The organism is Variovorax sp. PBL-H6, from assembly GCF_901827155.1.
Taxonomy (GTDB): Bacteria; Pseudomonadota; Gammaproteobacteria; order Burkholderiales; family Burkholderiaceae_C; genus Variovorax.
Genome location: NZ_LR594659.1, coordinates 1,791,870 through 1,901,908, shown reverse-complemented (window position 1 = coordinate 1,901,908; position 110,039 = coordinate 1,791,870). Strand labels below are relative to the sequence as shown.

The 110,039-nt window shown below is 66.9% G+C and carries 113 protein-coding genes (2 of these 113 cut by a window edge); 50 read left to right on the top strand and 63 right to left on the bottom strand.

Translation table 11 applies throughout. The features are described from left to right. The 9 genes from flhC to fliE all read right to left on the bottom strand — a co-directional run. Window positions 1–628: the 5' portion of a flagellar transcriptional regulator FlhC gene (gene flhC / locus G3W89_RS09095; RefSeq protein WP_162573774.1), read on the bottom strand. 2 nt of this gene lie to the left of the window's left edge; 628 of the gene's 630 nt are visible here — the first part of the coding sequence; it begins with the start codon at window positions 626–628; its stop codon straddles the left edge of the window (only 1 of its three bases is visible, at window position 1). 20 nt (window positions 629–648) lie between these two features. After that, entirely contained in the window at window positions 649–1,005 is a 357-nt protein-coding gene (flhD, locus tag G3W89_RS09090) for a flagellar transcriptional regulator FlhD (protein ID WP_162573773.1), read from the bottom strand. 281 nt (window positions 1,006–1,286) lie between these two features. Next, complete coding sequence (locus tag G3W89_RS09085; protein ID WP_162573772.1) at window positions 1,287–1,580, bottom strand: EscU/YscU/HrcU family type III secretion system export apparatus switch protein; 294 nt, start codon at window positions 1,578–1,580, stop codon at window positions 1,287–1,289. Next, on the bottom strand, window positions 1,577–2,905 hold the full coding sequence (gene fliK, locus G3W89_RS09080) for a flagellar hook-length control protein FliK (RefSeq protein WP_162573771.1): 1,329 nt from the start codon (window positions 2,903–2,905) through the stop codon (window positions 1,577–1,579). The genes G3W89_RS09085 and fliK overlap by 4 nt, the downstream gene beginning before the upstream one ends. Window positions 2,906–2,927: 22 nt before the next feature. Next, window positions 2,928–3,260 (bottom strand): flagellar protein FliT, encoded by a 333-nt coding sequence (locus tag G3W89_RS09075; protein WP_232076429.1) that lies wholly within the window; start codon window positions 3,258–3,260, stop codon window positions 2,928–2,930. Window positions 3,261–3,288: 28 nt separating this feature from the next. Further along, on the bottom strand, window positions 3,289–3,705 hold the full coding sequence (gene fliS / locus G3W89_RS09070) for a flagellar export chaperone FliS (protein WP_162573770.1): 417 nt from the start codon (window positions 3,703–3,705) through the stop codon (window positions 3,289–3,291). A 21-nt stretch (window positions 3,706–3,726) separates the two neighbouring features. Beyond that, window positions 3,727–5,172 carry a flagellar filament capping protein FliD gene (fliD, locus tag G3W89_RS09065; RefSeq protein WP_162573769.1) on the bottom strand — a complete coding sequence of 482 codons (1,446 nt, stop codon included), beginning with the start codon at window positions 5,170–5,172 and terminating at the stop codon, window positions 3,727–3,729. Between the two features lie 161 nt (window positions 5,173–5,333). Then, on the bottom strand, window positions 5,334–6,881 hold the full coding sequence (locus G3W89_RS09060) for a flagellin N-terminal helical domain-containing protein (RefSeq protein WP_162573768.1): 1,548 nt from the start codon (window positions 6,879–6,881) through the stop codon (window positions 5,334–5,336). A 255-nt stretch (window positions 6,882–7,136) separates the two neighbouring features. Next, the gene (gene fliE / locus G3W89_RS09055; protein ID WP_162573767.1) at window positions 7,137–7,457 is read right to left on the bottom strand and encodes a flagellar hook-basal body complex protein FliE; all 321 of its coding nucleotides are present in this window, start codon (window positions 7,455–7,457) and stop codon (window positions 7,137–7,139) included. Between the two features lie 266 nt (window positions 7,458–7,723). Here fliE and fliF point away from each other — a divergent pair, with 266 nt between their 5' ends. The 13 genes from fliF (at window position 7,724) to fliR (ending at window position 19,024) form a co-directional block, all read left to right on the top strand. Continuing rightward, a complete protein-coding gene (gene fliF, locus G3W89_RS09050) occupies window positions 7,724–9,421 on the top strand; it encodes a flagellar basal-body MS-ring/collar protein FliF (protein WP_162573766.1) in 1,698 nt (565 codons plus the stop codon). Continuing rightward, window positions 9,418–10,413 (top strand): flagellar motor switch protein FliG, encoded by a 996-nt coding sequence (gene fliG, locus G3W89_RS09045; protein ID WP_162573765.1) that lies wholly within the window; start codon window positions 9,418–9,420, stop codon window positions 10,411–10,413. The genes fliF and fliG overlap by 4 nt, the downstream gene beginning before the upstream one ends. Window positions 10,414–10,472: 59 nt before the next feature. Then, the gene (gene fliH, locus G3W89_RS09040; RefSeq protein ID WP_232076428.1) at window positions 10,473–11,243 is read left to right on the top strand and encodes a flagellar assembly protein FliH; all 771 of its coding nucleotides are present in this window, start codon (window positions 10,473–10,475) and stop codon (window positions 11,241–11,243) included. Continuing rightward, window positions 11,243–12,643: a flagellar protein export ATPase FliI gene (fliI, locus tag G3W89_RS09035; RefSeq protein ID WP_162573764.1), complete on the top strand. Its 1,401-nt coding sequence runs from the start codon at window positions 11,243–11,245 to the stop codon at window positions 12,641–12,643. The genes fliH and fliI overlap by 1 nt, the downstream gene beginning before the upstream one ends. A gap of 25 nt (window positions 12,644–12,668) precedes the next feature. After that, window positions 12,669–13,127, top strand: coding sequence for a flagellar export protein FliJ (gene fliJ / locus G3W89_RS09030; protein WP_162573763.1), 459 nt, complete (start codon window positions 12,669–12,671; stop codon window positions 13,125–13,127). A gap of 10 nt (window positions 13,128–13,137) precedes the next feature. After that, entirely contained in the window at window positions 13,138–14,484 is a 1,347-nt protein-coding gene (locus tag G3W89_RS09025) for a flagellar hook-length control protein FliK (protein WP_162573762.1), read from the top strand. Between the two features lie 250 nt (window positions 14,485–14,734). Further along, a complete protein-coding gene (fliL, locus tag G3W89_RS09020; protein WP_162573761.1) occupies window positions 14,735–15,223 on the top strand; it encodes a flagellar basal body-associated protein FliL in 489 nt (162 codons plus the stop codon). A gap of 27 nt (window positions 15,224–15,250) precedes the next feature. After that, a complete protein-coding gene (fliM, locus tag G3W89_RS09015; protein ID WP_162573760.1) occupies window positions 15,251–16,252 on the top strand; it encodes a flagellar motor switch protein FliM in 1,002 nt (333 codons plus the stop codon). Further along, the gene (fliN, locus tag G3W89_RS09010; protein WP_162573759.1) at window positions 16,245–16,688 is read left to right on the top strand and encodes a flagellar motor switch protein FliN; all 444 of its coding nucleotides are present in this window, start codon (window positions 16,245–16,247) and stop codon (window positions 16,686–16,688) included. The genes fliM and fliN overlap by 8 nt, the downstream gene beginning before the upstream one ends. After that, window positions 16,685–17,170 carry a flagellar biosynthetic protein FliO gene (fliO, locus tag G3W89_RS09005; protein ID WP_162573758.1) on the top strand — a complete coding sequence of 162 codons (486 nt, stop codon included), beginning with the start codon at window positions 16,685–16,687 and terminating at the stop codon, window positions 17,168–17,170. Before fliN ends, fliO begins: the two co-directional genes overlap by 4 nt. Further along, window positions 17,170–17,934, top strand: coding sequence for a flagellar type III secretion system pore protein FliP (fliP, locus tag G3W89_RS09000; RefSeq protein WP_162573757.1), 765 nt, complete (start codon window positions 17,170–17,172; stop codon window positions 17,932–17,934). The genes fliO and fliP overlap by 1 nt, the downstream gene beginning before the upstream one ends. 10 nt (window positions 17,935–17,944) lie before the next feature. Then, on the top strand, window positions 17,945–18,214 hold the full coding sequence (fliQ, locus tag G3W89_RS08995; protein ID WP_106559857.1) for a flagellar biosynthesis protein FliQ: 270 nt from the start codon (window positions 17,945–17,947) through the stop codon (window positions 18,212–18,214). Window positions 18,215–18,226: 12 nt separating this feature from the next. Continuing rightward, on the top strand, window positions 18,227–19,024 hold the full coding sequence (gene fliR / locus G3W89_RS08990) for a flagellar biosynthetic protein FliR (protein ID WP_162573756.1): 798 nt from the start codon (window positions 18,227–18,229) through the stop codon (window positions 19,022–19,024). Between the two features lie 104 nt (window positions 19,025–19,128). On the opposite strand, the gene G3W89_RS08985 is transcribed toward fliR, so the two are convergent. Continuing rightward, window positions 19,129–19,479, bottom strand: a complete 351-nt coding sequence (locus G3W89_RS08985; RefSeq protein ID WP_162573755.1) for a hypothetical protein — start codon at window positions 19,477–19,479, stop codon at window positions 19,129–19,131. 242 nt (window positions 19,480–19,721) lie between these two features. On the opposite strand from G3W89_RS08985, the gene G3W89_RS08980 reads away from it, so the two are divergent. Then, window positions 19,722–20,114, top strand: a complete 393-nt coding sequence (locus G3W89_RS08980; protein WP_162573754.1) for a hypothetical protein — start codon at window positions 19,722–19,724, stop codon at window positions 20,112–20,114. Window positions 20,115–20,246: 132 nt separating this feature from the next. Further along, the gene (locus G3W89_RS08975; RefSeq protein ID WP_162573753.1) at window positions 20,247–20,987 is read left to right on the top strand and encodes a response regulator; all 741 of its coding nucleotides are present in this window, start codon (window positions 20,247–20,249) and stop codon (window positions 20,985–20,987) included. Between the two features lie 15 nt (window positions 20,988–21,002). On the opposite strand, the gene G3W89_RS08970 is transcribed toward G3W89_RS08975, so the two are convergent. Next, on the bottom strand, window positions 21,003–21,740 hold the full coding sequence (locus tag G3W89_RS08970; protein WP_162573752.1) for an SDR family NAD(P)-dependent oxidoreductase: 738 nt from the start codon (window positions 21,738–21,740) through the stop codon (window positions 21,003–21,005). A gap of 127 nt (window positions 21,741–21,867) precedes the next feature. On the opposite strand from G3W89_RS08970, the gene G3W89_RS08965 reads away from it, so the two are divergent. The 5 genes from G3W89_RS08965 (at window position 21,868) to G3W89_RS08945 (ending at window position 28,352) form a co-directional block, all read left to right on the top strand. Next, complete coding sequence (locus tag G3W89_RS08965) at window positions 21,868–22,779, top strand: LysR family transcriptional regulator (RefSeq protein ID WP_162573751.1); 912 nt, start codon at window positions 21,868–21,870, stop codon at window positions 22,777–22,779. A gap of 502 nt (window positions 22,780–23,281) precedes the next feature. Next, window positions 23,282–23,830: a thioredoxin family protein gene (locus G3W89_RS08960; protein ID WP_162573750.1), complete on the top strand. Its 549-nt coding sequence runs from the start codon at window positions 23,282–23,284 to the stop codon at window positions 23,828–23,830. Further along, window positions 23,827–25,125 carry an ATP-binding protein gene (locus tag G3W89_RS08955; protein ID WP_162573749.1) on the top strand — a complete coding sequence of 433 codons (1,299 nt, stop codon included), beginning with the start codon at window positions 23,827–23,829 and terminating at the stop codon, window positions 25,123–25,125. The genes G3W89_RS08960 and G3W89_RS08955 overlap by 4 nt, the downstream gene beginning before the upstream one ends. Continuing rightward, entirely contained in the window at window positions 25,122–26,909 is a 1,788-nt protein-coding gene (locus G3W89_RS08950; protein WP_162573748.1) for a cytochrome c biogenesis protein DipZ, read from the top strand. Before G3W89_RS08955 ends, G3W89_RS08950 begins: the two co-directional genes overlap by 4 nt. A 42-nt stretch (window positions 26,910–26,951) precedes the next feature. Continuing rightward, window positions 26,952–28,352 carry a serine hydrolase domain-containing protein gene (locus G3W89_RS08945; protein WP_162573747.1) on the top strand — a complete coding sequence of 467 codons (1,401 nt, stop codon included), beginning with the start codon at window positions 26,952–26,954 and terminating at the stop codon, window positions 28,350–28,352. 43 nt (window positions 28,353–28,395) lie between these two features. Here the strand turns inward: G3W89_RS08945 and G3W89_RS08940 are convergent, their stop codons facing one another. Next, window positions 28,396–28,683 (bottom strand): hypothetical protein, encoded by a 288-nt coding sequence (locus G3W89_RS08940; protein ID WP_162573746.1) that lies wholly within the window; start codon window positions 28,681–28,683, stop codon window positions 28,396–28,398. 355 nt (window positions 28,684–29,038) lie between these two features. On the opposite strand from G3W89_RS08940, the gene G3W89_RS33650 reads away from it, so the two are divergent. The 7 genes from G3W89_RS33650 to G3W89_RS08910 all read left to right on the top strand — a co-directional run bounded on the left by G3W89_RS33650 (window position 29,039) and on the right by G3W89_RS08910 (window position 33,697). Then, entirely contained in the window at window positions 29,039–29,308 is a 270-nt protein-coding gene (locus G3W89_RS33650) for a DUF6719 family protein (RefSeq protein ID WP_443083160.1), read from the top strand. Beyond that, entirely contained in the window at window positions 29,266–29,754 is a 489-nt protein-coding gene (locus G3W89_RS08935) for an HPF/RaiA family ribosome-associated protein (protein WP_232076426.1), read from the top strand. Before G3W89_RS33650 ends, G3W89_RS08935 begins: the two co-directional genes overlap by 43 nt. Before the next feature lie 96 nt (window positions 29,755–29,850). Further along, window positions 29,851–30,054 (top strand): hypothetical protein, encoded by a 204-nt coding sequence (locus G3W89_RS08930; RefSeq protein WP_162573745.1) that lies wholly within the window; start codon window positions 29,851–29,853, stop codon window positions 30,052–30,054. 172 nt (window positions 30,055–30,226) lie between these two features. Next, window positions 30,227–30,934 carry a TetR/AcrR family transcriptional regulator gene (locus tag G3W89_RS08925; RefSeq protein WP_162573744.1) on the top strand — a complete coding sequence of 236 codons (708 nt, stop codon included), beginning with the start codon at window positions 30,227–30,229 and terminating at the stop codon, window positions 30,932–30,934. After that, complete coding sequence (locus G3W89_RS08920; protein ID WP_162573743.1) at window positions 30,931–32,874, top strand: alpha/beta fold hydrolase; 1,944 nt, start codon at window positions 30,931–30,933, stop codon at window positions 32,872–32,874. Before G3W89_RS08925 ends, G3W89_RS08920 begins: the two co-directional genes overlap by 4 nt. Further along, window positions 32,850–33,110: a hypothetical protein gene (locus tag G3W89_RS08915; protein ID WP_162573742.1), complete on the top strand. Its 261-nt coding sequence runs from the start codon at window positions 32,850–32,852 to the stop codon at window positions 33,108–33,110. The genes G3W89_RS08920 and G3W89_RS08915 overlap by 25 nt, the downstream gene beginning before the upstream one ends. A 74-nt stretch (window positions 33,111–33,184) precedes the next feature. Continuing rightward, a complete protein-coding gene (locus G3W89_RS08910) occupies window positions 33,185–33,697 on the top strand; it encodes a methyltransferase family protein (RefSeq protein ID WP_162573741.1) in 513 nt (170 codons plus the stop codon). A gap of 85 nt (window positions 33,698–33,782) precedes the next feature. Here the strand turns inward: G3W89_RS08910 and G3W89_RS08905 are convergent, their stop codons facing one another. After that, window positions 33,783–34,184, bottom strand: a complete 402-nt coding sequence (locus tag G3W89_RS08905; protein ID WP_162573740.1) for a TraR/DksA family transcriptional regulator — start codon at window positions 34,182–34,184, stop codon at window positions 33,783–33,785. A gap of 222 nt (window positions 34,185–34,406) precedes the next feature. On the opposite strand from G3W89_RS08905, the gene G3W89_RS08900 reads away from it, so the two are divergent. From G3W89_RS08900 to G3W89_RS08890, 3 genes are all read left to right on the top strand, one after another. Beyond that, window positions 34,407–34,688 carry a hypothetical protein gene (locus G3W89_RS08900; RefSeq protein ID WP_162573739.1) on the top strand — a complete coding sequence of 94 codons (282 nt, stop codon included), beginning with the start codon at window positions 34,407–34,409 and terminating at the stop codon, window positions 34,686–34,688. A gap of 1,822 nt (window positions 34,689–36,510) precedes the next feature. Then, the gene (locus G3W89_RS08895; protein WP_162573738.1) at window positions 36,511–37,338 is read left to right on the top strand and encodes a hypothetical protein; all 828 of its coding nucleotides are present in this window, start codon (window positions 36,511–36,513) and stop codon (window positions 37,336–37,338) included. After that, window positions 37,335–37,529: an FCD domain-containing protein gene (locus tag G3W89_RS08890; protein ID WP_162573737.1), complete on the top strand. Its 195-nt coding sequence runs from the start codon at window positions 37,335–37,337 to the stop codon at window positions 37,527–37,529. The genes G3W89_RS08895 and G3W89_RS08890 overlap by 4 nt, the downstream gene beginning before the upstream one ends. A gap of 89 nt (window positions 37,530–37,618) precedes the next feature. Here G3W89_RS08890 and G3W89_RS08885 read toward each other — a convergent pair whose 3' ends face one another. The 19 genes from G3W89_RS08885 to flgB all read right to left on the bottom strand — a co-directional run bounded on the left by G3W89_RS08885 (window position 37,619) and on the right by flgB (window position 59,778). Beyond that, complete coding sequence (locus tag G3W89_RS08885; RefSeq protein WP_162573736.1) at window positions 37,619–38,509, bottom strand: hypothetical protein; 891 nt, start codon at window positions 38,507–38,509, stop codon at window positions 37,619–37,621. Next, a complete protein-coding gene (locus tag G3W89_RS08880; RefSeq protein WP_162573735.1) occupies window positions 38,506–40,026 on the bottom strand; it encodes a GIY-YIG nuclease family protein in 1,521 nt (506 codons plus the stop codon). Before G3W89_RS08880 ends, G3W89_RS08885 begins: the two co-directional genes overlap by 4 nt. Window positions 40,027–40,048: 22 nt before the next feature. Next, complete coding sequence (gene flgL, locus G3W89_RS08875) at window positions 40,049–41,260, bottom strand: flagellar hook-associated protein FlgL (RefSeq protein WP_162573734.1); 1,212 nt, start codon at window positions 41,258–41,260, stop codon at window positions 40,049–40,051. A gap of 35 nt (window positions 41,261–41,295) precedes the next feature. Beyond that, complete coding sequence (gene flgK / locus G3W89_RS08870; protein WP_332107436.1) at window positions 41,296–43,248, bottom strand: flagellar hook-associated protein FlgK; 1,953 nt, start codon at window positions 43,246–43,248, stop codon at window positions 41,296–41,298. A 116-nt stretch (window positions 43,249–43,364) separates the two neighbouring features. Continuing rightward, on the bottom strand, window positions 43,365–44,942 hold the full coding sequence (locus tag G3W89_RS08865; RefSeq protein ID WP_162573732.1) for a methyl-accepting chemotaxis protein: 1,578 nt from the start codon (window positions 44,940–44,942) through the stop codon (window positions 43,365–43,367). Window positions 44,943–45,036: 94 nt separating this feature from the next. After that, on the bottom strand, window positions 45,037–46,761 hold the full coding sequence (locus G3W89_RS08860) for a methyl-accepting chemotaxis protein (protein ID WP_162573731.1): 1,725 nt from the start codon (window positions 46,759–46,761) through the stop codon (window positions 45,037–45,039). 26 nt (window positions 46,762–46,787) lie between these two features. Continuing rightward, window positions 46,788–48,353, bottom strand: a complete 1,566-nt coding sequence (locus tag G3W89_RS08855) for a methyl-accepting chemotaxis protein (protein WP_162573730.1) — start codon at window positions 48,351–48,353, stop codon at window positions 46,788–46,790. A gap of 16 nt (window positions 48,354–48,369) precedes the next feature. Continuing rightward, window positions 48,370–50,121, bottom strand: a complete 1,752-nt coding sequence (locus tag G3W89_RS08850) for a methyl-accepting chemotaxis protein (protein ID WP_162573729.1) — start codon at window positions 50,119–50,121, stop codon at window positions 48,370–48,372. A 52-nt stretch (window positions 50,122–50,173) separates the two neighbouring features. Further along, window positions 50,174–50,689 (bottom strand): chemotaxis protein CheW, encoded by a 516-nt coding sequence (locus tag G3W89_RS08845; RefSeq protein WP_232076423.1) that lies wholly within the window; start codon window positions 50,687–50,689, stop codon window positions 50,174–50,176. Window positions 50,690–50,762: 73 nt separating this feature from the next. Beyond that, a complete protein-coding gene (locus G3W89_RS08840) occupies window positions 50,763–52,364 on the bottom strand; it encodes a methyl-accepting chemotaxis protein (RefSeq protein WP_162573728.1) in 1,602 nt (533 codons plus the stop codon). Between the two features lie 120 nt (window positions 52,365–52,484). Next, window positions 52,485–53,468 carry a flagellar assembly peptidoglycan hydrolase FlgJ gene (flgJ, locus tag G3W89_RS08835; RefSeq protein WP_162573727.1) on the bottom strand — a complete coding sequence of 328 codons (984 nt, stop codon included), beginning with the start codon at window positions 53,466–53,468 and terminating at the stop codon, window positions 52,485–52,487. 5 nt (window positions 53,469–53,473) lie between these two features. Next, complete coding sequence (locus G3W89_RS08830) at window positions 53,474–54,577, bottom strand: flagellar basal body P-ring protein FlgI (protein WP_162573726.1); 1,104 nt, start codon at window positions 54,575–54,577, stop codon at window positions 53,474–53,476. Window positions 54,578–54,677: 100 nt separating this feature from the next. Then, window positions 54,678–55,370, bottom strand: coding sequence for a flagellar basal body L-ring protein FlgH (locus tag G3W89_RS08825; protein ID WP_443083159.1), 693 nt, complete (start codon window positions 55,368–55,370; stop codon window positions 54,678–54,680). Continuing rightward, window positions 55,367–56,149 (bottom strand): flagellar basal-body rod protein FlgG, encoded by a 783-nt coding sequence (gene flgG / locus G3W89_RS08820; protein ID WP_162573725.1) that lies wholly within the window; start codon window positions 56,147–56,149, stop codon window positions 55,367–55,369. The genes G3W89_RS08825 and flgG overlap by 4 nt, the downstream gene beginning before the upstream one ends. A gap of 37 nt (window positions 56,150–56,186) precedes the next feature. Further along, a complete protein-coding gene (locus G3W89_RS08815; RefSeq protein WP_162573724.1) occupies window positions 56,187–56,930 on the bottom strand; it encodes a flagellar basal body rod protein FlgF in 744 nt (247 codons plus the stop codon). Window positions 56,931–56,952: 22 nt separating this feature from the next. After that, entirely contained in the window at window positions 56,953–58,164 is a 1,212-nt protein-coding gene (flgE, locus tag G3W89_RS08810) for a flagellar hook protein FlgE (RefSeq protein ID WP_162573723.1), read from the bottom strand. A gap of 71 nt (window positions 58,165–58,235) precedes the next feature. Continuing rightward, a complete protein-coding gene (locus G3W89_RS08805; protein WP_162573722.1) occupies window positions 58,236–58,919 on the bottom strand; it encodes a flagellar hook assembly protein FlgD in 684 nt (227 codons plus the stop codon). Window positions 58,920–58,943: 24 nt separating this feature from the next. Further along, the gene (flgC, locus tag G3W89_RS08800; RefSeq protein ID WP_162573721.1) at window positions 58,944–59,360 is read right to left on the bottom strand and encodes a flagellar basal body rod protein FlgC; all 417 of its coding nucleotides are present in this window, start codon (window positions 59,358–59,360) and stop codon (window positions 58,944–58,946) included. 10 nt (window positions 59,361–59,370) lie between these two features. After that, on the bottom strand, window positions 59,371–59,778 hold the full coding sequence (gene flgB / locus G3W89_RS08795; RefSeq protein WP_162573720.1) for a flagellar basal body rod protein FlgB: 408 nt from the start codon (window positions 59,776–59,778) through the stop codon (window positions 59,371–59,373). A 161-nt stretch (window positions 59,779–59,939) separates the two neighbouring features. On the opposite strand from flgB, the gene flgA reads away from it, so the two are divergent. The 3 genes from flgA to G3W89_RS08780 all read left to right on the top strand — a co-directional run bounded on the left by flgA (window position 59,940) and on the right by G3W89_RS08780 (window position 61,487). Beyond that, window positions 59,940–60,641, top strand: coding sequence for a flagellar basal body P-ring formation chaperone FlgA (gene flgA, locus G3W89_RS08790; protein WP_162573719.1), 702 nt, complete (start codon window positions 59,940–59,942; stop codon window positions 60,639–60,641). Between the two features lie 85 nt (window positions 60,642–60,726). Next, window positions 60,727–61,023, top strand: coding sequence for a flagellar biosynthesis anti-sigma factor FlgM (flgM, locus tag G3W89_RS08785; protein WP_162573718.1), 297 nt, complete (start codon window positions 60,727–60,729; stop codon window positions 61,021–61,023). A 14-nt stretch (window positions 61,024–61,037) separates the two neighbouring features. Next, window positions 61,038–61,487 carry a flagella synthesis protein FlgN gene (locus G3W89_RS08780; protein WP_232076421.1) on the top strand — a complete coding sequence of 150 codons (450 nt, stop codon included), beginning with the start codon at window positions 61,038–61,040 and terminating at the stop codon, window positions 61,485–61,487. A gap of 28 nt (window positions 61,488–61,515) precedes the next feature. On the opposite strand, the gene G3W89_RS08775 is transcribed toward G3W89_RS08780, so the two are convergent. After that, window positions 61,516–61,851, bottom strand: coding sequence for a DUF1090 family protein (locus G3W89_RS08775; RefSeq protein ID WP_162573717.1), 336 nt, complete (start codon window positions 61,849–61,851; stop codon window positions 61,516–61,518). A 104-nt stretch (window positions 61,852–61,955) separates the two neighbouring features. Beyond that, on the bottom strand, window positions 61,956–62,255 hold the full coding sequence (locus G3W89_RS08770) for a hypothetical protein (RefSeq protein WP_162573716.1): 300 nt from the start codon (window positions 62,253–62,255) through the stop codon (window positions 61,956–61,958). Window positions 62,256–62,489: 234 nt separating this feature from the next. On the opposite strand from G3W89_RS08770, the gene G3W89_RS08765 reads away from it, so the two are divergent. Then, window positions 62,490–63,527, top strand: a complete 1,038-nt coding sequence (locus G3W89_RS08765) for a VWA domain-containing protein (RefSeq protein ID WP_162573715.1) — start codon at window positions 62,490–62,492, stop codon at window positions 63,525–63,527. Between the two features lie 11 nt (window positions 63,528–63,538). Here G3W89_RS08765 and G3W89_RS08760 read toward each other — a convergent pair whose 3' ends face one another. Beyond that, window positions 63,539–64,444 (bottom strand): protein NO VEIN domain-containing protein, encoded by a 906-nt coding sequence (locus tag G3W89_RS08760; protein WP_162573714.1) that lies wholly within the window; start codon window positions 64,442–64,444, stop codon window positions 63,539–63,541. Window positions 64,445–64,836: 392 nt separating this feature from the next. Between G3W89_RS08760 and G3W89_RS08755 the strand changes: the two genes are divergently transcribed. From G3W89_RS08755 to G3W89_RS08745, 3 genes are read left to right on the top strand one after another with little or no spacing between them, the layout of a single operon-like run. Next, window positions 64,837–65,151, top strand: a complete 315-nt coding sequence (locus tag G3W89_RS08755) for an ArsR/SmtB family transcription factor (RefSeq protein WP_162573713.1) — start codon at window positions 64,837–64,839, stop codon at window positions 65,149–65,151. Window positions 65,152–65,153: 2 nt separating this feature from the next. Then, a complete protein-coding gene (locus G3W89_RS08750) occupies window positions 65,154–65,612 on the top strand; it encodes an SRPBCC family protein (RefSeq protein ID WP_197893541.1) in 459 nt (152 codons plus the stop codon). A 29-nt stretch (window positions 65,613–65,641) separates the two neighbouring features. Then, complete coding sequence (locus G3W89_RS08745; RefSeq protein ID WP_162573711.1) at window positions 65,642–66,058, top strand: GFA family protein; 417 nt, start codon at window positions 65,642–65,644, stop codon at window positions 66,056–66,058. Between the two features lie 22 nt (window positions 66,059–66,080). Here the strand turns inward: G3W89_RS08745 and G3W89_RS08740 are convergent, their stop codons facing one another. The 3 genes from G3W89_RS08740 to G3W89_RS08730 form a co-directional block, all read right to left on the bottom strand. Continuing rightward, window positions 66,081–66,998 (bottom strand): NAD(P)/FAD-dependent oxidoreductase, encoded by a 918-nt coding sequence (locus G3W89_RS08740; RefSeq protein WP_162573710.1) that lies wholly within the window; start codon window positions 66,996–66,998, stop codon window positions 66,081–66,083. A gap of 76 nt (window positions 66,999–67,074) precedes the next feature. After that, window positions 67,075–67,812, bottom strand: a complete 738-nt coding sequence (locus tag G3W89_RS08735; protein ID WP_162573709.1) for a hypothetical protein — start codon at window positions 67,810–67,812, stop codon at window positions 67,075–67,077. 227 nt (window positions 67,813–68,039) lie between these two features. Then, complete coding sequence (locus tag G3W89_RS08730) at window positions 68,040–68,234, bottom strand: hypothetical protein (protein WP_162573708.1); 195 nt, start codon at window positions 68,232–68,234, stop codon at window positions 68,040–68,042. 270 nt (window positions 68,235–68,504) lie between these two features. Here G3W89_RS08730 and G3W89_RS08725 point away from each other — a divergent pair, with 270 nt between their 5' ends. Then, window positions 68,505–70,553: a hypothetical protein gene (locus tag G3W89_RS08725; protein ID WP_162573707.1), complete on the top strand. Its 2,049-nt coding sequence runs from the start codon at window positions 68,505–68,507 to the stop codon at window positions 70,551–70,553. Then, entirely contained in the window at window positions 70,550–70,888 is a 339-nt protein-coding gene (locus G3W89_RS08720; protein WP_162573706.1) for a hypothetical protein, read from the top strand. Before G3W89_RS08725 ends, G3W89_RS08720 begins: the two co-directional genes overlap by 4 nt. A gap of 31 nt (window positions 70,889–70,919) precedes the next feature. On the opposite strand, the gene G3W89_RS08715 is transcribed toward G3W89_RS08720, so the two are convergent. Next, complete coding sequence (locus tag G3W89_RS08715) at window positions 70,920–72,620, bottom strand: phospholipase D-like domain-containing protein (protein WP_162573705.1); 1,701 nt, start codon at window positions 72,618–72,620, stop codon at window positions 70,920–70,922. A gap of 206 nt (window positions 72,621–72,826) precedes the next feature. Between G3W89_RS08715 and G3W89_RS08710 the strand changes: the two genes are divergently transcribed. Beyond that, a complete protein-coding gene (locus G3W89_RS08710) occupies window positions 72,827–75,799 on the top strand; it encodes a PAS domain S-box protein (RefSeq protein WP_162573704.1) in 2,973 nt (990 codons plus the stop codon). Window positions 75,800–75,880: 81 nt separating this feature from the next. Here G3W89_RS08710 and G3W89_RS08705 read toward each other — a convergent pair whose 3' ends face one another. After that, window positions 75,881–76,846 (bottom strand): hypothetical protein, encoded by a 966-nt coding sequence (locus G3W89_RS08705; protein ID WP_162573703.1) that lies wholly within the window; start codon window positions 76,844–76,846, stop codon window positions 75,881–75,883. A gap of 164 nt (window positions 76,847–77,010) precedes the next feature. On the opposite strand from G3W89_RS08705, the gene G3W89_RS08700 reads away from it, so the two are divergent. After that, a complete protein-coding gene (locus G3W89_RS08700; protein ID WP_162573702.1) occupies window positions 77,011–77,745 on the top strand; it encodes a response regulator in 735 nt (244 codons plus the stop codon). A 96-nt stretch (window positions 77,746–77,841) separates the two neighbouring features. On the opposite strand, the gene G3W89_RS08695 is transcribed toward G3W89_RS08700, so the two are convergent. The 6 genes from G3W89_RS08695 to G3W89_RS08670 form a co-directional block, all read right to left on the bottom strand. Further along, window positions 77,842–78,978 carry a zinc-binding dehydrogenase gene (locus G3W89_RS08695; RefSeq protein WP_162573701.1) on the bottom strand — a complete coding sequence of 379 codons (1,137 nt, stop codon included), beginning with the start codon at window positions 78,976–78,978 and terminating at the stop codon, window positions 77,842–77,844. A gap of 305 nt (window positions 78,979–79,283) precedes the next feature. Next, window positions 79,284–79,610, bottom strand: a complete 327-nt coding sequence (locus G3W89_RS08690) for an STAS-like domain-containing protein (RefSeq protein ID WP_162573700.1) — start codon at window positions 79,608–79,610, stop codon at window positions 79,284–79,286. Between the two features lie 69 nt (window positions 79,611–79,679). Continuing rightward, window positions 79,680–80,657: an ATP-binding protein gene (locus G3W89_RS08685; protein WP_162573699.1), complete on the bottom strand. Its 978-nt coding sequence runs from the start codon at window positions 80,655–80,657 to the stop codon at window positions 79,680–79,682. Window positions 80,658–81,074: 417 nt separating this feature from the next. After that, on the bottom strand, window positions 81,075–81,998 hold the full coding sequence (locus G3W89_RS08680) for a dimethyl sulfoxide reductase anchor subunit family protein (RefSeq protein WP_162573698.1): 924 nt from the start codon (window positions 81,996–81,998) through the stop codon (window positions 81,075–81,077). Next, a complete protein-coding gene (locus G3W89_RS08675) occupies window positions 81,995–82,690 on the bottom strand; it encodes a 4Fe-4S dicluster domain-containing protein (RefSeq protein ID WP_197893600.1) in 696 nt (231 codons plus the stop codon). The genes G3W89_RS08680 and G3W89_RS08675 overlap by 4 nt, the downstream gene beginning before the upstream one ends. Window positions 82,691–82,881: 191 nt before the next feature. Continuing rightward, entirely contained in the window at window positions 82,882–85,800 is a 2,919-nt protein-coding gene (locus G3W89_RS08670) for a molybdopterin oxidoreductase family protein (RefSeq protein WP_162573697.1), read from the bottom strand. 94 nt (window positions 85,801–85,894) lie between these two features. Between G3W89_RS08670 and G3W89_RS08665 the strand changes: the two genes are divergently transcribed. Then, on the top strand, window positions 85,895–86,797 hold the full coding sequence (locus G3W89_RS08665; protein ID WP_162573696.1) for a LysR family transcriptional regulator: 903 nt from the start codon (window positions 85,895–85,897) through the stop codon (window positions 86,795–86,797). A gap of 29 nt (window positions 86,798–86,826) precedes the next feature. Here G3W89_RS08665 and G3W89_RS08660 read toward each other — a convergent pair whose 3' ends face one another. Both G3W89_RS08660 and xsc read right to left on the bottom strand, forming a co-directional pair. Then, window positions 86,827–87,789: a bifunctional enoyl-CoA hydratase/phosphate acetyltransferase gene (locus G3W89_RS08660; RefSeq protein ID WP_162573695.1), complete on the bottom strand. Its 963-nt coding sequence runs from the start codon at window positions 87,787–87,789 to the stop codon at window positions 86,827–86,829. Between the two features lie 16 nt (window positions 87,790–87,805). After that, a complete protein-coding gene (gene xsc / locus G3W89_RS08655; protein WP_162573694.1) occupies window positions 87,806–89,617 on the bottom strand; it encodes a sulfoacetaldehyde acetyltransferase in 1,812 nt (603 codons plus the stop codon). 161 nt (window positions 89,618–89,778) lie between these two features. On the opposite strand from xsc, the gene G3W89_RS08650 reads away from it, so the two are divergent. The 5 genes from G3W89_RS08650 (at window position 89,779) to G3W89_RS08630 (ending at window position 96,083) form a co-directional block, all read left to right on the top strand. Further along, window positions 89,779–90,609, top strand: a complete 831-nt coding sequence (locus tag G3W89_RS08650; protein ID WP_162573693.1) for an IclR family transcriptional regulator — start codon at window positions 89,779–89,781, stop codon at window positions 90,607–90,609. 111 nt (window positions 90,610–90,720) lie between these two features. Then, the gene (locus tag G3W89_RS08645; RefSeq protein WP_162573692.1) at window positions 90,721–91,677 is read left to right on the top strand and encodes an AAA family ATPase; all 957 of its coding nucleotides are present in this window, start codon (window positions 90,721–90,723) and stop codon (window positions 91,675–91,677) included. A 146-nt stretch (window positions 91,678–91,823) separates the two neighbouring features. After that, window positions 91,824–93,548 carry a cobaltochelatase CobT-related protein gene (locus tag G3W89_RS08640; RefSeq protein ID WP_162573691.1) on the top strand — a complete coding sequence of 575 codons (1,725 nt, stop codon included), beginning with the start codon at window positions 91,824–91,826 and terminating at the stop codon, window positions 93,546–93,548. A gap of 146 nt (window positions 93,549–93,694) precedes the next feature. Further along, window positions 93,695–95,383: a sensor histidine kinase gene (locus G3W89_RS08635; RefSeq protein ID WP_162573690.1), complete on the top strand. Its 1,689-nt coding sequence runs from the start codon at window positions 93,695–93,697 to the stop codon at window positions 95,381–95,383. Window positions 95,384–95,396: 13 nt separating this feature from the next. Beyond that, window positions 95,397–96,083, top strand: coding sequence for a response regulator (locus G3W89_RS08630; protein WP_162573689.1), 687 nt, complete (start codon window positions 95,397–95,399; stop codon window positions 96,081–96,083). A 13-nt stretch (window positions 96,084–96,096) separates the two neighbouring features. On the opposite strand, the gene G3W89_RS08625 is transcribed toward G3W89_RS08630, so the two are convergent. The 15 genes from G3W89_RS08625 to G3W89_RS08560 form a co-directional block, all read right to left on the bottom strand. Then, window positions 96,097–97,008: a type II secretion system F family protein gene (locus tag G3W89_RS08625; protein WP_162573688.1), complete on the bottom strand. Its 912-nt coding sequence runs from the start codon at window positions 97,006–97,008 to the stop codon at window positions 96,097–96,099. A 13-nt stretch (window positions 97,009–97,021) separates the two neighbouring features. Beyond that, a complete protein-coding gene (locus tag G3W89_RS08620; protein WP_162573687.1) occupies window positions 97,022–98,014 on the bottom strand; it encodes a type II secretion system F family protein in 993 nt (330 codons plus the stop codon). A 20-nt stretch (window positions 98,015–98,034) separates the two neighbouring features. Beyond that, window positions 98,035–99,408: a CpaF family protein gene (locus tag G3W89_RS08615; protein WP_162573686.1), complete on the bottom strand. Its 1,374-nt coding sequence runs from the start codon at window positions 99,406–99,408 to the stop codon at window positions 98,035–98,037. 35 nt (window positions 99,409–99,443) lie between these two features. Then, complete coding sequence (locus tag G3W89_RS08610; protein ID WP_162573685.1) at window positions 99,444–100,595, bottom strand: AAA family ATPase; 1,152 nt, start codon at window positions 100,593–100,595, stop codon at window positions 99,444–99,446. Between the two features lie 20 nt (window positions 100,596–100,615). Further along, window positions 100,616–101,047 (bottom strand): TadE family protein, encoded by a 432-nt coding sequence (locus G3W89_RS08605; RefSeq protein WP_162573684.1) that lies wholly within the window; start codon window positions 101,045–101,047, stop codon window positions 100,616–100,618. Then, the gene (locus tag G3W89_RS08600; RefSeq protein ID WP_232076419.1) at window positions 101,044–101,472 is read right to left on the bottom strand and encodes a TadE/TadG family type IV pilus assembly protein; all 429 of its coding nucleotides are present in this window, start codon (window positions 101,470–101,472) and stop codon (window positions 101,044–101,046) included. The genes G3W89_RS08605 and G3W89_RS08600 overlap by 4 nt, the downstream gene beginning before the upstream one ends. Before the next feature lie 8 nt (window positions 101,473–101,480). Further along, window positions 101,481–102,761 carry a pilus assembly protein TadG-related protein gene (locus G3W89_RS08595; RefSeq protein WP_162573682.1) on the bottom strand — a complete coding sequence of 427 codons (1,281 nt, stop codon included), beginning with the start codon at window positions 102,759–102,761 and terminating at the stop codon, window positions 101,481–101,483. Between the two features lie 110 nt (window positions 102,762–102,871). Continuing rightward, window positions 102,872–103,084: a Flp family type IVb pilin gene (locus tag G3W89_RS08590; protein WP_162573681.1), complete on the bottom strand. Its 213-nt coding sequence runs from the start codon at window positions 103,082–103,084 to the stop codon at window positions 102,872–102,874. A 59-nt stretch (window positions 103,085–103,143) separates the two neighbouring features. After that, window positions 103,144–103,353, bottom strand: a complete 210-nt coding sequence (locus G3W89_RS08585; protein ID WP_162573680.1) for a Flp family type IVb pilin — start codon at window positions 103,351–103,353, stop codon at window positions 103,144–103,146. Between the two features lie 122 nt (window positions 103,354–103,475). Continuing rightward, window positions 103,476–103,748 (bottom strand): hypothetical protein, encoded by a 273-nt coding sequence (locus tag G3W89_RS08580; RefSeq protein WP_162573679.1) that lies wholly within the window; start codon window positions 103,746–103,748, stop codon window positions 103,476–103,478. 9 nt (window positions 103,749–103,757) lie between these two features. After that, window positions 103,758–105,218: a type II and III secretion system protein family protein gene (locus tag G3W89_RS08575; RefSeq protein WP_162577395.1), complete on the bottom strand. Its 1,461-nt coding sequence runs from the start codon at window positions 105,216–105,218 to the stop codon at window positions 103,758–103,760. A 79-nt stretch (window positions 105,219–105,297) separates the two neighbouring features. Then, window positions 105,298–106,134 carry a Flp pilus assembly protein CpaB gene (gene cpaB, locus G3W89_RS08570; protein WP_162573678.1) on the bottom strand — a complete coding sequence of 279 codons (837 nt, stop codon included), beginning with the start codon at window positions 106,132–106,134 and terminating at the stop codon, window positions 105,298–105,300. Between the two features lie 42 nt (window positions 106,135–106,176). Then, on the bottom strand, window positions 106,177–106,761 hold the full coding sequence (locus tag G3W89_RS08565; protein WP_162573677.1) for an A24 family peptidase: 585 nt from the start codon (window positions 106,759–106,761) through the stop codon (window positions 106,177–106,179). A 56-nt stretch (window positions 106,762–106,817) separates the two neighbouring features. Continuing rightward, window positions 106,818–106,964: a hypothetical protein gene (locus G3W89_RS32940; protein WP_174258245.1), complete on the bottom strand. Its 147-nt coding sequence runs from the start codon at window positions 106,962–106,964 to the stop codon at window positions 106,818–106,820. Window positions 106,965–107,312: 348 nt separating this feature from the next. Next, the gene (locus G3W89_RS08560; RefSeq protein WP_162573676.1) at window positions 107,313–107,531 is read right to left on the bottom strand and encodes a hypothetical protein; all 219 of its coding nucleotides are present in this window, start codon (window positions 107,529–107,531) and stop codon (window positions 107,313–107,315) included. 279 nt (window positions 107,532–107,810) lie between these two features. Here G3W89_RS08560 and G3W89_RS08555 point away from each other — a divergent pair, with 279 nt between their 5' ends. From G3W89_RS08555 to sauS, 3 genes are all read left to right on the top strand, one after another. Then, window positions 107,811–108,611 (top strand): IclR family transcriptional regulator, encoded by an 801-nt coding sequence (locus G3W89_RS08555; protein WP_162573675.1) that lies wholly within the window; start codon window positions 107,811–107,813, stop codon window positions 108,609–108,611. Further along, the gene (locus tag G3W89_RS08550) at window positions 108,608–109,618 is read left to right on the top strand and encodes a tripartite tricarboxylate transporter substrate binding protein (protein WP_162573674.1); all 1,011 of its coding nucleotides are present in this window, start codon (window positions 108,608–108,610) and stop codon (window positions 109,616–109,618) included. Before G3W89_RS08555 ends, G3W89_RS08550 begins: the two co-directional genes overlap by 4 nt. 81 nt (window positions 109,619–109,699) lie before the next feature. Beyond that, window positions 109,700–110,039, top strand: the 5' portion of a protein-coding gene (gene sauS, locus G3W89_RS08545; protein ID WP_162573673.1) for an acylating sulfoacetaldehyde dehydrogenase. Its footprint extends 1,106 nt past the window's final position; the window shows 340 of its 1,446 coding nt (coding positions 1–340); it begins with the start codon at window positions 109,700–109,702; the stop codon falls past the right edge of the window.

Sequence of the window (110,039 nt, the reverse complement as noted above, 5' to 3'; positions counted from 1 at the left end):
AGGGCAGGGCCGCCTGCAGAGCCCTCGCTGCAGGCGCTGCTTCCGGTCTATCGGCAGGGGAAGCCGGTTTCTGAAGTGCCGATTCGCTCGAAGCACCCGCTGCAGCGCGCTTGGCGCCTCGCGGCTTGCCAGCGCGTGAAGGCGGGCGGCACAGCACGCACACGTAGCCATGCTTGCTGTCGTGGGCGTGCGCGACGAACTTGCCGCCGCACCGGCAGCAGGCACTCAGCTGCAGCATGTCGCTGTCGAAAAACCGCACCATGGTGTAGGCGCGCGTGAAATCCAGCACGATTTCGCCGCCTTGCAATTCGATCTGCTCCACGTAGAGCCGATAGCTCTTGATGAGTGCCTGCAAACCGCTCTCGTCCGCGTGCGTCAACATGAATTGATGCATGTTGTAAAACATCGACGAATGAATATTGGCCAGCCACGTCATGTACCAATCCGTGGAAAAAGGCAGCAATCCCTTGGGCGGCGAGACGCCCTTGAGTTCCTTGTAGAGGCGGATCAGGCGTTCGCGGCTCAGGTCGACCTCGGCCTCCAGGAACTGGAGGCGGGCGCCGAGCTCGATCAGTTCGATTGCAAGTTGTACTTCGCGCACCTCGCGCAGCACGCTCTTGCGGGTCATGTGCCCGGTGCCCGTCGCGCTCACGCCGCGATGCCGGCTTCACGCACCTGCAAGCGCCGGGCCGACATCAGGATCGACATGTGCGCCTGCTGCAGCGTGGTGTCCTTCTGGTCGCCGACCACCGCCGACATCGACGGATGGTCGTCGATGCGGAAACTGCACAGCAGGAAGTTGGAGGCTGCGAGCTTCAGGATCTGCGCCAGCGACATGCCGGCCAGCATGTCGGCGAGTTCGCGGCTCACGCCAAGCTTGAACATCGCGGCCGCACGGTCCTGTTTTACGAGTTTCTGGGCCAGGAGCATGTAGGCGAGATTGATGTCCCCAATTTCTTTCGAAATCTCGCCGCTTGCCCCGTTTATCACCTTGTCCGTTTCCACTTTTGCACTCCGTTCATTCAAGCCTCAAGTGTATTCAGGACGCTTCAGATATGTAACTTTTGTAGCTTTTGGGGCGTGGAAGTGAGGAATAAATTACAGAGTCTGTGCGAATAGTCCTACAGAGGCACCGAGAGGAGGAAAGCGCTTTAAGAAGAACTCATGCATTTTCATAAGTACTGCTTCGCCGAATCGGATTAGAAAAAAGTAGTAATAGCCCGACGTTGGTTTAAATGAACAAAGGCTGAACATCAATTCGATCACCAAAGTATTACGTTGGCGCTTCAACTCGGTGCAATACGGTTTTCTGCCTCGGCCCGCTCCAGGCCATGGATCCAGGCCATGACTTCGGCCACCGCCAGGTAGAGCTCCGGCGGGATCTGCCGGTCCAGGTCGACCTGCATCAGCAGGCGGATCAGTTCGGGCGAGGCATGGACGTACAGCCCGTTCTCGCGGGCCTCGCGCATGATCGATTCGGCCGCCACGCCGTACCCCTTTGCCACCACGATCGGCGCCTGCTTCTTGTCCAGGTAGGACAGGGCCACCGCGCTCGGGCGATCGTCCGGAACCTCGTTCATCGGTCCTCCTTGTCGCTGATGCGCAGCTGCTCGAGCCACAGGCCTGCGGAGTCGAAGCGCTCCTGGAGCGCCGCGCCATGGGCCCGCAGACGTCCGGCGGTGGCGGCATGGCCTGCCACCACTTGCGCCTGCACCGCGGCGCCGGCGAGCGTCAGGCGCAGTTCCACCGGACCGAGGCGCGGCAGGTCCAGCGAGACCGTCGTGCTCCAGCGCCGCGCTTCGTGCTGCTGCGCGGTGTCGTCGCGCGCCCGGCCTTCCTCCTGCTGGATCGACCAGTCCATCGGAACCTCCGGCCAAGCCTGGCCGCTCCAGCGGAACACGGCGGTCGCCAACAGGTCCAGTTGCTGATGCACCACGATCGCGGCCTGCGGATGGATCAGCTCGGCAGCCTGGGGCAGCGCACTCGGGACGGCCGGCGCGGGGCCCTGGCGGACAGCCGCCGCTTCCGCGCGCTGTGCGTCGGCGTCGGGCTCGACAGCGGCAGCCGAAGCGCCCTCGCCTGCCCGGTACGCCGCCCGCATGCGCTGAGCGTCGGCCAAGGGGCCCGCATCGGTGGAGCCCGGAGTGACCGGGGGCGCCGGCACTTGCGGGCCGAGCGCACCCGGCTCGCCCTGCGCCGACATCGGGGCAGTGGGCACCGCAGTGCCCGGCCTGGACGCCGGCACTGCAGTGGTGACCGCTGGCAGCGCATCGGTGAGGGGCATCGGCACGGCGGACACCGGGGCTGCGGCGGGCACGGCGGCTTGCATCGCCTCGGACCGCACCTGCACCGCCGCGGCGGCTGCCTGCGCCGCCCTTGCGACATGCTGCAGTGGATCAGCCGGGGAACCCCCCGTGGCCCATCGCGCCTGCGGCTCTTGCGCCAACTGCGCCAGCGTGCGCGTGCCAGACACGAACTCGCGCAGATGCGATTCGTAGAACAGGCCGCTGCCGTCTACCGCCTGCGTCAGCGCCGCGGCAAGGCTCGCGGCATTCGCCGGCTGCCGTGCCGAAGGCCACAGCGGCGCGGTTGCGCGCAGTGGCCCTGCGTCCGGCCACTCCGCCAGCAGGGCGCCGATCAGGCGGGCCGCCGGGGACAGGCGCGCGGCAGGGGGCGCCGACGCATCGGGCGCAGCCGCCGCAGCGGGCAAGCCGGCCGGCAGCTGGCGCTCCAGTGCGATATGGGAGGGCAGGCGCACATCATTCGCAACCTTCTGGACCTGGACCACAGCGCCGGGCTCGGCATCGCTCGCCACCTGGCCCTGCTGCAGCGCGACCAGTTCCAGCCGCGGCGCGAGCTTGGCAGCCAGCAGCGCATGGTCGGGCGGTACGCCGAGCCTGCTCATTCCGAAAGGTGTGCCTTGGCGCTCAGCGCGACAAGCCGTACGCCCGGTCGAGCTCGCTGCGTTTCTGCAGGTCGGCCATCGCAGCGACGAGGTGCGCGAGCTGCGGCTTGACCAGCTCACTCACCGCCTGCTGGTCGGCGCGGATGCGCTCCAGCAGGCGACGTGCCTCGGCGATCTGCGCCACGCCCAGCGTTTCCTGCGGCGAGACGACGCTCAGCCGCTCGAGCACCGACGCGCACTGCGCCTCGAGTTCGGGCAAACGATCCCATTCCTTCGCACGCGCCAGCGACACCATCAACGACAGGTTCGAAGCCAGCTGGGCATAGCAGTGGACGACTTCACTCGTGGCGGCCATGTCCTTTTCCCTTTCCTTCATCTTCGGTTCAGCGCTCGCCGCCGCCAACCTCGCGCCATGCGGACCCGACGTTTTCAAGCAGCGACTGGGCCTCGTCCAGCGCGAGCGGGTCGTCACGCAGGTTGGCCTGCAGCAGGCGCCGGATCACGTAGTCATACAGCGCCGACAGGTTGGCCACCAGCTCCGCGCCGGCGGCGCCGCCCGCCTTGGCGTCGAGGCTGGCCTTCAGGCCGTTGGCAACGATGCCGACCGCCTTCGAGATGGCACGCCCCTTGGCCGCGACGTCGCCTTCCGCGATGTGGTGCCGCGCCATGCCGATGGCCGTGATGGCGCCGTCGAACAGCATGCAGATGAGCTGGTGCGGCGATGCGCTCATCGCCTGCGTTTCGACGCCCAGGCGCGCATAGGCGCCGGCGCCGGTCCTGAAGTTGTGGGAGGTGTACATCGACGGCTTTCGTTCGGCTGTTTACTTCTTGCTGACGCCGTTCATGGCGTCGAACTGCTGCGTGAGATAGGTCATGGTGTTGTTGAGGCTGTTGACCAGCACGTCGAGCTGCGTGAACTGGGCGCGGTAGCGCTCCACAGTGGTTTCGACGCGGGCCTGCACCGCGTTGTACTGGTCGCTCAGGTCTTCCAGCGTCGCATTCACGCCGTTGGTGGCGATCGTCAGCGCACCAGCGCTGGACGTCACCTCCGTGACCAGCGCACTCACCTGCTTGCCGTAGCCGCCGGTGCTGCCGGTGGCACTGGAGAACAGGCCGGCAACGCCCTCCAGGTTCTTGCCCAGCGCGTCGGCCAGCTTGGCCGAGTCGATCGCCAGCGTGCCGTCCTTCTGGAAGCTCACGCCGATCTCGGACAGCACCTTCATGTCGTTGGGGCCTGCCTCCTGCGCGCCCGTGAGGGTCTGGCGGACCCGCGTCAGCACGTTGCGCAGCGTCTGGTCCCCCATCAGCACGGCACCGGTCTTGGTGTCGGCGTTGTAGGCCGTGAGCTTGGACGCGGTGCTCTGCAGGCTGTTGTAGGCGTTGACGAAGGTCGTGATGGCCGCCGAGACCGCGGAGGGGTCGCTCGTCAGCTTGAGGCTGCTCGTGCCGATCTTCGCGAGTGTCAGCGTGGTGCCCTGAATGCCTTCCTGCACGGTGTTGCTGGCGCTGACGATGTCGATGCCGTTGACGTTGAGCTTCGCGTCCTGGCCGACGGTCGTCTGCTTCATCGTCTGCGTGCCGGCAGGGTCGTAGGCCAGCAGGTTCTGCAGCGCGGCGTCTCCGGCGACCGAAATCTGCATGGTCGAGGCCTCGCCCGACTGGGCCGACACCAGCACCAGGCGGTAGGGCGTGCCGCTGCCGTCGTTCACCACGCTGGCGGTGACGCCGGCGTTCGCCTTGTTGATCGCGTCGCGGATGCCTTCGAGCGTATTCGCGTTGCCGATCGTGATCTGCGCCGGCTTGCGCTCCGAATCGGCATCGAAGTTCGCGCCGGTGTACTGACCGGTGGAAGGATTCAGCGTGCCGCCGTCGATGGTGCCGAAGTTGATCGTGATGGTGCCCTTGCCGATCGCGGTCTTGGCGCTGGCCTGCCCGGTCGACACCAGCGACTGCGACTGCGCGAGCTGCGTGACGTCGATGGCGTAGCTGCCGGCCACCGAGGTACCGCTCGTGGTCGCGCTCAGCACGTCGGCATCGCCGACCGAAGCCTTCACCGTCTTGAAGAACGCCGTATCGGCGAGCTTGTCGCCGGCAGACTTCAGCGAATTGAGCGCGCTCTGCACCTGCGAGTAGGCCGACAGCTTCGTGGTGTAGCTGGTCGCCCGGCTCTGGATGGCCACCAGTGGCTGGCTCTCGGCGGTCTCGAGCTGCTTGAGCAAGGTTCCCAGATCGAGCCCGGAGCCGACGCCGATGCTGCTGACTGCCATGGTTGTTGTTCCTCTTCAGTTGAAGCGTTCCGGTGGTTCGCTTTCCCCTGCAGCCTCCACTCGGAAGCCGCAGGGAAAAGCGCAGGCGCGCGGCCTGGGAAGGCCCGCGTCTGCGCCGCGCGCACCTGCCTTCCGGCAAGTGCATGGGCGCGATTTGCCGATCAGCGCAGGAGCGAGAGAACGCCTTGCGTGGTCTGGTTGGCCTGCGCCAGGACGGAGGTGCCGGCCTGCTGCAGGATCTGGGCGCGCGTCATGTTCGACACTTCCACCGCGTAGTCGGCATCCTCGATACGCGAACGGGCGGCCGACAGGTTGTTGGTCGTGTTGTTCAGGTTCGTGATGGTCGACTCGAAACGGTTCTGGACCGCACCGAGCTGGCTGCGCAGTTCGTCGACGCCGGCCAGGGCCTTGTCGATCGAAGCCAGGGGGTCCTGGTTGTACTGCTCGCCCAGGGTCACGGTGCCGTCGTTGGCCACGTTCGCCTTGTAGTACACGTCGGCGCCGTTCGCCTGGCCCTTGACCACGTAGCCGCCGGCAGTGCCGTCGGCGTTCGTGACCTTGTGCAGGGTCGGGGACGCGCCCACCGAAGCGGAGGGCAGGCCGGACAGGTTGGCCGTGACGTCAGGAACCGCAACCGGGGGCACTTCGTAGCTGGTGATCGCGTCGGAGATGCCGGTGGTCGGAGCCGCTGCCGTGGCGAAGTCAGCGCTGTCGTATTCGACCTGGCCGGTCGTGGCGTCGAAGGTGGCCGAGATGACGCTCGTGCCGCCGTCGTTGGACACGAACCAGTCGCCGTTCTGGTCGACATACATGTCGATCGACGCGGCCGCGTCGCTGTTCACCGCCTTCACGTTGTCGACATTGACGGTCGCGCCGGTGCCGGTGGAGATTTCCTGGCCGGCGGCGGCGAGCGTGGCCGTCGGGGCAGCGCCCAGCGGGGTCGAGCCGTCGAATTCCAGGGTGCCGGAAGCGCTGTCGTAGGTGGCGGCGTAGAAGGTCGTGCCGGCGTCGTCGGACACATAGAGCGTGTCGGCGTCTGCGTCGTCGACGTACACGGTGTACGAGCTGGCCGTTGCGCTGTCGACGGCCGTCAGGTTCACCGAGGAGGTCGCGCCGGTCGAGCCCGGGGTGACGACGGTCGTGGCGGCGGAGCTGACAGTCGACAGGTCGAGCGACTTCTTCGTGATGTCCATGTTGCCGAGGCCGAGCGTCTTGGACGTGACTTCCTTCAGGTCGATGTTGATCGTCTCGCCGTCGTTGGCGCCGACCTGGATGCTCAGCTTGGCGTCCTTGGCGAGCACGTTCACGCCGTTGAACTGGGTCTGGGCCGACACGCGATCGATTTCGTCGAGGCGCTGCTTGATTTCAGCCTGGATCGACGAGAGGTCGCTGCCCGAGTTCGTGCCGTTGGCGGCCTGCACCGACAGTTCGCGAACGCGCTGCAGGTTGTTGTTGATTTCGTTCAACGCGCCTTCCGTCGTCTGAGCGAGCGAGATGCCGTCGTTGGCATTGCGCGCGGCCTGGGTCAGGCCCTTGACGTTCGCGGTGAAGCGGTTGGCGATGGCCTGGCCGGCAGCGTCGTCCTTGGCGCTGTTGATGCGCATGCCCGAGGACAGGCGCTCGATGGCCGTGTTCAACGAGCTCTGGGACTTGTTGAGGTTGTTCTGCGCCACCAGCGAGAGGCTGTTGGTGTTGATGACTTGCGCCATGTTCGACTCCTGATAAACAAAGGTTGTGGACTTCGGCCAAACCGGCCGCAACGCTGGACCCGCTTCCCGCTGTGAGATTCAAGCCATCGTTGGTTCAGTTATCGGCAGGGCTTTCCAAATCTTTAGGGGCATCCGAGAGCTCGTTTCACGCCCCTGATTCCAGGAACACCGCGGAACCGGCTTTGCCGGGCCGCTGGTGTTGCCCCCGGTGAGGGGGTGGGCGGCTACACGCAGTGAGCCAACCTGGGGGGGAGCTTATGCAGGCAGGCTCATCACTTCCTGATAGGCGGCCACGAGCCGGTTGCGCACTTGCAGGCCGGTCTGGAAGGCCACGTTGGCCTTCTGCAGGTCGACCATCACGTCGTTCAGCGCGACGCCGGGACGCCCGAGCTCGAAGGCCTCGGCCTGGCCGTAGGCCTTGTTCTGTGCCGTGCTGATGCCCTCGAGCGAGCGCCTCAGTTCGGCGGCGAAGCCAGCCTGCGGCGCCGACTCGGCGGCTGGGCGCGGCGCGATGCCGCTCTGGAGCGCGGTCGCCCGCATCTGCTGCAGGACGGATTCGATGGCGGAGATGGACATGTAGAACCTTTTGTTGAATCTGGAAGACGCTTGCGTTCCTACAGGAGGGCCGAGGCTCTCCCGCGTGTTTTCAGCGTAACCGCGGCAACCTGGAACAGATGCCCGCAACTGACGGCGAAAACCCCGGCTGTTCGACCAATCGATTTCCCGTCTGCTGCCGAGAATCGACCGCGAAACAAAAAGGCTGCTCGCGACTTCAACGGCATGACTCCACCTCGACGACTCTCCCCGCTCCTCCTGGCTTGCGCCACGGCTGGAGCCCCCGCATGAGCAGCACGGCAGCGCCCGCGGGCACGATGCCGGCGGCGGCCGGCGCGCCGCTGCTGGAACGCCTGCGCGGCCAGCCCAAGCTGCCTCTGATCATCGGCGCGGCAGCCCTGGTCGCGGCCGCCGCCGCCTTCATGTTGTGGAGCCGCGCACCCGACTACAAGGTGCTCTACACCAACGTCTCGGACCGCGACGGCGGCGCGATCATCGCCTCGCTGGCGCAGATGAACGTGCCCTACAAGTTCGCCGAAGGTGGCGGCGCGATCCTCATCGCCGGCGACAAGGTGCCCGAAGTGCGCCTCAAGCTCGCGGCGCAGGGCCTCCCCAAGGGGGGCGGGGTCGGCTTCGAGCTGATGGACAACCAGAAGTTCGGCACCAGCCAGTTCGCCGAGCAGGTCAACTACCAGCGCGGGCTGGAGGGCGAGCTGGCCCGCTCGATCGAGTCGATCGGCACGGTCGAGTCGGCCCGCGTGCATCTCGCGCTGCCGAAGCCGTCGCTCTTCGTGCGCGAGCAGAAGAAGCCTTCCGCTTCCGTGATACTGAGCCTGCACCGCGGCCGCGGCATCGACGAGGGCCAGGTCAGCGCCATCGTCCACATGATCTCCAGCAGCGTGCCGGAGCTCGACCCCAAGAGCGTGACGGTGGTGGACCAGCGCGGCAACCTGCTGTCGGCCGCCAACGCCGGCGCGCGCGGGCTCGACGTGAGCCAGCTGAAGTACGCGCAGGAGATCGAGCAGGGCTATATCCGCCGCATCGAGGCGATCCTGCAGCCCCTCCTCGGCGCGAGCAATGTGCGCGCCCAGGTCGCGGCCGACATCGACTTCTCGGTGGTCGAGCGCACCGAGGAAAAGTTCGCGCCCAACCAGGACCCGCGCAACGCCGCGGTGCGCAGCCAGCAGTCCAGCGAATCGACCCAGCTCGGCGCCACGCCCCCCGGCGGCGTGCCGGGCGCGCTGTCGAACCAGCCGCCGACGACGCCCAGCGCACCGATCAATGCACCGCGCCCGGCCAACGCACCCGCGAACGGCGCCGCGGCGCCGAGCGCCGCCACCACGACGACGGCGAGCGCCAGCACGGCCCCGGCGGGCCCCAGCAGCTCGCGCAAGGACACGACCACCAACTACGAGCTCGACCGCTCCATCCGCCATGTGCAGCAGGGCGCCGGCGGGATCAAGCGGCTGTCCGTGGCGGTGGTGGTGAACCACGTGGCCGGCACCGACGGCAAGGCACGCGCGCTGACGCCGGCCGAGGTCGACCAGATCCGCAACCTGGTGAAGGAAGCCATGGGCTACAGCCAGGAGCGCGGCGATTCGCTCAACGTGCTCAACAGCGCCTTCGCCCGCGACGGACAGGACGAGCAGCAGGCCGAGCTGCCCCTGTGGAAGGACCCCGCCAACATCGAGCTCGCCAAGAGCATCGGCCTCTACCTGCTGCTCGGCGTACTCGCCCTGTTCGCCTGGTTCGCCGTGTTCCGGCCGCTGCTGCGCAAGCACCTGGCGCCGCCTGCCGCGGCGGCGCCCGAACCGCCACCGGCGTCCGCCACCATCGATCCCGAGGACGAAGCCGGTGCCGCCCAGCTGAGCGCACTCCAGCGCGAAGCCGAACGCCGCCAGGCCGACCTCGACTACGTACAGCAGACCGCCGAGCAGGATCCGCGGCTGGTCGCGACACTGATCAAGCACTGGATGAACCCATGAGCGACGCTGGAACACGCAAGGCCGCCATCCTCCTGATGTCCCTCGGCGAGGACCGCGCCGCCGCCACGCTGCACCACCTGCCCACCACCGAGGTGCAGGCGCTGGGTGCCGCAATGGCCAAGCTGAGCCAGGTGTCCAAGGAAGAGCTGGCGGCCGTTCTCTCCGAGTTCCGGCTCGAGACCGAGCAGCTCTCCGCCCTGCACCTGGGCTCGGGCAGCTACATCCGCGCCGTCCTGCGCAAGGCGCTGGGCGACGACCGCGCCAGCAATCTGCTCGAGGACATCCTGCAGCCCGACGAGCCGCACGGCGGCATCGAGCGGCTCAATGACCTGGAGGCCGGCGAGGTGGTGGAGCTGATCCGCGACGAGCACCCGCAGATCCTCGCCACGCTGCTGGTCCACCTGGACCGCAAGAAGGCCTCCGAGGTGCTGGAGAAGCTGCCGGTGCGACTGCGGCACGACGTGATCATGCGCGTGGCCACCTTCGGTGGCGTGCAGCCCGCCGCCCTGGCCGAACTGACCGACGTGCTGACCGAGATGCTCTCGGGCGAAGGCCTGAAGCGCAGCCGCCTGGGCGGCGTTCGCACGGCGGCCGAGATCGTCAACCTCATGAGCACCGCGCAGGAGGAAGAGGCGATCGCCCACGTGCGCGAACACGACGAGAGCCTCGCACAGCGCATCGTCGACGAGATGTTCGTGTTCGAGAACCTGCTCGACCTGGAGGACCGCTTCGTGCAGCGCCTGCTCAAGGACATCGAATCCGAGTCGCTCATCATCGCCCTCAAGGGCTCCACGCAGGAGCTGCGCGACAAGTTCCTCAAGAACATGTCGCAGCGCGCCGCCGAGACGCTGCGCGAGGACATCGAGCTGCGCGGCCCGGTGCGGGTGTCGCAGGTCGAAGCCGAGCAGAAGGCCATCCTGCAAGTGGTGCGCCGCCTGGCCGATGCCGGCGAGGTCGTGATCGCGGCGCCGGGAACCGATGACTTCGTCTGACATGACGCTCTCCCCCAGGCTTCGCGCACCGCGTCAGATGGCGCCATGGAGTTGTTGACGTGACCCTGTCCAGGAATGCTTCCCTCGGTCCCGGCGCGCGCTTGGCGACGACCTATGCGCCCGCACGAGCTCCCGCCGCGCCCAGGCCCACGGCCAAGCCGGTGCTGTCCGCCTGGCAACGCTGGGAGATGGGCACGCTGGACAGCGAGCACTCCGCGCACGACAACGTGCATTCCCCCGTCGTTCCGCGCGTGGACCCTGAAGCCCTGGCGCGCGACAACGAGCTCTCTCGCCTGCGCCTGCAGGCACGTGCCGAAGGCCGCGCCGAAGGCCACCGCGAAGGCCTGGCGAAGGGCCGCGCCGACGGCCATGCGGAAGGAGTGGCCGCAGGCCTCGCCGCCGCGAGCGCCCACGCCGAACGACTGCTTGCCCTCGCCGCCACGCTGCCGGCCGCGCTGCGCCGCGCGGAGAGCGAACTGGCCGACGCCATCCTCACGCTGGCGCTCGACGTGGCGCGCCAGGTGGTGCACCGCACGCTGCGCGCAGAGCCCGAATGGGTGCTGCCGCTGGTGCAGGACCTGCTGCATGCCGAGCCCGCGCTGCAAGGCGAGCCGCGCCTGCTGCTGCATCCCGACGACGTGGCGCTGGTGAAGAACAGCCTCGGCAACGAGCTGCAGATCGCCGGCTGGCAGGTGCGCCCCGACGACACGCTGGCGCGCGGCGGCTGCCGCGTGCAGTCCGCCAGCGGCGAGATGGATGCCAGCCTGGAAACCCGCTGGAAGAGCGTCACCGCGGCGCTCACCCGCGACATCGACGCCGCGGAGCTCTGATGCCGTCCACCACCGCCAACCCGCATCTGCAATCGTGGCTGGCCGCGCTGACGCAGGCGCGCGTCGACGTCAACCGCACCGCCGCCACGGTCACCCACTCTGGCCGCCTCACGCGGGCCGTCGGCCTCGTGCTGGAGGCCGTGGGCCTGCAGCTGCCCGTGGGCAGCGACTGCCTGATCGAGCTGCCGCCCGGCTATCCGCAGCGCCATGCCGAGGCCGAAGTGGTCGGCTTCGCAGGGGATCGCCTGTTCCTGATGCCGCAGAGCGAGGTGGCCGGTCTCATCCCCGGCGCACGCGTGTTCGCGCGCCCGGGCTCGGCCACGGCCGGCGACGAGGCCCATGGCAAGCGCCTCCCGGTCGGCGAAGGCATGCTCGGGCGCGTGGTCGATGCGGTCGGTCGCCCACTCGACGGCCTGGGCCCACTGGAGATCGCGCGCAAGGTGCCGCTGTCGACGCCGCCCATCAACCCCCTCACCCGCGCGCCCATCGACTCGGTGCTCGACACCGGCGTGCGCGCGATCAACGCCATGCTGACCGTCGGGCGCGGCCAGCGCATGGGCCTGTTCGCCGGCTCCGGCGTGGGCAAGAGCGTGCTGCTCGGCATGATGGCGCGCTACACCAGCGCCGAGGTGATCGTGGTCGGCCTGATCGGCGAGCGCGGCCGCGAGGTCAAGGACTTCATCGAGAACACCTTGGGCGAGGAAGGCCTGGCGCGCGCCGTGGTGGTCGCCGCCCCGGCCGACAACTCGCCGCTGCTGCGCCTGCAGGGCGCGGCCTATGCGACCTGCCTGGCCGAGTACTTCCGCGACCTGGGCAAGGACGTGCTGCTGATCATGGATTCGCTCACCCGCTATGCCATGGCGCAGCGCGAGATCGCACTGGCAGTGGGCGAGCCCCCCGCGACCAAGGGCTACCCGCCTTCGGTCTTTGCCAAGCTGCCGGCGCTGGTGGAGCGCGCGGGCAACGGCGCGCGCGACGCGCAGGGCCGCGGCGGCTCGATCACCGCCTTCTACACCGTGCTCTCGGAAGGCGACGACCAGCAGGACCCGATCGCCGACTCGGCCCGCGCCATTCTCGACGGCCACGTGGTGCTCTCGCGCACGCTGGCCGAGGCCGGGCACTACCCGGCCATCGACATCGAGGCCTCGATCAGCCGCGCCATGACGGCGCTGATCCCGCCTTCGCAATTCGACGCGGTGCGCCGCTTCAAGCAGATGCTGTCGCGCTACCAGCGCAACCGCGACCTGATCAGCGTCGGCGCCTATGCCGCCGGCCACGACCTGCAGCTGGACCAGGCCATCGCCCTGTATCCCAAGCTGGAGGCCTTTCTCCAGCAGGGCATGGACGAGCGCACCGACTACGCGGCGTCGGTGGCGCGCATGGCCGGCTTGTTCGACTAGACCGCACCGACGGATTGGCATCACCATGTCCAAGAAGCTCCCTCTCGACACGCTGCAGGAACTGGCCCGCAAGCAGAAGGAAGAAGCGGCGCGCCGCCTGGGCGCGCTGCAAAGCGCCCAGGTCAGCGCGCACCAGAAGCTGGACCTGCTGCTGCAGTATCGACAGGACTATGCCGGCCAGCTGCAGTTGCTGATGGCGAGTGGCCTGCCCGCCTCGCAGTGGCGCAACTTCAACAACTTTTTGGGCACGCTGGACGGCGCCATCGAGCAGCAGCGCGCCATCGTCAAGCAGGCCGGGATGCGGCTGGAAAGCGGACGCGGCGACTGGCAGCACCAGGCGCGGCGCCTCAACTCCTTCGACACGCTGGCTGACCGCCTGCGCCGCCAGGAGCTCGCCGTGCAGGCCAAGCGCGAGCAGCGCGACAGCGACGAGCGCGCAGCGCGCAAGTTCATCGACCGCGCCGCCGCCCAACCGAATTTCTAGAGGAACCGCCATGCCCACCTTCATTCCCTCCGCCGCCCTCCCGGCGAGCCCGGCGCAAGGGGCCGCCCAGCCCGGCTCGCGCGGTCGCCCTGTCGCGGACGAGGACGCACGCGGCAGCTTCGGCGCCGTGCTGGAGCGCTCGCGCGCCGGCGCCCGCCGCTCGCAGGACGGCGCGGAAGCGGCCAGTGCCGAAGCCACGGCCACGCCGCAGAAGCCGAACCGCTCCACGGGACGGAAGGACGAGCCGCGCTCCGAACTGCTGACCATCGCGCTGTTCGCGCCGCAGGTCCTGGCCGCCGCATCAGCGCCCGCCACGGCGGTCGGCACGGGCAAGGGCACCAGCGGCACTGCGCTGGCCTCGGCCGGCGCGGCCGTGCCGCAGGATGGATCGCTCGCCGCAACGGCCGCGGCCGCATCGACGCACACCGCCGATGCATCGCCCGGCACGGACGAAGGCGCGCACCAGGACGCCAAGGCACCGGCGACCGGTCCCGCCGTGGACACGACCACGACCCGCGGCGCTTCCACCGCACCTTCCGACAAGGGCTTCACACTGCCGGGCGCGCCGGCTACGCCGGCCGCGAGCGGCGATCCCACCGCGCAGACCACGGCCGCTGAATCGACGATGCCGCTGACCAGCGCCCTGCTGCCCGCAAGGTCGACGGCAGCCGGCGGCACCGCCACGGCTTCAGCCGCCAGCGACGCCAAGGCCGTGACCACGCCTTCGCCCGCCGACAGCAGTGTCCCCTCCGTCGAAGCGCAACCCGCCATCCTCGCAGCGACCACAGACGCCGAAAGCGCCGCCCCGCCCGCTGCGCCTGCGGCCGTGCTCGCATCGGCCCCGCCGATGCAGCCTGCGCTGGACCGCGCGCAGCCGGCCGCCAGCCCTGCGCCCGCGCAGGCCCTCGCGCCGCCCGTGGGCAGCGCCGAGTGGGCCCCGGCGCTGGGCCACCAGGTGCTGCGCATGACGGCCGGTGGCCAGCAGGTGGCCGAGCTCAACCTCAACCCGGCCGGTCTCGGTCCGTTGAAGATCACACTCAGCGTCGGCGACAACCAGGCACAGGCCATGTTCGTCTCCGCGCACGAGTCGGTGCGCAAGGCGGTCGAAGCCGCGCTGCCGCACCTGCGCAGCACGCTGGCCGAGCAGGGCATCAGCCTGGGCCAGACCTCGGTCGGCGCCGAGTCGCGCCCCTGGTCCGGTGCGGGCGGTTTTGCCCAGCAGCAGGACCAGCGACAGAACGCGTCCTCGAACGGTACGAACTACCCGGGCACCGGACGCAGCGAAGCGGCAGCCACGCCGCTGCCCGCACGCGCGAGCGCGCCGTCGCGCACCAGCGCCATCGACACCTTCGCCTGAAATGACGTTCCCCCATGCTTGCCCACTTCGTGTGGCCGCCAACCCGGTCTCCGGGGGCAACACCGACGGCCCGGCAAAGCCGCTTCCGTGGTGTTCCTGGAATGGGGTCTTCGGTTTCATGCGTTCCAGGCCAGGCGCTGCCCTGTCGAGACCCGACGAATGCGCAATTTGAGGCCCCTTTCCCCGCTTGATCGGGGCTTCGCTTCGCCGCGTCTCCACCAAGAATAAGACCCTCCCAACGTTGCTTTCCATGGCCACCAGTCCCTCTCTCCCCACCGCCGCGGCGCCCCGATCCTCGAAGCTTTTGATCGGGCTGCTCGCCTTCACCAGCCTGGCCGCCGTGGCCGGCGGCGGCTATGCCCTGAGCCGCAGCAGCCTGTTCGCGCACGAGGCGCCGGCCGCCCAGGCTCCGAAGCCGATCCCCAAGCCGATCTTCGTGACCCTCGAGCCGCTCACCGTCAACGTGCAGTCCGAGGGCCGCAGCCGATTCCTGCACATCGGCATGGCGCTCAAGGTGAACGACGAGCAGGCCAAGGCGCAACTGGTCGAGTTCATGCCCGAACTGCGCAGCCGCCTGCTGCTGCTGCTGTCGAACCGCCAGCCCGACACGCTGCTGTCCACGCAGGACAAGGCCAGGCTGGCCGAGGAGATCCGCACCGAGCTCAACCGGCCGCTCTCCCCCGAAGCCCAGCCGCAGGCGATCGCCGGCGTCTCCTTCAACACCTTCGTGGTGCAGTGACCAGCCCCAGATTCGGACGCACGACCCATGGCCTATGAACAGGTGCTTTCGCAAGACGAAGTCGATGCGCTGCTGTCGGGCGTCACCGGCGGCGCCGTCGACCAGCGCCGCGCGCCCGAGCCCGAGGCCGACGGCCTGCCGCTGTACGACCTCGGCGCGCCCGACCGCGTGGTGCGCGGCCGCATGCACACGCTGGAGGTCATCAACGATCGCTTCGCCCGCAACCTGCGCAGCGCATTGCTGAACTTCATGCGGCGCAGCCCCGACGTCTCGGTCGGCCCGGTGCAGATCCAGCAGTACGGCGAGTTCGTGCGCCACCTGCCGGTGCCGACCAACATCAACATGCTGCACCTGAAGCCGCTGCGCGGCACGGCGCTGTTCGTGTTCGATCCGAAGCTGGTGTTCCTGGTGGTCGACAACCTGTTCGGCAGCGACGGGCGCTACCACGTGCGCGTGGAAGGCCGCGACTTCACGCGCACCGAGCAGCGCATCATCAAGCGCCTGCTCAACCTCAGCCTCCAGTGCTACGGCGATGCCTGGCAGCCGGTGTTCCCGCTGGCATTCGACTACATCCGCGCCGAGATGCACGGCAAGCTCGCCAACATCGTGGCGCCCAACGAGGTGGTGGTCACCACCACGCTGCAGATCGAGTTCGGCCCGGTGGGCGGCTTCCTGCACGTGTGCATTCCCTATTCGATGATCGAGCCGATCCGCGACCTGCTGTCCAACCCGGTGCAGGACGAGATCGAGGTCGACAAGCGCTGGGTCAAGCAGATGAGCCAGCAGATGCAGAGCGCCGACGTGGCGCTTACCGCCGACTTCGTGACCATCGACACCACCATCGGCGAGCTGATGCGCCTGCAGGTCGGCGACGTGCTGCCGATCGAGCTGCCCGAAACCGTGCTCGCGCGCGTCGACGGCGTTCCCGTGATGGAGTGCGGCTACGGCGTCTCCAACGAACGCTACGCGCTGCGCGTGCAACAGATGATCTCCCACCAAGACAGCGATCCGAAGAGCGACCATGACTGACAACACTTCTTCCGGCAGCGACATGGACGACTGGGCCAGCGCCCTGGCCGAGCAGACCGCAGCCTCCGCGCCGACGCCGCAGCCCGCAAGCGCCCCCGCCCCGGCCGCGGCCCCGGCCGGGGCCCAGGTCTTCCAGCCGCTGCAGAACACGGCGGCCAGCGCCGCCGGCACGGTGGACATCGAGCGCATCCTGGACGTGCCGGTGCAGCTGATGGCCGAGATCGGCCGCACGCGCATCACCATCAAGAACCTGCTGCAGCTGTCGCAAGGCTCGGTGGTGGAGCTCGACGGCCTGGCCGGCCAGCCGCTGGACGTGCTGATCAACGGCTACCTGATCGCGCAGGGCGAAGTGGTGGTGGTGAACGACAAGTACGGCATCCGCCTGACCGACATCGTCACGCCCTCCGAGCGCATGCAGAAGCTCAGCCGTTCATGAAGCTTCCCGGTTCTTTCGCGCGCGGCGCGGCCGTGCTGGCAGGCTGCGCGTCCACGTTCTGCGCACATGCGGCCCTGCCCACGGTGCCCGCGCCCGTGGCCGAGACGGCGCCGGCCGTTGGCGCCTCCGGCCTGCTGCAGGCCGGCCTCGGCATGGTGCTGGTGCTGGGCCTGATCTTCCTGTGCGCCTGGCTGGCGCGCCGCTTCGGCCTGCCGCGCTTCGGCGGCAGCGCACTCGTCAAGGTGGTGGGCAGCGCGATGGTCGGCCAGCGCGAACGCGTGGTGGTGGTCGAGGTCGGCGAGACCTGGCTCGTGCTGGGCGTTACCGCGAGCCAGGTCAACGCGCTGCATTCGCTGCCGGCGCAGGCCCTGCCCGCGTCCTCTGCGCCGCCTGCGGCCCTGGGCGGCAGTCCGAAGGCGATGGACCTGTTCGCGCAAAGGCTGCGCGAATCGCTGGGCATCCAGCCGAAGCCGGGCGCCTGATGCCACGCCTTCCTCTTCGCCACCTGCTCCGCCTGCGGCATGCGGGCCTGCTGCTCGTGCTGGCCCTGCCCGCGCTGGCATTCGCACAAGGCCTTCCCGGGCTCACCAGCACGCCCGGCCCGGGCGGCAGCCAGACCTGGTCGCTCAGCGTGCAGACGCTGGTGCTGCTGACCTCGCTGAGCTTCCTGCCGGCGCTGCTGCTGTCGATGACCAGCTTCACGCGCATCCTGATCGTGCTGGGCCTGCTGCGCACGGCACTGGGCACGCAGTCTTCGCCACCCAACCAGATCCTCGTGGGCCTGTCGCTCTTCCTGACCTTCTTCGTGATGGCGCCGGTGTTCGACAAGGTCTACGACGAGGCCTACAAGCCGCTGTCCGAGAACAAGATCAGCACCGAGCGCGCGCTCGAGCGCGGCATCGCTCCCTTCAAGACCTTCATGCTCAAGCAGACGCGCGAGAACGATCTCGCGCTCTTCGCCAAGCTGGCCAAGGTGCCGGCGATGGAAGGGCCGGAGGACGTGCCGCTGCGCATCCTGCTGCCCTCCTTCGTCATCAGCGAGCTGAAGACCGCCTTCCAGATCGGCTTCACCATCTTCATCCCCTTCCTGATCATCGACCTGGTGGTGGCCAGCGTGCTGATGTCGATGGGGATGATGATGGTGCCGCCCGCCTCCATCGCCCTGCCCTTCAAGCTCATGCTCTTCGTCATGGCTGACGGCTGGCAGCTGCTCATCGGCGCGCTGGCCCAAAGCTTCTTCGTCTAGGAATACCGGAATGACACCCGAATCGGTCATGTCCATCGGCAGCCAGGCCATCCACGTCTCGCTGCTGCTCGGCGCGCCGCTGCTGCTGGTGGCGCTGGTCGTGGGCCTGGTCATCAGCATCTTCCAGGCCGCCACGCAGATCAACGAGGCCACGCTGTCCTTCATTCCGAAGCTGCTGGCCGTGTTCGCGGTGCTGGTGATCGCCGGGCCGTGGATGCTGGGCCAGATGCTGGACTACATCCGCACGCTGTTCTCGAGCATCCCCCAACTGGTCGCCTAGCGCTGTCGAGGCATGGGCGGCAGCATCCTTTCCGTCACCTCGGCGGAGCTGAACGGCTGGATGGTGGCCTTCCTCTGGCCCTTCGTGCGCATGCTGGCGCTGGTCGGCACGGCGCCGATCTTCGGCGAGCCCAATGTGCCGCGGCAGCTCAAGGTCGCCATCGCGGCGCTGCTGGCGATTGCGCTGGCGCCCGCGCTGCCGGCGATGCCCCAGGTGCCGGTGGTCTCCATCGGCGGGGTGTGGATCGTGATGCAGCAGGTGCTGATCGGCGCGGCCATCGGCTTCACGATGCGCCTGCTGTTCGCCGCCGTGCTTGCGGCCGGCGAGTACGTGGGCCTGCAGATGGGTCTGTCCTTCGCGTCGTTCTTCGACCCGATGAGCGGCGGCGCCACGATGGTGGTGGCGCGCCTGCTGCACATGCTGGCGATGCTGATCTTCCTTGCGCTCGACGGGCACCTGCTGCTGGTGGCGGCACTGGCCGACAGCTTCCAGGTCCTGCCGATCGCAGACGCACCGCTCGCCGCGCAAGGCTGGCTGCTGCTGGTGCATGGCGGCGCGCAGATCTTCGCGACGGGCTTCATGCTGGCGCTGCCGCTGATCACCGCGCTGCTGACACTGAACCTGGCGATGGGCATCCTGAACCGCGCCTCGCCGCAGTTCAGCATCTTCGCCGTGGGCTTTCCGCTGACGCTGCTGGCGGGGATCGGGATGCTGCAGCTGCTGATGCCGCAGATGGGTGCGTTCCTGGCGCCGCGCTTTGCGGCGGGACTCGGTTCGGTGATGGAGCTGATGCAAGCGCTGCGGCCTTGATGCCGGGCGCGCGAGCCCTGCCACGGTGAGGTCGCGGACGACTGCTCTCCTGATCCATTGAGAGCCCCAGGGCTTGCGGCGCTGCGCGGCGCAGGGCCGATGTGCTAGCGACCGTCCGCCATCTGGTTCAGCGATGGCGACTCCGCGACCGCCTCCACGCTGTCCCCCTTGTTCGCACGCCACCATGCGATCAGCCGATCGAAGTCGCCGTCGAAGACGCGATGCTTGAGCTCCTCGCCGACCATCGAGCAATGCGCGGCGCTGCCGAGGTCGAGCAGGGTGTGGGTCGCGACGCGGTCGCATTCCAGATAGGTGCGCTGCAGCGCCTCGACGCTGACCGAGGCCAGGTGCCGCCGGTCAGGGGCTTGCGCGTGCGCGGGCGCGGGCGATGGCAAAGCCGCCATCAGGGCCAGCGCCGCCGCGGCGGCGCCGAGCATCAGTTGCGATGTTTTCATCGTCACTCCCTTCGGGTGCACGCACCAGCACGTGCAATTCGACTGTAGGGCGCCACAGGCGCGGAGGAATCCCCCGCACGATGGATCTGGAGGGGTCAGTTGAAGAAGAGCAAACCCTTCTCTGGACGTGAAGGTGGTCAGGCTCAACCTTGGAATGCCAGCATCCTGCGGCCGCTACCGGGTAGGCAGCATTGCCGTCCACCCCGGCACGGCGTATCGTCTCCTGCAGGAAGGAGCAGCCGATGCCTTCACGAAAAAGCCTTGCGTCTCATCACGCACGCGGCATGCACCCGATGCCTCCGGGCTTGTTGAGCTATGCCGAAGCGATGGCGCCACCCTCGGATGCGGAGCTCTGCGAACGCGCGGTCCAGGCCATCTGGCTCAGCCTGGACGAGCATGACCTGGTGGAAGAGCAGGCGCGGCGCGATCTGGCGGAGATCCTCGAACCGCTGACCGCGCTTGGCATGGGAGAGCGGGCGCAAAGGCTGATCAAGACGCTGAGGCTGCCGGACCCGATCGATGCGTCCCACCTCTACTGGCTCACCCGGCGGCTGATTACCCTGGTGCCGGAATTGCAAGCCACGGCAAGCGCACTCGCCCGGCAAGCCGGCGACCGGCCTGCACCTCTTGCCTGAGGGGCGGCGGCCCTCGGCGGCCGGCGAAACGGGAGCGCCAGCACAGCGCATCGGGCAAGCGTGCAACCGGAGACCTGCACGGGACGCTACATTTGCGCCAGCACCTCGCCCCCCCGGAAGAGCCGCGCCGCCATGATTCCGAACAGCACCGACCACATCCTCATCGTCGACGACGACCGGGAGATCCGCGAACTGCTGACCACCTACCTGGTCAAGAACGGCCTGCGCGTCGCCGCGGTGCCGACCGGCCGCCACATGCGGGCGGCGCTGGAAGAATCAGGCCCTTTCGACCTGATCATCCTGGACCTGATGTTGCCGGGCGAAGACGGCCTGTCGCTGTGCCGCGACCTGCGCTCGGGCAAGTACAAGGCCACGCCCATCCTGATGCTGACGGCGCGCAACGAAGAAGCCGACCGGATCCTCGGCCTCGAAATGGGAGCCGACGACTACCTGGCCAAGCCGTTCGCCGCACGAGAACTGCTTGCGCGCATACGTGCCGTGCTGCGCCGCACGCGAATGCTGCCGCCGAACATGCGGTCGGCCGATGGGGCCGCCCGGCTGGCCTTCGGCCAATGGCAGGTCGACACCACCGCGCGCCACCTGATCGACGACAGCGGCGTGATGGTGGCCCTGAGCGGCGCCGAGTACCGGCTTCTGCGGGTCTTCCTCGACCATTCCCAGAAAGTGCTGAGCCGCGACCAGTTGCTGAGCCTGACGCAGGGCCGGGAAGCGGAGCTCTTCGAGCGTTCGATCGACCTGCTCGTCAGCAGGCTGCGCCAGCGCCTGCGCGACGATGCGCGCGAGCCCCGCTACATCAAGACCGTGCGCAGCGAGGGCTACGTCTTCGCATCGGCAGTCGAAGCGCAGGACTGAGCGGGCGGCGCGCACTCACCACTTGCCGGCGCTCATCCCGCCATCCACCGGCAGCACGATTCCGGTCGTGAAGGCGGCACCGCTGAGGTACAGCACCGCGTCGACGATCTCCTGCATGGTGCCGATGCGGCCCGCCGGCTGCAGCGTATTGAGGAAACCATGCATGTCCTTCGTGTAGAGCGGCGTGTCGATGATCCCCGGCGCGACGGCGGTCACCTGGACGTTGTGCGGCGCGAGTTCCAGGGCGAGCGCCTTGGTGGCCTGGTTGATGCCGCCCTTGATCAGCACGGGCAGCAATGCCGGCACGCCCTGGTTGGGCGCGAGCGCGATGCTCGCGGTGATGCTGATGATGTGGCCGGCCTTGCGCTCGACCATGTGACGGGCTGCGGCCTGCGATGCGTAGACGAAGCCCTTCAGGTTGGTGTTGACCAGGGCTTCGAGGTCCTCCTGCGTGTAGTCGACGAAGGGCTTGGCGTTGAAGATGCCGGCGTTGTTGACGAGCACATCCACCTGCCCGAAGCGCTCGACGGCCTGCCGGACCAGCATGGCGCCGACAGCCGCATCGGCGATGTCGCCGGGGACGCCCAGGAACTTGTCGGGCGAACCGAGCGATGCGGCGGCCTCTCGCAGGCGTTCGGCGGTCCGGGCGTTGCCGACGACGTTGTCGCCGCGCTCGAGGAAAGCGGCGGCCAGCGCCAGGCCGATGCCGCTCGAGGCGCCGGTGATGACGACGGTCTTGGGTTGGGTCTTCATGTTGACTTCCTTTCGGTGGTGGAGGTGAGCGGGGCTTGTGTCGCCAGCCCCTGAGAGGTACTCTATTTCTCGCCATGACGTTAATAAAGACAGCCCATACCAATTCAGTACTTACATCATGTAAGCCATGAAACGCCAGTTCGATGACTTGATGCTGGGAAGCCTGGAGCTGTTCTGCCTGGCCGCGGAGCATGGCGGGTTCACCGCCGCCGCCAACATCGCGGGCCTGACGCCTGCCGCCGTCAGCAGGACAGTCGCCCGGCTCGAGGAACGACTCGGCGTTCGCCTTTTTCTACGCACCACGCGGCAGATCCGCCTGAGCGATGCGGGCCAGGCCTACTACGAGCAATGCCGCCAGGCGCTTCACCAGCTGGTGGAGGCCGAGCGCGAGGCCAGCGGCCAGCAAGTCACGCCGAGCGGGCTGTTGCGCATCAGCGCGCCGACCACGTATGGGCACTTCCGATTGCTGCCGCTGCTGCCGGCGTTCAGGGCGCGCTATCCCGACATCCGCGTCGAGGTTCACGTCAGCAACCGCAACATCGACTTCGCTGCGGAGGGCTATGACCTGGCGGTGCGGGTCCGTGCGCCCGGCGACTCGAGCCTGATCGCACGCCGGCTCGAAGACGCCGAGCTCGTGCTGGTCGCTGCACCGGAGTACCTGACCCGCCGCGGAGAACCTCGAACCCTCGACGACCTGGCCGCTCACGAATGCATCCAGTTCGAACTGCCGAGCAGCGGCCGGACCATCCCATGGCTGTTTCGCCGGGACGGGCAGGACGTGGAGATGTCCACGTCCGGCGGCTACGCCTGCTCCGACGATGTTCTTGGTGGCGTCACGCTGGCCCGCCACGGCGCGGGCATCTTCCAGGCCTATCGATTCGTCGTCGAGGAAGACCTGCGCCAGGGACGGTTGGTCGAGGTGCTCGCGCGTTTTGGCGGGCGAAGCCGCCCCTACAACCTCCTCTATCCGCAGCTGCGCTTCGTGCCGTTGCGCGTGCGCACCTTCGTGGACTTCCTGGTGAGCCGCGAGACAGGTTGAAGCCGTGGGCGCGAAGACTTCCGGGTGGCGCCATCCGGTGTGTCGGACGCTGGAGAGGCCGCATTCCAACCAGGAAGCGGGTACCAGGCCTGAGCCAGTCTGTTTGGACTGAGCCGTTGGTATCCGCCGATTTCGCCAGTTTGATCACACCGGGGATCGGAACACTCGGGTCAAACTACTTGCATGCCCAAAGCATTGTCTCTATTACTTTTTGCCCTCGGCACGTCATGGCTCGTCCATGCCTTCGGTTTCGGGATGCTCGTCGCGGCCGGCGCACTCGCTGTGGCCGCCCTCGTGTTGTCAGCGGGCCGGGCTCCCACGCCTGACGACACGACCCAGTGGACTGAGTTGTAGAGCCAGGACCGCGAGCGACCTTCGTCCGCTGCGTTGTGAAACGTAGTGTGTCGAGTTCTCGCGGCGATACAGAGGTGTACCGGTTTCGCCCCGATCGAGGGCGACAGGGTTGAAGATCCGGGCGTTCCTTCAACAACGCCGGGTCATCATGAACATCCGCTTCAGTGCCTCCCTCTTCGCCGTGGCCCTCGTGGCCTCGTTGGCAGCCCTGACCTTTGCCGGCCCCCCACAGGGCGGCAGCATGACCGTTGCTGCCCGGCAGCCGGCACCCGAGTTCCGGGACATCGAGAAGTGGCTCAACTCCCAGCCCTTGAAGATGGAAGCGCTGCGCGGCAAGGTGGTCCTGGTCGACTTCTGGACCTACACCTGCATCAACTGCCTGAACCATCTTCCCTACGTGAAGGACTGGCATGCGAGGTACAAGGACAGCGGCCTGGTCGTGGTCGGCGTGCATACGCCCGAGTTTGCGTACGAGAAGTCCACGAAGAACGTGCAGAAGGCCATCGAGCGGCTGGAGATCACCCATGCAGTCGCGCAGGACAACAACTATGCAACCTGGAAGGCCTTCGGCAACCAGTACTGGCCTGCCGTCTACCTGATCGACAAGCAGGGCCGCATCGTCTACTCGCATTTCGGCGAGGGCAGCTACGCAGCTACCGAAAAGAAGATCCAGGCCCTTCTGGCAGAGGGACCATGACGCCTCGCTCCCTGTTCGCGCGGGTGACGCTCATCATCGTGGTGGGTCTCGCGATCGCGCAGCTGCTGACCTTCGCGGCCATCCGCTACGAGCGCGGCATGGCGCTTCGCGAGCTGATGATGACCGGCATCGAGCGCGACATTGCGAGCTCGATCGCCATGCTGGACCACCTGCCCGCAGCCGAGCGCGAGGCCTGGCTGGGACGGCTGGAGCGGCGCAACTACCGCTTCATGCTGGGCGGCGGCGTCACCGGCCCGCAGCCTGCTTCGCAGCAGTCGCAGGAATTCGCCGCGGCCATCGTCACGGCGCTGCGGCCCTTCGAAGTGGTGAAGGTGGCGCAGTCCACCGGGGACGACGTCCGCATCGAGGTCAGGCTGACGGATGGCAGCCCGGTGGTCGTCGATGCGCGCCGGGTCGGCATGCCGGTGTCGAACTGGGTCGTGTGGGTGCTGCTGCTGCAGCTCGCGGTGCTCGGCACTTGCGCGTGGTTCGCGGTGCGCCTGGTCACGCGGCCGCTGGCCCGCCTGGCGCAGGCCGCGGACGAGCTCGGGCCCGACCTGAAGGGCCGGATGCTCGCGGAGGAAGGCCCATCCGAAGTGGCGCATGCGGCGCGCGCGTTCAACGCCATGCAGCGCCGCATCGCCGGCTACATGGCCGAGCGCGTGGAAATCCTGGCTGCCATCTCCCACGATCTGCAGACGCCCATTACCCGGATGCGGCTGCGCACCGAGATGATGGACAACGAGAAGGATCAGCTGAAGTTCCGCCAGGACCTCGACGCCATGAACGCGCTGGTCACGGAAGGTGTCACCTATGCGAAGACCTTGCACGGCGCCACGGAGCCGCCGTGCCGCGTCGACGCCGACGCGCTGCTCGAGAGCATGGTCGCCGACTACCAGGACTCGGGCCAGCCAGTGCATCTTGAAGGTCGGATCGGCGGCCCCGTCGTGACGCGTCCGAATGCGTTGCGCCGCATCTTGGCGAACCTGGTCGACAACGCGCTGAAGTTCGCGAGCGACGTGCGCATGGAGGTGCGCGTCGGTGCGGACCGGCTCGTCATCGCCATCACCGACAACGGGCCGGGCATTCCCCACGATCAGCTCGAGGCCGTGCTCAAGCCCTTCTACCGGGTCGAAGGCTCTCGCAACCGGAGCACCGGGGGAACAGGACTTGGCCTGGCCATCGCACACCAGCTTGCCATCGCGATGGGCGCGGAGCTGAGCTTGCACAACCGCGACGGGGGCGGGCTGGAGGCCCGCGTTGCCATGCCACTCCAACGGGACCCCGCATCATGATCATTCTTGCGATTGCCTTTCTCGGGGGCGTCCTCACCATCCTGAGCCCGTGCATCCTGCCGGTGCTTCCCTTCGTGTTCGCACGCGCCGACCGCCCGTTCCGTTCGCACGGACTGCCGATGCTGTCGGGGATGGCGCTTGCCTTCACCGGCATTGCCACACTGGCCGCAGTGGGTGGCAGCTGGGTTGTCGAGCTCAACGAATACGGACGCTACGCGGCCATGGCCCTGCTCGCCGTGTTCGGCCTGACACTGCTGTTGCCCGCGTGGGCCGACCGCATGAGCAGGCCCCTCGTTGCGCTCGGCATGCGGCTGTCCCAGACCGAAGCGGGGTCTCCATCCGCGCGCCCGCCGGTCCTGTCGCCGCTCCTGCTCGGCATCGGCACAGGTCTGCTGTGGGCGCCCTGCGCAGGACCGATCCTCGGGCTGATCCTGACGGGGGCCGCGCTCAACGGCGCCAGCGCCGGCACCTCGTTGCTGCTGCTGGCGTACGCCGCGGGCGCGTGCACCTCGCTTGCCGCCGCGCTGTTGTTCGGCGGGCGCGTGTTCTCGGCACTCAAGGGATCGCTGCGGACCGGCGAATGGGTCCGGCATGCCGCCGGTGCGGCAGTCCTGGTCGGCGTCGGCGCGATCGCGCTCGGCCTCGACACGGGCCTGCTCAGCCAGCTCTCGTTCGCGACCACCTCGGAGCTGGAAAAGACGCTGCTGGAGAAGATCGAGCATCGGCCAGCGCCGCCGTCCCTCCCACGCCCGGGCGCCGGCATCGACGAGCCCGCCATGCTGCCGACCGCGGCGCGCGAACCGGCCCCGGCACGCGTGCTTGGAACGGAAGGCCACTTCCCTCCCCTGGCGGGCGCAACCGAATGGATCAACTCCGATCCGCTCACACCCGAAGGCCTGCGCGGCAAGGTCGTGCTGGTGGACTTCTGGACCTACTCGTGCATCAACTGCCTGCGCACGCTGCCCTACCTCCGCGCATGGGCCGACAAGTACAAGGACGCAGGACTGGTGGTGCTCGGCGTGCATGCGCCCGAGTTCGCCTTCGAGAAGCGCTCTTCCAACGTGCGCAAGGCCACGAAGGACCTCGGCATCGGGTTCCCGGTTGCCGTCGACAACGACTTTGCCATCTGGCGCGGATTCGGCAACCGGGCCTGGCCGGCCTTCTACTTCATCGATGCGCTGGGGCGCATACGTCACCACCAGTTCGGGGAAAACCAGTACGAGGAGGCGGAGCAGGTCATCCAGCAATTGCTGCAGGAGGCGGGGCGGGCCCAGGTGCCATCCGGGCGGGTCGCGCCGCAGGGCCTGGGCGTCCAGGCCGCGGCGGCGTCCATCGCTGCAGCATCGGAGGAGACCTACCTGGGCTACGAGCGCGGCCACAACTTTGCGTCGCCGGGCGGCGTGGCGCGCGATCGCGCAAACGAGTACCAAGGCCCCGCTTCCTTGCCGACGAACCAATGGGCGCTGGCAGGCGACTGGACGGTCGAGCGCGAGCGCGCGGTGCTGAACCGCGTCGATGGACGCATCGCCTATCGCTTTCATGCGCGCGACCTGCACCTGGTGCTCGGCCCCTCGGCTGACGGCACGCCGGTGCGATTCAAGGTGCTGCTGGACGGCAAGGCGCCGCTGGCGGACCATGGCTTCGACGTCGACGCACAGGGCAACGGGGTCATCGACGGGCAACGGCTTTACCAGCTGGTTCGACAAGCGGACGGGAAGGAGCGCTTGTTCGAGATCGAGTTCATGGACCCGGGAGTGCAGGCCTACGCGTTCACTTTCGGGTGAGCCACTACACTCCCTACCCCTTTTTGCCGCAGCCACCCCGCCATGAAGAAGAACGCCGCCTCCGCCTGGCTCCGGCCGGCCCTCGACTACATTCCGGCCTGGCTCGCCTTCCAGCTCGAACGGCACCAGCAGGTCGGCTGCAGCGTGGCGATTGCGCAGGGCCAGGAACTCGTCGCGGAGTTCGCGCTAGGCGCGGCCGACCTGGGTACCGGCGAGTCGCTCACGCCGCGGCATCGCTTCCGCATCGCCTCGCACTCCAAGACCTTCACCGCCAGTGGTGTCATGCTGCTGCGCGAGCAGGGCAAGCTCGGCCTCGACGATCCGATCGGCCGCCATGTGGGCGGCCTGCACAAGGAACTCGCCAAGGCGCGCATCGGCGAGCTCCTGTCCCATGGTGCCGGCGTCGTGCGCGACGGCGCCGACAGCGGGCAGTTCCTCGACCGGCGGCCCTTCCTGTCGCGCGCCGAGTTGCGAGCGGAACTGGCGAAGAAGCAGCCGCTCGCGCCCGGCCTTCAGCTCAAGTACTCCAACCATGGCTACGGGCTGCTGGGGCTGATGATCGAGGAGATCACCAGTACCGAGTACACGGCCTGGATCGCCCGCCACGTCGTCAAGGCAGCCGGCCTGCGCGAGACGGTGCCCGACATGCCGCAGCTGCCTCGATCGGCCCCGCTGGCGAAGGGCCACAGCACCGAGTTCCCGTTCGGGCAGCGCCTGATTGTTCCGGGCGACAACGTGTGCGACGCCATCGGGCCGGCCGGGGGTTTCGTCTCGACCGCGGCGGACGTGGCCCGCTTCTTCGCGCAGCTCGCGCCCGAGAGCAGGAAGAGCATCCTCTCGCCCGCCAGCCGGCGCGAGATGATGCATCGCCGCTGGCGCGACCCCTGCAGCATGCAGGAATCGCACTACGGCTACGGGACCATGATGAGCGGCCCCGGGCCAAAGGAGTGGTATGGACACACCGGCGGCCTGCAGGGCTTCGTTTCGCGCACGGCACGTTTCCCGGAGTCGGGCTTCACGATCACCGTGCTGTGCAACGCGCAGGATGGTTGGTCCTACGCGTGGGTCGACGGCATCCAGAGCATTCTTTCGGCATTCAAGCGGCACGGCGCGCCGGGCCGCAAGCAGGCGGCCTGGAATGGCCGCTGGTGGAGCATGTGGGGTGCCAGCGATCTGGTCGCCATGGGCCAGGTGGTCTGCCATGTCGCGCCGGCGATGAGCGTGCCCTTCGATGGCGCGACGACGGAGTTCGACGTCTCGGGCAAGGACAGCGGCGTCATTGCCAGGACCTCCGGGTACAACAGCCCTGGCCAATCGATCCGACTGGTGCGCGATCGCAAGGGCAATCCGGCCGGGCTGTGGGTGGGTGGCACCCAGCTGTTGCCCAAGGAAGCCATGATGGCCGAGGCCCGGCAGCGCTATCGCAAGGCTGCGGCCTCATGACCAGGGCAAGCCGGCGTCGAGCCGGCCTGTGTGCCTGAGCTTCTCAGGCGGCGACGAAGCTGAGCCGCGCCTCGTGCGCGAGCGCATCGCGGACGATGGGCCGGGCATCGTCGTCGACGAAGTCGAAGAGCGCATCGGAAATCTCGTCTTCCTCGAGCCCGAAGAGGATCTCGATGGCATCCTGCTGGGCTTCCGAGAATGTGCCGGCGCGGACCAGCTCGTTGAACTTCGCGGCGGTCTCCTTCGGTGCCAGCTGGCGCAGCTCGAGCAACTCGAGCACCAGCTCGATCTGCGACGGGGTCAGGGGCTGGGGGGCGGCAGAACGCTTCATGACGTGGGATCCTTTCGGTGGAGCTCGGGACTTCTTCCTTTGCTGTGGAATCAGTCTCTGGGCCGATCCTTAAGGGTCGCTGAAGCTTGCGTAAAGAACGATTGCTGGTCGTGAAAACTATGTGAAGGCGTGAGGAAAGTCTCGTGCTGCAGTTGGGGCACAGCAACGAGGCCGCACGCATTCGGCTCTTCACCAAGAGCCAACATCCGAACCGCCAAGCCGTGCTTTCCCATCATGGGGTGACTATCGCGCGAAGGCTCGGCGCCGCCTACACACTCATTCACATACCGGCCTATGCTCGCCGCCATGAACCCCCACACAATCGCAACGTGGTACTCCATCTTCTGGGGGGCTGATGAGGCTACAGTCAATTTCATTGGGCGTTCAATCAGCCCTTTACGTGCTCATGGCCGGCACTGCATGCGCAGCGCCAGCATCCGTGGAAGTGCTCAAGCAAATGCCGCCCAAGGGTAGCGTGCGCCAGGGAGACGTGGTCTACGTCGACGATGGCCGCTGCCCGGCGGGCGAGGTGACAAGGATTACCGGGGGCAACCAGCAGACAGGGGTTGCCCGGCAGGTCGAATGCGTGAAGAGACCTCCTTCGGCCGGGGTGCCGAAGAGCTGACAGTTTGCATACCCGTCTTTGCTCTGTTCGCCTACACCCGAGCCGGGCCGCCGTGCGCAGCTTCTGGGTTTGACTTTCTTCCGGAGGTATACGTGGAAATCCACATCAACACAGGCAACGGCATGGAAAACCGCGAATCGCTCGAGCGGTGGGCGGACCAGGAGATTCGCGAGAGCCTCTCGCGGTACGCGCAAGACATCAGGCGCGCGGAGGTGCACCTGTCCGATGTCAACAGCGACAAGGGCGGAGCGGATGACAAGCGTTGCCTGATCGAGGTGCACCTGCCACAGCACCCGCCCATCGCCGTGTCGCATCAGGCCCCTTCACTGGATGCGGCGTTCCGAGGAGCCGAGCCAAAGGCGCTGCGGGCCCTCGAGAGCGTGCTCGGCAAAGCGAAGAAGCATCGCGACCGCACCACGATCCGCAACGACCCCGAAATCATCTAGCCACCGGAAATGATGTGCCGCAAGCCTCCCGGGCATGCGGTTTGCCCCCCCTTCCGTACTTTCGTCATCTCACCACTTTCATCGGGAGTGAACGCCATGGCACACCCAGACCCCCAGCGGCAAGGCAGCGAGAAGGACCAGCGCCGCCACGCAGGCACGACGAGCGAGGCATCCGACCTCGGGATGCAAGACAAGTCGCAGGGCAAATCCGGCACCGCGTCGACGGAGCGAAAGGCTCCGGACGACCCATCGCGCGCGCCGGAAAGCGGCGACAAGCCCGAAGCGGAAGCGCAAGGCTGAACGCGCGTGCAGCAGCACACGCGAAGGTCTGCGCAGTTTCAAGGGCTGGCGGCATAGGGCGCACCGCCGTCGCCCAGACACGTCTCGAGATCCAGGAGAGCCGAACTCCCGTTTGACACGCACGCATCGACCACCTACAGTTGAACGACTGTTTAAACCAGTTGGTGAATCGATGATGCCTGATGCTGCCGCCCGCCGGTCTCGATCTGTCGCCTCGAAGCTTCACGACGGTGACGCGACGCACACACGGGAGCGCATCCTCGATGCGGCGTTCAGGCGTCTGGTGTCCGAAGGCTACGCAGCGTTGAGCGTGCGCGAGATCGCGAAGGACGCCGGCGTCAACCACGCGTTGATCAACTACCACTTCCGCAGCAAGGACCAGTTGGTCATCGATGTGCTCGATGCCGCCAACCAGCGGCTGCTGGCACGACAAGCATCGATGTACGCGGGCGACGCCGGCTTTGCGCAGAAATGGGCCAGCGCGCGGCGCTTCTACCAGGACGACCTGAAATCGGGATTCGTGCGCTTGCAAGCGGAGCTGTGGGCGGCCAGCCTGTCGAACGCCGGTCTGCGCGAGAAGTTCCTGCCGCGGCTGCTGGCCTGGAAGGAGCTCGTGCTGGGCGCAGTGCGCGAGGCGCTTGCAGGCCTGGAGGCCGACGGCACGAAGCTGCCGCCCCCGTTCACGCCCGAAGTCATTGCCTGCTGGATCTCGGAGTTCTGGCTCGGCATGGAATTCGCCGACCTGCTGGGCGTGAAGGAAGAGCAGGCCCAGCACCGCGCGGCGCTGGATGCCGTGCAGTGGCTGCTCGAATCGCTGGACGCCAAGGCCGCGGCCCGCAACGCCCAAGTGCCCGCGGCGCGCGACCGGAGCCCGCAATGAGCACGGCCGACCGCAAGGGCGGCAAGCTGCCGGAGCGCCTGGCGCGCATCGCAGGCGCGCTGCCCGAGCCGGGTGCGCTGCCGGATGCCGCTTCTTCGCCTTACGAAACCGTGCAGCCGGTACAAGAGGGGTTCATCGAGCGCGATGGCGTCAAGGTCTGGTATGCAACCTGGGGCGAGAGCGGCCCGTGGATCGCATTTGCACCACCGTTCCAGATCGTGCACAGCCAGATGCTCAAGGGCACGGTGCCTTACCTGTCGCGGCACTTCCGCGTCATCACGATCGACGGCCGCGGCAACGGGCGCTCCGACCGGCCGGTCGGGCAGGAGGCCTACAGCTTCGATCACTTCTATGGCGATTTCGTCGCCGTCCTCGATGCGGTGGGCGCCGAACGCGTGGCGCTGGTCGGCATCTCGGCCGCGGCCATGACGGTGCTGCGGCTGGCGGCCGAACAGCCGCAGCGCGTGACGCACCTGGTCACGGCCGGCGGATTTGCCGAGTCGCTGCTGCAAGACCCCAGGCTTGTGCAACGTGTGGCCATGGAAAGCGAGTTGCTGCGCGGCGACTGGCCCGCCTACGTCGACTGGTTCATGGCCACCATCTTCAGCGAAGCGCACTCGACCAAGCCGTACGAAGACGGCGCGCACTACGCCTGGGCCACGCGCACCGATTGGCTGGCCTGGTGCCGAAACGCCTGGCTGGACAACGATGTGCGGGACCTGGCGCGACGCGTGGCCTGCCCCATGCTGGTGATCCATGGCGACGAGGATGGGCGCGTTCCGTACGCCAAAGGCCGGGAGATCCATGCGCTGGTGGCAGGCTCCGAGTTCCTCACCATTGCGGGCGGCGGCCATGTGACGGCGGCACGCGACCCCGTGGTCTTCAACCGCACCTTGCGAGAGTTCATGGGCGGCAGGCGGCGCGAGCGCACCTGGACGCGCGCCATGAAGCGCCCTCGCCGCGCGCTGTTCATCTCCAGCCCCATCGGCCTGGGCCACGTGCAGCGCGACCTGGCCATCGCGCGCGAGCTGCGCAAGCTGCAGCCGGACCTGTCGATCGACTGGTTTACCACCGACCCCGCTGCGAGCTACCTCGAGCGCGAGGGCGAACACCTGCACCCGATCACCCGGCGCCTGGCCAACGAGAGCCGCCACTTCGAACGCGTGGCCGGCGAGCATGACCTGTCGGCCTTCTTTGCGCTGCGCACCATGGACGAGGTCATGAGCCACAACTTCATGACCTTCGTGGACCTGGTGGAGGCCGAGCACTACGACATCGTCATCGGCGACGAGGCGTGGGAGGTGGACTACCACTACCACGAGAACCCGGAGCTCAAGCGCCAACCGTATGTCTTTCTCACCGACTTCGTCGGCTGCCTGCCCATGGAGGAAGGCAACGAGCGCGAAGCCTTGCTGTGCGCCGATCGCAACGCAGACGACATCGAACACGTGGCGCGCTATCCATACCTGCGCGACGCGGCCATCTTCGTCGGCAACCGTGAAGACGTGACCGAGCAGCCCTTCGGGCCCGGCATGCCGGCCATCCGCGACTGGACCGATCGCAACTTCTGCTACTGCGGCTATTGCCTGCCTTTCGATCCGCGTGCACTGGCCGATATCGAACGCTTGCGCGCGCAGCATGGCTACCGCAGCGACGAGAAGATCGCCATTGCAGCGGTGGGCGGCACGTCCACCGGCCGGCACCTGCTGCAGCGCATCGCGCAAGCGTTCCCGCGCATGAAGCGCGAACTGCCCGAACTGCGCCTGATCCTGGTCACGGGCCCCCGGCTGTCCACCGACGAGTTCGAAGCCCAGCCCGGGCTGGAGCTGCGGTCGATGTGCACAACCTTTTCGAGCACCTGGCTTGCTGCGACCTGGCTCTGGTGCAGGGCGGGCTGTCGACCACGATGGAACTGGTGGCCACGCGCCGCCCCTTCCTGAGCTTTCCGCTCCAGCGCCATTTCGAACAGTGCGTGCACGTGCGCCAGCGCCTGGCCAACTACGCCGCCGACCGATCGATGGACTACGCGGCAACGCTGGACCCGGACGCCCTCGCCCGGCGTGCGCTTGCCGCGATGCATGAGCCTGTGCGCTACCGCCCGGTAGAAACCGACGGAGCCACGCGGGCCGCCGTGCGCATTGCCCAAGTGCTCGAGAACCGCGGGTGGGCACGATGAAGCCGCGCAAGCCGCACGGCTGCGAAGTGCCGTAGCGCCCGCGGCGGCGGACCCACAGCGGGCCAATTCTTTCGATGGAGCGCAGCACCTTCGTGCTGGCAGCGAGCGCGGCGCTGGCCCTGCTGCTGTGGCAGTGGCGGCCCATTGCCGAACCTGTCATCTGGAGGGTCGACGATCCCGTTGCGCGCATCGCCTTGCAAGGCGTGTTCTGGATGGGCTGGGGCGTGCTCCTCATCAGCACCTTCCTCATCAACCACTTCGAGCTCTTCGGCTTGCGGCAGGTGTGGGCGAACCTGCGTGGACACGCGCTGCCGGCGGCGGACTTTCGCACGCCGCTGTTCTACCGCCATGTGCGGCACCCGATCTATGTCGGCTTCATCCTGGCCTTCTGGGCGGCGCCGACCCTGACGGCGGGCCACCTGCTGTTTGCCGCGGCTTCTACCGGCTACATCCTGATCGGCATCTGGTTCGAGGAGCGCGACTTCGTCGAACAGTTCGGCCAGCGCTACCAGGCGTACCGGCAGCAGGTCGGCATGTTGTTGCCCCGGTTCGGCGCGCGCGGCCGCAAGAGCCCCGGCCAGCCTTGACCGGGTGTGCGCGCAGTGGCGGTCAGCGCAGCGTTGTGCCTGGCGCCTGCCTCTGCAGCGCGCTTGCCGTGCGTCTTGCCTGCGTCTAGAGGGCGGGCGGGATTCGCACCCCGATCGGATTCGCCGCTTCGTACGCCTCCTGGCAGCTCACGCAGCGGTCGCTGAAGGGCAGGACTTCCAGGCGCTCAACGGGAATGTCCGCCCCGCAGTCGACGCAGCTACCGTAGGTGCCGAGGTCCATTCGCTCGCGCGCATCCGCGATCTGGCGCAGTTCCATCTGGTCACGCTCCTTCTCCGCATGGCGCACTGCGCCGCGGATCAGCTCCTCGCCCTGCTCGCCGAGGTCTCCGACGTTATGAGGTGCGGCGCGGCTGGGCGCTTCCTCGGCTTCTTCGTTCATGCCTCTCACCTGCGCGCCGAGTTCAGCCTCGCGGGCGTCCAACCTGGCTCGAAGGATGTCGAGCTCTTCGCTGCTCAATCCAGTCATCTGGGATCTCCCTGTGCTATGGGCAAATGGGCTAAATGGGGCAATCCGGGTGCCGGGGCGGCCAAGGAGCCCTGCCCGGCGACCTGTCCCAGACCCATTTCGCCTCCCGGATGGGGCCTGCCCGGAGGTGGTCTGTTTCGTGCTGGTGAGCTTCCCCTGCGCAACTTGGATCAGCCCCCGAAAAGGGCGCAACCCAAAAGCCGGTCAATGGAGATGAATCACATGAGCAATAGCCCGACACTCAGGGATCCGAAGTCGGACCTGCCCTTCTCGTTCACCTATCGCGGTTTCGAGTTCTTCTGCAGCGTGGAGCCGATGGAAAGCGGTATTTTTCGGCCGGTCGTGGTTCTGCGCAGCGGCCCCTACGGCGTGCCGGACTCGACACTGCCGGCAGACACGGATGAAGTGGGCTATGCAACGAAGCAGGAGGCACTTCGGCATGCAGAACAGCAGGCGATGCGATGGGTGCACGACCGCACCGGCACTGGCCAGACCCAGTTCTGACGCAAACGATGCGGCAATTTCTGCCGGCAGTCTCGTCCAGGGGCACGACCTTCAAGAAGGCAGGACGCCCGCGCGGGACATCAACTTCAGACCCTGTCTGACAAGAAACCGGGCTTGGCTATACGACAAGAGCACTACTTGTGTGAATGTTTCCCACGCAGCGGCCTTGATCGGAGAAGAAGAATGTCACGGTTAGCCAATCGCCTGAAGAGATCAGCCGCATGGCGCAAGTGCCGGTCAACACCCGCGCCTCGGCACGCGAGCGCATCCAGCGAGGACGCCTGCGCCAGGAAAGAACGAGAGCGCATCGATCTCGCCACGGCGGCTCGCGCGAGGCGAGCGGTTCAGTCGCGCATCGTCGATGCGTTCCGAAGCCATGTGCACGGCGCCGGAGCCGGCCCCACGGACGAGGATCTCCAGGCGTTTGCCAAGCTGGCGGTTGCAGAGCAGCGGCTTAGGCGCCGGCTCTCCGTGAACAAGTCGGTTGACAAGGAGAGCCGCCGTGAACTCTAGCTGCAAGCCATGACCGAGGCGGCCCGCCAACCTCGGTCGGACATGAGCGAGCCCGTGAAGGGCGCGCCGACCTTGGCTCGGGTGGCCGAAGTCGCAGCGAACGAGCCGCGGGAAGCGTTGAAACCAGGGGCAGCCACAGCCCCGGCCCAGCCCAATTGGACAGACTGGGAGGCACCAGGACCGGCGATTCAGCCGCAGCACCTGACCCGCGTCTGCAGCCAGTGCCAGACCCTCAACAGGGACACGGCTCGGTATTGCCGGCATTGCGCCGCGAAGCTTCTGCCGACCGGCGGCGAATCGACCGAGGCGCGCACGCATGACACGCCTGTGCACCAGGGATCGGCCGGGTCGCTGGATTCATGGCCCCCGGTGCGCGCCCAGCGCGGGAGCAAGACGCCGCGGCGCGTGTTGGGAGTTCCGGTGCCCACGGGCGTCGATGTGTCGATCGTGTGGCTGTTGATCATCCTGGCGCTGCTGCATGTCGCCTTCGTGATCTGGTATCTCGGCCGTCCAGCCAGGCAGGGCCCTCCACTCACCGGTCCGGCCTCGATCGCCACGAGCCCGAGTGCGCCACCGGAGCGAATGGACGCAGCGGCGGTGCCGCCGCCGGCCGAGCCTGCGCCTTCGACGACGCAAGCCCAGAGCGAACCCGCGCCGACGACCAACGAAGCCAGGATAGAACCCGCGCCGACGACGAATGAAGCCAGGGTAGAACCCGCGCCTTTGCCGACTCAAGAAGCCCAGCTGGCGCCAGCACCGACAGCGCCTGCTGCACAGGACGAAGTCAGCCCGCCTGAGCACGCCACTGCTGCCGTGACAGAACCGATGCGTGCGGCACCCGCGCGCAATTTCACCCGATCCGGCGCTGCAGGCGGCCTTGCGCGGACCGACAGGCTTGCAAAATTCTCCGAGCGCTCCAGGGTCGCCGAGGAACCCAGAGCGACCGAAGCACGGAAGGTCGCTGCGCCTGCAAGAACGGACGAAGTCAAGGCGAACGAAGCTCCCAAGGGCAATGCTTCACCGGCTTCGGCCCAGCCGTCGCTGGTTCCCCCCGGGACGCCCCCCCGCGCGAGCGAGCCGCGTTCCATTCCGATGCAGAGCACCCCCTACCAGACCGCTGCACGCAGGCCGCCGGTGGCTCCTTTGCCTTGTGACAGGTACAACCCGTTCGGCGAAGCACCATGCGTGAACCCTGCGCCAGCGACCCGGGTGGCACAACCACGCGGGCCGGTGACTGACCCACGTTCGACGGGTACTGGTGCGCCGTCCAAAGGCGCTGGGAATCGCGGCCTCAGTTGGCTCTTTGCCGGTGGCGACGGGTCTGGCGGCGGCGGTCCTGGTGGTGGTGCTGCCGGCGGAGGCGCCGGCGCCGGCGGTGCTGGTGCTGGTGCTGGTGCTGGTGCTGGTGCTGGTGGTGGCGCCGGCGGTGCTGGTGCTGGCGCCGGAGGTGCTGGTGCTGGCGCCGGAGGTGCTGGTGGTGGCGCCGGGGGTGCTGGTGGTGGCGCCGGCGGCGGCGGCGCTGGCGCTGGCGCTGGTGGTGCTGGCGGCGGAGGTCCTGGTGGCGGCGCAGGTGGTGGTGCCGGCGGCGGAGGTCCTGGTGGCGGCGCAGGTGGTGGGTCCGGTGGTGGGGGCGCCGGCGGTGGTGCTGGCGGTGCTGGTGGTGGCGCTGGCGCTGGCGGCGGCGGTGCTGGCGCCGGCGGTGGCGGGGGCCCTGGTGGCGGCGCGGGCGCTGGCGCCGGCGGCGGCGGTTCTGGTGGAGGCGCTGGCGGGGGCGCTGGTGGCGGCGGTGGCGGTGGCCCGGGCGGTGGTGGCCCTGGTGGCGGCCCCGGCGGTGGTGGCGGCCCTGGCGGTGGCGGCCCCGGCGGTGGTGGCGGCCCTGGCGGCGGCGGCGGCCCTGGCGGTGGCGGCCCTGGCGGTGGCGGGCCCGGCGGCGGTGGCGGGCCTGGCGGCGGTGGCGGTCCTGGCGGCGGCGGGCCCGGCGGTGGTGGCGGCCCTGGCGGCGGCGGGCCCGGCGGCGGTGGCGGTCCTGGCGGCGGCGGGCCCGGCGGTGGTGGCGGCCCTGGCGGTGGCGGCGGCCCTGGGAGGTGAGCAGCACCTTCGGGTTCACCGCGCCACCCGCTCGGGGTCTACGCCATGATCGGCACGGTCCGGCTCGAGTCGCAGTGGGGCGAGATGAAGCGCCGCACGTTGACCGACGAGGCCAAGGCCAAGGTGTTCGACGAGCACATAAGAATCGTCGAGGCCGTGCGCAACCGTGACGCGGCTGGCGCTCGCCGCGAAATGCAGCACCATCTCGACGAGATCAAGAAAAACATGTTCGGCGCATGAGCCGTACTGCGTCCATGACGGCGCAGTGATCGAATTTCATGTGGCGGGCACGACAGATCGGGCCATCGATCGGCCTGCTCTATTGACGCTCAGCCCTGGCCGAGGTGGTTCAACAGCGCAGCCACGGCAAATCCAAGCGCGAGGAGCGGCAAGACCTGCCGGATGAGCATGGCTTTCATCGACCGCATCTGTCGAGCGGATTCTTCAAGCCTGGCCAGCCTGCCTTCAAGTTCGCGAACCTGCTCTTTCAGGTTTGCGGCATCGGACTCCGATCGAGCGAATTGCTCGCGCAGCGCGGCATCGTGGTCGTCCTTGTCCAGCTGCCACTGACCGATTTCGTCGACACGCTGCTTCAGCGCCGTGGAACCCGCCTCCACACGGGCAAGTTCCCGGACCGATTCCGCGCGGCTGTTGTCCACTTCGAACAGCCATTGCTCGTGCGCCCGCAGGCGATGTTCGTGGCTTTCCACCAGCTCTTGCTGACGGATCTGTTCTTCGATCTGCTGCCGCAGTTCGCCCAGGAATTCAAGCGCTGCAACCTTCTGGTTGCTGTCCAGGGTGCGGGTGTCTCCCTCGATGTTGGCGATCTTGTCGACCAGCGCGCCGTTGAAGGCCTGGAGCAGCCGGTTCTTTTGTGTTTGAACCTTGAGCACGACGCGCACCACCCGTTGCGTGAGGGCGATGCCCTGGCTCAATGCCATCACCTGCAAGGTCAGTTCCTTGTCAGTCGAGCCGTCGAAAGTGTCCTTGACTGCCTCCCACCATCCACGGTCCTGCAACTTCTTCTCGAGTTTTCCGACCTTCTCGCTCGTTTCCTGACTCTTCTTCAAAGCTTCGTTGACGTCGTGCAGCGCTGCTTCCAGATCGGCCTTGAAATCCGAGACTTCCTGTTTCTCGGAATCCAGAAGCACCAGTTGATGTGCGGGCACAGGCACAGGCACAAGAGCGGATTCAACCGCATTCACGGCAAAGGTCGTCATGCCTGCGAGCGTTTGGAAAGAAGGGTGTGGACGTCCAGCGGCTGGATGCTCCGGTGCAGCGACAGCGTGGCGGTATGCGCACGCATCTGGTCCATGACCTCCATCGTGGACGCAACATAGTCGCGCAGGTCGGCCATCATTTCCAGCTCCTTTTCCGCGTTTCGGACGAGCTGCTCGCACGCAGCGCGCGCGGCCTCCATGGAGTCCAGAAAGCCCTGCTTGAATGCCACGATCGCATCGATGATCCTGGTGACGATTTTCTGCAATGCATAGCTGGACAAGCCAAAGCCTATCGCCACGACGGCGCACGAAACGTAAGGCGCGAACGGGCCGAGCATCCCGAGATGGCTCTCGATCACCGGCTCCAGCGCATCCCACACCACGAGCGATCCACTGACGATGACCGTCTCGCTGATCTTGCGCACCAGTTCCTCGCGCGACATGGTGTTGGCGCCGCGGTAGAGATTCCACGCACCGTTCCCGATGTCGAAGAGGTTGCGCGCCAGGTTGTAGACCTGTCCGATCGCCTTGGAGAGCGCGTTGACGATGAACTCCACCAGTCCCCGCAGCAGCTTCAGCGGATCGTCGAGCACCCCCTGCAAGACGGCAAACACCTTGGTGAGAAGCCGCTTGACCCGAGCAGCGATCTTGGCCTTGCCTCCTGCGAAGATGTCGATGAGCTCGTCCTTCACCGCCTTGATGGCGGCGGTCGTCAGTTGCTGGAACACGTCATGGCCAACGTTCTTGAGCGCCTCGCCGGCTGCGCCCTTCACCAGCGATGCCGTGGTGCCGGAGGCGTCCTTGAGCTTCTTGGCCTCCTGGTTGCTTCGCGAGCCCTGCTCCGTCAGCAGCTCTTCCCTTTTATTCTTGAGCATGCCCGCGTCGAGCGCATTGCTCTCGCGGATCAGATGGGCCTCCAGTGCCGCAGCTGACTCCTTCGAATCCATCTTGATGAATTTGACGGTGCAGCCGTTCTCGAACTCGTCTGCCAGCTTGTAGCGCTCGCCACTGGGGCGCTGCCCTTGCCGGTACTCGTTGAAATGGCCGGCATGCCACCGCTGGCGCATGTTCTCGCTGTCGCCGATGTAGACCGGCTTGCCCGTGCGGTCGTCATGAACGACATAGACACCGGGCGTGCTCGGCATGATGTTGTCGAAGCCATCGGGCCGTTGTCCGCCCGTGATCTTGAACTCGCCGTCGAACCGGAGGGTGGCGATCGAGGAAATGCCCGCACTCAGGCTCTTCTGAACCAGCTCTTTCCAGGCCTGGCCGCGATTGGCCACCTGCATCACGGACTCCGCCGACGCCGCTTTGAAGGCCTCCTTGCCTTCCGCGGCATAGTCGGTGCTCTTCGCGTTCGGCTTGGCATTGTTCTTGTTGCGAAAGCCCGCGACCAGCTTGCGCGTCATGTTGTCGATCGCCTTGTCGACGATCTGGTCAGCCAGCGGCGGCAGGGTCTTGAGCGCGTGTGCCATCGCAGGAGCGGCGGCGTCGGCACTTGCTGTGTTGTCAGTCATCGGGTGAGCCTGCGGCGCTCCTTCAGAGATAGTTGAACAGCGAGATCCCATGCAGCCGCGCAAAGGTCTGCTGCGTCGCCTGCAGCGAGGTCTGCCGCTGCAGAAACTCCGAAATGGCCGCAGCCGGGTCGAGGTCCTGCAGGTCGGACAGATAGCTCTTGTCGATCAGGTCGCGCGAGGCGCCCGCGTCGTCGAGGGCATCGATCTCGTTCATGCGCGAGCCAACCGAAGATCGGATGGTCAGCACGTTGTCATGCGCGTTGGTGATCTTCACGTTGGCAGTGGAGAGCGCGTTCTGCAGCTTGGCCTGCGCCGCCGCGCCGCCGGCCGCCAGCGGCTGGCGCAAGGCGCTGATCACATCGCCGATGGCGGCGAAGACGTCCGTACCCGCGTTCTTCGCGGTGGCGACCCGGAAGCTGTCGCCGTCCGCCGGCGTGCCGCTCATGCTCAGCTGAACGCCGCCGAAGGCGATCGGCGTCCCGGGCGTGTAGGGGCCGGTGGCCGCCACCACGGGCGGGGTGTCGCTGGTCGTCACCGTGTAGTTGCCGCCGGCGAAGCTGATGTTGAAGTCCTTGCCGTAGAGCGGGGACGAGGCATCGGTCACGCCGATACCCCCGAACACGCCCGAGCCGGTGTTGGCCGCGCTCGCGCTTGCGACGTAGCCCGCACTGCCCTGCACCGACTGGAAGACGCTGCGGCCATCGTCGGCGGCGGACATCTGCCGTGCGACATCGACCTGGACCAATCGCTGTCCCTGGTCGCCCATGTACTGCACGCCACCTCCGGCCTGCGCAACGAAAGGCGGGTTGGCGCTCTTGTAGCCGGCGAAGAGGAACTGTCCGTTGCCGTCGTCGGCATTGGCCACGTTCACCAACTGGTCGAGATTGCTCTGCATCGCGGTGGCCAGCGAGGCGCGGTCGGCATCGGACAGGGTGCCGTTGCCCGCCTGCACCACCATGGTCTTGACGTTCTGCAGGATCTCGGTGGCGGACTTCAGCGCGTCTTCTTCGCGCGACAGCGACAAGGTCGCGCGGCCGCGGCTGGCTGCGTACTGCGAAGACTGCGCGAGCGTGTCGGAGACGCCCAGCGCGCGCGCCGCTGCCACCGGGTCGTCGGCCGGCGTCAGGAACTTGCTCTCGGCGGCGAGTTGCTGCTGGATCCGGAACAGCTGCTGCTGCTGCGAACCGATGTCGTTCATGCTCCGAGCGTAGAAGGATTGGGTGCTGATGCGCATCGCGACTCCTGAAAAGGGCTGGGCCTGCGGCCTGGTTAGTGGCTGATGCCGAGGATGGCGTCGAACATGGTCGAGGCGGTCTGGATCACCTTGGCATTCGCCTGGTACATCTGCTGGTACATCAACAGGTTGGCGGTTTCCTCGTCCTGGTTCACGCCCGATATCGAATCGCGGCTGGCGCGGATCTGCTCCGTCACGCTGGTCTGCGTCTTCTCGGCCGTGCGAATCTCCATGGTCCGGTTACCCACCGCGCTCACCAGCTGCGCGAAGGCGCTGCCGAAGGTGGAAGTGCCGCCATCCATGACAGTCTTCTTCTGCAGCGCGCCAAGCAGCAGCGCATTGCTGCCATCGGAGACGCCACCGCTGTTGTTCTTGATGGTGAAGGTATCGCCGTTGGCGGGCGCGCCCGTCATCTTGACGGTGATCCCGCCGAAGCTCATCGACGCGCCGGCCGTGTAGGGCACAGGGTCGCCGGCGGCATAGACGTTCGACGTCCCGTCGGCCAAGGTCACGGTCACCGCCGAACCCGCCGGAAAGCCCGTCAGCTCGCCGGTGGCGGCGTCGAAGTTCAGCGTGACCGGCGCTGCCAGCGGCGCGGCCAGGTAGCCGGCGTCGACCGTGGGAGCGCCCAGCGCGCCGGTGCCCTGGTTGCCGGCGGTGTTGCCTGCGATCAGCGGCGACGCCGCGGCAACCTTGGCGGGGTCGAGCACCAGCACGTCGACATCGCGTGCGCCGGTGCGCGTGGGCTGCACCAGGAAGCGGTCGCCGGCCTGGGCCGTGCCGCTGTCGACGCTGAGGCTCACTCCGTCGAAGCTGATCGGGAACCCGGTGAAGGTGCCGATCACCTGCTTGTCGGTGAGGCGGGTGACCGAGTAGTTGAGCACGCCCGCGACGTCCTTCACCTCCACCGAGTAGTCGCTGATGCTGAGCTGCGAGGCGTCGGTGATGCTGGCACCGAGCACCATGTCGCCGTTGTTGTGCGCGTTGGTGAACACGCCGGGCGCGGCCTGCGAGAAGAAGTCGGTGCCCAGCACGCCGTTGAGGTCGACTCCCAGCTTGTGCTGGTCGTTGAAGGTGCCGGTGAGGGCCATGGCCAGGCGGCCGATGGCGTTCTGCGAGGTGCTGAGGGTCTCGTTTCGAAAGGCCATCAGCCCGCCGACGGAGCCACCGCTGAACACGCTGTCGGCGAGCTCCGTGGCCGTGCCGTTGATGCCCACCAGCGACAGTGCCGTGCGGGTCGGGTCCGCCGCCGAGGGGCCGGCCTTGAGCGACATCGCCTGGTCGCCCAGCACCAGCGACTGGCCGTTGCCGATGAAGACGTTGTACTTGCCGCCGTCCTGCTCCAGCACCTTCACGTCCACCAGCTTGCCCAGTTGGTTGACCAGCTGGTCGCGCTGGTCCAGCAGGTCGTTGGGCGGCTGGCCGCCGGCCACGGCGCTCATCTGGCCGATCTGGTGGTTGAGGGTGGCGATCTGCTTGGCGTAGGTGTTGATCTCGCCCACGCTGCCCTGGATCTGCTCGTTGACCGAGGTGTTGAGGTCGCTGAGGTACTGGTCGGTCGCGCGAAACTTGTTCGCCAGCGCTTGCGCGGCGCTGATGAGCTGCTGTCGCGCCGCCGGGTCGGCCGGCGTGTTGGCCACGCCCTGCACGCCGGCGAAGAAGCCCTGCATCAGCGGCGACAGGCCGGAGGTCTTGTCGGCCAGCAGCGAGTCGATGCGGCTGATCTGCGCGTTGTAGCTGGCAAGCGCGGCACCCGAGGCCTCGGCGCCGTTCAGCTGCGAGTTGAGGTAGGTGTCGTAGCTGCGTGCCACCGTGCTGACGCGGGCGCCCGTGCCGACGAAGCCCGACGCCAGGCCGACGGCGCCGTTGCTGGCGATCATCGAGGTCTGGCGGCTGTAGCCGGCCGTGTAGACGTTGGCGGTGTTGTGGGCCGTGGTCATGAGCGCGCTGCGGGCCACGCTCAGGCCGGTCAGGCCGGTATAGAACATCGACATTGCTTTACCTGTAGGGAGATCTGTTCCGAGGGCGCGGCGCGGCGGCCGGCCCGTTTCCTGTTTATCGGCAGCGGCGGGCGAAGTTGAAGGCGCGCCCTGGCGGCCTCAGCTCATTCAGCGAGCCTGAACACGCTGACGGCCTGCACCAGGCTGCCGGCCTGTTCCTGCATCGACTGGGCGGCGGCAGCGGCTTCTTCCACCAGCGCCGCGTTCTGCTGCGTCACTTGGTCCATCTGCGTGATCGCCTGGTTGATCTGCTCGATGCCTTGCGTCTGCTCATGGCTCGCCGCGCTGATCTCGCCCACGATGTCGGTCACGCGGCGGATGCTGCCCACGATCTCTTCCATCGTCTTGCCGGCCTCGCCCACCAGCGCAGTGCCCGCATCGACCTTGCCTACCGAGTCGTCGATCAGGCCCTTGATTTCCTTGGCCGCTGCGGCAGAGCGCTGCGCGAGGTTGCGCACTTCGGATGCGACCACCGCGAAGCCGCGGCCCTGTTCACCGGCGCGTGCCGCCTCCACCGCCGCGTTGAGCGCCAGGATGTTGGTCTGGAACGCGATGCCGTCGATGACGCCGATGATGTCCACGATCTTCTTGGACGATGCGTGGATCGAGGCCATGGTGTCCACCACCTGCCCGACCACGCTGCCGCCCTTGACCGCCACTTCGGAAGCCGACAGCGCGAGCTGATTCGCCTGCCGCGCGTTGTCCGCGTTCTGCTTGACGGTGGAGGTCAGCTCTTCCATCGAAGCGGCCGTCTGCTGCAGCGAACTGGCCTGCTCCTCGGTGCGCGACGAGAGGTCCTGGTTGCCGGAGGCGATCTCGCCCGATGCCGTGGCGATGGCGTCGCTCGAATGCTTGATCCTGACCACCACGTCGGTCAGCTGGTCCTGCATCTGCTTGATCGAGTGCAGCACGCTGCCTTGGCCGGCCGCGTGCGCCGCCACGCCCACCGTGAGATCGCCATCCGCGATGCGGCCCACCACGTCGGCCGCATAGGCCGGCTCGCCGCCGAGCTGGCGCGACAGCAGGCGGGCCACCACCACGCCCAGGCCCACGCTGGCAACCAGGCCCATCAGGGCCATGGCCAACAACAGCAGACGCGAGGTCTTGAAGGTGCCCTCGGCACCCTCCATGCTCGCCTTGGCCATGCCATCGGCATGCTTCACCATCTGTTCGAGCACGTCCTCGACGGCACGTGAATCCTTCAGCAGCTGGGTGCTTTCCTCGGCCACGCGGCCGTCGAACTGCGAGCTGTCGAGCGACTGCTTCGAGATCAGCTCGATGAACTCGCCCATGCGCTTGCGCAACGGCTGCACCAGTGCCTCGTAGCGCTCGTTGAGCTTGGTGCCCGCATCGCTCTCGAGCAGCACCGGCTTGATCTGGGCCATGCGCTCGCCCAACGCGGTGCCGGCCTTCTTGAGCTCGGCAATGCCTGCATTGCGCTCGCCCTTCGTGGAGGCCGACAGCAGGCTCATCTGCGCGCGGCTGGCATACAGCAGGTGGATGTTGGCCGACTGCGCCGCCTCGAGCGTGCGCATCTCATGGTTGTAGAGGCTTCCGGTCGATGCGCTGATCCGGCTCATCTGAAAGATGCCGAGTGCGCTGACCGCTGCGCCGAGCGCCGCGACCACCAGGAAGGCGAGGATCAGCTTGACGCCGACACGAAGCTTTTGGAACCACTGCATTTTTCTTTTCCTTCATGCGGGCCCATGAACTCGGGCCGGACCCATGGTTTATCGGCGGGCAGCGCAGGAAGTTGAGCGCTGCCGGTTCATCGGGCTAGAACTCTGTCCAGTCCCCAGCCGGTGCCGCGCTTGCAGCCTGTGGGAGCGCCTTGGGCGCCGCCTTGGCTGGCGCGGGTGCCGGGCCCTTGATGGCCGGCGCGACGCGTTTCGCCGGCAAGGGTGCACGGCTCTTGCTCTGCACCTGTGCCAGCACCACGGCCGCCGCCTCGTCATGGCCCAGCTTGAACACACTCACTGCCTCGACCAGGCTGGAGGCCTGCTCCTGCATGGATTGCGCCGCGGCCGAGGCCTCTTCCACCAGCGCCGCGTTCTGCTGCGTCACCTGGTCCATCTGGCTGATGGCCTGGTTGACCTGCTCGATGCCCTGGGTCTGCTCCTGGCTGGCGGAGGTGATCTCGCCCATGATGTCGGTCACGCGCTTGACGCTGTCGACGATCTCTTCCATGGTGCGGCCCGCCTCGGCCACCTGCCTGCTGCCCTCCTCGACCTTGTCCACCGAGTCGTCGATCAGGGCCTTGATCTCCTTCGCGGCAGCCGCCGAGCGCTGTGCGAGGTTGCGCACTTCGGAAGCGACCACCGCGAAGCCGCGGCCCTGCTCGCCGGCACGCGCGGCTTCCACCGCGGCATTGAGCGCAAGGATGTTGGTCTGGAAGGCGATGCCGTCGATCACGCCGATGATGTCGACGATCTTCCTGGACGAGGCATTGATCGAGCCCATGGTGCCCACCACCTGCGAGACCACGCTGCCGCCCTTCACCGCCACCTCGGAGGCCGAGAGCGCGAGCTGATTCGCCTGCCGCGCGTTGTCCGCGTTCTGCTTGACGGTGGAGGTCAACTCTTCCATCGAGGCCGCGGTCTCTTCCAGCGAGCTGGCCTGCTCCTCGGTTCGCGCGGAGAGGTCGTGGTTGCCCGCCGCGATCTGGCCCGATGCAGTGGCGATGGTGTCGGTGCCGGCGCGCACCTGGCCCACCACGCGCGCCAGGCTTTCGTTCATGTTCTTGAGCGCGTGCATGAGCTGCCCGGTCTCGTCGCGCGACTGCACCTCGATGCGCGCGCCGAGATCGCCGCTCGCCACCGTCTCGGCGACCTTCACCGCCTTGCTCAGCGGCCGCGTGATGCTGCGTGCGATCAGGAAGGCGCAGAGCCCGCCCGCCAGCAGCGTCAGCACGTTCATCGCGATGCGCAGGTTGAAGCTGCTCGCATTCGCCGCGTCGATCGCGCGGCTCATGTCGTCGATGGCCTTGCGCTCCATCCCCAGCAGTCCCAGCACCTGGCTCTCGTAGGCCTGGGCGGCGGGCTGGAAGACTTCCTTGAACACGCGCTCGGTCTCGGCCGCGTCGCCGCCGGCCTTGGCCTTCTGCACGGCATCCTTGGCCAACTGGTACTTGGCCCGCAGGTCGACGATGGACTTGAAGGTGGCCTTCTCGCCGTCGGTCACCAGCAGCGCCTCGACCTTGGCCATCGTCTCGGCGCCCTTCTTCACACTGTCGGAGATGACGTCTGCGAAGGTGACCGGCAGCGTCGCGTCGGTCGTCTTGGCAATCATGGCGGTGCGCGCGATGGCCGAGTACGTCAGCACGTACCAATCGGAGATCAACCGCTCCTTGGCCAGCGGGCTCGCCATCATCTGGCGCATGGCCTCGGCGTTCTTGTTGGCGCTGATCAGCGCAAAGACGGCGGAAGCCAGGGTCAGGGCCAACACCAGGCCGAAGCCCAGCGCCAGGCGCGTTCCGATACGGAGATTCGATAGAGACTTCATGATGAGATTCCTGTTGGGGGATAGATTCAGCCGAGGCTCGGCTCCGTGGTCTTCAGCCTGAACACGCTGACGGCCTGTACCAGGCTGCCGGCCTGTTCCTGCATCGACTGGGCGGCGGCAGCGGCTTCTTCCACCAGCGCCGCGTTCTGCTGCGTCACCTGGTCCATCTGCGTGATCGCCTGGTTGATCTGCTCGATGCCTTGCGTCTGCTCATGGCTCGCCGCGCTGATCTCGCCCACGATGTCGGTCACGCGGCGGATGCTGCCCACGATCTCTTCCATCGTCTTGCCGGCCTCGCCCACCAGCGCAGTGCCCGCATCGACCTTGCCCACCGAGTCGTCGATCAGGCCCTTGATTTCCTTGGCCGCTGCGGCAGAGCGCTGCGCGAGGTTGCGCACTTCGGATGCGACCACCGCGAAGCCGCGGCCCTGTTCACCGGCGCGTGCCGCCTCTACTGCCGCGTTGAGCGCGAGGATGTTGGTCTGGAAGGCGATGCCGTCGATGACGCCGATGATGTCCACGATCTTCTTGGACGACGCATGGATCGAGGCCATGGTGTCCACCACCTGCCCGACCACGCTGCCGCCCTTGACCGCCACTTCGGAGGCCGACAGCGCAAGTTGATTCGCCTGCCGCGCGTTGTCGGCGTTCTGCTTGACGGTGGAGGTCAGCTCTTCCATCGAAGCGGCCGTCTGCTGCAGTGAACTGGCCTGCTCCTCGGTGCGCGACGAGAGGTCCTGGTTGCCCGAGGCGATCTGCCCCGAGGCGGTGGCGATGGTGTCGGTGCCGATGCGCACCTCGCCCACCACCTGCGCCAGGCTCGCGTTCATGTTGCGCAGTGCGTTCATGAGCTGGCCAGTCTCGTCGCGAGAGTCCACTTCGATGCGGGCGCTGAGATCGCCGCTCGCCACTGTCTCCGCGACCTTGACGGCTTCGCCGAGCGGCCGGGTGATGCTGCGCGCAGTCAGCCATGCGCACAGCACGCCGAGCACCAGCGCCACCGCCGACAGCACGATCATCAGCATGCGACCGCTCTGGTGGTCCTTCGTGATGCCGGCCGTGGTCGCATCGATCTGCTCGCGCTCGTGGGCCGCAATCCGGGCCACGGCCTCTTCATAGACACTGAGCGCCGCGGCGAAGCGGGTGTCCGCGAGCTGGTTGGCACCCGCTGCATCGCCGGCGGCCTTGAGCTTGACGATCTCGGCCAGGACCTCCAGGACGATCTTGCGCGCATCCGCCACCTGGCCGTAGAGCTTCTTCTCCTCCGGCGCGCTCAGCAGTTCCTCCAGCTTCTTCTGCACCGGGTTGATGCGTTGCGAGGTCTCGAGCCGCGCCTTGGCGAAATGCGCTTCGGTCGCGGGCTCGGTGGCCTTCGCCATCGCGAAGGTCTGCACGATGGCCGTGCCCAGCAGCTTGGCCCATTCGCTCGCCAGCCGCTCCTTGACCATGGCGCCTTGCACCATGCGGTCCGTCGCGTTGCCCACGCTCTGCAGGCGCAGCACTCCGACAGCCGATATGGCGGCCAGCAACAGCAGCACTGTCGCGAAGCCGAAGCCCAGGCGCGTGCCGATTTTCAGATCCTTGAGACTCACGGTACGTCTCCTCGATTCAGAATTCGGTCCAGTCGCCGCCCGCTGCAGCGCCCGCCTTGCCCAGCTGCAGCACGGGCTCGCTCTTCCCGACCGGCTTCGAGAGGGCCTTGGCCGCCATCGCCCGCGGTGCCGCCTTGAGCACCGGCGCGGATGGCTTCTGCGCCATCACCTTTGTTGCCCTCTGGGCTGCAGCGGCCACCACTGCGGGCTCTTGCCCCCGGGCGTCCAGCCGGAACACGCGCACCGACTCGACCAGGCCCGCGGCCTGCTCCTGCATGGCCTGCGCGGCGGCGGACGCTTCCTCGACCAGCGCCGCGTTCTGCTGCGTCACCTGGTCCATCTGCGTGATCGCCTGGTTGATCTGCTCGATGCCCTGCGTCTGCTCGTGGCTGGCCGAGGTGATCTCGCCCATGATGTCGGTCACGCGCTTGACGCTGGCAACGATCTCGTCCATGGTCTTGCCGGCCTCGCCGACCAGCGCAGTGCCCGCATCCACCTTGCCCACCGAGTCGTCGATGAGGCCCTTGATCTCCTTGGCTGCTGCCGCCGAGCGCTGCGCGAGGTTGCGCACTTCAGAGGCCACCACCGCGAAGCCCCTGCCCTGCTCGCCAGCGCGGGCCGCCTCCACCGCCGCGTTGAGCGCCAGGATGTTGGTCTGGAAGGCAATGCCATCGATCACCGCGATGATGTCCACGATCTTCCTGGAAGAGGCATTGATGGAACCCATCGTGTCCACCACCTGGCCGACCACGTCGCCACCCCTGACCGCCACCGCCGAGGCCGACAACGCCAGTTGATTCGCCTGACGCGCGTTGTCGGCGTTCTGCTTGACGGTGGTGGTCAGCTCCTCCATCGAGGCGGCCGTCTGCTCCAGGGAGCTGGCCTGCTCCTCCGTGCGGGAGGACAGGTCCTGGTTGCCCACCGCGATCTGGCCCGAAGCCGTGGCGATGGTGTCGGTGCCCGTGCGCACCTGGCCGACGATCTTCACCAGGCTCTCGTTCATGTTCTTCAGGGCCTGCATCAGCTGACCCGTCTCGTCCGTGCTGCGTGGCTCGATGCGGCTCGTCAGGTCGCCGGCTGCAACCGACTGCGCGACCTGGACTGCCTCACCCAGCGGGCGGGAGACGATGCGGGCAATCCACAGCGCGAAGCCCAGGCCCAGCACGATGCAGCCCGCCAGAACGGCGAGGATCCACATCCGTCCTTGCGCGTAGATCGCATCCGCCGTGGCGCTGGCCTGGTTGCCACCCTCGACGTTGAGCGCCACCAGCTGGTCGATGGTCGTGTTCAGTTCCGTGCTCACACGCAGCGAATCGCCTCGCAGCAGGGCCACGGCCTCGTCGTTCCTCTGCGCGCGCGACAGCGCGACCAGCTTCTCGTGCTCCTGTGCGTATTGGCCGGTGGTATCGGCGAGCTTCTGGTACAGCGCCTTCTCGGCAGGCTCGCTGATGAGCTGCGAATAACGCTCGCGTGTCGTTCGCATGCCGTCCCACACCGAGGTCATCGTCTTCTCGTAACGTGCCATGTCGTCCGCAGTGGTGGACATGATGTGCTGCATCTCCACGGAGCGGTAGCGAGCCGAGAGGGCCTTGAGGTCCAGGAGCGCTTGCGCCGAAGGCATCCAGTTGGTCGAGATCTCGGTCGACATCCGGTTCACCTTCGCCAGCTGAACGACGGCGAAGATGCCGAGGAAAGCCGTCAGTGCAAGAACGGCGGCAAAGGAAATGAGGAGCTTGCTCGCAAGCTTGAGGTTGTAGAACGCTTTCATGATTTTCTCGCGGAGCCGTGGGCCTCTGTGGGCTTCCAGCAGCTCAGGCAGCTCAGGCGGCGATCCTTTCCACCAGGCCCATTTCATCGCTCGACATCAAGCGGTCGATGTCCACCAGGATCAGCATCCGCTCTTCGAGCGTTCCAAGGCCGATCAGGTAGTCCGTGTCCAGCGCAGCGCCCATCTCCGGCGCCGGCTTGATCTGCTCCGGGCTCAGCGTGATCACGTCCGACACGCTGTCCACCACCATCCCCACCACGCGACCGCCGATGTTCAGCACGATCACCACCGTGAACTGGTCGTAGGTCGGCGTGCCCAGTGCGAACTTGATGCGCATGTCGATGATCGGAACGATGATCCCGCGCAGGTTCACCACCCCCTTGATGAACTCCGGCGCGTTCGCGATGCGCGTGACCGCGTCGTAGCCGCGCAGCTCCTGCACCTTCTGGATATCGATGCCGTATTCCTCTTCGCCCAGCGTGAAGGCCAGGAACTCCAGCGGGCGGCCGCCGGAGGCGAGGGAAGCCACCGAGCCGTGCGCGGCCTGGTGGGCGGATTCATGGGTCATGTTCAGCATGTTCTGGTCTCTCTGAAGAAATTCGCGGGTTCGGTGGCTTGCCGGCCGGCGGCGCGGTGCTCGATCAGTTATCGGCAGTTGCGCGCCAGTCTTGAGGCTCACGCTCAAAAACAAGTGCGCACGCGCGCTCTTCGAGCTTGAAAACGCTCACCGCCTCGACCAGGCTGCCGGCCTGTTCCTGCATCGACTGCGCCGCGGCAGCGGCTTCTTCCACCAGCGCCGCGTTCTGCTGCGTCACCTGGTCCATCTGCGTGATCGCCTGGTTGATCTGCTCGATGCCTTGCGTCTGCTCATGGCTCGCCGCGCTGATCTCGCCCACGATGTCGGTCACGCGGCGGATGCTGCCCACGATCTCTTCCATCGTCTTGCCGGCCTCGCCCACCAGCGCAGTGCCTGCATCGACCTTGCCCACCGAGTCGTCGATCAGGCCCTTGATCTCCTTGGCCGCTGCCGCCGAGCGCTGGGCCAGGTTGCGGACCTCGGAAGCGACCACTGCAAAGCCCCTGCCCTGCTCGCCGGCGCGTGCGGCTTCCACCGCAGCGTTGAGCGCCAGGATGTTGGTCTGGAACGCGATGCCGTCGATGACGCCGATGATGTCCACGATCTTCTTGGACGACGCATGGATCGAGGCCATGGTGTCCACCACCTGCCCGACCACGCTGCCGCCCTTGACCGCCACTTCGGAGGCCGACAGCGCGAGCTGATTCGCCTGCCGCGCGTTGTCGGCGTTCTGCTTGACCGTGGAGGTCAGCTCTTCCATCGAAGCGGCCGTCTGCTGCAGCGAACTGGCCTGCTCCTCGGTGCGCGACGAGAGGTCCTGGTTGCCCGAGGCGATCTGCCCCGAGGCGGTGGCAATGGTGTCGGTGCCGTTGCGCACCTCGCCCACCACGCGGGCCAGGTTGGCATTCATGCCCTGGAGCGCCTGCATGAGCAGGCCGGTCTCGTCGCTCGACTTCACCACCACCTCGCTGCGCAGGTCGCCGGCGGCCACGGTCTGCGCCACCTGCACCGCCTCGTTGAGCGGGCCTGTGATGCTGCGCGTCAGCAGCCAGGCCAGCACCGCGCCCAGCGCCAGCGCGACCAGGGCCAGCACGATCACGTTCATGCGCCCCGAGCGATAGAGCGCGTCGACGGAACCGGCGGCGAGGTCGATGCGGGCGGCCTGGTGCGTCAGCATGCTGCGGATGCTGGCGTCGTAGGCGTCGAGCATCGGGATCAGCTTCTCGTTGGTGATCCGGGCCGCCTCGTCCTGCCGGCCTTCGGCCTTGAGCTTCAGGATGTCGTTGCGAAGGCCCACGTATTCACCGCGCCGTTTCTTGATGTCGGCGCTGATCGCCTGCTCCTCGGGCGTGTCCAGCAGCGTCTCCAGCTTTTTCTGGGTCTCGGAGATGAGCGCGCTGGTCTTGGTGATGTTCTTCTGCAGGAACTCCTGCACCTCCGCGTCGTTGCTCTTGAGCAGCGAGAAGGTACGAATGCTGTTGTTGCTGGTGTTCTGCAGCCAGGTAGCGGCCAGGCGCTCCTTCACCAGCGATCGCTGCACCATCTCCTGCATGGCCTCGCCCACGCCCTGCAGGCGCAACACGCCGATGCCCGCGACGATGGCCAGCAATGCCAGCACCATCGCGAAGCCGATGCCCAGGCGCACGCCGATCTTCCAGTTCTTCATCTCACTATCCTCCTTGTCCTGCAAAAAACTCGGCCGGCAAAGCCAGGCCCGCTGGTGTTGGCCCCGGTGAGGGGGTGGGCGGCTACACGAAGTGAGCCAACCTGGGGGAGAGCAACATCCTTAGGTGAACTTCTGCATGATGCGAACGAGCTTGTTCCCGTACTGCGGATCGGTCGCGTAGCCCGCCTTCTGCAGCCCGTGCGCGGCCGCGGCCGGGTCGTCGGTGGCCAGCACGTTGGCGTAGCGCGGATTGCGCGTGATGAACTTCGCATAGTCGGTGAAGGCTTCCTCGTAGGAGCCGTAAGCGCGGAACTTCGCGCGCACCTTCTGCGGCTCGCCATCGACGTACTCGGTGGTGGTGGTCTCGACCGTCGGGCCCTTCCAGCCGCGATCGGCCTTGATGCCGAACAGGTTGTAGCTCTGCGTACCGTCGTCGGCGCGGATCTCGCGCTTGCCCCAGCCTGATTCGAGCGCAGCCTGAGCCAGGATCAGCGGGGCGGGCACACCGCTGGCTTCGCTCGCAGCCTGCGCCGACGCGCCCATGCGGTCGACGAAGGCATCGACCTTGCCCTGCAGCGAATCCACCGTGGCGGGCGGGCGCTCGACGTTGCTCTGGTACAGGCTCAGGTCCGCGGAACGCCGCGGCGTCGGCACCGTGGCCGGCGTCGTGGCCGGCGTCGGCGAAGAGCCCAGCGGAATGCCCGCCTGGGGCTTGATCGCGAAGCCGCCCGGCGGCGCAAGCGACATGCCCTGCGCATCGCCATCGCCCTCCGGCACGGCCGATGGAAGCCCGCGGCTCAGCTGCGCGAGCATCGCCTCGGCCAACCCCACGCCGCGCCCCGAGAGGTTCTGCGTGAGCTGCTGGTCGAACATCGAGAGGTAGAGCTTCTCGTTCTGGCTGTCGAGCAGGCCGCTCTGCGGCACCGCCTGGCGCATGCTCTTGAGCACCATGTTCATGAACAGCGCCTCGAACTGCCGCGACACCTGCTTCAGCCCCTCCTCGGGCGAACTGCGCACGGTGCGCCGCAGCGCGTCGACGCCCTGCACGTCGAGCGCGAAGCGCTGGTCGAGCGCGGCGCTGCGGTTGTCGGTGGTCATCGCCATGCTACTTAGATGACCTCGAGCTCGGCGCGCAGCGCGCCTGCGCTCTTCATCGCCTGCAGGATGGAGACCAGGTCCTGCGGATTGGCGCCCAGGCTGTTCAGGCCCTTGATCACGTCCGAGAGCGAGGCTCCGCCACGCACCATCTGCAGCGCGCCGCCGCCCTGCGAGACCGAGATCTGCGAGGTCTGCGCAACGACGGTGGAGCCGCCCGAGAGGGGCCCGGGCTGGCTGATCACCGGCTCGGTGTTGATGACCACCGAGAGGTTGCCGTGCGCCACTGCGCAGTCATTGACGCGCACCGCCTGGTTCATCACCACCGAGCCCGTGCGCGCGTTGATCACCACGCGCGCGACCGCCTGCATCGGCGTGACCTCGATGTTCTCCAGGCGGGCGAGAAAGGCGACGCGCTCCTGCGCTTCTGGCGCACGCACGCGGATCATGCGGGCGTCTGCCGCATCGGCGATGCCGGGGCCGAGCTGGCGGTTGATGGCTTCGACCACGCGCTGCGCGGTGCCGAAGTCGGAGCGGTTGAGCTCGAGCGAGAAGGTGCCCTCCCCGCCTACCGGCGCTTCTACCGTGCGCTCGACCAGCGCGCCGCCGGGGATGCGGCCCGAGCTCAGCTGGTTGATCTGCACCTTGCTGCCGTTGGCCGAGGCACCGGCGCCGCCGACCACCATGTTGCCCTGCGCGATCGCGTAGGTGGCGCCATCCACGCCCTTGAGCGGTGTCATCAGCAGCGTGCCGCCGCGCAGGCTCTTGGCGTTGCCCATGGAGGACACGGTGACGTCGATGGTCTGGCCCGGCCGGGCGAAGGACGGCAGCGTGGCCGTGACCATCACCGCCGCCACGTTCTTGAGCTGCATGTTCACGCCGGCCGGGATGCTGATGCCCAGCTGCTGCAGCATGTTGTTCAGGCTCTGCGTGGTGAAGGGCGTCTGCATGGTCTGGTCGCCCGTGCCGTCGAGGCCCACCATCAGGCCGTAGCCGATCAGCGGGTTGTCACGCACGCCCTGGATGCTGGCCAGTTCCTTGATGCGCTCGGCATGGGCGGGAAACGTCGACACGCACAGCGCTGCAATCCCGGTCATCAAATATCGCAACAAGCTCATAAACAAACTCTCTCTTTCAGTGCGGCACCGGAACGGCCGCGTTCGGGGGACACCGCGCAACCGGCTTTGCCGGGCCGCGGGTGTCGCCCCTGGTGAGCCATCAGAACGGCATGACATTCAGGAAGAAGCGCTGCATCCAGCCCATGTGCTGTGCCTCGTCGATGTAGCCCTTGGCCGTGTACTCGATGCGCGCATCGGCCACCAGCGTGGAAGGCACGGTGTTGCTGCCCGAGACGGTGCGCGGATTCACCACGCCCGAGAAGCGGATGAACTCGGTGCCCTGGTTGATGCCCATCTGCTTCTCGCCGGACACCAGCAGGTTGCCGTTGGGCATCACGTCCACGACGGTGACGGTGATCACGCCGTTGAAGGTGTTGTTGGCGTTGGCGCCGCCCTTGGCCGTGAGGACGTTGTTGCCCGAGAGCTTGGCGTCCTGGTTGTCCAGCAGCCCGCCCAGCAGCTTGGGGATGGTCGGGAACGCGGCGCTGAGGCTGCCGTTGCGGCTGGCATTGGCGCCCGAGTTCTTGCTGGCGTTGACCTTCTCGCTGATGACGATCGTCAGGATGTCGCCGACATTGCGCGGCCGGCGGTCCTCGAACAGTGCATTGGCCCTTGGCCCGTCGCGGAAGATGGCGCCGGTGGCGCGCGGCGCCGGCAGCGGCGCGTACGTGTTGGCGCGCGCCGTCATCGGCTGGTGCACCAGCGGCTCGCGCGGAACCTGCGCGCAGCCGGCGGCCAGCAGGGCCGCCAGCGCGCCGGCGCCGAAACGATGAAGGCGTGCGCGGTCGATCACAGCTGGGCGAGCCTTTGCAGCATCTGGTCGGAGGTCTGCACCGCCTTGCTGTTGATCTCGTAGGCGCGCTGGGTCGCGATCATGTTGACCAGCTCTTCCACCACGTTGACGTTGGAAGCCTCGACGTAGCCCTGGCTCAGGATGCCGGCGCCCTCGAGGCCCGGGTTCAGCTGGTTGGGCGCGCCGGACGAATCCGTCTCGGCATAGAGGTTCTCGCCCTGGCTCTGCAGGCCGGCGGGGTTGAGGAAGGTGGCGAGCTGCAGCTGCCCGACCTGCACGGTCGCGGTGCTGCCGGCTTGCGTGACCGAGACCATGCCGTCGCGGCCGATGGTGAGGCTGGTGGCGTTCTGGGGAATGGTGATGGCCGGCTGCACCGGGAAGCCGCTGGCGGTCACCAGCTGGCCGTCGCGGTCGGTCTGGAAGGAGCCGTCGCGCGTGTACGACGTGGTGCCGTCGGGCATCAGCACCTGGAAGAAGCCGGCGCCGTTGATCGCCACGTCCTTCGGGTTGTCGGTCTTGGTCATGTTGCCCTGCGCGTGGATGCGCTCGGTCGCGACCACGTGCACGCCGGTGCCCACCTGCAGGCCCGAGGGCAGGCGCGTCTGGTCGGAGGTCTGGCCGCCGACCTGTCGCAGGTTCTGGTACATCAGGTCCTCGAACACCGCGCGGCTGCGCTTGAAGCCGGAGGTGCCGACGTTGGCCAGGTTGTTGGAGACCACGTCCAGCTGGGTCTGCTGGGCATCGAGGCCGGTCTTGGCGATATAGAGCGAGCGCATCATGGCGATGGGTCCTTCGTGCTTTTGCTTTGAATGGGGATCAGCCGTACGCGAGCAGCTTGTTGGCCGACTGCGCGTTCTCGTTCGCGGTCTGCATCGACTTCATCTGCATCTCGAAGCTGCGGGCCTGGGCGATCATGGAAACCATGGCCTCGACCGGGTTGACGTTGCTGCCCTCGACCGCGCCGCTGGCAACGGTCACGGCCGCGTCGGCCTCGGCCGGCGGCAGGCCCTCGCGCATGCGGAAGAGGCCGTCGTCGCCGCGCACCAGGTCGGCGGTCGGCGGGTTGACCAGCTTGAGGCGGCCGACCTCGGCCACGCCCACCAGCGGATCGCCGGCGCCGCGCGCGGTGATCGCGCCGTTGGCGGCGATCTGCACTGTGGAGCCCGGCGGCACCACCAGCGCGCCGCCCTCGCCCACCACCGGGCGTGCGCCCATGGTCAGCAGCTGGCCGTCGGCACCGACCTGCAGGTTGCCCACGCGGGTGTAGGCCTCGCCGCCGTCGGGCGTCTGCACGACCAGCCAACCGCCGCCGTGCACCGCGACGTCGAGGTCGCGGCCGGTCTGCGTCAGCGGGCCGGGGCTGAAGTCGGCGCCCGGCGTGGTGGCGACCACGAAGGCGCGCGTGGTCGGCTCCTGGCCCACCACCGGCACTGCCCGGAAGCTGTTCACCTGCGCGCGAAAGCCCGGCGTCGAGACGTTCGCCATGTTGTTGGCGACCGAGGCCTGCTGTTCCATGGCCTGCTTGGCGCCGCTCATGGCGACATAGAGCATGCGGTCCACTGAGTGCTACTCCTGTGGCCGCTCAGCGGATGTTGATGAGCGTCTGGACCACCTGGTCCTGCGTCTTCACCGTCTGCGCATTGGCCTGGTAGCTGCGCTGCGCGACGATCAGGTTCACCAGCTCGGAGGTGAGGTCCACGTTGGAGGCCTCGAGCGCGCCCGATTCGAGCGAGCCCTGCTTGGTGCCCTCGCCCGGCGTGCCGGTGAGCGCGGGGCCCGAGGCCTGCGTCTCGGCCCAGGCGTTGCCGCCCTTGGGCTCCAGGCCATTGGGGTTGGCGAAGCTGGACAGCACCACCTGGCCCATCAGCTTGGTCTGCTCGTTCGAGAACTTGCCGGTGATAGTGCCGTCGGGATTGATCGAGAAGGCAGTCAGCGTGCCGGAGGTGTAGCCGTCCTGGCTGAGCTTGGTCATGCCGTTGGCATTGCCGAACTGCGTGGTGCCCGAGAGGTCCACCGCCATGTTCACCGCGGCCGAGCCGTTGCCGAAGTTCAGGCCCGCGATGTTGAAGGTGCCGCCGGCCGGAGCCGTGAGGTTGCCGTTGGTGTCGAAGGTCAGGTTGGTGATGGCGCCGGCGCCGATCGGCGCGCCGTCGGCCTGCGCGTGGACAGCCCAGGCGTTGGCGCCGGTCTTCACGAAATAGGCGGTGAGCTCGTGCGGGTTGCCCAGCGAGTCATAGACCGGGCCGATGGAGTTGGAGTAGTTGAAGGTGCCTGAGTCGGTGGCATCGAAAGGCGTCTTCGCGGGCACAGGGAGGCGCGAGTCGAGATTGAACTCGGCTTGCACGCCGGTGGTCGCGTTCGGGTTCATCGAGGTGGTCTGCACCTGCAGCGCGGTGGGCGTGCCGCCGGAGAGGCCGCCGGCTGCCGTCACGCCATAGCCGGTCAGGCGCAGGCCCTGGCTGTTGACGATGTAGCCTTCCTTGTCGCGGGTGAACTGGCCGTTGCGCGAGTACATCACCTCGCCGCTGGGGCTGGAGAGGCGGAAGAAGCCGTCGCCGTTGAGGATGGCCACATCGAGCGGGCGGCTGCTGGTCTGCGTGACGCCCTGCGTGAAGTTCTGCACCACGCCCGAGACCGAGGCGCCGAGCCCGATGCGCGAACCGGCGTAGATGTCCTGGAAGGTGGCGGCCGCCGACTTGTAGCCCACGGTGCCCGAGTTGGCGATGTTGTTGCCGATGACGTCGAGGTTGGCGGCGGCGACGTTCAGGCCGCTGATGCCCTGGGAGAAACTCATGATCGATCCTTGTTGCTATGCGTGGATGAAGCGGCCCCTGCGTCCACGCGAGAGGCCCGGGAGAGAAGAGTTCAGAGGTACATGCGGACGTCGTCGAGGCTGATGCTGCGGCCGTTGGCCAGCTCCAGCGTGACCCCGTTCGTGCCCTGCTTGACGGCCGCGACCTGCGCGAAGGTGAGCGCGGTGGCTTCGACGTTGGTGCCGTCGTTCGTGGCGACCACCGAGAAGCTGTAGTTGCCGCCCGGCACCGCGGAGCCGTCGTCGGCCTTGCCGTCCCAGGTGACGGCGTTGACGCCCTCCGTCAGGGAGCCCAGCTCGAGGGTGCGCACCGTGTGGCCCGCAGCGTCGACGATCTTGACCTGCACGTCGCCGGCCGTGCCGGGCAGCTGCACCGCGAAGGGCACGGGCGCAGGCTCTTCGCCGTCCTTGGGCGCGGAGGTCCCGATCTGGTTGCCGGGCGACAGCACGTTGTAGCCAATTAGCGAGGCGGCCTGCAGCACCTGGTTGGAGCCGGTCTGGTTGACCAGGCCCGACAGCGTGCTGTTGAGCTTCTCGATGCCGCTGACCGTGCTCATCTGCGCGAGCTGCGAGGTGAGCTCCGCGTTCTCCATGGGGTTGAGCGGGTCCTGGTTGTTGAGCTGCGTCACCAGCAGCTTGAGGAAGCGCTGTTCGCTGTCGGAGCCGCCCACCGTGCTGCTGCTCTGGGTGCTGGCACTGGCTGCGTTGAGGGAAGAGAGGGCGTCGTTGATGGCCATGGGGGCTTGCTTGTTGTCGAAGGGTTACTGGCCGACCGTCAGCGTCTTCAGCATCAGCGTCTTGGCGGTGTTGAGCACCTCGACGTTGGCCTGGTAGCTGCGCGAGGCGGAGATCATGTTGGTCATCTCCTCGACCACGTTCACGTTGGGCATGCTCACGTAGCCCTGGGCATTGGCATGCGGGCTCTTGGGGTCGTAGACCATCTTCGGGGGCGCGCTGTCCTCGACCACGCCGGAGACCTTCACGCCGCCGATGTCCTGCTGGCCGGAGGCCGCGACTTCGAACATGACCTGCTTGGCACGGTAGGGCTGGCCATCGGGGCCGGCCACGCTTTCGGCGTTGGCCAGGTTGCTCGCGGTCACGTTCATGCGCTGCGACTGCGCGGCCATCGCGGAGCCCGCGACGTCGAAGATGTTCATGGAGGCGCTCGGATATGGCATCGCGGGCTCCTTACTGCTGCGCCGCCGCCAGCAGCGACTTGATCTTTGCGCTCGTCACCGTGAGGTTGGCCTCGTAGCGCAGCGCGTTGTCGGCGAAGGCGATGCGCTCGGCATCCATCTCGACGGTGTTGCCGTCGATGCTGGACTGCGCCGGCACGCGGTAGAGCAGGTCGGCTTCGGGCATCGCAGAAGCTTCGCCCTGCAGGTGGCGCGCCGAGGTGGTGGCCATGCTCACCGAAGCGCCGCCGCGGCCCTGCTCCACCGCCTGGCTGAGCCGGCTCGCGAAGTCGAAGTCGCGCGCCTTGTAGTTGGGGGTGTCGGCGTGGGCGATGTTGGCGGCCAGCACCTCCTGGCGCTGGGCCCGGAGGTTCAGGGCCTCGCGGCTGAACCGAAGCGCTGCATCCAGCTTGTCGATCATGGGAGCTCCATCGTTGGCGTCGCGGCCAGGGGAAGGCGTGGCGACAGATGGAAAGCGAGTCTAGGCACGACCCGCGTTTGCAATGGGCCGAACAAAGGGGCATTTGGCGTGCACTTCGCTCCTTGGCCCTGGCCGCCCGGTTCCTAGAATCTGACCCACCGATGATGGACAAGACCCGCTTCTTCCTTTGCTTTCTGCCGGTCGCTCTGGCCGCCGCGCTGGGCGCTGGCGCCAGCCTGGCTGCGCCGCAGGAAGACAACGACGCGCGCCGCGTGGTGGAGCAATTGCTCAAGACACAGACCGCAGGCCTGCCGGGCCAGGCCCGCATCCGCGTGAGGCTGCCGGGCTCGCCCCTGCCGCCCTGCGAGGCGCTCGAAGCCTTCCTGCCGAACGGCGCCTCCGCCTGGGGCCGCGTCTCGGTCGGCCTGCGCTGCCCGGGCGAGCGGCCGTGGACACGCTACGTGCAGGCGCACGTCGCGCTCGAAGGCCGCTACCTGGTTGCCGCCCGCGCCATCGAGGCTGGCCGGCCGCTGGGTGCCGCCGACGTGGCGGCGCGCACCGGCGACCTCACGGCACTTCCGAAGTCGATCCTGGTCGACCCTGCCGACCTCCAGGGCATGGTGGCTGCCAACCGCATCGCCCCCGGCGCGCCGCTGCGGCGCGAGCAGCTGCGCGGCACGGTCGTGATCCAGCAGGGGCAGACGGTGCAGGTGGTCGCAGAGGGGGCCGGCTTCACCGTCAGCACCGCAGCGCGCGCGCTGAGCCGCGCCGAGATCGGCGCCCTCGTCCGGGCCAAGACGCGCGACGGCCGCCTGGTCAGCGGGGTGGCCGACGAAGAAGGCCAGATCCGGCTTGCGCAATGAGGGCTGTTACAAGCCATCCCGTGCATCGACCCTAAAGTTAAGGGACGGCCTGCCGATAAAGCGATCAGCCCTTTGAGGAACCATCTTGAAAATCGACCAACCCGCCTCCTCGGCCACTTCCATCTCCCGCACGGCCAAGGGCGCCAAGGCCCAACCGGCCGCTGGCGCCGATGCCGCCGAACAGGCCAAGGACGCCGTACAGCTGTCCTCGGCCCAGGTTCATTCCCTGCCGAGCGGGCCTAACGCCGACTTCGATGCGGCGCGCGTCGCGGACATCCGCAAGGCCATCCTCGCCGGCGAGTACACCGTGCATCCCGAGCGCATCGCCGACGGCCTCCTGAAGAACGTGCGCGACCTGCTCAGCGGAAAGAACGAGGGCTGAGAAAGATGACCGCCATGCTGCTGCCCCATCTGCTGGCCGAGAAGGCCTGCGTCGAAGAGTTCCTCGGCGTGCTGGCGCAGGAGGAGCGGAGCATGCAGGACGGCCTCTTCACCGACCTGGCGCCGCTGACCGGACGCAAGGCCGCCCTGCTCGACCGCATGACGGCGCTGGACCAGGCCCGCGAATCGGTGCAAGTGGCGATGGGCTTCGAACCCGGGCGTGCGGGTGCCGATGCCGCAGCAGCGGCGGCCGGGACCACCGCGCTCGAGGCATGGGCCGCACTGCTGCAGCTCGCCGAACATGCCAAGGCCGGGAACCGGCGCAATGGCGCCATGGTCCACGGCCATCTCGACTTCACGCGCAACGCGCTGCACTACCTGCAGGCTGCGGCCCTGCCCTTCTACGGGCCGGACGGGATCCGGAAGGCTGTCGGCGGGACGGGGACGCGGCTGGCCCTGGGCTAGCACCCAGGCAGACCCCCGCACGAATTCTTCACCCGCCGTGCGTCAGCTCGCGAAGCTGCGCCTCGGCCCGGTCGAGCTCGAGCCGCAGTTCCCTGATTTCCTGCTCCAGCTTGTCGATGCGCGCCGCGCGGCTCTGCGCCGGGGCCAGCGTCTTGCAGCGGCCTTGCAGTGCGGTCAATGCCTCGGCAAGTTCGCGCCGGCGCAGCATCTGGCCCCTCGAGCGGGCCACGGCCATGTCCTGCTCGAGTGCCTCCTCCTCGGCCTTGCAGGCAGCGGCGTCGACCTGGCTTGCCGGCTGCGCCATGGCGATCGCGGGCGCCGCCAGCGCGAGCGCGATGGCCAGGAAAGAGGATTTCACGCGCATGCCGTTACCGGTGTTGGAGAGGGAGGGTCGAGTTTGCCAGCAACTTCCCCGCTCTCGCCCGTACAGGCCGGATTTCACCTCCAGGGGCTGCTCGCCCCTCTCACTCAGCGGCGATAGGGATTGTGCGGGTTGCGGTCGTAGCGATTGGGCACGCCATCACCGTCGCTGTCCCGGCGCGCATGGCGATAGGCGGCACGGCGGTCATGCCGGTAGTAGTCGGCACGATGGTCATGACGCGGTTGATAGCCATGCCGGACGATGGGACGCGGCGGCGCCGGCGGAACGACGATCACCTGAGGGCGATAGCCGCGGTCCCCGTGGTGAGGTTGAGCCTGTGCGGGAGCGCTCAATGCAGCCAGTGCGACCACGGCTACGGTACCCAGTGCGAAAAACATCTTCTTCATGGCGGCTCCTTCGAGGAGTTGTTCAGGAGCCCCAATACTGCAGGCGCAAGGTGAAGCGCTTGTAAGGCCGCGGCGAAGTTCGATGAACTTTTCCGCCAGGTTCGGACTTGGCCCTTTGGCTGCAATGACCGCGGCAGCGCCGCGGTTGCGGAATCGACCCGGCGCAGGCACGATGCTGCTGTACTGCGGAGATTTCCTGCGCATCCGCACGCGGCGCTGGATTCCGTCGGCACCATGTTCTTTCTCTGGCCCGAGTACCTCTGGTTCCTGCTGGCGCTTGCATTGCTGCCTGCGGTGTACGTGTGGCTCCTGAAGCGCCGCGCCCGTGCGGCCCTGCACTACAGCAGCGTGGGCATCGTGCGCGAGGCGGCAGCCGGCCGCCAGTGGCGGCGCCATCTTCCGCCTGCACTGTTCCTGCTGGCCTGCTCGGGGTTGCTGATCGCGGCGGCGCGCCCGGTGGCGCGGGTGCCGCTGCCCTGGGCGCGGTCGTCGATCATGCTGGCCATGGACGTCTCGCTGAGCATGCGGGTCACCGACGTCAAGCCCAACCGGCTGGTGGCCGCGCAGGAAGCGGCCAAGCTGTTCCTGCGAGACCTGCCCAAGGAGATCGAGGTCGGGCTCGTCACCTTTGCCGGCAGCAGCCAGGTCGCCCAGCGCGCCACGCTCGACCGCGCCTCCGTGATCGCGGGCATCGACGGCTTCCAGATGCAGATGGGCACGGCGGTGGGAAACGCCATCGTGCTGTGCCTGGCGGAGCTGTTTCCCGAGCAGGGCATCGAACTCGGCGACATGAACTTCGGCAGCAGGCCGCAGGGTCGCAGCCTGGACGACAAGGCGAAGCCGCCGCCCCGGCCTTTCACGCCGGTCGCACCGGGCTCGTACAAGTCGGCCGCGATCATCCTGCTGAGCGATGGCCGCCGCACCACCGGTGTCGACACGCTGGCCGCCGCGAAGATGGCCGCGGACCGCGGTGTCCGCATCCACGTGGTGGGGCTGGGAACGGTGGAAGGCGACACCTCGACGATGGATGGCACAGCCATCTACATGAGGCTGGACGAGCCGACCCTTCGCGAGGTGGCGCGGATGACCGGCGGCGAGTACCACCACGCCGGCACGGCCGAGAAGCTGCGCAGCGTCTATGAAAACCTCGGTTCCCGCGTGCAGGTGCTGACGCGGGAAACCGAGCTGGCCGGCGTGCTGGCGCTGATTTCTGCCTTGGTGGCGATGACTGCGGCGACGCTCTCCCTGCTCTGGTTCGGGCGAATCGCCTGAGCGCACGCCTTTCAGCCAGCGGGCTCGAGGCCCGGTGCCTGGTCGATCTCTGCGGGCTTGTAGAGCTTGTGCTGCACCGCGGGACCGAGCGCATCGGTGACCACCGCAAGGCGCCAGGGATCGCCCTGCTTCGCGCACGCGCGCTCCTGCGACGTCAACTGGAAAGCGGTCGATCCGACGGCGGTGCCCTTCACCGCGAGCTTGAGCAGCGTGGCGCCCTTCTTGTCCGTCACCTCGATGTCGTAACCGAGCGCCTGGCCAGCCACGTTCTCGGTCTTGTACCCGTAGCCGGAGAAGTGCCGCGTCAGGTGGTCCATGGCGGCCGCCTGTAGCTCGTCCCGGGATACCGGGCCGGACGGCGCCGGCGCCGCCGGGACGCCGCCCCGCGCGCGCGCGGCCTGCATGTCTTCCTCGCTCGGCACCCACTCGCCTGGACCGCGGACCAGCACCGCGAGTTTCCGGTCGGCATCCCACGTTGCAACGTGCCACTCCTGTTCGTCCGGCACGCGTATCGACACCTTGGCCGACCTGTCGGTCTCGGTTTCGCGAATGGGGACGCGGTTCGTCTGCAGCACGGCCCTGAACCCCTGGCCCTCGTCCAGCGAGCGCTTGAGCAAGTCCAGGCGGTTGCTGGCGCGCTGGGCCTGCGTGGCGCTTCGCTCGCCACCCCCGATCCGGCGCTCCGCATCGAGGGACTCGAGGCAGAACCATCGCCCGCCCGCGCCGATGCTCACGAGCTCTGCCCAGATCGTGGCGATGACCTTGTCGCCGGTGCCCAGCCAGGCCTGGTCGGCCGCCTTCTGGCGCGCATCAGGCACGCCCATCCTGGCGATGATGTCGACGGGAGTGCGCTTCTCCCCGGTCAGGCGCTTTTCGTTGATGACCGCGAGTACGTCGGGGTCGACTTCCTTGTCCATTCGAAGTGATTCAGGGGAGTTGCGAACTTTTCGAGTATGCCCCCGCGCCGCCCGCACGTCACAACGCCCCCACCCTGCAACGCGCCTCGATCGATCTGACGGCGGATGAGTGACATCCGTCCTGACGAGCCCGCCGTTCAGCGGGAAGCGATCGGGGAATCCGTCCTGTGCAAGGTGGAGGAATGGGGCGGCGTCATCCGCACCTTCTTTACCGATTCAGGTAGTCCGATCCGCCATCTCAATCGCCGCACACCCGCGCGAGTCCGCGGTCCGGCGCGATCGTGTAGAGCGGCGACTGATTCTGGCGCTTTCCAGCAGGGCCCCGAGCCCATGCAGTGCTTGACATGCAGGCATATACCTGCATATCATCCGCTCACGCACTGACACGACAGATGGACGCTGACAAGGTTTTCAAGGCACTGGCCGACCCGACCCGCAGAAAGCTGCTCGACCTGCTCTGCGAGCGGAACGGGCAGACGCTGGGCGAGCTCTGCGAGCACCTGGACATGGCGCGGCAATCGGTCACGCAGCACATCGGGCTTCTCGAGTCGGCAAGCCTGGTGAGCACGGTCTGGCGTGGCCGGGAAAAGCTGCACTTCATCAACCCGGTGCCGCTGCACGAGGTCTACGAGCGGTGGGTGCGGAAATTCGAACGCCAGCGGCTCAGCCTGCTGCACGACCTGAAGAAACAACTCGAAGGAGAGTGACGATGAGCAAGACGAGCTTCGTTTACGTGACCTACATCCGCTCGACACCGGAAAAGGTGTTCGAGGCCATCACCAGGCCGGAGATCGCGCGGCGCTACTGGGGCCACGAGAATGTCTCCGAGTGGACACCCGGAGCAGCCTGGGAGCACGTGCGTGCCGACGAGCAGCGCACAGTCCAGGTGGTCGGCAAAGTGGTCGAGGTCCAGCCGCCTGCGCGCCTGGTCATCACGTGGGCAAGCCCCTCGCAGGCGGCCGATCCGGCCAGCTACAGCCGCGTGAGCTTCGACATTGCGCCGTACGAGGACATGGTGCGCCTGACCGTCACCCACGACGAGCTCGAGGCTGGCAGCGGCATGGCCAAGGGCATCCAGCAGGGCTGGCCGATCGTTCTGTCCAGCCTCAAGTCCCTGCTCGAAACGGGCCAGGGCATCGATGTCTTCGCCAAGCCCAAGGCGGGCTGATTCGTCGGCTTCAACCGGGAGTTGTTCCTATGACCCAGCCCTACACCGGCGGATGTGCGTGCGGCGCGATCCGCTACGCAACGAGGCACGCGCCCCTCTTCCAGAACCACTGCCAGTGCGTCGACTGCCGGCGACGCAGCGGCACCGGGCACGGCTCCTACCTGACCTTTCCCGCGCGGGCCGAGATGACGATCACTGGCGAGGCGGCGCATTGGGAGGTCACGGCCGACAGCGGCAACGTGAAGAATCACGCCTTCTGCCCGGTCTGCGGAACGCCGGTCTACCTGAGCTTCTCCGAGGCGCCGGAGCTGATCGCGGTTCACGCAGGCAGCCTGGACGAGCCCGATCGCTTCGTGCCGCAGGCGCTCACCTACAGCGTGCGCGGATTGGCGTGGGACGCCATCGATCCTTCGCTGCAGGCATTCGAGCGGATGCCGCGCCAGTAAGCAGCCTCTCGAGCAGATGCGCTCAGCGCGGCTCGCGCCGAGTCAAGGCGAGGTGCATGGCCGCACTGGCGATTGCCGCCGTGCCCGCCGCGACCGCGATCTGGTTGAGCCCGAGCACCACGTCGCCCGCGGCATACAGACCGGGAGCGTCGGTCTCCTGGTGCCGGTCCGTCAGCAGGTAGCCGCTCTCGTCCGTCCGGGCTCCGATGCGCTCGGCAAGCGTCGAATGAACCTCGAGGCCCAGCGCGCTGTACAGCGACTCGCAGGCCGTCTCAAAGCCGCCATGGCGCACGCTGATTCGCCCGTCCCACTCCCGGATGCTTTCGACGGCCCCTTCGGCAAGCCGGATGCCGGCCTGAGCCAGTCGCTCGCGCTCGGCGGGCGCAAGCGACTGCGCATCCGGCGTCATGAAGAGCGTGAGGTCCGGCGTGAAATGCCGCAGGTAGCGGGCTTCCTGCACCCCCGCCGGACCGTTTGCGATGACGCCGACCTTGCGGTCGATGACCTCGTAGCCGTCGCACACGGGGCAGTAGCGCAGCAGGCCGCTGCGCAGCGCCTGCGACAGGTGCGGCATCGCAGGCACGACATCGCTGGTACCGGAGGCGAGCAGCACCACGCGGGCCGTCAGATCGCCGCCCTGCCAGGAGAGCCGGAAACCCTCTTCTGTACGCTCCAGCGCGTCGACCTGGCCGGCGCGGTGTTCGATCGGGTAGCGATGGGCCTGCTCGCGCAATGCTGACAGCAATGCCGGGCCGGAGATGCCGTCCGGAAAGCCGGGGTAGTTGCGGGTGCGCGGAATGGTGGCCAACCGGCTCTGGCTCGCATCCACGATCGCGACGGATCGCCGCAGCCGGGCGAGATATACGGCGGCAACAAGGCCGGCGGGGCCGCCGCCGATGATCGCGGCGTCGAGCGCAGGCGGGGACTTCGGCGTAGCCATCGGAGCTCCTGGAAGGTGACGAGGGATGCCCCTCGGCACGGCACGCGGCGTGCCTGGAACCCGGCGCAGTAAGCCGCTAGCAATTGGCGTGGATGCTGCGGATCACCGCCGCACCGCGGACCCGCTCCGTTTCGACGATGGCAGTCGCCTCGCAGCGCGCGACCGTGGCCTTGTAGCTGTAGCGGGCCTCGATGCGGCCGCCGTCGAGGCGGCGGACGGAACGCAACACGAGCGGCTGTCGCAGCGAACCGTAGAAGCTCGACATCCTGGCGGGGTCGAACGCGCCCGCACCTCGCTTGGCGGGCGTTACCAGGGCCGCGGCAGCATGGCCGTCAGCGACGGAGAGCGCGCGATAGAACTTCTCGACAGTCTCCAAGGGAACATCGTTCGTGCGCTTCGCAGGCTCAGCGGCAATGGTGATGCCGACCGCATCGCGGCGGGGCGGTGCCTGCATCCCTGCAGCCGGAATCAAGGGCTCGGCCTGCGCTTGCACGACGGCGAGCGCAATGGGCCGTGCCGGGACAGCGTGTTGCGCGTGTGTCCGGCTCACATGCCAGAGCACGAAAGCGGCGGACCAGAGGAGCAGCAGGAGCGAGACCCACAAGGCCGGTGGGTCCAGCCGCTTCGCCACCATGACGAGGCCCAGGCCTTCAGGCCGGGGGCGTTGCGGCGCCTGCGGCAACTGGCGCCGCCGCGTCAGCGCATCGCGCGCGCCCGGATCGCACGAAGCGGCCGAGAGCTTGCTGGCACAGCCGCGGCAGTAAATCGCTGCATCCCTGTTGAGGGTGTGGCATGCGCCGCAGGTCAGCGCCATGGGGGACTCCCTTTCGAAGCCTGGATCGAAGGGAGATCAGAGGATCTCGCCGGCAAGCGGCCGATCGGAGTGCGCGGACAGGCCCTGTAGGAGAGTACTGACGTTCATCACCTTGCTGTGACCTCGGGTCAGTCTTTCAGGGGCAACGAACCCAGGAAGTCCAGCAGAGCGCCACCAGAGCGCCATGATCCGGCGTCCGACGGGATAGCCCGCCGCTGCCAGCGGCCTCACGCCCGCGTCAGCACCGTCCGCACCGCATAGCCGTTGCGATACACGCCCTCGATCGTCCCCGCGACAGGGTCCTTGGGCGAGGCCGTCACGTACTTCTCGTCCGAGGTCCGGTACACGACGACGGTGCGGTTCTGCGCGCTGAGTGTGCGGGCGACGCCGATGGCCTGGCTGAGCGTGCGGTAGGTATTCATGAAGTCCCCTCTTTGAGACAAATGCTAAACCGAAGGTACTCAATCCAAATACCTCGAGACCACGCGGAGCGCTGGATGCGGGGAAAAGGCCACACTTTGAGCGGCTATGTGACAGCGCCGGTGACAGGACTGGTCAAAGAGCGTGCGACCGGAGGTGGAACCTGGGCCCAAACCCAGTTACTCACGGGTGCATCGGAATCGAGCACTCCCACGGCATGCAATCAACTCGATGCGCCCTTACCAAATCCAAATGCCCAGAGAGGCTCACGCATGCGACCCATCCGAATCAACTCGCCCACAGGCTCGCACACGGTCGAAGAGCGAAAGGGCCCGAACGCAGGGCAAGTCGAACACGACACGCCCGAGCCTCCGGCAACCCCTTGCGTCCACCCGTCGGAAGGTCCCTCCATTGTTGCCCTGCGCATCGCGGCCTTTCGCGACCAGCTCCCCGACCTGGCAGCGAATCAGGCCACCTGGACCACGCATCTGCTCAATGTGCTGCAAGGCGTCGAAACAGTGCAGGAAGTCCATGACTGGCTTGATGCACTGAGCCCGGCTCATTGCGTAGGCTGTCCGGACTTGCTGTCGGGCCTGTCGGAGCGCTTGTGTGACTTGCTGCCCCACTTTGCCCCCGAAGAAATCCATCGCTGCGTGACGCGCTTGCTCGACATGGCATCGGCGGCCGGCCAGTCGGGATCGGTCTGGGCTGATCTTTGTGCGGGAATCCAGCTGCTGCAGCTGGCGGCCGTACAAAGGCTGCTTGTCTGCTTGCGTGACCAGCGTATTCGAGGGCAGCTGCCAGGAAACGGTGCCTTGCTGATCAGACACGTCGTTTCCATCGAGCTCGGCATGAGGAAGAAGTTGCCGACGCTGGGTTTTGGCGACGCCGGCATACGAGCCGCGCCCGTCGATGCTCCGGACAGAACAATCCTGAGCCGCGATGCACTGATGTTGGTGATGGCTCATCTGCTCAAGAACGTGGGCATCGACTGGACGCGGCCCGAGGTTTTTGGGCCCAAGCAGAAAGACCAGGATTTCCTGCGGGACCTGTCATGGGCCTCCACGCGCTTCGGCCCGATGCTTGCGAACTATCCCTGGATGAAAACAGAAGCCACCTTCAGGCTCGCTCTTCAGTTTGTAGAAGACCCAGGCGAGCTCGATGCCGTGATCAAGAGTCTGATCCATGAGCTGGTGGATGTGCCGGCTCAAAGGGTTGCTTCGATGCTGCCCTGCGCGCCAGGCGTGGCGCGGCGGCGTCTCGACCTGATGCTGCGGGCCTTGATGCTCGCCCTGCCCCGCGTCGTGCCTGGAAGAGAGGACGAATGGCTGAAGGGCGCGTATCTCGTCCTGCACGATCTGGCAGTACTCCAGTCGGCGAGCCAAAGACAGGCCATGTCTCCCTGTTTTGCCCAGCACGTCGATCTGTCGGTACTGCCCCTGCACATGCTGGCGATGGCAGACCGCATGTTCGGCTTCGGGGATGCCAGCCTGGCAGAACTCGCCTTTGTCGTGCTCACTCGTCTGGCTGCATACCCGAAGGACGTCCAGGTGACGACGCTGATCAGCGTCTTGTCCCTTCTCCCGGACGAAGTGACTTCGGCCAGGGCGCTGACCCATCTCAAGAAGCTCATGCAGGGGTCGAACTCGCAGACTGGCGCTGTGCTTCCTGCATGGATGCTCTATCAGTGGCACCACGTGGACAGCATGCTTTCGCTGCTCGAGAACCCCGGCACGGACCTCACGGGCAATGCGGCCTCGGTGCCGGACGGGCTTCTTGCAGGCCTGCAGCAGCACCATGGCGTGGGCGACCACCCCCCCCTGTTTATCGACGATCCGTTCCGCGAGAGCCATGTCCTGTGGACCATTGCCGATGTTCGCCTGCTGGGTGCTCTGTGCGAACGTTCGGCGCTATCTGATGGCTGGAAGCGGCAGCCGCTGGTGGATTGTCTCGTGGACATGCTGCGCCAGTTCTGCTCGGTGTCTGCCATGACCTACGAGTTCGTCGCCTCGTCGTTCATGAGTGCATTTCCGGCAGACATCCTTCGCTCCGCGTTTATCCGGCTCACAGCCTACGAACAAGGCCTGATCCTGGTCAGGGTCTACACCTCGCATCCCCTGTCCGAGTGGTCGGATCACACGCAACTCATCGAAATGTTCGCGAAGAACGAGAGCATCGATCAAGCGCATCGAAAGCGCGTCCTGGTCTTGATTCGGGCGATCTCAGCACAGCACCCAGAGGTCAAGAAGTTCGCGCACGCACTGGTGAGGCAACTGCCCCGGCGAGACGTGCGGCCGCGCAGCAGGTCGGCGCCGGGATGACACCACCACTGTCCAGCGCGCAGTTCATTGAACGTCACGAAAAGAGGCATCATGCGGTCAAGTTCAATTGCGAAGAAGCCACCCGGGAATCCACATTCAATTTCGACAGAGGAGTCTCACTCGTCCAGTCGACACCCCGGGAGCAGCGCCTCGTGTTGGTCAGGAACTATTCCGAGGACGACGCGCACATTGAGTTAGTCACTATCTTCGCGATTGACGAAGACATCGACCGCGAGGAGCGGCTGTCATGCCTGCGAGCCATCGTGAATGTCGCGCAGAACGCGGAGCTCGTGGGCAGGGTGCGCGAAATGATCAGGCGGCTCCAACTGCAATGAGCGCCCCGGCCTCCCGGCCCTCGCCCTCGACCTAGAGCAGCTCCTCTGCCACGAACAGCGACATCAGCCCGAGCCGCAGCCGCTCGGCCCAGCTCACGCCGGGTTCTCGCGGATGTACCACCTCGCGTCCGGCCTCCTGCGCCACCCACTCGAGGCTGCCGGGGCGTCGTGCGGCCGACCGCAGGCGGTAACTGCCGACGTCGCGGTCGCGCTGCAGGGTCTGCGTCACCTCGACAGCCAGCGCCGGGCTGTCTATGAGCACGCCCAGCTCGGTGTTGGCGCGCATCGAGCGCCGGTCCATGTTCATCGAGCCGATCAGCAGTCGCCGGCCGTCGATGACCGCCAGCTTGGCGTGCAGCCGGCCGAGAGAAGAGGCGGATTCGCCGGCCGCCGCGTCGGCCCGCCGGCCCAGCGCCGGGCTGAGCTCGTGGAGCTCCACGCCCATGGCCACCATCTCGGCCCGGTAGCGGGCATAGCCCCAGTGCACCAGCGGCTCGTCGGTGGCGGCCTGCGCGTTGGTCATGACGATCACGCGCAGGCCCTTGTCGCGCGCGCGCCGCATCAGCGCCAGGCCGCGCTCGCCCGGCACGAGGTAGGGAGTGGCGACCAGCACCTGCGAGCGTGCCTCGCGCATCGCCTGCAGCGCGCCTTCGAGCGCGAAAGCCTCCGGTGCGGGCCGGCCTTCGGTGGCGGCCTTTTCCGGGCCGTCGGCATAGAGCCGCGCCGGCGCGAAATGCTGGGTGAGCCGCCCCTCGTCCAGCTCGGCCGTCACCGGCCGGTAGCCGAGGCGGTCGAGCGGCGCCACGGGCGGGTCACCGCGCACGCTCTGCAGCACTTGCGCGTAGGCTCGCGCGCCATCGTCCGTGTCGGGCAGCAGCGCCTGCACGGGCCAGGCCTGCTCGCTGTTCCAGAAGCGGTCGAACACCGCCCCCAGGCCATTCACCACGGGCCCGGAGCACAGCACGTCCATGTCGATGAAGTTCGAAGGCTCGCCGCGCTTGAAGTAGTCATCAGCGATGTTGCGCCCGCCGATCACGGCAAGCGAACCGTCTGCGATGAAGAGCTTGTTGTGCATGCGCCGGTTGATGCGCTCGAACTCGTGCAGCGACAGCGCCACGCGGGTGCCCACCTTGCCGCCGCGCTGGGGCAGCGGGTTGAAGAGCCGCACTTCCACGTTCGCCTGGGCCGCCAGACCGGCCAGCAGCAGGCGGCTGTCGTTCGCGTAGAGGTCGTCGACCAGCAGGCGCACCCGCACACCGCGCCCAGCAGCCTCGCCGAGCTCGCGCAGGAAGCGCCGCCCGGTCGCGTCGGCCGCCACCAGGTAGTACTGGATGTCCAGCGAGACCTGGGCGCGGCGGACCAGCGCGATGCGCGCATCCAGCGCCTGGTCGCCGTCCGCAAGCAGGCGAAAGCCTGACAGCGCCGGGTCGACGCCCGCCGCCGAGGCGCGTGCCACCTGGGCCAGTCGCGTGTGCGCCACGTCGCCCAGCACCGTCGAGCGCGCACGCGCGGCGTCGGGGGGCGGCAGGCTGGCGCACCCGGTGCTCAGCAGCGCCGCCAGGGCATGGCCCAGCAGGGAGGCCGGGCCGGGCCGGATACGCCGCAGCTCGCGTGCGATGGACCCGCGCATCTGCCAGTGCAGCAGCACCAGCAGCGCCTGCAGCCGTTCGTGGAGGTGGACCAGGCAAGCGATGCAGGAGGCAACAGACAGGGAAAGTGGGGGGTCGGACATCACAACTCCTCGGTACTCGAACAAGCGGCCTTTGAGTGGGCCGATGCCGCAAGGATGTCTGCCGCGGGTATTCGCCTGATATCCCACACCGGTGCATCCGTAGCCGTTTCGCTGCGCGGGCGGCCCACTGCAATCGCCATGTATCCGGCGTGTATCGAGCAGGCAATGAGGACCACGGCCCGCCCAAGCAGCCCTAGACTGGCGCCATGCAAGCCATCGCACCGACCACCAGCGACGGCGCCACGCTCGCCGGCCTCTCGGCGCAGCTCCAGTCGCTGCGGCGCGTGGCTCTGGCGGTCGCGCATCCCGGCGGGCCGGGGCTGTTCGATGTGCTGGTGCGCGAACTGGCAGAGGCGCTGGCCGTGCCGACCGTCTTCATCGCGGTGTTTTCCGACGATGTCTGCAGCCTGATGCAGACCGTGGCCGTGCGGCTGGACGGCAAAGCCCTGAAGAACTTCGACTATGTCCTCCAGGGCACGCCCTGCGCGCACGTGGTCGGGCGCGAGTTCCGCTATGTGGCGAGCGGCGTGGCGGCGGAGTTCCCGCGGGGCTCGCTGTTCGCGGCCAAGGGCATGGACTCGTATGCCGCCTTCCCCATGCGCAACAGCCAGGGCGAAGCGCTGGGCCTGCTGGTGGCCATGGACCGCGTGCCGATCGCCGGCGGCCACGCCGACCATGCCGAGGCGATGCTGAAGATCGTCGCCGGCCGCGCGGCCGCGGAGATCGAGCGCACCCGGACCGACGAGGCGCTGCGCTCGGCGGCGCTCGCGGTCTCGGGCGCGCGCAGCGGCACCGTGTTCGACGAGCTGGTGCGGCTGCTGGCGACCATCCTGCACGTCGAGGTGGCCTTCATCGCCCGGCGGGCCGAAGACGAGCCGAAGCAGCTGACCATGCTCGCCATGCAGTGCGACGGCCAGGTGCTGCACGACATCCGCTACGCCATTGCGGGCACGCCTTGCGCCACCGTTCTGGGGCAGCAGTTCCGCGCGTACCCCAGCGAGCTGCAGACGCTCTTTCCCGACGACGAGGATGCGAAAACGCAAGGTACCGTCAGCTACGCCGGCTATCCGCTCACCGCGCTCGACGGTACGCCGCTAGGGGTGGTGTCGATCGCCTCCCGCCGCCCGCTGATCCAGGTAGACCGGGTGGAGTCCATGCTCAAGATCTTCGCCATGCGCGCCGCGGCCGAAGTCGAGCGGCTGGCCGCCAGCGAGGCCCTGCAGCATTCCGAAGCGAGCTACCGCACGATCTTCGAGACCGCGGAGGACGCGATCTTCGTCCACGACTGGGACTCGGACCGCTTCATCGACGTCAACAGCCGGGCCTGCGAGACCTACGGCTACACCCATGACGAACTGATCCGCCTGTCGGTGGCCGACGTCAGTTCCGGCGTGCCGCCCTACACCGCCCAAGACGCGTTGCGCTGGATCGAGCTGGCCAAGCAGGGCCACTGCCCTTCCTTCGAATGGCAACGCCGCAACAAGGACGGCAGCCTGCACTGGGACGAGGTGCGGCTGAAGCCGGCGACCTTCAACGGCCGACGCCACATCCTCGCCTTCACGCGCGACATCACCGAGCGCCGCGAGCGCGAGCGTGCCCTGCAGCGCAGCGAGGCCCGGCTGCGCGCGACGGTGGAAGCGGCTTTCGACTGCGTGATCGGCATGGACGCGGAGGGCCGCGTCGTCGAGTTCAATGCGGCCGCCGAGCGCGTGTTCGGCTATCGCCGCGAGGCGGTGATGGGCCGGCCGGTGGCCGAAGTGATCGTGCCCGAGCGGCGGCGCGAGGCGCACCGGCGCTGGCTGCGCGAGTTCCCGATCACCGGCAGCAGCCCGATGCTGGGCCGGCTGGTCGAATCGACGGCGCTGACTGCCAGCGGCGAAGAAATCCCGGTCGAGCTCGCGGTGAGCGTGGCGGAGGCGCCCGAAGGAAATATCTTCGTGGGCCACGTGCGCGACATCAGTGCGCGGCGCGAGGCCGAAGCGGCCCGCCTGGCCCTCGAGGCGCAGCTGCGGCAGGCGCAGAAGATGGAGGCCATCGGCCAGCTCACCGGCGGCATCGCGCACGACTTCAACAACATCCTGACCAGCGTGATCGGCTACCTGGTGCTGGGCGAGGAGCGCGCCGAAACCAGCGGCGACGCGGTGCTGCTGCGCCAGCTGGGCCAGGCGCACCTGGCGGCCCAGCGCGCGCGCGACCTGGTCGGGCAGATGTTGGCCTTCGCGCGGCGCCAGCGCGGCGAAGCGCGCGTGCTCGACATGGCACCGCTGGTGCGCCAGACCCTGCGCCTGCTGCGCGCCACCCTGCCCTCCTCGGTCACGCTGGACGGCAACGCGGGCGTCGATGACCTGGCTGCCTCGCCGCTGTGCGTCGCCATCGATCCGGTGCAGCTCGAGCAGGTGCTCTTCAACCTGTGCATCAACGCGCGCGATGCGCTGGATGGCGCCGGCCGCATCAGCGTGCACCTGCTGTCGCATGCACAGGAGCGCTGGCAGTGTGCCTCCTGCCGCGCGCCAGTGGATGGCGGCCCCTGGATCGAGCTGAGCGTGGCCGACAGCGGCAGCGGCATCGCACCAGAGCTGCAGGAGCGCATCTTCGACCCCTTCTTCTCCACCAAGGCGCCGGGCAGCGGCTCGGGCATGGGCCTGGCGATGGTGCATGGCATCGTGCATGGCCATGGCGGGCATCTGCGCTTGCGCACCTCGCGGGGTGCCGGCTCGGTGTTTTCGGTGATGCTGCCTCGGGCGACGACCGCGCCCGCCGCCGCCTCCGACCCGGCGCCGCGCCGCGCGGCCGGCGCGCCGGCCTTGCGCGGCAGCGTGCTCGTGGTGGAGGACGACCCGATGGTCGGCGATTTCCTGGTCGAACGACTGGCCAGCTGGGGGCTGCGCGTGCGGTTGCAGCGCGAGCCGCAGACCGCGGCTGCATGGCTGGCGGAGCCGGCGCACGAGACCGATTTGCTGATCACCGACCAGACCATGCCGCACATGACTGGCTTGCAGCTGGCCGCCCACGCCCGCGCGCTGCGCCCCAACCTGCCGGTGGTGCTGATCAGCGGCAATGCAGGCGGCTTCGATCCGCAGGAGCTGGCACGCTGCGGCGTGCATGCGCTCCTGCGAAAGCCGATCGACGCAGAGCGCCTGCGGACGGTGCTGTGCGAGTTACTTGCGTCGACGGATTGAAGCTCGGACATTCCGCGACGAGTCCGCCACAGAGGCACGCCGCCCCGCACCTGCAGGCACTCTTGCGAGAGACGGCCTGACTCAAGCCGCCATTGCTTCCGCAACGCCCGGCTGCCTCGGCATCGCATAGCCGAGCGGCGCGGTGGCATTGCGGATGCGCGTGGCTTGCGCCGCATCGAGGCAGGAGAACAGGACCTTGTTGAAGCGCGGCTCCAGCAGGCCGGAGACGATGTACTGCCACCGGTAGGCCTTCAGCACGAGCGTATGGATGGCCGCTGCGCGCACGGCATGCCCGGAGAGCCCGGTGATCGCGCAGAAATAGCCGGCATCGGCTGCAGCCTGCACCTGCACGGTACCGTCGACCGCGCCGACCAGCGCGATCAGCTCGCCGACCGCCACGTCGCGCCCGGCGGCGTCGAGGCGCGCGTTCTCCTTCAGGAATTCCATCTCGTCGAGGATCGCGTGCTGGGACTCCTCGCGCCAGTGGTACAGGAAGACGTCCTTCCACAGCGGGCAGATGTGCTCGTCCGACGCGATGCTGGCACGGTAGTGCGCCTGCGAGAAAAGCTCGATGTAGAGCGTCAGCGCCAGCACGGCCCAGTTGCCGCTGCCGAGCACCTCCTGCGCGATGGCATCGGGATCGGCGCTCATGACGTAGCCGGGCGGCATGTCCTGCTCCATCATCGACTCCAGCCGGCGGAACAGCTTCTGGTGCTTGAGCTCCTCGTCGCTCATGCGCACCAGCGCCTCCATGGCGACCTGGTCGCCCAGGGCCTGCGCGCGGCCGAGTTCCAGGACCTTCGCAGTGATGAAGCGTTCGACCAGCGCAAACATGTTGGCGTAGGTGCGCCCCTGGAGCTGGCTGAGCAGCCGGTGCTCCTCCCGGCTCAGGAACGGCAGCTCGTCCGCGAGGGACAGCCCGTCGGGCAGGAAGTGGCGGCCGTAGTCGAATCCGCGGCCGCGGATGATGTCGCGATCGATTTCCCAGCGCACGCGCTTGGAGACCTCGATGACCTTGGCGTAACGCTCGGTGCTGTTGCTGTTCATGGCTCGGTTCCTCAGGTTGGATGAAAACACAGGGCCGGCGCCATCTCGGCGGGTATGCCCGACCCTGTCCTGCAGTCTGGAAGCCGCAGGTAACCAGCGCGCTTCAGCCGTCATCGCCTGTGTTGTGGTTGTGTAGCGCCCGGGTGTCGCGCAGAATCCGGCGGATGGAAGAGCCCGCCCGCGTCCTGATCGTCGACGACGACGCGTCGGTGCGCGCCATGCTGCGCGAGTACCTCAGCGGGCACGGCTTCGCGATGGGTGAAGCATCCAGCGGCGCGCAGATGCGCGACTGCCTCGAGCGCGAGCCGCCGCACGTGGTGCTGCTCGACATACGGCTGCCTGGCGAGGACGGGCTGAGCCTGGCCAAGTACCTGCGCGAGCACCACGACGTGGCGATCATCATGGTGACCGCCTCGGGCGACGTGATCGATCGCGTGGTCGGCCTGGAGATCGGCGCCGACGACTACATCGCCAAGCCCTTCGATCCGCGCGAGCTGCTGGCGCGCCTGAAGAGCGTGCTTCGCCGCACCCGCGCGCGGACCGGCGCGCCCGAGCCGCCGGCCTCCGCGCCCGCGCCCCTCGGCGGCGGACGCCAGCGCTTCGGCCGCTGCGAGGTCGACATGGAAGCGCGCCGCCTGTTCGAGCAGGGCGGCGCCGAGGTGGCGCTGACGGCAATGGAATTCGAATTGCTGCGCGTGTTCCTGGCCAACCCCAACCGCGTGCTCTCGCGCGACCAGCTGCTGGTGCACACCCGCAACCGCGAATGGGAGCCCTTCGACCGCTCGATCGATATTCGAATCGGCCGGCTCCGACGCAAGGTGGAGCCCGACCCTGCCGGCGAGCCGCGCTGCATCAGGACGGTGCGCAACGCGGGGTACATGTACGTGCCCGACGCCTGATCGCGACGGCGGCGATGCAGCGCGGGCACCGTATGCCCCGTGCCGATCACCAGGAGGTCAGTCGCACTCCTCGGGTGCCTGCATCAGGCACCTTGTTCAGGCGCGATTCGGGTTGAGCAGGTACTTCTCGCCGGTCGCCTGCTTCGCGTAGACCGCGATTTCTTCCGGCCGCAGGGCCTCGCGCAGGGACACTTCCTTGGTGTAGCGGCTCGCGAAGGTGGTCTTGAGCTCCGCCGCCACGCGCGCCTTGAGCCGCGCCCCGTCCTCGGGGCCGACCTTCTGCAGGAAGTTGAACAGCAGCCAGCCGCCCATGCCCCAGGTCATGCCGAAGCCGCGCGTGAACTCGGTCGGGCTGCGGTCGAGGCCACCGTAGATGTACACCTGCTTGTGGATCGGCGTCCCGTAGCGGCTGTACTCGGTCGCCTTGCGCAGCAGCGCGGCCTCCATGGCGTTGAGGATCTGCCCGGCCAGCTTGCCGCCGCCGATGGCATCGAAGGCCAGCGTGGCGCCGGTAGCTGCCAGTGCCTCGGTGAGGTCGTCCATGAAAGTCGGGGCGCTGGCGTCGCACACATGGCGGGCGCCGATGGTGCGCAGGATCTCAGCCTGTTCCTTCCTGCGCACGATGTTCACGAGTTCGACGCCGTCCGCGAGGCAGATCCGGTTGAGCATCTGGCCAAGGCTGGAGGCTGCGGCCGTGTGCACCAGCGCCTTGTGGCCTTCGCGCTTCATGGTCTCGACCATGCCCAGCGCGGTGAGCGGGTTGACGAAGGCCGAGGCGCCCTCGGCGGGCGTCGTTCTCTCGGGCAGCGCCATACATTGAGGCGCCGGCAGACAGCGGTACTGCGTGTACATCGCGCCGCCGAGCACCGCGACCGTCTTCCCCAGCAGCGCCTGCGCCTCGGGCGAGGCGCCGGCCGCCACCACCACGCCGGCGCCTTCGTTGCCGATCTGCATGGACTGGTCGAGCCGGCCAGTCATGGCTTTCATTGCGGCTTCGGGAACGGTGGCAGTGATCACCGGGCGCTCGGGCGTGCCGCTCGCGTTCGCGGTCTTCATGTCGGCGGCGCCGAACAAGAGGCCGAGGTCGGAGGGGTTCATCGGCGAGGCCTCGACGCGCACGATCACTTCGTGGGGCTTGGGCTCGGGAATCGGCTCCTCGACCAGGGAGAGCTCGAGTTCGCCGCTGCGCTTGATCAGCGAGCGGAGTTGGAGGGTGGTGCGGGGATGGGTCATGCGCGTGTCTCCTGGTTGAGGGCTTGGCAGTATAGGAGTCGCTTCCGTTCAAGGATGCTCCGGCACCGCGGGCACGGCAGGACCGGAGGGCATCTGGAATACGGGCTTGGGAGCAGCGCGCGGTGGATGCTTCATGCGCGCCTCGATGATCTGCGCGAGCTCACGCATGTCTCTGCTGCCAGGGTTGTGGTCGACGCGCTGAGGGGCAGAGCAAGTGCCCGCCGCGCCAAAATCTCTGATAGAACAGCGAGGAATCGATGAAGCGGTGAACTCTCGTAAGGTGCCAGCCGAACGGTTCCAAATGGTCAGGCCAGAGAGGCAAGATGCTGCTTTGCTCGATCAGACACGACGAAGCTGACGATTGCCTTCATGTCAGTGGAGCATCTCTTGAACGAAACCTGCCGCAGAACATCAGGACCGCGTTCCAGCACCACAACGCCAATCAGTTCGTCGACGAAAGACTGCGTAGCTTGCACCCCGTCAAAATCGAGGACTACCTTGCTACCTTCTTCAAGGGCTGCTTCGACCTGTCGGCGAAGCCCAACGGCCCGGGCGCGGCTACCCAGTGCTGAGCCTTGGCCCGAGGGGCCAAGGGCTAGTTGGTGCAGCGACAGTTGCGTCAAAGACATCATGTCTGCTCCAGGCAGGTGGAAGCGCTCACGCGTGGGTCGAATTTAGCATCGTTCTTCATCGGGTAAGCGTCACTCTTCGAACGAAACCTCAAACGGTGCGGTTTCTCTCGGCAGGAGCTCCCCGAGGCGGACAGCTGCCAGCTTGCTACGCCGGCAATGAAATCCGATGGCGACGCCCTGCCAGTGGCCACCGTGAGCTAGCACGGCGCCCGTTCCAGTGCTTGAAAAAACGCAAGAATCACCCGAAGCAATCGCAAGAGATCCGCGCGCAGATTTTGCGATTTTTGCAGTAGTCGTCAAGCCTACTCCCTGATTGCCTTGGGTATTGTAAAGACGGCCGTCTCTATTGCAGCTCACCTTGGGAAGTAGCGCGGTAGCAATAGCGGCAAGGTGCGATTTTTCGGGAAGCCTCGGATGATTTGCGAGCGTCGTTAACATGCCGCAGCCGTCATCGACAACTGCCATACGGACGATACCTGCGGTATCGTAGTACTGCGACGCGACCCAGACTTTTGCCCTAAGGTTGCCTTGTTGCCGTGCGTGCGTCAAAGAATTTTCGATCAATTCAGACAGCGCGTAGAAAATTGGATGACGAAAGCGGTCATATTGATTTTTGCCAGTACTCGGATCGAATGCTGCGTTTGGATTCGCGTCTGTCAAGGTTCCCGTGATTGCGTCCGCCAGCGCGTTCGCAACCCTATCGCTATCTGCATGACTTTCAATGCAGGTAAGCTCGACCAATTTATTGCGAAGATCATTCCTACCCCAAGCAGGCTTTTCGACATCGTGGATTTCGCAATGCTTGAAGAAATTCATTCGGTCTAGATACCCAGCAATATTCACCGGTAACCAGGGCATCGAAATTCGCTGGTCATGCTTGCTGGAAAGCAGGGCACCCAGAACGGTTAACCCGAGTGGGTCGACAAATTGGACGCGCGAACCATCGAGTTCGATCTCTCGGTCTGTGCATCGGCGCACTTCGGCGCACAAGCTGTACAGGGAGGGAAGATCGCGACTTCCGACGCTGTATGGCAAATGGAACTTCATTCGGTGGGGAGCTGCTCGAGGCTCAGGTGGGGGAGGCAATTATGCTGGGGCTTTTTTCCCTCCATCGGCATCACCATCCGCCCTTGCCCGCGTCTGGCCTGGTGCACACTGGATCGGCTTGGAGTACGGAGGCATCGAGCGCTTGCGGCATCGTGCTGCCGGAAGGCCGCGTCGCGTTGCTCGAGGCTCTGCCCGACGCAATCGCCGACGCGAAGATCCGACTGCGCTCCATGCTCATGGACAGCCTGGACGAGCAGATCAGGCGAACCCAGCAACTGCAGGCCGACATCGGCAAATCGAACGCAGGCTCTCTCAGCAAATGCGAGATATACCCTGGGCTACGACGCCACCGCCCAGGCCAAAGATGGGCTAGAGCGTGAGCAACTTGCAACGGCCCGGCAGTCTCTTCGCACCCACTCAGGACACGACTTGGTAATACAAGTTCTGCGGATGCCGCGCCTGCGCAAAAAAGAACCACCGCTCCGCCACCAGCCCAGGCACCTGCACCAGCAACGCCAGCACGAACGCGAGCGTCGAGTGCGAAGCGATGCCCCACAGCAGCAGCAGCGCCGGCAACGCGAAGCCCAGCACCAGAAAGCCCAGCTTGACCTGCTTCAACGCAGCGCGGCTCGCGCCATGGAAGAACTCGCGCGTATTGAAGGAGCCGGCCGACATTCCCATCGACTTCTGCACCAGCTTCGGCGCGCGGATGCCGGTCGCCGTCTGCAGCGTCGAGCGCGGCACCAGCGCGGCATTGCGGCGCAGCGACATCGTCCGCGTGCCCCACGCAGCAAGCGTGACGGCGAGCGCGCAGGGTCCGCTCACGCGCAGCAGCGCGGCCTCTCCCATCAATGCCGCCAGTGCGCTGGCGAGGATGAGGCCCGAGGACAGCCCGATCAGCGTGAAGTTGACCAGCGTCAGCGGCTGCGCCCATTCCTGGATGAAGCGCAGGCAGGCGTAGATCATCGCGGTGCAGTACCAGAGCAAGGCCGCAATGGCGATTGCGGCCACCAGCAGCCATGGCGCATGGATGCCGTTGCGCAGCGCCAGCCACCACAGCGCCACCACCGCGATGAAAGCGGGCAGCACGATCACCTCACGCGAGAGCCACGAGGTGCGCCACATCAGCACGGCGCGCCAGGCACGCTCGGGCCGGCCCAGATGGCCGAAGGAGGCGCCGAGCCCGACCAGCAGCATCGCCTCGGCCACGATCAGCGACAGGCCGAGGAAGCCGGGCGCGAGTTGCATGCCAGCCAACACGGCCAGCGCCAGCGTGACGACCAGGCCCTGCGCGGCGCCGGCGATGGTGGTGAAGACGACGACGGAGAACGCCGGGTTCACGACATGCCTCCCAGTTTCGCCTGGACCTTGGTCGGGCCGCCCGCTTCGTCGGTCACGCGCCGCGGCAGGTACTGGTTGGCCGGGTTGGTCTCCCACTCTGGCATCAGCGAATAGCCGCCGCGCTCGCGAATGGCTTTCGAGACCTCGGAGTCAGGGTCCTTCACGTCGCCGAAGAGACGCGCACCGGTGGGGCAGGCCTTCACGCAGGCGGGCTTGCGGTCTTCCTTCGGCAGCTTTTCGTCATAGATGCGATCGACGCAGAGCGTGCACTTGGTCATGACCTGGCGCTCCTCGTCGAGCTCGCGCGCGCCGTAGGGGCAGGCCCACGCGCAGTACTTGCAGCCGATGCACTTGTCGTAGTCGACCAGCACGATGCCGTCTTCCTTGCGCTTGTAGCTGGCGCCGGTGGGACACACCGGCACGCACGGCGGGTCCTCGCAATGCAGGCAGCTCTTGGGGAAGTGGATGGTCTCGGTCCCCGGGAAAGTGTTGGCCTCGTAGGTCTGCACGCGGTTGAAGAAGGTGCCGGTGGGGTCGGCGCCATAGGGCTTCTCGTCGGCCAAGGGGCCGGCGCTGCCGGAGGTGTTCCACTGCTTGCAGGACGTGACGCAGGCGTGGCAGCCGACGCAGACGTTGAGGTCGATGACGAGCGCAAGCTGCTTGGCCAGCGTCTCGCCGGGCTCGGCACGCACACTGTCGTTCCCGCTGCGTCGCGCAGCGCTGCGCTGCGCGACGGGCGGCTCCGATTCCGCTTCCCGAACAGCCGCGGAGGCTGCCGTCGAGCCGCAACCGCAGCCCTCGCCGCAAGCGCCGCCAGCCGCCGCAAGCGCGGGCTCGCGCGCCGGCTGCCCAGCGGACGCAATCAGGTCTTTCAGCCACAGCATCATTTTCTTTTCCTTCCCGCAAAGTAGGTGAGCACGTTGGCGGCTTTCCCCAGGACGCCCGGCGCCGCCGGGACGCTGGCGATCTGCGGGAAGCTCTCGTGCGGTTCCTCCGGCTCAGCGGGCCGGATGCGCACGCGCACGTCGTACCAGCCGGCTTGGCCGGTGATCGGATCGGAGTTGCTGATGGTCTTCCCGGCGAAAGGCAGCTCCTCGGAGATCAGGTGGTTCAGCAGGAAGCCCTTGCGTGCCTCGTCGGCGCCGGGTGCAAGCTGCCATGCGCCGTCGGCCTTGCCGATGGCATTCCAGGTCCACACGGTGCCGGGCTCCACGGCCTCGCTGTAGCGCAGCATGCAACGCACCTTGCCCCACTGGCTCTCGACCCAGCACCAGCCGCCGTCGGCAATGCCGGCCGCTTTCGCGGTCATCGGATTCACATGCAGGTAGTTGTGGCTGTGGATCTGACGAAGCCACGCATTCTGCGAATCCCAGGAGTGGTACATCGCCATCGGCCGCTGCGTGATGGCATTGAGCGGATAGGCCTCCAGCTCGGTGGCGGCCTCTTCGAGCGGCGGATACCAGAAAGGCAACGGATCGAAGTAGGTGTCGATGCGCTCGCGCAGCGCCTCGGGCGGCTGGCGGCCCCCGCTCTTGCCCTGGGCCGCGAGGCGGAAGCTCTGCAGCGTGTCGGAATACAGCGCGAGCTGCACCACGTCGTTCTTCTGGCGCCAGCCCTTGTCCTTGGCGAAGTCCAGGTACTCGCGGTTCCAGTTGCGCATGTAATGCATCGTCTCGGGCATGTGGTACTGGAACACGCAGTTGTTCTGGGCGTAGGCCTCCCACTGCTTCGGATTCGGGTCGCCGCGCAGGTGCTGGTCGCCGTCCTTGCCGCGCCAACCCATCAGGAAGCCGATGCCCGGCTGCGGCTGGAAGTTGACGACGAAATCCGGGTAGCCGGTGAACTTGCGCTCGCCTTCCGGCGTGGTGAAGGCCGGAAACTTCATGCGCGACGCCAGTTCGATCAGCACCTCCTGGAAGGGCTTGCACTCGCCGGTGGGCGGCACGACAGGAATGCGCACCGAATCCACCGGCCCATCGAACTCGGAGATCGGCCGGTCGAGCATGCTCATCACGTCGTGCCGCTCGAGGTAGGTGGTGTCGGGCAGCACCAGGTCGGCAAAGGCCACGGTCTCGCTCTGGAAGGCATCGCAGACGACGAGGAACGGGATCATGTATTCGCCCTGCTCGTCCTTGCGGTTGAGCATCTCGCGCACCGCCATCGTGTTCATGCTGGAGTTCCAGGCCATGTTGGCCATGAAGATCAGCAGCGTGTCGATGCGGTAGGGGTCGCCCTTCACCGCGTTGGTGATCACGTTGTGCATGAGCCCGTGGGCCGAGAGCGGGTGCTCCCACGAGAAGGCGTGGTCGATGCGGATCGGCGAGCCGTCCGGGTTGATGGCCAGCTCGTCAGGATTGGCGGGGAAGCCCAGCGGCGCCGCGTTGAGGGGCGTGTTCGGCTGGATCATCTCCGGCGCATTGAAGGCGCGGTAGTTGGGGACGATGTGGCGCGGGTACGGTGCCTTGTGCCTGAAGCCGCCGGGGGCATCGATGGTGCCCAGCACGCTCATCAGCACCGCGAGCGCACGCACGGTCTGAAAGCCGTTCGAATGTGCGGCCAGCCCGCGCATTGCGTGGAAGGCCACGGGGCGTGCCTGGGTCGTCGGATGCTTCTTGCCCCAGGCATCGGTCCAGGGGATGGGCAGCTCGAAGGCCTGCTGCAGCGCCGTCTCGCCCATCTCGCGCGCCAGCTTGCGGATGCGCTCGGGGTCGATGCCGGTGATGGCCGATGCCCACTCGGGCGTGCAGCTCGCCACGCGCTCGCGCAGCAGCTGGAACGAGGGCGCGACGCGGGTGCCGTCAGCCAAGGTGTAGTGGCCTTCGAGCGCCGGGTCGCAGCCGTCGGCGATACCTTCCGGATATGCCGGCTTCACGCTGCCCGAAGCCTTGTCCCACACCAGCTTGTTGTGCGGGTGGCGGCCGTCGCCCGGCGGACCGCGTTCGGGGTCGAACGCGAACAGGCCCTGGCGCTCGCAGTCGTCCAGCACCACCAGCTGCGGGGCGTTGGTAAAGCGCTTGAGCGAGGCGTGGTCCACGAGATCGTTCGCGATCAGCTCGTGCAGCAGCGCCATGAAGAGCGCGCCGTCGGTGCCGGGCTTGATCGGAATCCATTCGTCGGCAATGGCGGAGTAGCCGGTGCGCACCGGGTTGATCGAGATGAAGCGCCCGCCATTGCGTTTGAACTTGGCGATGGCGATCTTCATCGGGTTGCTGTGGTGGTCCTCCGCGGTGCCGATCATCACGAAGAGCTTGGCGCGATCGAGGTCGGGGCCGCCGAATTCCCAGAAGCTGCCGCCCACCGTGTAGATCATGCCGGCGGCCATGTTGACCGAGCAGAAGCCGCCGTGCGCCGCGTAATTGGGCGTGCCGAACTGGCGCGCGAACAGGCCGGTCAGCGCCTGCATCTGGTCGCGTCCGGTGAAGAGCGCGAACTTCTTCGGGTCGGTGGCGCGGATCTTCGAGAGGCGCTCGGTCAGCAGCTCGAAGGCGCGCTCCCAGCTGATCGGCTCGAACTCCCCTGCCCCGCGATCGCTGCCGGGCTTGCGCAGCAGCGGCTGCGTGAGCCGCGCCGGCGACACCTGCTTCATGATCCCGGAGGCGCCCTTGGCGCAGATCACGCCCTGGTTCAGCGGATGGTCGGGGTTGCCGTCGATATAGCGCACCTCGCCGTCGCGCAGGTGCACGCGAATGCCGCAGCGGCAAGCGCACATGTAGCAGGTGGTGGTCTTGACCTCGGTGTCGGCCGTGGGCGTCGGCGACGCCAGCGGATCGTGAATGGGCTCGCGCGAAAGAAAGTTGAGCAAGGCGCCGGCTCCGGTTGTCTGTTGGTCGTGGGGGTTCTCTCTACCCATGATAGGGTTCGGCGTCTGAACAAGAAAGCAGGTAATTCAGTTCACCATGACCGAAAAAACCGATCATCGCCTGCGCTTCACCCTGCGCCAGCTCGAGGTCTTCGCGGCCACTGCGCGCGAAGGCTCGACGCGCGCCGCGGCCGGCCGCGTCGCGCGCTCGCAGTCGGCTGCCAGCGCCGCGCTCGCCGACCTGGAGGCCGCGCTCGGCACCCAGCTGTTCGACCGCATCGGTCGCCGCCTGGTGCTCAACGAGAACGGCCGCGCGCTGCTGGCGCGCTCGGTCTCGCTGGTGGACCAGGCAGCCGAGCTGCAGGCCCTGTTCTTCACCGACCAGCAGACGCCGCTGCGCGTTGCGGCCAGCTTCACCACGGGCGAGTACCTGCTGCCCGGCATCGTGCTGCGGTGGAAAGAGGAGAACCCGCAGGCGCGCGCGCGGCTGATCATCGGGAACAGCACCGACGTGATCTCTGCGGTGGTCGGCTTCGACGCCGACGTGGGCTTCATCGAGGGCCGGCAGACGCATCCCGACCTTGCGGTGCACCGATGGCTCAGGGACGAGATGGTCATCGTGGCCGCGCCGACGCACCCGCTGGCGGGACGCACGGCCGGTGTGCGCGAGCTGGCAGAGGCAGGATGGGTGCTGCGCGAGGAAGGCTCCGGCACGCGCGAGGCCACCAACGACTGGCTGGGCCGGCGCGTCGGCGCGCTGCACATCGAGTTCGAGCTGGGCAGCAGCCACGCCATCAAGCGCGTGGTGGCCTCGGGCGTGGGCGTGGGCTGCATGTCACGTTATGCGGTGGCCGATGCGCTGGCCGATGGGTCGCTGGTGGAGCTGAAGACCACCCTGCCGAAGAACTCGCGTGCGCTGTCGATCGTGCTGCACCGCGAGAGGCGGCCGGGGCGCACGATGCAGGGCTTCATCGACTTCTGCAAGGGCGCGGCGGGATAGGGATCGGACATCGCACTCGGATGCTCTCGTCAGCCTGGATCTTGCGCAGCCCCCAGCACCGCCAGCGCCACCGACGCAATGCGCGAAGACAGCGAGTCCGCACGCGAGGTCAGCACGATCGGCACGCGCGCTCCCAGCACCAGCCCTGCGCATTCGCCGCCGCCGATATAGATGAAGCTCTTGTAGAGCATGTTGCCGGCATTGAGGTCGGGCACCAGCAGCAGGTCTGCATCGCCGGCCACGCGCGAGTCGATCTTCTTGATGCGTGCGGCCTCTGCCGAGATCGCGTTGTCGAAGCCGAACGGCCCTTCGACGATCGCGCCGGGCCAGGCGCCGGCGCGCGCCATCGCGACCAGCGCCTGCGCATCGACGGTGGCCGGGATGGCCGGGTTCACCGTCTCCACCGCGGCCACGATGCCGACCTTGGGCTCGGCGATGCCAAGCTTGTGCAGCAGCGCAATGGCGTTGCCGAGGATGTCGCGCTTGGCGTCCAGCGAAGGCGCGATGTTGACCACGCAATCGGCCAGGCCCAGCAACTTGGGGTAGCGCGGCAGGTCGAACAGGAAGAGATGGCTGATGCGCGTCTCGCCGCGCAGGCCGGTGGTCTTGTCGACCACGGCGGACATCAGCTCGTCGGTGTGCAGCGAGCCTTTCATGAGCGCGGCCACCTCCCCCCGGCGCGCCATGGCGACAGCGCGGCGCGCGCTCTCGGCAGCGGTGTCGCTGCAGTCGATGATCTCGAAATCGTCGGCGTCGATCGCGGCCGCGCCCGCCGCGCGCAGGATGTCCTCGCGAGGACCTATCAATACGGGATGCGCGAGCTCCGCGTCGCGCATGCGCGCGGCCGCATCGAGCGCCGCAGCGTCGCAGGGGTAAACCAGCCCGACGCGCACCCGCCCCGCCCTCGCCCGCTCGCGCGCCTGGTTGACCAGGGCGTCGAGCCGCGGATGCATCGTGGTCTCGCTCACTGCCCGCAGAAGCGCTTGATTCATGAGGTTCCAGACAGAGTCAGGTGAAGTCCTTGTACTTGTCGAGCAGGCGGATCGGCTTGGCGAGCGCGTCGCGACGGAACGGGTCGCCCAGCTCGCGCGTGCACATCACCTCGATCACCGTGGTCTTGCCCTGGTTCATCTGCATGTCGACCGCCTTCTTGAGCGCGGGGCCCACGTCCTCCAGCTTGTCGACCACGATGCCCTCGGCGCCCATCGCCTTGGCGATGCCCGCGAAGCTCTCGCTCTCCAGCTCGCCGGCGACGAAGCGGCGGTTGTAGAAGTCGACCTGGTTCTTCTTCTCCGCGCCCCACTGGCGGTTGTGGAAGACCACCGCCGTCACCGGGATGTCGTGGCGCACGGAAGTCATGATCTCGACCATGCTCATGCCCCAGGCGCCGTCGCCCGCGTAGGCGATGGCCGGGCGGTCGGGCGCCGCCAGCTTGGCGCCGATCATGGTGGGCAGCGAGTAGCCGCAGTTGCCGAAGCTCATCGGCGCGAAGAAACTGCGTGGCTCCTCGAAGCGCAGGTAGCTGTTGGCCACGGCGTTGATGTTGCCGATGTCCGTGGAGACCATGGCGCGCGGCGGCATGGCCTTCTCGAGCTCGCGCAGCACCTGGCGCGGATGCAGCCAGTTGCCGCCTTCCTTCTCGGCCTCCTGGATCATGTCGAGGCTGTAGGGGTCGCGCTCATGGGTCCAGCCGTCGAGCTCTTTCTCCCACGCGGCCTTCTCTTCCTTGATCTTGGCGGCGCGCTCGGCCTTGGTGGCATCGCAGGCAAGCGTGCGGTCTGCCAGTCGCCCGAGCAGCGCCTTGGCGACGGCCTTGGCATCGCCGTGGATGCCGACGGTGATCTTCTTCACGAGGCCCAGGTTGGTGTGGTCGGCTTCGACCTGGATGATCTTGGCCTGCTTGGGCCAGTAGTCCATCCCATGCTGCGGCAGCGTGCCGAAAGGGCCCATGCGCGAGCCGAGCGCGAGCACCACGTCGGCCTGCGCGATCAGCTTCATCGCGGCCTTGCTGCCCTGGTAGCCGAGCGGGCCGGCCCACAGCGGATGGCTGGCGGGGAAGGAGTCGTTGCGCAGGTAGCCGTTGGCCACCGGCGCGCCCAGGCGCTCGGCCAGTGCCTTGCATTCCTCGACCGCGTCGCCCATCACGACGCCGCCACCCGAGAGGATGACCGGGAACTTGGCGGTCGCCAGCAGCTCGACCGCGGCGGCCAGGCTGTTCTCGCCGCCCGAGCCGCGTTCCACGCGCATGGGCTTGGGAATCTCGCACTCGACCTCGCCGTAGAAGTAGTCGCGCGGGATGTTGAGCTGGGTCGGGCCCATCTCGGAGATCGCGCGATCGAAGCAGCGCGCCGTGTACTCGGCCATGCGCTTGGGGTTGTTCACATGGCCCTGGTACTTGGTGAATTCCTGGAACATCGGCAACTGATTGGCTTCCTGGAAGCCACCCAGGCCCATGCCCATGGTGCCGGTTTCGGGCGTGACGATCACCACCGGGCTGTGCGCCCAGTAGGCCGCCGCGACGGCAGTCACGCAGTTGCTGATGCCGGGGCCGTTCTGGCCGATCACCACGCCATGCCGGCCGGAGACGCGCGCGTAGCCGTCAGCCATGTGGCCGGCACCCTGCTCGTGCACCACCGGAATCAGGCGGATGCCCGCGGGTGCAAAGATGTCCATTGCATCCATGAAGGCCGAGCCCATGATGCCGAACATGTCAGTCACGCCGTTGGCGACCATGGTTTCGACGAAGGCCTCGGAAGGCGTCATCTTCTGCACGCCTGTGACAGCGGCGCGGGCGGGCGTGGCGGGGGGTTGCTTGGTCATGGAAGGTCTCCTTGGGGGTCGGGGAAGAGCGCAGGGTTTCTCGAAAGTTGGAACCGATGGTTCCGGAAATCGTGTTGGCGGAATATAGGACGCTGCCCGGCTTGCGTCAAACAAAATTCCAAAAATCGGTACTCGTTGTCCCGTTTTTTGTTGAAACGACTATGATCCGGCCCATGAAAGTCGTCAATGGTTTGAAACCCGAGCCCGCCGAGCTCAACGGCGACACGCCCACCATGCGCCTGTTCGCATTGCTGGAGGTGATCGCCGCGAAGGACCAGCGCTACGCGCTCCAGGATCTGGTCGAAGCCACCGGCCTGCCCAAGCCCACGCTGCACCGCATGCTCCAGCAGATGGAGAGCGCGGGGCTGCTGCAGCGCGAGGGCGACAGCCGCCTCTATGGCATCGGCACGCGGCTGCGGCGGCTGGCCGAGAACCTGCTGTTGAACGACAGCCACCACGGCGCGCGCCACACCGTGCTGCGCCAGCTGGTGGAGGAGATCGGCGAGAGCTGCAACCTCACAGCGCTTTCCGGCAGCGAAGTGGTCTACCTCGACCGGGTCGAAACCGCGGCGCCGCTGCGCTTCTACCTGCACCCGGGCTCGCGGGTGCCGGTGCACTGTTCGGCCAGCGGCAAGGTCTTCCTCGCACAGATGAGCCCGGCACAGCGCCGGCGCCTGCTGGCTCACGCGCCGCTGGAGGCCTACACGCCCAGGACGCTGACCGACCTGGACGCGCTGGAGCGCGAGGTCCAGCGGGTGCGCAAGGACGGGTGCGCCTTCGACAACGAGGAGTTCCTGCCCGGCCTGCTGTGCATCGCGGCGCTGGTGCCGAGCGAGAACGGGCCTTCGAACCTGTGCATCGCGGTGCAGGCACCGGTGATGCGCATGGACATGGAAAAGGCGAAGAAGCTGCTGCCCGCATTGCAGCGAGCGGCTCTTGCCCTGTCGCGCATCGACGCAGACACCGAGGCCGACGCGCGCGCCCAGGCATGAGCTCACCCTTCGGCTTGCCCACTTTGCGGGGCCGCCAACCCCCTCACCGGGCGCACCACCGACGGCTTGGCGAGGCCGGTTCCATGGTGTTCCCGGAATTGGAGAAGTGAAATGACCGACATCGCCTCCCTCAAGCCCGAGCGCCTGCTGAGCGTGCGCGAAGTCTTCGGCATCGACAGCGACCTGATGGCTCCGGCCTTCGCGGAGCGCGACGACCACGTGCCCGAAGTCGACGCCGTCTACCGCTTCAACCCCGACGTGACGCTCGCCATCCTGGCCGGCTTCATGCGCGACCGGCGCGTGATGGTGCAGGGCCTGCACGGCACCGGCAAGTCCACCCACATCGAGCAGGTGGCGGCGCGGCTGAACTGGCCGTGCGTGCGGCTCAACCTCGACGGCCATATCAGTCGTCTCGACCTGGTGGGCAAGGACGCGGTCGTGCTGCGCGACGGGCAGCAGGTGACGGAGTTCCAGGAAGGCATCGTGCCCTGGGCGCTGCAGCGGCCCGTTGCGTTGATCTTCGACGAGTACGACGCGGGCCGGCCTGACGTGATGTTCGTGATCCAGCGCATCCTGGAGCAGGGCGGCAAGTTCACGCTGATGGACCAGAACCGGGTGCTGCAGCCGCATCCCTCCTTTCGCCTGTTCGCTACGGCCAACACGGTGGGCCTCGGCAACCTCAACGGGCTTTACCACGGCGCGCAGCGGCTCAACCATGCGCAGATCGATCGCTGGAACATCGTGGCATCGCTGGACTACCTGCCTGCGGAAGAAGAGATCGCGATCGTGCAGGCGCGCGTGCCCTCGATGAAGAACGAGGCCGGGCACGCGATGGTGCGCGCGATGGTCGCGGTCGCCGATCTCACGCGCAAGGGCTTCGCGGCGGGCGACCTGTCGACGCTGATGTCGCCGCGCACCGTGATCACCTGGGCCGAGAACGTGGAGATCTTTCGGGACCCGGCGCTGGCTTTTCGGCTCTCCTTCGTGAACAAGTGCGACGAGGCTGAGCGGGCGCTGGTGGCGGAGTATTTTCAGCGGTGTTTCGATCTGGAGCTGAAAGAGGAATGACGCTCTCCCCCAGGTTGGCTCACTTCGTGTAGCCGCCCACCCCCTCGCCGGGGACAACACCAGCGGCCCGGCAAAGCCGGTTCCGCGGTGTTCCCCGAACTGCGCCGCATGCTGCATTTGGCATGCTGAAGAAATGAGAGAGTGCCGTGAGCGATACACAGAAACAGTTGCGGCATGCGCAGCAGATCGACGAGCTCTGCGCCGCCTTCATCCGCGCCTACAGCGGCGAGCCCGACCTGCATTTCCGCGGCCAGCGCCTGCACCGCGGCCGCCAGCCCCTGCCCTGGTACGCACCGCACCTGCACCCTTCCCCCGACCACGACGACTTCGCTTCCTTCCGCGGCACGGCGGATGGCCTGGCGCTGCGTCTCAGCGCATCGGACGCCGCCCTGCACGAACGCTTGCGCCCCGAGGAACCTGTCGAGCGCATGCTGTTCGAGATGCTGGAGCAGTTCCGCGTGGAATCGCTGGCGCCCGAGGCCATGCCCGGCATGCGGCGCAACCTGCGGCATCGCCATGAACAGTGGTCCCTGTCCTTTCACCACTCCGGCCTGACCGATACCGCGCGCGGCCTGCTGCTGTATGCGGTCGCGCAGATCTGCCGCGCGCGCGTCAGCGGCCAGCAGGTGGTGGAGGAAACCGAGGACATGCTCGAGGCGACCCGCTTCGCACTCTCGCCGCTGATCGGCCATGCACTCGCAGGCCTGCGACGCGAGCGCGCCGACCAGGCTGGCTATGCGGTACACGCCCGCGCGATCGCACGCACGGTGGCGACGATGCTGCATGCCGCGGGCGAAGGCGAGCAAGAAGAGGAAGACAGCGACGCCGAGCCCGACGACAAGCGCAATGTCTTCAGCCTGATTGCCGACATGGACCGCGAGATCGTCGATGCATTCACCACCGCCGATTCGGGCCGCAGCACGCTGCTGGAGGGCGAAGGCGTTGCCTACCGCGTCTTCACCACGGACTACGACCGCGAGCACGAGGCTGCCTCGCTGGTGCGCCGGGAACTGCTCGTTCAGCTGCGCGATGCGCTGGATCGCCGCATCGCCGCGCAAGGGATCAACATCGCCCGCCTTGCACGCGAACTGCGCGCCCTGCTGGCCGAGCCCCAGCGCGAAGGCTGGGACGGCGCGCAGGAGGAAGGCCGCATCGACGGACGCCGCCTGGCACAGCTGGTGGCCTCGCCCACCGAGCGGCGGCTGTTCCGCACCGAGCGCCTGGAGCCTGCAGCCGATTGCGTGGTCGGTTTCCTGATCGACTGCTCGGGCTCGATGAAGGCCCATGCCGAGTCGGTGGCAATGCTGGTCGACGTGATGGCCCGCGCGCTGGAGCAGGCGGGCGTGGCCAGCGAGGTCCTCGGCTTCACCACCGGCGCGTGGAACGGCGGGCGAGCCCGGCGCGACTGGCTGCGAGCCGGCCGGCCGACGCACCCGGGCCGCCTCAACGAGCGCTGCCACCTCGTCTTCAAGGACGCCGCCACGCCCTGGCGCCGCGCGCGCCCGGCGATCGCCGCCCTGCTCAAGCCCGACCTGTTCCGCGAAGGCTGCGATGGCGAGGCGGTGGACTGGGCCTGCGAGCGCCTCCACGCGCGCGTCGAGGAGCGCAAGCTGCTGCTCGTCCTGACCGATGGCTCGCCGATGGACAGCGCCACCCAGCTGGCCAACGACGTCCACTACCTCGACCACCACCTGCAGGACGTGGTGGCGCGACACGAGCAGGCCGGCCGCATCGGCATCGCAGGCGTCGGCGTGGGGCTGGACCTGAGTCCGTACTACAGCCGCAGCCATGTACTGGACCTCGCAGGCTCCCGGGGCTCGGCGATGTTCCGCGAGCTCGTCACGCTGATCGGCGGGTTTCATCGACGCTGAGCCCCCCGGGCTCGCTTCGTGATTTTTTTCACACAAAAGGCTCACCACCCCCGGGGCAACACCACCTACATCTGCTTACCAAAGTAGTAACCTGTGAACAATTCACATGCCACATGCAAAGTGGGCGGACGCCAGGAGGACAACAGATGCAAGCTTGGGGGCTGGAGCGAAAGCCGGAGATCGATGCGAGCCTCGCGGCGGAGCCCGGCGACGCCCGCATGGTGGCGCGGATGCGGCTCGTGCTCTCCGTTTCCGCGCTGCTCGCGGTGTTCGTCGACCCAAGCAGCCTGGGAGGCGTAGGAGGCTCGACCTGGCTGCTCTTCTGCGGCTACATCCTGCACAGCCTGGTGGTGTATGTCTATTCGGAGCTGGAGGCGCCGCTGTCGCAAAGCCGGGTGATCCATTGGCTGGACATCGGCTGGTGCGCCCTGATCGTGCACATGACGGGCGGCGTCCACAGCGCCTTCTTCCTGTTCTTCTTCTTCGGCATCCTGACCTCCTCCTTCCGCTGGGGTTTCGAGGAAGGCGCCCGGGTGACGCTGGCTTCGATCGCCCTTTTCGCGGTCTGCGTCATGCCTTCGGCCACCGAGCAGGATCTTCCGCGGCTGCTGCTGCGCTCGACCTTCATCCTGGCGCTCGGCTACATGATCATCTATTGGGGCCGCTCCAAGGTGGAGCTCAAGCGGCGGCTGGCATTGCTGCGCGCCGTCACCCGCCTGTCGAACCCGCGCTTCGGCGTCGACCACACCGTCACCGGCATTCTCGAAAAGATCCAGCGCTTCTTCCTGGAGAGCAGCGGCTGCCTGCTGGTCGTGCGCGACAAGGAGTCCGGCGCCTGCTCATTGCGCACCATCCGGCAGGGCGATGTCCATCGCTCGCCCCAGGCCGAACGGGTCGCGCCGGAACTGGCCGCATTGCTGATGGCGCTCGCGCCTTGCCGCGCAGCGATCTATCACCGCGCGCGTTGGTTCCGCATGCCCGGCGTCGCTGGCGCATCCACCTACGACGGCGAGAAGGGGCGATGGACGACCGAAACCCATCCCGCATTCGAGGGGCTGGCCGAGCTGCTCGATGCCAAGTCCTTCATCAGCGTACCGGTCAGGCTGCGCAAGAGCGAGGGCCGCCTGTACGTCCTGTCCCGGCACGGTGTGTTCCACCGGCCCGATGCGCTGTTCCTCGGGCACGTGGTCGCGCAGGCGTTCCCCGTGGTCGAGAACATCGAGCTGCTCGACCGCATGGCCTCCGACGCGGCAATGCAGGAGCGGCAGAAGATCGCGCTGGACCTGCACGACACGGCCGTCCAGCCCTACATCGGCCTGAAGATGGGCCTCAGTGCGCTGCGCAACAAGGCCGCCGCGGACAACCCGCTGCTGGAGGACCTCGACAAGCTGCAGGACATGGCGGCCCACGTCATCGGCGACCTGCGCCGGTATGCGGGGGCGGTGCGCAACGGGCTGGACCGGTCGGAGCTGTCGGTGCCGACGCTGCTGCGGCAGCAGGTGGCACAGGTGCGCGACTTCTACGGCATCGACATCGCGGTCTCCGTGGACGGCGATCTCAAGGTGAACGACCGCATGGCGGCGGAGATTCTGCAGATCGTCCGCGAGGGCCTGAACAACATCTGCAAGCACACGCTCGCGCACTGCGGCGCGGTCAAGCTGGCCTGCGCGGACGGCCTGCTCAGCGTGGAGATCGAGAACGAGGCCGACGGCACGCAGTCGATCGAATTCCTGCCGCGCTCGATCTCCGAACGGGCCAATGCCCTTGGCGGCATGGCCAGCGTGAGGCGCGGCACTGGCGGGGGCACATCGGTGCACGTCGAGATACCCATGTAGGAGGCGGAAGAAGATGCAACCAGCGACGAAGCCGATCGGGGTCATGGTGGTCGACGATCACCAGACGATGCTATGGGGCCTGTCCAGGCTGATCGACGGCGAGAAGCCGCGCATGCAGGTGGTCGGCACGGCCAGGAACTGCGAGGAGGCACTGGAGCAGGTCGGCCAGCTCAGCCCCGACGTCATCCTCCTGGACCTCGACCTCGACGGCAGGAGCGCGCTGGACATCCTGCCCGGCCTGCTGTCGAACCCTGCCTCACGCGCCCTGATCCTGACCGGCGAACGCGAGCAGAAGACGCTGGACAGGGCCGTCCTGCAAGGCGCCCGCGGCGTCCTGCGCAAGGACGCCTCGGCCGAGCAGGTGCTGCGGGCGATCGAGCGGGTGCACCGCGGCGAGCTCTGCATGGACGCCGAGACGATGAGCCGCGTCTTCTCGAAATTCATGGCCGCGCGGCAGAGCCCCCAGGCCGACCCCGAGGCCGAGAAGCAGGCCACCCTGACCACCAAGGAGCACCAGATCATCGGTGCCGTGGTCCAGGGCGGCGGCGCCTGCAACAAGTCACTGGCGAAGCAGCTCTTCATCACCGAGCACACGCTGCGCAATCACCTGACTTCGATCTACCAGAAGCTCGATGTGGCGAATCGGCTGGAGCTGTATGTGTATGCGATGAAGCACCAGATGGACAAACTGCCGAGCTGACGCGGCTCGATCGTCACGTTCCTCCGCCGATCATCGGGAGGACGTTGCGAACGATCTGGATCGCGGCTGGCCCGAGGATCACCATGAGGATGGACGGGAAGATGCACAGGACCAGCGGGATGAGCATCTTGGTCGGCACCTTGGCGGCCAACATTTCCGCGCGAACCTGCCGCTTGTGACGCAGGTCCTCCGAGAAGACCCTCAACGATTCGCCGATGCTGGTCCCGAAACGGTCGGCCTGCGCCAGCATCGTGGCGAAGGTCTGGATCTCCTCCACGCCCGTGCGGATGGCCAGGTTGCGCAGCGACTTCTCGCGCGTGCCACCGGCACGCATCTCCAGATTGGTCCAGTGGAGTTCTTCGGCCAGCGCGATGCTCTTGACCTTCATCTCGTCCGTCACCTTGGCCAGCCCGGCGTCGAGGCCGAGGCCGGCTTCCACGCATACCAGCATCAGATCGGCGGCGTCCGGGAAGTTCTCGAAGATCTCGCGCTTTCTAGACCTGACGACCCAGGACAGGATCAGGTTCGGGAGATAGCACCCCAGCAGAGCGGCCACGGCGAGCCAAAGCATCAAAGAGACTCCCGCCAACTGCGTCGACGTTCTCAGGAAAAGAAATGCCAGTCCCGCCAGGGCGAACGGCAGCAAGGTCTTGGTCCCGAAGAAGACGATGTACGCGTCCGGATGCCGGATTCCCGCGTTGAGAAACTTGATGCGCAGGGGCGACGCCTTGTCCATGTCTGCCGGTGTCGAGAGCTGGGCGAAGGAGCCCACGATCTTCACCGCGGTCTCGGTCCATTGCGATTTGCCATCGTCGCCGGCGAACGCCTGCAGCCGTTGCTCTGCATGGCTGGGAGTCAGCCACACCAGCAGGCCGACAAGCGTCAGCGTCACGGCCAGGAAGATGAGGACGGGGAACAGCAGCATTTGCACTCTCCTTCTAGACGCGGATCTTGATGATCCTGATGAGGATCAAAACACCGAATGCCATGAGCACGAGCATGTACTTCACGATCGCGATGCCGAGGGGATCCTTCCAGAGCGGCGACATGAAGGCCGGATTGAAGGCGTTCAGCAATGCGGCCAGTGCAAAGGGCATGAGACCCAGAATCCAAGCCGACAACCGCCCTTCGGACGACAGCACCTTCACCCGCGAAAGGAGCTTGAGTCGCTCCCGGATCAACCGGCTCAGGTTGCCAAGCACCTCGGTCAAGTTGCCGCCCGAGTCGCGTTGGATCATGACGGCCACGACAAAGTAGCGCAGGTCGGTCAGCGGAATTCGTTCGCTCAGGTTCGCCAGAGCCTGGGGCAGCGATACGCCGAAATTGACTTCGTCGCTGACGATGCGGAACTCGTTGGCAATCGGCTCCGTCATTTCCTCGCCGATCATCTGCAGGCCGGACGCAAAGGAATGGCCGGAGCGCAAGGCCCGGACCACCAGATCCAGTGCCTCTGGCAACTGCCGTTCCAGTTTGCTCAGTCGGCGCCTGCGCACGTGCTGCACCACGAGCAGCGGCAGTATCGTCAGCAGGCCACCGCACGCGGCTCCGGACAGGAAGGGCTGATGGAGAACGCCCACCACCAGGACGAAGCCCATGGCACCCGTGGCTGCGCACCAGAGGAGGAGCATCGAGACCGTCGTGTCGAGGTCGGCCTGCAGGATGAACCGGTCCAGGGCATGCATCCGCGGCACCCTGAGCAAGAGCCGCTGGAGCGCCGGGACGTCGCTCAACAGGCGTTCCCTCGCCAAGTGCGCCTGGCTGGTCGTGTCGTTCGAAGCCGACAGCGCCCGCAGCCGCTTCTCGATCTTCTTGGCCTCGGGTCCCTTGTAGGACTTCCAGATGAGATACAGGCCTTCCAGCACCAGCAGCACGGTCACGAAGACCAGCACCGAAATGATCAGGAAGACGTTGGCCTCCAAGGTCTGCAGCATGGCAGTGACTCCTTCTTCGTCTATTGAAGTCGCTTGGTGGGATCGAACATGGCATCGGGCAGGGCGATGCCGAAAGCGCGCAGCCGCTCGGCGAACTTCGGCCGCACGCCGGTCGCATGGAAGTAGCCCTCGACCTGACCCTCGGCGCCGACGCCGGTTTGCTTGAAGGCGAAGATCTCCTGCATGGTGATGACCTCGCCCTCCATGCCCGTGATCTCCTGGATGCTGGTGATCTTGCGCCTGCCGTCGATCAACCTCAGCGCCTGAATCACCACCGTGATGGCCGAGGCGATCTGCGAGCGGGCGGCCTTGTGCGGAAGGTTGAGGTTGGCCATTCCGATCATGTTCTCGAGGCGCGACACCGCATCGCGCGGCGTGTTCGCGTGGATGGTGGTGAGCGAGCCTTCATGGCCGGTATTCATCGCCTGCAACATGTCGAAAGCCTCGGCCCCACGCACCTCGCCGATCACGATGCGATCGGGCCGCATGCGCAAGGCGTTGCGCACCAACGCGCGCTGCGTGATCTCCCCTTTGCCCTCGATGTTCGCCGGCCGCGTTTCCATGCGGATGACGTGGGGCTGCTGCATCTGGAGTTCAGCCGCGTCCTCGATGGTCACGATCCGCTCGGACTCCGGGATGTAGCCTGAGAGGATGTTCAGCAAGGTGGTCTTGCCCGCACCGGTTCCCCCGGAGATGAGCATGTTGACCTTGGCCTTGCTCAGGCCTTCCAGCATGAACGCCATCTGCGGCGTCAGGCTCTTCAGGTCCTGGACCAGGTTCTCCATCTTCAATGGAATGTGGGCGAACCGGCGGATGGACATCATCGGCCCATCCAGCGCCACAGGCGGGATCACCGCATTGACGCGTGAGCCATCGGGCAGCCGGGCGTCGACCATCGGGCTCGACTCGTCGATCCGACGCCCCACCAGCGAAACGATCTTGTCGATGATCCGCAGCAGATGCTTCTCGTCGGTGAAGCTCACGTTGGTGTGCTCCAGCCGTCCCTTGCGCTCGACGTAGATCTGGTCGTAGGAGTTGACCAGGATGTCCGATACCGTCGGGTCCGCCATCAGCAACTCGATCGGGCCGAAGCCCAGCATCTCGTGCTGGATATCTCGTATCAGGGTGCGCTTCTCGATGTCGTTGAGGGCTTCGCGCTCCTCGAGAAGCAGCCGGCCAACCATGCCGGAGATTTCGTGCCGCAGGTCTTCGGGCGAAAGTGTTTCGAGCGCGGCGAGATCGAATTTCTCGAGTAGCTTCAGATGCATCCTGCCCTTGAGCAACTTGTAGGAGTCCGCCTCGATCTGGTTGCCCAACGAGTCGGAGGCAAGCTGAAGCGGTTGGCGCGCGACGGGTTCCATCGCGGCGGCGTCAAGTTTTTCTCGAAATGACATGGTGGGCTGCCTTGTGGTGATTGGACGAGCGCGCTCTATGCTCTTCGGAAGAGCCGCGCAAAGAAACTGGTGTTCTGCTCTTGCCGGGGACTCAGTGCCAACGCGAAGTCCGCCAGGCTCCTGCTGACCGGATTGGCGCGAGAGATCTCCACCAGGGGAACGCCGCGGTTGACGGAGGCATTGACCTCCTTGCAGGACTCCACAAGCGTGAGCACCGGGGCCACGCCCAGCGAGCGCTGTATTTCGCTGATGCCGATTTCGCCCGTCTTCTCGAAGCGATTGACGATCAGGTCCACCTTGGCTGCCGGGTAGCCCAGTGACTTGAACACCGCCAGCAGCTTGTTGGCGTTGCGTATGGAGGGCAGTCCCGGCTGCAGCACGGGGTAGACGCGATGGGCCCGATCGAGGGCGCGGATCACCAGGGTGTTCAGGTTGCGGCCGACGTCGAGCAGAACAAAGTCGTACAGCGTGACGGCCAAGCCGAGGATCGCATCGATGTGTTCCGCCTTGACCTCCATGGCCTTGGAAATGTCCTCCGGCGCTGCCAGGACGCTGAAGTTCGGCGCCACCTTGACGGTGCTGGCCACGAGAAAAGACGCATCCAGCCTGCTGATGTCGTGCGCGACGTCCGCGACGGTGGAGATCGGCTTGCCGTCGCTGACGAAAGACAGCGCATCGCCGAACTGCAGGTTCAGATCGATGAGCAGCACCGAACTGGTCTGGGCCAGCTGGTAGCCCAGGTTGGTCGCCACGAAGGTCGCACCGCTGCCGCCCTTGCAAGGAATGAAGGCCAGGATCTTGCCGACCTCGGGCCGCTGCACCCTTTGCAGTTTGGCTGCGACGCGCCCTACCGCCGCTTCCAGCGCGGGCGCGCTCACCGGTGAGGGGAGCACCTCGCGCACGCCGGCTCGCATCGAGTTGATGAGGAACTCCGGCGACTGCGTAGCGCACAGCAGGATGACCGCCACGCCAGGGTGGTGCGTCGTGACGTACTCGACCAGCGTCAGCTCGTTCGGGTCGCAGCACATGCCGTCCACGAGCATGAGGTCCGGGCGCTCTTGCTCGGCGACCACGTGCATCTTGCTCTTGCCGCCATCGACAACGGTCACGGTATGCGCCTGCGCCGTGAGCACCTTGCTCATTTCCGAGAGATGGTTCTTGTTGGGCGAGATGATCGAAATCTTCATGGCTTTCTTCCAGGCAATGTTTACGAGCAAATGGCCGCGCTGTTGGGGTCCTGCCGCATGATCTCGCGGGGCAGGAAGGTCGAAAAAGTCGGCATGGCAATGGGTGCAAGCGCGGCAGCGCCTGCAATCGGCGAGATCCATTGATAGTTGAGGCCCGTGATCGTCACCGTGACCCCTTCGCAGGTCGCGGAGTTGCAACCCGCCGGCGCCCAGGCGACATCGATCGTGGTGATCTGCGGCAGGAGCGACCGCATCTTGGCGAGCACCAGCGCCTGGCTGGCGGTGTCGTCGCACACGACGGCATAGCGCGCGCCCGCCCGGGTTGCCTCGCTCGCGGCGTTCCAAGTGAAGAGCATTCGCGCGAAGTCCGTGATGCCGAGCAAGAAGGTGAGAAACAGGATCAGGACGAGCGCGAACTCGACGGTGCTCGCGCCCTGGTGTCTGCGGCTCATAGCGGTGCCCTCATGGTGGCGGTGATGTCGCTGTAGGTGAAGGGCCCGAGCGGCACGCCGAACACGGTGTTGACCAGCGGCTGGAACTGGTAGTTGGAAACCTTCACCGTGACCGTGTTGATCAAGGGGTTGGTGCCTGTGGTCTGCCATACCGGCGCCTGCACTTTTGCCAAGGTCAGTCCTCGGGCGAGCGGCGTTCCGGTCCCTGCCAGATTGCCGTACACGATCAGATTGGCGGCTTCCGCCGTGTGCGTGTTCTGGGTCTGAATGGAGAGATAGCGCACGCCGTCGCGCACCGACTTCGTGACGAGGTTGTACTCGTGCATCGCTCGCCCGAACTCGGTGACCGTCAAAGTCAGCACCAGCAGGAAGGGCAGGATGAGTGCGAACTCCACCAGTGCGGCGCCATATTGCCCGTTTTTCATGTGGCATCTCATCGCACCAGCACCGGTACGAGCGGGCCCGCCGTGCCGCCGGCCAGACCATTGGTGGTACAGGGCACGGCGGCGCTCGCAGAATTGCCGCGGAACTCGAGGTGGCCGTCGTCCTTGGGGCCGCTCAGCGGATGCAGCATGAACATGCAGGCATAGTCGACGACCTTCGATGCCGCGTTGATCACTGGAACGGTGACCAGCCGGCGGCTGTATCCATAGAGCGCGTGCTGCCCACCACTGCCCGGCGTGGCGAGTGACTTGAAGCTGTTGAGCTGATTCGCGTTGCCGAAGACGATCGAGCTGCCGGCCTTCAGGTCGGTGCCCGTGTCGTCGAACGAGGCGAATGCGGCGCGCTTGGTGATGTAGTTCGCGGCCGTCGGGTGGGAGCCGGCTGCGGGCGTTCCCGCGTAAGCGTTCTGCGGCACGGCATTCTTCCAGTTCGTGCTGGTGTAGGAGTAGCCAGTCATGTCGGGGTGGTTGACGCTCGGGTTGTAGTCGGCGTTCTTGTAGATGCCGAACCGATAGTTCCACGGGGTGTCGACCGTCGTCTGTGCGCCGGGCGTACCCAGGACGTCGCCAATCCGGGTACCGCACGATCCACCCTCGGACAGCTCGTCGCGGGTATCGCTCGCACTTGTGCTGCCGTTGAGGTTGTACCAGCCGAGCTCGCCAGAGCCGGGGGTTCTGTCGCCATACACCGTTACCCATTCGCCGACCTGGAAGCCGTAGTTGGGGGCCGTTCCGCCGGCTTTTGGCTTCAGCCCGATCGGGATCGGGCAGGTGCTCTGCGCGCTCGACCGGGTCGCAACGGCGATTGCCAGCACATCCCGCAGCGCCGGGTTGCCTGCCGTGTCTCCGGAGAATGCGCCCATCGCTTGCATCAGCCACAGGCTGATGTTCTTCTGCGCGTGCTCGCATTGCGCGTACTTCGCGCTGGCAGGCACGATGGTCGGCGCGTAGGCCGCATCTCGAAAGCTGATGTCCGCGTCGACGATCTGGCCCTGACCACTCCAGGTCGCCGATTGCATGTTGACGCGGTTGAGGTTGCCTGCCGATTTGCCGGCACTCCTGGCGCGCGTGATGGCGGTGCCTTGCCCGTCGAGCTCCTGGGCGGCTGCCAGCGCGCAACTGTCCAAGGCGGTCTGTAGCTCCGTCTTCACCACGAAGAGGTGGCCGAAGTCCAGGGCGATGCCCATGAAGCCGAGGAGAAACAGGAGCAGGAATGCCACCGTCACGATGACAGCGCCGCGTTGGCGATGGCGTGAAACCGGGCTGTTCATGGTGCCGTTTCCTTCAGAGTGGAGGGAAAAATCGATCTGCAGAGAGGCGCAGCAAGCGAGCCGTCGACACGGAGTCCAAGGGGCCCGCTGCTGTGCACTCGGCTCTCGTGCTAGGCGCAGGTCCCGCCTGTCTTCAGGCAGTTGCCGACGCGAGTGATGAAGTCGGTAAACGGATTGCCTGGCCCCGTGAGGCCCTTGAGCGCGAGCACCAGGGCGATCGAAACCACCGCGATGATGAGCGCGTACTCGACGACTTGCGCGCCCTCTTCATCCTTTGCGAAGGAGCCGAACGAGGTGCAGATGGCGTTGAAGAGCTTGTTCATTTGAGTATCCAATCTGAGAGTTGAGTTGAATGAATTGAGTTTTCAGCGAGCCGTGGGCCTCAGGCGCAGGTCCCACCGGTCTTCAAGCAATTGCCCACGCGGGTGATGAAATCCGAGAAGCTGGTGCCGGTCGTCAGTGCCTGCAGCGCAAGCACCAGGGCAATGGAGACGACCGCGATGATCAAGGCGTATTCGACGACTTGGGCACCGTCATCGTCTTTCAGCAGAGACTTCGCCCAGGTTCTGAACGCGTTAAGAGAGCCATTCATGGGTTTTCCTTTCAAGGAGTGTTGATACAGGTCGGAGATGCACGTTGGTGGATTTGGATTTCACATGGGCAATCCCTTTCTCATGGCTGACGGAGGCGTCGGGGTCGCGCAGGCCGTGAGGCCTACTTCGATCCGCCGATGGCGCCACCGATGTTGATCACGTTGACCGCCGGCGGCGGGGCCCTGTAGGTGCCCTGGTAGAGCAGCATCGATTCGCGCGCCGAGACGCCGTCCATCCCCGTCACGGGATCCGCGGTCTTTCCCGCAGCAGGATTGATGGTCATATTCCGCTTGGCATCGCGGACGGCATCGCCGAAGCGTGCGTCGTAGTTCGGGGTGGTGCTCGAGCACCCCGCGACAAGGCAGAGCAGCAGGGTTGGGGCAAGCTTGTTCATGGTCTGTCCTTACTTGGGTTGGGGCGGCGGCGCATCGGCCGGCGGGGTGGAGCTCTCCAGGGCACCGTTGAGGATCAGCTCGGCGCGGCTCGGGGGAACGTGGTTGTCTGTCGGCAGGCGCGGCGACTCGGACAAGGGCTTGACCAACCGGGGCGTGATGACAAACAGCAGTTCGGTCTGATCGGTCTGGAATTCCGAGCTGCGCGCAAGGGCGCCGACCACCGGCACCTCGCCGAGTCCCGGAAAGCGCTTGATCGTCTCCGTCACGTTGTTCTTGATCAGCCCGGCGATCACGAAGCTCTGTCCGTCGTTGAGCTGCACCGTGGTGTCCGCGCGGCGCACCGTCAGCGAAGGCAGTACCGAGGTGACGCCATTGAGCGTGGTGAAGGGCGAGCCGACCTGCGACAGGTCCGACACTTCCGAAACCATCTTCAGATTGACGCGGCTGCCGTCCAGCACCGTGGGCGTGAACTTCACGCCGATGCCGAACTCCTTCTCTTCCAGCGTGATCGTCGGTGTGCCGCCGAGATTGGTCTGCGCAACCGGAATGAAGATCTTCCCGCCCGAAAGAAAGCTGGCTTGCTGGCCACTAATGGCCATGATGTTCGGCTCGGCCAGCACGCGCACCAGGCCGTCGTCCTTTTGCCCGTCGAGCGTGACGCGGGTTCGCCCGACGCGCAGCACGTCCAGCAGACCACCGCCATTGCTCAGGAAGTTGGAGAGCACCGTGTACTGGTTGATGCCCCCGCTGCTCGAGCGTGCAATGTTGAGGTTGGAGCCCAGCTTGTCGAGCAGGGTCTTGCTGACCTCGGCAATCTTGACCTCGAGCATCACCTGTTGGGGCGAGGCGACGCGAAGCATGTTGACGACCTTCTTGCCGTCTCCGAAAGAGGTCGCCAGGCTCATCACCTCGTCGAGCTTGACCGCATTGCTGACTTCACCCGTGAGGACGATGGCCTTCTCGGCGCCCCTGACCTTGATCCGCGTTTCTTCGGGCATCAAGTCGCTCAGTGCTGTCTGCAGTGCGCCCGAATCGATCGTGACGATGATGTCCTTGATGAAACAAGCCCCTTCCGCGTTCTGCAGCACCACGTTCATCGCGCCGGCCGACCTTCCCCTGAAGAACAGATCCGTCGGGCTGAGCAGCATGACTTCGATGTCCCCGACCCCATCGTTCGCGCCCGTGGGGGCCGGGGCGGGCAGCGCACCGGGCGGTGCGCCCGCGCCGGGCGAAGCAGCGGGTGCGGGCATCCGGCCGGCAGGCTGGCCGCTCAGGAGGATGCGAGCGACACGGGCCTGGAGCGGAATAACCACCGACTTGCCAAGCGTCACACGGGTCGGAACGCTGTCGGTGCTGACCGACGTGCAGCGCTTGGATGCACTCGAGGCCGGTGCTTGCTGGGCCTGGACCTGGGTCGCCATGGGCGCAACGACGGGCGATTCGACTGCGAAGGCTGCGCCGGCCGCCATCAGTGACGCGAGGCCTGCGAGACAGCATTTTTGTTTGTTCGAGTGCACGTGAACTCCTACTCGGATGATGTTGAGTTGCTCAGAAGCAGTTGAGCGACCGGGCCGAGTTCTGGATGATCTCGACGCACTGCACGACAGGGACGGTGGCCGGCCGGCCGAAGACCTTGGGCTTGGCCGGCGTGGCGGCAGGCATCGACACCGGGACCAGTTCCTTCTCACCGAAGAGTTGGCTCTTGGTGATACCGGCGGTCGCCACCTTCTCCTTGTCGATCTGGTTGCGCAGCACCAGCGAAAGGGTTCCGACGCTGCGTGCCAGGTCGAGCTTTTCGGAGTCCTCGAGCGAGAGCTCGAGCGTCACCGCGCTGACTACCTTCGGCTTGGTGTCATCGCGACCCGCTTCCTGCGCCACGGCGAGCACCAGCACGTGTTCGAGTACGGTCTTGCTGATCTGCTTGCCCTCGTCGCCCCTCGCCCTGTCCTGCTGCGCGTTGACCATCACGTCGACGTAGTTGCCGGGCAGTGCGAAGCCTGCTACGCCGACCACGTCGTTGACGCGCACCGTCATTGCCCGTTTGCCAGCGGCGATCACTGCAGACAGCCCACCCAGCATGCCGACGGGCGCCAGCTTGCCTTCGAGAACGGCCTCGCCGCGCAGCAAGCCCACCTTGGCGACGCGGTCCTGGAGATCCTTCGTTTCCTGGAAGGCGCCGTCTGGCACCGACCCACTCGGCCAATCGACTGTCGACAGCATCTGCGCATTGATCCGGCTGCCCAGCTCGATATCGACCAGCGCCACGACGACCTTGTTGGAAGCGATGCTTCCTTGCCGCGAAACCCACCCGGTCGCATACACCGCGGCGGCCAGGCCGGTCAGCAGCGCCAGAACCAAAAGACCCATTGCCTTGATATTTCTCATTTCGTTCCCCAATGAATTGACCGCGGAAGTTGACGCATCGGCCTAGGCGTAACCCAATTGCCGTCCGAGCACATAAGCAATCGTTCCGACGCTGATGCAAACGCCATAAGGAAGCTTTCCCACCGACCGGACTGCCTCGACTTCAACGTCCGGCCGAACGCCGACCATGGCCGACAGCACCATGCCGTGCACCACGTCCTTTGTGTTTCGCAGCATCCGTCGCAGCTTTCCCCTGAAAAGTCCAAATGCGAGTGCCGCCATTCCGCCGGCGATGAAAGTGAACAGGACCGCCTCCAGTGTTTCGTCGGCCCCCAGGAATGCGCCGACCATCGCCATCAGCTTCACATCGCCGGCGCCCATCACTCCCAGAACATAGGGCGGCAGCATGATCACGAAGCCGAGCAACAGTCCTCCCGACGCCATGAGGCAAGCCGAGCCAGGCGACGCGGCGATGACGGTCTTGTAGATCAGCGCGAAAGCGGCGCCGCCGAAGGTCAGCCAGTTGGGAATGCGGTAGGTGCGGTAGTCGGTGATGCCTGCAACGACCAGCAATGCGATGAGGACCGCGGTGCGCGGATCCAAGACCAGCATCGCAAGGAGCTCGAGCAGCGCGTGAAATTCCTGCATTTGCGACTTCTCTCTCGTCCGATTGACGGCGTTTCAGGAGCCCCGGCGACCGGGCCTCATGTGTATTTGTTCCAGGCCAAGAGCAGCAACATGCAGAAGACCAGCACCAGCGAGCCGACCAGGGCGCATTCCATGAAGGAGGCGCCTGCCTCGCTTGTCAGCAGCGCGAGCCCGATGGACGACAGTGATTCGCCGATTCGCATGCATCTCTCCAAGCCATTCCTCGGCACCCCATCCGCCGGACTGGCCGGCTGATGTCTTGCCTTGGGAATGACTCTAGAGATGCAAACAAAGGTCTACATGAGACCTACGTCCTGACTTGCGCAGGACAGACCGCCCGCAGCGGCAGGGCCGTCGGCATGACAAAAAGCCTACTTAAGTATTCAGCCCTGAGCAGTCGAGCAATGCGCAGCTCACCGCGGCGGGGCATCACGCGGCCGCGCGAGCCGGGGGCGCGTGATGGGAAGAAGGCGGGGGAGCAAGAGGGCGAGAGCGGCGCCCGTGAGCGACGCCCGCAGCCCGGTCAGGGCGCAGCCGCAGCGTGAGCGGATTCAGCGGATGCTGACGCGGAATTTTCGAGACGGATGCGATCCGGCAAGACCGCCGTCGGACTCTTCCAGCGTGGCGAGCAAGGTGGTGGACTCCCGCACCCGCTCGCTCATGCGCTCGTTCAAGGGCTTCCAGCCACGGTACATCGGCACCACGACCAGCCAGCCGATACCGATCACGCCACCCAGTGCGCCGATGTATTCCCAGTGCGTCAGTTCCATTGCGCGATCCCTCCAGTTCGTTCTTCCCGCCCGGATGTCGCCAGACGAGCGCGCGAGTGTGCCGCTTTCAGGCCGGTCGGACGAAGACTTTGGTCGTAGGCCGGGGTCTTTCGGCTTACAAAGCCGCAGATTTCGAGAAACTTTGCACAGTGGTTAACCCTCGCAGCACCTGGAGTTCTGGGGCGAGCCCGGTTGACACACCCCAGCGCGACCCCTACAGTTGTTCCAAATGTGCGAACACCGTCTCACTATTTAGAACGTCAGACCCAGGGTACCCCATTGGACTCCACGCTCGCCAAGGGCCTCGCCGCCCTCGAATGGATGGTGCGCCAGCAGCGCGACTGCCGCGTGACCGACCTGGCCCAGGCCTTCGGCATGGCGCGCAGCAATGCGCATCGCACGCTGCAGACACTGGTGGAGTGCGGCTGGGCGGTGCAGGACCCGGCGACCAGCGCCTACCGCCCGAGCCTGCGCCTGTTCGAGCTCGGCTCGCTGGTGGCCGAGGTGGCGGACATCGGCGTGCTGCTGCGCCCGCACCTCGCGGCGTTGGCGCAGGCCACGGGCGAGACCATCCACCTCGCGGCGCTCGACGGCGCCGAGATCGTCTACCTCGACAAGTTCGACAGCCCGCTGCCGGTGGCCGCCTACTCGCGCGTCGGCGGCCGGGCGGCGGCCTATTGCGTGGCTTCCGGCAAGGCATTGCTGGCCGCCGCGCAGCTCGACACGGCCGCGCTGCGCGCGCGTCTCGGCCCGCTGGCGGCGCACACGCCCAACAGCATCACCGACTTCGACATGCTCGACGCCGAGCTCGAGCGGATCCGCATTCGCGGCTACGCCGAGAACCACGAGGAATGGCGGCTCGGCGTCTGCGGGCTCGGCGCGCCGGTCTTCAACGCGCGGGGCGAAGCGATCGCCGCACTGGGCATGAGCGTGCCCTCGATCCGCTTCGCGCGCACCCAGGCACGCGGGCTCGCGGAGCAGGTCATGGCCTGCGCGCGCGATGCCAGCACCACGCTGGGCTACCGGGTCAACCCGGGGCCGATGACGACGACCACCCCAAAGAAAAGGAGACTGGAATGAATCGCTTCGCACCCTGGTTGCGCACTGCCGCCCTCACGGCGGCCGCGCTCGCAGCGCCCTTCGCCGCGCACGCACAAGGCAGCAACGGCAGCAACGGCAGCAACGGCACCGACTACCCGAACAAGCCCATCAAGTTCATCGTCCCCTACCCGCCCGGCGGCGGCACCGACGTGATCGCGCGCATCGTGCAGGAGCGCTTCCAGGCCCAGCTCGGCCAGCCGGTGCTCATCGACAACCGCGGCGGCGCGGCGGGCTCGATCGGGACCGACATTGCGGCCAAGTCCGCGCCCGACGGCTATACGGTGCTGTTCACGCTCTCCTCGCACACCATCAATCCCGCGATCTACACCAAGCTGCCCTTCGACACGCTGAAGGACTTCGAGCCGGTCGCGATGGTGGCCTCGCTGCCGCAGATCCTGGTGGCCAACAACAGCTTCCCGGCCAACAACGTGGCCGAGCTGGTGAAGGTGGCCAAGGCCAAGCCGGGCTCGCTCTCCTTCGCGACGGTGGGCAACGGCTCGCCGGGGCACCTGGCCGGCGAGCTGTTCAAGCTGCGCACCGGTACCGAGATGACGCACGTGCCCTACCGCGGAGGCGGGCCGGCCGTGACGGACGTGATGGGCGGGCAGGTTCCGCTGCTCTGGGTGTCCATTCCCGCGGCGGCACAGTTCGTGAAGGCGGGCAAGCTCAAGGCGCTCGCCGTCTCGACCACCAAGCGCAGCGCCGCCTTCCCCGATGTGCCGACCATGCAGGAAGCGGGCATCGCCGACTTCGACGTCGACTCCTGGTACGCCATGTTCGTGCCGTCGAAGACGCCCAAGGCTGCGATCGAGAAGCTCAACCGCGTGGTCAATGCGGTGGTGCGCGAGCCCGACATTCGCGACAAGCTGCTGGCCCAGGGCAGCGAAGGCGTGGGCGGCACGCCGGAGCAGCTCGGCAAGGTGGTGTCGACCGAGATGGTGCGCTGGAGCAAGCTCGCCAAGGAAGCCAGCATCAAAGTCGATTGATCAAGGGGGAACACAGCGGCCCGGCAAAGCCGGTTCCGCGGTGTTCCCCGGATGAGAAAGCTAACTACCTCAATGACGACCATGGAACATTCAGCATCACCCGAAGCCACCGGCCCGATCGCCGAACTCGTGGCCCGCGCGCGCGCGGCCCAGCGCATCTACGAGACCTGGTCGCAGGAACAGGTGGACATGGCGGTCGCCGCTGCGGGCTGGGCCATCATCGAGCCGAAACGCAACCGCGAGCTCGCGGAGCTGGCGGTGGCCGACACCGGCATCGGCAACGTGGAAGACAAGGTCGGCAAGAACCATCGCAAGACCTTCGGCCTGTTGCGCGACCTGCGCGGCGCGCGCTCCGTGGGCGTGATCTCCGAAGACCCGGCACGCGGCATCGTCGAGATCGCACGGCCGGTGGGCGTGGTGT

What these genes read in the sequence shown, in the direction of transcription:
- G3W89_RS09085 (WP_162573772.1), bottom strand. Translation starts at nt 1,580, where the DNA reads ATGAACGAGGTTCCGGACGATCGCCCGAGCGCGGTGGCCCTGTCCTAC.
- fliK (WP_162573771.1), bottom strand. Translation starts at nt 2,905, where the DNA reads ATGAGCAGGCTCGGCGTACCGCCCGACCATGCGCTGCTGGCTGCCAAG.
- G3W89_RS09075 (WP_232076429.1), bottom strand. Translation starts at nt 3,260, where the DNA reads ATGGCCGCCACGAGTGAAGTCGTCCACTGCTATGCCCAGCTGGCTTCG.
- fliS (WP_162573770.1), bottom strand. Translation starts at nt 3,705, where the DNA reads ATGTACACCTCCCACAACTTCAGGACCGGCGCCGGCGCCTATGCGCGC.
- fliD (WP_162573769.1), bottom strand. Translation starts at nt 5,172, where the DNA reads ATGGCAGTCAGCAGCATCGGCGTCGGCTCCGGGCTCGATCTGGGAACC.
- G3W89_RS09060 (WP_162573768.1), bottom strand. Translation starts at nt 6,881, where the DNA reads ATGGCGCAAGTCATCAACACCAACAGCCTCTCGCTGGTGGCGCAGAAC.
- fliE (WP_162573767.1), bottom strand. Translation starts at nt 7,457, where the DNA reads ATGTCCATCTCCGCCATCGAATCCGTCCTGCAGCAGATGCGGGCGACC.
- fliF (WP_162573766.1), top strand. Translation starts at nt 7,724, where the DNA reads ATGAGCAGCACGGCAGCGCCCGCGGGCACGATGCCGGCGGCGGCCGGC.
- fliG (WP_162573765.1), top strand. Translation starts at nt 9,418, where the DNA reads ATGAGCGACGCTGGAACACGCAAGGCCGCCATCCTCCTGATGTCCCTC.
- fliI (WP_162573764.1), top strand. Translation starts at nt 11,243, where the DNA reads ATGCCGTCCACCACCGCCAACCCGCATCTGCAATCGTGGCTGGCCGCG.
- fliJ (WP_162573763.1), top strand. Translation starts at nt 12,669, where the DNA reads ATGTCCAAGAAGCTCCCTCTCGACACGCTGCAGGAACTGGCCCGCAAG.
- G3W89_RS09025 (WP_162573762.1), top strand. Translation starts at nt 13,138, where the DNA reads ATGCCCACCTTCATTCCCTCCGCCGCCCTCCCGGCGAGCCCGGCGCAA.
- fliL (WP_162573761.1), top strand. Translation starts at nt 14,735, where the DNA reads ATGGCCACCAGTCCCTCTCTCCCCACCGCCGCGGCGCCCCGATCCTCG.
- fliM (WP_162573760.1), top strand. Translation starts at nt 15,251, where the DNA reads ATGGCCTATGAACAGGTGCTTTCGCAAGACGAAGTCGATGCGCTGCTG.
- fliN (WP_162573759.1), top strand. Translation starts at nt 16,245, where the DNA reads ATGACTGACAACACTTCTTCCGGCAGCGACATGGACGACTGGGCCAGC.
- fliO (WP_162573758.1), top strand. Translation starts at nt 16,685, where the DNA reads ATGAAGCTTCCCGGTTCTTTCGCGCGCGGCGCGGCCGTGCTGGCAGGC.
- fliP (WP_162573757.1), top strand. Translation starts at nt 17,170, where the DNA reads ATGCCACGCCTTCCTCTTCGCCACCTGCTCCGCCTGCGGCATGCGGGC.
- fliQ (WP_106559857.1), top strand. Translation starts at nt 17,945, where the DNA reads ATGACACCCGAATCGGTCATGTCCATCGGCAGCCAGGCCATCCACGTC.
- fliR (WP_162573756.1), top strand. Translation starts at nt 18,227, where the DNA reads ATGGGCGGCAGCATCCTTTCCGTCACCTCGGCGGAGCTGAACGGCTGG.
- G3W89_RS08985 (WP_162573755.1), bottom strand. Translation starts at nt 19,479, where the DNA reads ATGAAAACATCGCAACTGATGCTCGGCGCCGCCGCGGCGGCGCTGGCC.
- G3W89_RS08980 (WP_162573754.1), top strand. Translation starts at nt 19,722, where the DNA reads ATGCCTTCACGAAAAAGCCTTGCGTCTCATCACGCACGCGGCATGCAC.
- G3W89_RS08975 (WP_162573753.1), top strand. Translation starts at nt 20,247, where the DNA reads ATGATTCCGAACAGCACCGACCACATCCTCATCGTCGACGACGACCGG.
- G3W89_RS08970 (WP_162573752.1), bottom strand. Translation starts at nt 21,740, where the DNA reads ATGAAGACCCAACCCAAGACCGTCGTCATCACCGGCGCCTCGAGCGGC.
- G3W89_RS08965 (WP_162573751.1), top strand. Translation starts at nt 21,868, where the DNA reads ATGAAACGCCAGTTCGATGACTTGATGCTGGGAAGCCTGGAGCTGTTC.
- G3W89_RS08960 (WP_162573750.1), top strand. Translation starts at nt 23,282, where the DNA reads ATGAACATCCGCTTCAGTGCCTCCCTCTTCGCCGTGGCCCTCGTGGCC.
- G3W89_RS08955 (WP_162573749.1), top strand. Translation starts at nt 23,827, where the DNA reads ATGACGCCTCGCTCCCTGTTCGCGCGGGTGACGCTCATCATCGTGGTG.
- G3W89_RS08950 (WP_162573748.1), top strand. Translation starts at nt 25,122, where the DNA reads ATGATCATTCTTGCGATTGCCTTTCTCGGGGGCGTCCTCACCATCCTG.
- G3W89_RS08945 (WP_162573747.1), top strand. Translation starts at nt 26,952, where the DNA reads ATGAAGAAGAACGCCGCCTCCGCCTGGCTCCGGCCGGCCCTCGACTAC.
- G3W89_RS08940 (WP_162573746.1), bottom strand. Translation starts at nt 28,683, where the DNA reads ATGAAGCGTTCTGCCGCCCCCCAGCCCCTGACCCCGTCGCAGATCGAG.
- G3W89_RS33650 (WP_443083160.1), top strand. Translation starts at nt 29,039, where the DNA reads ATGAGGCTACAGTCAATTTCATTGGGCGTTCAATCAGCCCTTTACGTG.
- G3W89_RS08935 (WP_232076426.1), top strand. Translation starts at nt 29,266, where the DNA reads ATGCGTGAAGAGACCTCCTTCGGCCGGGGTGCCGAAGAGCTGACAGTT.
- G3W89_RS08930 (WP_162573745.1), top strand. Translation starts at nt 29,851, where the DNA reads ATGGCACACCCAGACCCCCAGCGGCAAGGCAGCGAGAAGGACCAGCGC.
- G3W89_RS08925 (WP_162573744.1), top strand. Translation starts at nt 30,227, where the DNA reads ATGATGCCTGATGCTGCCGCCCGCCGGTCTCGATCTGTCGCCTCGAAG.
- G3W89_RS08920 (WP_162573743.1), top strand. Translation starts at nt 30,931, where the DNA reads ATGAGCACGGCCGACCGCAAGGGCGGCAAGCTGCCGGAGCGCCTGGCG.
- G3W89_RS08910 (WP_162573741.1), top strand. Translation starts at nt 33,185, where the DNA reads ATGGAGCGCAGCACCTTCGTGCTGGCAGCGAGCGCGGCGCTGGCCCTG.
- G3W89_RS08905 (WP_162573740.1), bottom strand. Translation starts at nt 34,184, where the DNA reads ATGACTGGATTGAGCAGCGAAGAGCTCGACATCCTTCGAGCCAGGTTG.
- G3W89_RS08900 (WP_162573739.1), top strand. Translation starts at nt 34,407, where the DNA reads ATGAGCAATAGCCCGACACTCAGGGATCCGAAGTCGGACCTGCCCTTC.
- G3W89_RS08890 (WP_162573737.1), top strand. Translation starts at nt 37,335, where the DNA reads ATGATCGGCACGGTCCGGCTCGAGTCGCAGTGGGGCGAGATGAAGCGC.
- G3W89_RS08885 (WP_162573736.1), bottom strand. Translation starts at nt 38,509, where the DNA reads ATGACGACCTTTGCCGTGAATGCGGTTGAATCCGCTCTTGTGCCTGTG.
- G3W89_RS08880 (WP_162573735.1), bottom strand. Translation starts at nt 40,026, where the DNA reads ATGACTGACAACACAGCAAGTGCCGACGCCGCCGCTCCTGCGATGGCA.
- flgL (WP_162573734.1), bottom strand. Translation starts at nt 41,260, where the DNA reads ATGCGCATCAGCACCCAATCCTTCTACGCTCGGAGCATGAACGACATC.
- flgK (WP_332107436.1), bottom strand. Translation starts at nt 43,248, where the DNA reads ATGTTCTATACCGGCCTGACCGGCCTGAGCGTGGCCCGCAGCGCGCTC.
- G3W89_RS08865 (WP_162573732.1), bottom strand. Translation starts at nt 44,942, where the DNA reads ATGCAGTGGTTCCAAAAGCTTCGTGTCGGCGTCAAGCTGATCCTCGCC.
- G3W89_RS08860 (WP_162573731.1), bottom strand. Translation starts at nt 46,761, where the DNA reads ATGAAGTCTCTATCGAATCTCCGTATCGGAACGCGCCTGGCGCTGGGC.
- G3W89_RS08850 (WP_162573729.1), bottom strand. Translation starts at nt 50,121, where the DNA reads ATGAAAGCGTTCTACAACCTCAAGCTTGCGAGCAAGCTCCTCATTTCC.
- G3W89_RS08845 (WP_232076423.1), bottom strand. Translation starts at nt 50,689, where the DNA reads ATGACCCATGAATCCGCCCACCAGGCCGCGCACGGCTCGGTGGCTTCC.
- G3W89_RS08840 (WP_162573728.1), bottom strand. Translation starts at nt 52,364, where the DNA reads ATGAAGAACTGGAAGATCGGCGTGCGCCTGGGCATCGGCTTCGCGATG.
- flgJ (WP_162573727.1), bottom strand. Translation starts at nt 53,468, where the DNA reads ATGGCGATGACCACCGACAACCGCAGCGCCGCGCTCGACCAGCGCTTC.
- G3W89_RS08830 (WP_162573726.1), bottom strand. Translation starts at nt 54,577, where the DNA reads ATGAGCTTGTTGCGATATTTGATGACCGGGATTGCAGCGCTGTGCGTG.
- flgG (WP_162573725.1), bottom strand. Translation starts at nt 56,149, where the DNA reads ATGATGCGCTCGCTCTATATCGCCAAGACCGGCCTCGATGCCCAGCAG.
- flgE (WP_162573723.1), bottom strand. Translation starts at nt 58,164, where the DNA reads ATGAGTTTCTCCCAGGGCATCAGCGGCCTGAACGTCGCCGCCGCCAAC.
- G3W89_RS08805 (WP_162573722.1), bottom strand. Translation starts at nt 58,919, where the DNA reads ATGGCCATCAACGACGCCCTCTCTTCCCTCAACGCAGCCAGTGCCAGC.
- flgC (WP_162573721.1), bottom strand. Translation starts at nt 59,360, where the DNA reads ATGCCATATCCGAGCGCCTCCATGAACATCTTCGACGTCGCGGGCTCC.
- flgB (WP_162573720.1), bottom strand. Translation starts at nt 59,778, where the DNA reads ATGATCGACAAGCTGGATGCAGCGCTTCGGTTCAGCCGCGAGGCCCTG.
- flgA (WP_162573719.1), top strand. Translation starts at nt 59,940, where the DNA reads ATGATGGACAAGACCCGCTTCTTCCTTTGCTTTCTGCCGGTCGCTCTG.
- G3W89_RS08780 (WP_232076421.1), top strand. Translation starts at nt 61,038, where the DNA reads ATGCTGCTGCCCCATCTGCTGGCCGAGAAGGCCTGCGTCGAAGAGTTC.
- G3W89_RS08775 (WP_162573717.1), bottom strand. Translation starts at nt 61,851, where the DNA reads ATGCGCGTGAAATCCTCTTTCCTGGCCATCGCGCTCGCGCTGGCGGCG.
- G3W89_RS08770 (WP_162573716.1), bottom strand. Translation starts at nt 62,255, where the DNA reads ATGAAGAAGATGTTTTTCGCACTGGGTACCGTAGCCGTGGTCGCACTG.
- G3W89_RS08765 (WP_162573715.1), top strand. Translation starts at nt 62,490, where the DNA reads ATGTTCTTTCTCTGGCCCGAGTACCTCTGGTTCCTGCTGGCGCTTGCA.
- G3W89_RS08760 (WP_162573714.1), bottom strand. Translation starts at nt 64,444, where the DNA reads ATGGACAAGGAAGTCGACCCCGACGTACTCGCGGTCATCAACGAAAAG.
- G3W89_RS08755 (WP_162573713.1), top strand. Translation starts at nt 64,837, where the DNA reads ATGGACGCTGACAAGGTTTTCAAGGCACTGGCCGACCCGACCCGCAGA.
- G3W89_RS08750 (WP_197893541.1), top strand. Translation starts at nt 65,154, where the DNA reads ATGAGCAAGACGAGCTTCGTTTACGTGACCTACATCCGCTCGACACCG.
- G3W89_RS08745 (WP_162573711.1), top strand. Translation starts at nt 65,642, where the DNA reads ATGACCCAGCCCTACACCGGCGGATGTGCGTGCGGCGCGATCCGCTAC.
- G3W89_RS08740 (WP_162573710.1), bottom strand. Translation starts at nt 66,998, where the DNA reads ATGGCTACGCCGAAGTCCCCGCCTGCGCTCGACGCCGCGATCATCGGC.
- G3W89_RS08735 (WP_162573709.1), bottom strand. Translation starts at nt 67,812, where the DNA reads ATGGCGCTGACCTGCGGCGCATGCCACACCCTCAACAGGGATGCAGCG.
- G3W89_RS08730 (WP_162573708.1), bottom strand. Translation starts at nt 68,234, where the DNA reads ATGAATACCTACCGCACGCTCAGCCAGGCCATCGGCGTCGCCCGCACA.
- G3W89_RS08725 (WP_162573707.1), top strand. Translation starts at nt 68,505, where the DNA reads ATGCGACCCATCCGAATCAACTCGCCCACAGGCTCGCACACGGTCGAA.
- G3W89_RS08720 (WP_162573706.1), top strand. Translation starts at nt 70,550, where the DNA reads ATGACACCACCACTGTCCAGCGCGCAGTTCATTGAACGTCACGAAAAG.
- G3W89_RS08715 (WP_162573705.1), bottom strand. Translation starts at nt 72,620, where the DNA reads ATGTCCGACCCCCCACTTTCCCTGTCTGTTGCCTCCTGCATCGCTTGC.
- G3W89_RS08710 (WP_162573704.1), top strand. Translation starts at nt 72,827, where the DNA reads ATGCAAGCCATCGCACCGACCACCAGCGACGGCGCCACGCTCGCCGGC.
- G3W89_RS08705 (WP_162573703.1), bottom strand. Translation starts at nt 76,846, where the DNA reads ATGAACAGCAACAGCACCGAGCGTTACGCCAAGGTCATCGAGGTCTCC.
- G3W89_RS08700 (WP_162573702.1), top strand. Translation starts at nt 77,011, where the DNA reads ATGGAAGAGCCCGCCCGCGTCCTGATCGTCGACGACGACGCGTCGGTG.
- G3W89_RS08695 (WP_162573701.1), bottom strand. Translation starts at nt 78,978, where the DNA reads ATGACCCATCCCCGCACCACCCTCCAACTCCGCTCGCTGATCAAGCGC.
- G3W89_RS08690 (WP_162573700.1), bottom strand. Translation starts at nt 79,610, where the DNA reads ATGATGTCTTTGACGCAACTGTCGCTGCACCAACTAGCCCTTGGCCCC.
- G3W89_RS08685 (WP_162573699.1), bottom strand. Translation starts at nt 80,657, where the DNA reads ATGAAGTTCCATTTGCCATACAGCGTCGGAAGTCGCGATCTTCCCTCC.
- G3W89_RS08665 (WP_162573696.1), top strand. Translation starts at nt 85,895, where the DNA reads ATGACCGAAAAAACCGATCATCGCCTGCGCTTCACCCTGCGCCAGCTC.
- G3W89_RS08660 (WP_162573695.1), bottom strand. Translation starts at nt 87,789, where the DNA reads ATGAATCAAGCGCTTCTGCGGGCAGTGAGCGAGACCACGATGCATCCG.
- xsc (WP_162573694.1), bottom strand. Translation starts at nt 89,617, where the DNA reads ATGACCAAGCAACCCCCCGCCACGCCCGCCCGCGCCGCTGTCACAGGC.
- G3W89_RS08650 (WP_162573693.1), top strand. Translation starts at nt 89,779, where the DNA reads ATGATCCGGCCCATGAAAGTCGTCAATGGTTTGAAACCCGAGCCCGCC.
- G3W89_RS08645 (WP_162573692.1), top strand. Translation starts at nt 90,721, where the DNA reads ATGACCGACATCGCCTCCCTCAAGCCCGAGCGCCTGCTGAGCGTGCGC.
- G3W89_RS08635 (WP_162573690.1), top strand. Translation starts at nt 93,695, where the DNA reads ATGCAAGCTTGGGGGCTGGAGCGAAAGCCGGAGATCGATGCGAGCCTC.
- G3W89_RS08630 (WP_162573689.1), top strand. Translation starts at nt 95,397, where the DNA reads ATGCAACCAGCGACGAAGCCGATCGGGGTCATGGTGGTCGACGATCAC.
- G3W89_RS08625 (WP_162573688.1), bottom strand. Translation starts at nt 97,008, where the DNA reads ATGCTGCTGTTCCCCGTCCTCATCTTCCTGGCCGTGACGCTGACGCTT.
- G3W89_RS08620 (WP_162573687.1), bottom strand. Translation starts at nt 98,014, where the DNA reads ATGCTGCAGACCTTGGAGGCCAACGTCTTCCTGATCATTTCGGTGCTG.
- G3W89_RS08615 (WP_162573686.1), bottom strand. Translation starts at nt 99,408, where the DNA reads ATGTCATTTCGAGAAAAACTTGACGCCGCCGCGATGGAACCCGTCGCG.
- G3W89_RS08610 (WP_162573685.1), bottom strand. Translation starts at nt 100,595, where the DNA reads ATGAAGATTTCGATCATCTCGCCCAACAAGAACCATCTCTCGGAAATG.
- G3W89_RS08605 (WP_162573684.1), bottom strand. Translation starts at nt 101,047, where the DNA reads ATGAGCCGCAGACACCAGGGCGCGAGCACCGTCGAGTTCGCGCTCGTC.
- G3W89_RS08600 (WP_232076419.1), bottom strand. Translation starts at nt 101,472, where the DNA reads ATGAAAAACGGGCAATATGGCGCCGCACTGGTGGAGTTCGCACTCATC.
- G3W89_RS08595 (WP_162573682.1), bottom strand. Translation starts at nt 102,761, where the DNA reads ATGAACAGCCCGGTTTCACGCCATCGCCAACGCGGCGCTGTCATCGTG.
- G3W89_RS08590 (WP_162573681.1), bottom strand. Translation starts at nt 103,084, where the DNA reads ATGAACAAGCTCTTCAACGCCATCTGCACCTCGTTCGGCTCCTTCGCA.
- G3W89_RS08585 (WP_162573680.1), bottom strand. Translation starts at nt 103,353, where the DNA reads ATGAATGGCTCTCTTAACGCGTTCAGAACCTGGGCGAAGTCTCTGCTG.
- G3W89_RS08580 (WP_162573679.1), bottom strand. Translation starts at nt 103,748, where the DNA reads ATGAACAAGCTTGCCCCAACCCTGCTGCTCTGCCTTGTCGCGGGGTGC.
- G3W89_RS08575 (WP_162577395.1), bottom strand. Translation starts at nt 105,218, where the DNA reads ATGGCGGCCGGCGCAGCCTTCGCAGTCGAATCGCCCGTCGTTGCGCCC.
- cpaB (WP_162573678.1), bottom strand. Translation starts at nt 106,134, where the DNA reads ATGAGAAATATCAAGGCAATGGGTCTTTTGGTTCTGGCGCTGCTGACC.
- G3W89_RS08565 (WP_162573677.1), bottom strand. Translation starts at nt 106,761, where the DNA reads ATGCAGGAATTTCACGCGCTGCTCGAGCTCCTTGCGATGCTGGTCTTG.
- G3W89_RS32940 (WP_174258245.1), bottom strand. Translation starts at nt 106,964, where the DNA reads ATGCGAATCGGCGAATCACTGTCGTCCATCGGGCTCGCGCTGCTGACA.
- G3W89_RS08560 (WP_162573676.1), bottom strand. Translation starts at nt 107,531, where the DNA reads ATGGAACTGACGCACTGGGAATACATCGGCGCACTGGGTGGCGTGATC.
- G3W89_RS08550 (WP_162573674.1), top strand. Translation starts at nt 108,608, where the DNA reads ATGAATCGCTTCGCACCCTGGTTGCGCACTGCCGCCCTCACGGCGGCC.